General features: G+C 36.9%; 94 protein-coding genes, 1 other RNA gene and 3 pseudogenes (1 of these 98 running past the window's edge). 66 read left to right on the top strand and 32 right to left on the bottom strand.

Translation table 11 applies throughout. From position 1 onward, the window contains the following. Nucleotides 1-47: the 3' end of a tetratricopeptide repeat protein gene (locus H6G44_RS04785; protein WP_190385784.1), read on the top strand. 475 nt of this gene lie to the left of the window's left edge; only the last 47 of its 522 coding nucleotides appear in the window; its start codon lies off the left edge, out of view; the stop codon is at nt 45-47. Nucleotides 48-66: 19 nt separating this feature from the next. Beyond that, entirely contained in the window at nt 67-867 is an 801-nt protein-coding gene (locus H6G44_RS04780; RefSeq protein ID WP_190385785.1) for a DUF3153 domain-containing protein, read from the top strand. Between the two features lie 389 nt (nt 868-1,256). Here the strand turns inward: H6G44_RS04780 and H6G44_RS20165 are convergent, their stop codons facing one another. The 3 genes from H6G44_RS20165 to H6G44_RS04765 all read right to left on the bottom strand — a co-directional run bounded on the left by H6G44_RS20165 (nt 1,257) and on the right by H6G44_RS04765 (nt 2,738). Beyond that, complete coding sequence (locus H6G44_RS20165) at nt 1,257-1,826, bottom strand: transposase (RefSeq protein WP_190385786.1); 570 nt, start codon at nt 1,824-1,826, stop codon at nt 1,257-1,259. A 105-nt stretch (nt 1,827-1,931) separates the two neighbouring features. Next, the gene (locus tag H6G44_RS04770) at nt 1,932-2,390 is read right to left on the bottom strand and encodes a hypothetical protein (RefSeq protein ID WP_190385787.1); all 459 of its coding nucleotides are present in this window, start codon (nt 2,388-2,390) and stop codon (nt 1,932-1,934) included. Nucleotides 2,391-2,393: 3 nt separating this feature from the next. Next, nucleotides 2,394-2,738 carry a hypothetical protein gene (locus H6G44_RS04765; protein ID WP_190372156.1) on the bottom strand — a complete coding sequence of 115 codons (345 nt, stop codon included), beginning with the start codon at nt 2,736-2,738 and terminating at the stop codon, nt 2,394-2,396. 694 nt (nt 2,739-3,432) lie between these two features. On the opposite strand from H6G44_RS04765, the gene H6G44_RS04760 reads away from it, so the two are divergent. Beyond that, nucleotides 3,433-3,720 (top strand): hypothetical protein, encoded by a 288-nt coding sequence (locus tag H6G44_RS04760; RefSeq protein WP_190385788.1) that lies wholly within the window; start codon nt 3,433-3,435, stop codon nt 3,718-3,720. 36 nt (nt 3,721-3,756) lie between these two features. On the opposite strand, the gene H6G44_RS04755 is transcribed toward H6G44_RS04760, so the two are convergent. Then, entirely contained in the window at nt 3,757-4,071 is a 315-nt protein-coding gene (locus tag H6G44_RS04755; RefSeq protein WP_190385789.1) for a hypothetical protein, read from the bottom strand. A gap of 192 nt (nt 4,072-4,263) precedes the next feature. Here H6G44_RS04755 and acnB point away from each other — a divergent pair, with 192 nt between their 5' ends. From acnB to H6G44_RS04710, 9 genes are all read left to right on the top strand, one after another. Further along, nucleotides 4,264-6,858 carry a bifunctional aconitate hydratase 2/2-methylisocitrate dehydratase gene (gene acnB / locus H6G44_RS04750; RefSeq protein ID WP_190385790.1) on the top strand — a complete coding sequence of 865 codons (2,595 nt, stop codon included), beginning with the start codon at nt 4,264-4,266 and terminating at the stop codon, nt 6,856-6,858. A gap of 65 nt (nt 6,859-6,923) precedes the next feature. Next, nucleotides 6,924-7,340: a XisH family protein gene (locus tag H6G44_RS04745; protein WP_190385791.1), complete on the top strand. Its 417-nt coding sequence runs from the start codon at nt 6,924-6,926 to the stop codon at nt 7,338-7,340. Continuing rightward, nucleotides 7,328-7,672: a XisI protein gene (locus tag H6G44_RS04740; RefSeq protein WP_190385792.1), complete on the top strand. Its 345-nt coding sequence runs from the start codon at nt 7,328-7,330 to the stop codon at nt 7,670-7,672. The genes H6G44_RS04745 and H6G44_RS04740 overlap by 13 nt, the downstream gene beginning before the upstream one ends. A 59-nt stretch (nt 7,673-7,731) precedes the next feature. Beyond that, entirely contained in the window at nt 7,732-8,505 is a 774-nt protein-coding gene (locus H6G44_RS04735) for a hypothetical protein (protein WP_190385793.1), read from the top strand. Nucleotides 8,506-8,517: 12 nt separating this feature from the next. Further along, the gene (locus tag H6G44_RS04730; protein WP_190385794.1) at nt 8,518-8,661 is read left to right on the top strand and encodes a hypothetical protein; all 144 of its coding nucleotides are present in this window, start codon (nt 8,518-8,520) and stop codon (nt 8,659-8,661) included. Between the two features lie 28 nt (nt 8,662-8,689). Continuing rightward, nucleotides 8,690-9,058, top strand: coding sequence for a type II toxin-antitoxin system prevent-host-death family antitoxin (locus H6G44_RS04725; protein WP_190385795.1), 369 nt, complete (start codon nt 8,690-8,692; stop codon nt 9,056-9,058). Nucleotides 9,059-9,163: 105 nt separating this feature from the next. Beyond that, nucleotides 9,164-9,499 carry a hypothetical protein gene (locus H6G44_RS20160; RefSeq protein WP_228036541.1) on the top strand — a complete coding sequence of 112 codons (336 nt, stop codon included), beginning with the start codon at nt 9,164-9,166 and terminating at the stop codon, nt 9,497-9,499. Then, nucleotides 9,500-9,880, top strand: a complete 381-nt coding sequence (locus H6G44_RS04715; RefSeq protein WP_199291740.1) for a type II toxin-antitoxin system VapC family toxin — start codon at nt 9,500-9,502, stop codon at nt 9,878-9,880. It abuts the gene before it with no gap. Between the two features lie 183 nt (nt 9,881-10,063). Continuing rightward, nucleotides 10,064-10,405, top strand: a complete 342-nt coding sequence (locus H6G44_RS04710) for a XisI protein (RefSeq protein WP_190385796.1) — start codon at nt 10,064-10,066, stop codon at nt 10,403-10,405. Nucleotides 10,406-10,578: 173 nt separating this feature from the next. Here H6G44_RS04710 and H6G44_RS04705 read toward each other — a convergent pair whose 3' ends face one another. Both H6G44_RS04705 and H6G44_RS04700 read right to left on the bottom strand, forming a co-directional pair. Next, nucleotides 10,579-11,265, bottom strand: coding sequence for a hypothetical protein (locus H6G44_RS04705; protein ID WP_190385797.1), 687 nt, complete (start codon nt 11,263-11,265; stop codon nt 10,579-10,581). Further along, a complete protein-coding gene (locus H6G44_RS04700) occupies nt 11,262-12,428 on the bottom strand; it encodes an AAA family ATPase (RefSeq protein WP_190385798.1) in 1,167 nt (388 codons plus the stop codon). The genes H6G44_RS04705 and H6G44_RS04700 overlap by 4 nt, the downstream gene beginning before the upstream one ends. A gap of 354 nt (nt 12,429-12,782) precedes the next feature. Here H6G44_RS04700 and H6G44_RS04695 point away from each other — a divergent pair, with 354 nt between their 5' ends. Both H6G44_RS04695 and H6G44_RS04690 read left to right on the top strand, forming a co-directional pair. After that, complete coding sequence (locus H6G44_RS04695; RefSeq protein ID WP_190385799.1) at nt 12,783-13,043, top strand: type II toxin-antitoxin system prevent-host-death family antitoxin; 261 nt, start codon at nt 12,783-12,785, stop codon at nt 13,041-13,043. A 373-nt stretch (nt 13,044-13,416) separates the two neighbouring features. Beyond that, nucleotides 13,417-13,737, top strand: coding sequence for a XisI protein (locus H6G44_RS04690; protein WP_190385800.1), 321 nt, complete (start codon nt 13,417-13,419; stop codon nt 13,735-13,737). 106 nt (nt 13,738-13,843) lie between these two features. Here H6G44_RS04690 and pstB read toward each other — a convergent pair whose 3' ends face one another. From pstB to pstS, 4 genes are all read right to left on the bottom strand, one after another. Next, nucleotides 13,844-14,650, bottom strand: a complete 807-nt coding sequence (gene pstB / locus H6G44_RS04685) for a phosphate ABC transporter ATP-binding protein PstB (RefSeq protein WP_190385801.1) — start codon at nt 14,648-14,650, stop codon at nt 13,844-13,846. 57 nt (nt 14,651-14,707) lie between these two features. Then, on the bottom strand, nt 14,708-15,589 hold the full coding sequence (pstA, locus tag H6G44_RS04680) for a phosphate ABC transporter permease PstA (protein WP_190385802.1): 882 nt from the start codon (nt 15,587-15,589) through the stop codon (nt 14,708-14,710). A gap of 44 nt (nt 15,590-15,633) precedes the next feature. After that, entirely contained in the window at nt 15,634-16,578 is a 945-nt protein-coding gene (gene pstC, locus H6G44_RS04675; protein WP_190385803.1) for a phosphate ABC transporter permease subunit PstC, read from the bottom strand. Nucleotides 16,579-16,646: 68 nt separating this feature from the next. Then, nucleotides 16,647-17,798, bottom strand: coding sequence for a phosphate ABC transporter substrate-binding protein PstS (gene pstS, locus H6G44_RS04670; RefSeq protein ID WP_190385804.1), 1,152 nt, complete (start codon nt 17,796-17,798; stop codon nt 16,647-16,649). A gap of 237 nt (nt 17,799-18,035) precedes the next feature. Between pstS and H6G44_RS04665 the strand changes: the two genes are divergently transcribed. From H6G44_RS04665 to H6G44_RS04655, 3 genes are all read left to right on the top strand, one after another. Continuing rightward, nucleotides 18,036-18,623: a biotin transporter BioY gene (locus H6G44_RS04665; protein WP_190385805.1), complete on the top strand. Its 588-nt coding sequence runs from the start codon at nt 18,036-18,038 to the stop codon at nt 18,621-18,623. Between the two features lie 118 nt (nt 18,624-18,741). Next, nucleotides 18,742-19,203, top strand: coding sequence for a signal peptidase II (gene lspA / locus H6G44_RS04660; RefSeq protein ID WP_190385806.1), 462 nt, complete (start codon nt 18,742-18,744; stop codon nt 19,201-19,203). Nucleotides 19,204-19,211: 8 nt separating this feature from the next. Then, complete coding sequence (locus tag H6G44_RS04655) at nt 19,212-21,482, top strand: transglycosylase domain-containing protein (RefSeq protein WP_190385807.1); 2,271 nt, start codon at nt 19,212-19,214, stop codon at nt 21,480-21,482. An 88-nt stretch (nt 21,483-21,570) separates the two neighbouring features. Here the strand turns inward: H6G44_RS04655 and H6G44_RS04650 are convergent, their stop codons facing one another. Continuing rightward, nucleotides 21,571-22,986 (bottom strand): DUF4335 domain-containing protein, encoded by a 1,416-nt coding sequence (locus H6G44_RS04650; protein WP_190385808.1) that lies wholly within the window; start codon nt 22,984-22,986, stop codon nt 21,571-21,573. A 15-nt stretch (nt 22,987-23,001) separates the two neighbouring features. Continuing rightward, the gene (locus H6G44_RS04645) at nt 23,002-23,628 is read right to left on the bottom strand and encodes a DUF3038 domain-containing protein (protein ID WP_190385843.1); all 627 of its coding nucleotides are present in this window, start codon (nt 23,626-23,628) and stop codon (nt 23,002-23,004) included. Between the two features lie 304 nt (nt 23,629-23,932). Between H6G44_RS04645 and H6G44_RS04640 the strand changes: the two genes are divergently transcribed. From H6G44_RS04640 to H6G44_RS04620, 5 genes are all read left to right on the top strand, one after another. Then, nucleotides 23,933-24,451 (top strand): adenine phosphoribosyltransferase, encoded by a 519-nt coding sequence (locus tag H6G44_RS04640; RefSeq protein ID WP_190385809.1) that lies wholly within the window; start codon nt 23,933-23,935, stop codon nt 24,449-24,451. A 102-nt stretch (nt 24,452-24,553) separates the two neighbouring features. Further along, entirely contained in the window at nt 24,554-25,600 is a 1,047-nt protein-coding gene (locus H6G44_RS04635; protein ID WP_190385810.1) for an ABC transporter permease, read from the top strand. 70 nt (nt 25,601-25,670) lie between these two features. After that, the gene (locus H6G44_RS04630; RefSeq protein WP_199291741.1) at nt 25,671-26,099 is read left to right on the top strand and encodes a hypothetical protein; all 429 of its coding nucleotides are present in this window, start codon (nt 25,671-25,673) and stop codon (nt 26,097-26,099) included. Nucleotides 26,100-26,286: 187 nt separating this feature from the next. Then, entirely contained in the window at nt 26,287-26,772 is a 486-nt protein-coding gene (locus H6G44_RS04625; protein ID WP_190385811.1) for a hypothetical protein, read from the top strand. Between the two features lie 267 nt (nt 26,773-27,039). Continuing rightward, nucleotides 27,040-28,296 (top strand): fatty acid desaturase, encoded by a 1,257-nt coding sequence (locus H6G44_RS04620; RefSeq protein ID WP_242031675.1) that lies wholly within the window; start codon nt 27,040-27,042, stop codon nt 28,294-28,296. Here the strand turns inward: H6G44_RS04620 and H6G44_RS04615 are convergent. Together H6G44_RS04615 and H6G44_RS04610 are read right to left on the bottom strand one after the other, a co-directional pair. Beyond that, the gene (locus H6G44_RS04615) at nt 28,293-28,580 is read right to left on the bottom strand and encodes a TMEM165/GDT1 family protein (protein ID WP_190385812.1); all 288 of its coding nucleotides are present in this window, start codon (nt 28,578-28,580) and stop codon (nt 28,293-28,295) included. The genes H6G44_RS04620 and H6G44_RS04615 overlap by 4 nt on opposite strands. A gap of 84 nt (nt 28,581-28,664) precedes the next feature. Then, complete coding sequence (locus tag H6G44_RS04610; RefSeq protein WP_190385813.1) at nt 28,665-29,033, bottom strand: TMEM165/GDT1 family protein; 369 nt, start codon at nt 29,031-29,033, stop codon at nt 28,665-28,667. Between the two features lie 440 nt (nt 29,034-29,473). Here H6G44_RS04610 and H6G44_RS04605 point away from each other — a divergent pair, with 440 nt between their 5' ends. Beyond that, entirely contained in the window at nt 29,474-30,640 is a 1,167-nt protein-coding gene (locus H6G44_RS04605; RefSeq protein ID WP_242031676.1) for an AAA family ATPase, read from the top strand. Then, on the top strand, nt 30,637-31,368 hold the full coding sequence (locus tag H6G44_RS04600) for a hypothetical protein (protein ID WP_190385814.1): 732 nt from the start codon (nt 30,637-30,639) through the stop codon (nt 31,366-31,368). Before H6G44_RS04605 ends, H6G44_RS04600 begins: the two co-directional genes overlap by 4 nt. 89 nt (nt 31,369-31,457) lie before the next feature. On the opposite strand, the gene H6G44_RS04595 is transcribed toward H6G44_RS04600, so the two are convergent. Further along, nucleotides 31,458-31,808: a YkgJ family cysteine cluster protein gene (locus H6G44_RS04595; RefSeq protein ID WP_190385815.1), complete on the bottom strand. Its 351-nt coding sequence runs from the start codon at nt 31,806-31,808 to the stop codon at nt 31,458-31,460. Between the two features lie 165 nt (nt 31,809-31,973). On the opposite strand from H6G44_RS04595, the gene psb30 reads away from it, so the two are divergent. Next, entirely contained in the window at nt 31,974-32,093 is a 120-nt protein-coding gene (gene psb30, locus H6G44_RS04590) for a photosystem II reaction center protein Ycf12/Psb30 (protein ID WP_190385816.1), read from the top strand. Nucleotides 32,094-32,187: 94 nt separating this feature from the next. Here the strand turns inward: psb30 and recJ are convergent, their stop codons facing one another. Then, nucleotides 32,188-34,233 carry a single-stranded-DNA-specific exonuclease RecJ gene (gene recJ, locus H6G44_RS04585; protein ID WP_190385817.1) on the bottom strand — a complete coding sequence of 682 codons (2,046 nt, stop codon included), beginning with the start codon at nt 34,231-34,233 and terminating at the stop codon, nt 32,188-32,190. A 210-nt stretch (nt 34,234-34,443) separates the two neighbouring features. On the opposite strand from recJ, the gene H6G44_RS04580 reads away from it, so the two are divergent. From H6G44_RS04580 to H6G44_RS04570, 3 genes are all read left to right on the top strand, one after another. Further along, nucleotides 34,444-35,331, top strand: a complete 888-nt coding sequence (locus tag H6G44_RS04580; RefSeq protein WP_190385818.1) for a hypothetical protein — start codon at nt 34,444-34,446, stop codon at nt 35,329-35,331. 332 nt (nt 35,332-35,663) lie between these two features. Further along, a complete protein-coding gene (locus H6G44_RS04575) occupies nt 35,664-38,429 on the top strand; it encodes an N-6 DNA methylase (protein WP_190385819.1) in 2,766 nt (921 codons plus the stop codon). Further along, entirely contained in the window at nt 38,426-39,469 is a 1,044-nt protein-coding gene (locus H6G44_RS04570) for a ComEC/Rec2 family competence protein (protein ID WP_190382589.1), read from the top strand. The genes H6G44_RS04575 and H6G44_RS04570 overlap by 4 nt, the downstream gene beginning before the upstream one ends. Nucleotides 39,470-39,500: 31 nt before the next feature. Here the strand turns inward: H6G44_RS04570 and H6G44_RS04565 are convergent, their stop codons facing one another. After that, nucleotides 39,501-45,209, bottom strand: a complete 5,709-nt coding sequence (locus H6G44_RS04565; RefSeq protein WP_190385820.1) for an alpha-2-macroglobulin family protein — start codon at nt 45,207-45,209, stop codon at nt 39,501-39,503. Between the two features lie 136 nt (nt 45,210-45,345). Between H6G44_RS04565 and pbpC the strand changes: the two genes are divergently transcribed. The 8 genes and pseudogenes from pbpC to H6G44_RS04525 all read left to right on the top strand — a co-directional run bounded on the left by pbpC (nt 45,346) and on the right by H6G44_RS04525 (nt 55,289). Further along, the gene (gene pbpC, locus H6G44_RS04560; protein ID WP_190385821.1) at nt 45,346-47,697 is read left to right on the top strand and encodes a penicillin-binding protein 1C; all 2,352 of its coding nucleotides are present in this window, start codon (nt 45,346-45,348) and stop codon (nt 47,695-47,697) included. 116 nt (nt 47,698-47,813) lie between these two features. Next, nucleotides 47,814-47,960, top strand: coding sequence for a hypothetical protein (locus H6G44_RS04555; protein WP_190385822.1), 147 nt, complete (start codon nt 47,814-47,816; stop codon nt 47,958-47,960). A 318-nt stretch (nt 47,961-48,278) separates the two neighbouring features. Next, on the top strand, nt 48,279-48,977 hold the full coding sequence (locus H6G44_RS04550; protein WP_190385823.1) for a hypothetical protein: 699 nt from the start codon (nt 48,279-48,281) through the stop codon (nt 48,975-48,977). A gap of 51 nt (nt 48,978-49,028) precedes the next feature. Further along, nucleotides 49,029-49,394: RNase P RNA component class A (gene rnpB, locus H6G44_RS04545), an RNA gene on the top strand. Between the two features lie 142 nt (nt 49,395-49,536). Beyond that, nucleotides 49,537-49,986: pseudogene (locus H6G44_RS04540) on the top strand (DUF4435 domain-containing protein); the annotation flags it as partial. A gap of 111 nt (nt 49,987-50,097) precedes the next feature. Further along, complete coding sequence (locus tag H6G44_RS04535) at nt 50,098-52,845, top strand: class I SAM-dependent DNA methyltransferase (protein WP_190385824.1); 2,748 nt, start codon at nt 50,098-50,100, stop codon at nt 52,843-52,845. Between the two features lie 201 nt (nt 52,846-53,046). After that, complete coding sequence (rnc, locus tag H6G44_RS04530) at nt 53,047-53,769, top strand: ribonuclease III (RefSeq protein ID WP_190385825.1); 723 nt, start codon at nt 53,047-53,049, stop codon at nt 53,767-53,769. Nucleotides 53,770-53,930: 161 nt separating this feature from the next. Then, nucleotides 53,931-55,289: a hypothetical protein gene (locus H6G44_RS04525; RefSeq protein ID WP_311138861.1), complete on the top strand. Its 1,359-nt coding sequence runs from the start codon at nt 53,931-53,933 to the stop codon at nt 55,287-55,289. 305 nt (nt 55,290-55,594) lie between these two features. On the opposite strand, the gene H6G44_RS04520 is transcribed toward H6G44_RS04525, so the two are convergent. Beyond that, nucleotides 55,595-55,903: an RNA recognition motif domain-containing protein gene (locus H6G44_RS04520; RefSeq protein ID WP_190385826.1), complete on the bottom strand. Its 309-nt coding sequence runs from the start codon at nt 55,901-55,903 to the stop codon at nt 55,595-55,597. Nucleotides 55,904-56,174: 271 nt separating this feature from the next. Further along, the gene (locus H6G44_RS04515; RefSeq protein ID WP_190385827.1) at nt 56,175-57,044 is read right to left on the bottom strand and encodes a PD-(D/E)XK nuclease family protein; all 870 of its coding nucleotides are present in this window, start codon (nt 57,042-57,044) and stop codon (nt 56,175-56,177) included. A 114-nt stretch (nt 57,045-57,158) separates the two neighbouring features. On the opposite strand from H6G44_RS04515, the gene H6G44_RS04510 reads away from it, so the two are divergent. The 5 genes from H6G44_RS04510 to H6G44_RS04490 all read left to right on the top strand — a co-directional run bounded on the left by H6G44_RS04510 (nt 57,159) and on the right by H6G44_RS04490 (nt 62,596). Then, nucleotides 57,159-58,589 carry a phosphoglucomutase/phosphomannomutase family protein gene (locus H6G44_RS04510; RefSeq protein ID WP_190385828.1) on the top strand — a complete coding sequence of 477 codons (1,431 nt, stop codon included), beginning with the start codon at nt 57,159-57,161 and terminating at the stop codon, nt 58,587-58,589. 72 nt (nt 58,590-58,661) lie between these two features. Continuing rightward, nucleotides 58,662-58,931: a lipopolysaccharide assembly protein LapA domain-containing protein gene (locus H6G44_RS04505; protein ID WP_190385829.1), complete on the top strand. Its 270-nt coding sequence runs from the start codon at nt 58,662-58,664 to the stop codon at nt 58,929-58,931. A 110-nt stretch (nt 58,932-59,041) separates the two neighbouring features. Then, entirely contained in the window at nt 59,042-60,523 is a 1,482-nt protein-coding gene (gene gatB / locus H6G44_RS04500; RefSeq protein WP_190385830.1) for an Asp-tRNA(Asn)/Glu-tRNA(Gln) amidotransferase subunit GatB, read from the top strand. A gap of 254 nt (nt 60,524-60,777) precedes the next feature. Next, nucleotides 60,778-62,019, top strand: a complete 1,242-nt coding sequence (gene argJ, locus H6G44_RS04495; RefSeq protein WP_190385831.1) for a bifunctional ornithine acetyltransferase/N-acetylglutamate synthase — start codon at nt 60,778-60,780, stop codon at nt 62,017-62,019. Nucleotides 62,020-62,164: 145 nt separating this feature from the next. Continuing rightward, complete coding sequence (locus H6G44_RS04490) at nt 62,165-62,596, top strand: hypothetical protein (protein ID WP_190385832.1); 432 nt, start codon at nt 62,165-62,167, stop codon at nt 62,594-62,596. 57 nt (nt 62,597-62,653) lie between these two features. On the opposite strand, the gene H6G44_RS04485 is transcribed toward H6G44_RS04490, so the two are convergent. The 3 genes from H6G44_RS04485 to upp all read right to left on the bottom strand — a co-directional run bounded on the left by H6G44_RS04485 (nt 62,654) and on the right by upp (nt 64,062). After that, entirely contained in the window at nt 62,654-62,932 is a 279-nt protein-coding gene (locus H6G44_RS04485; RefSeq protein ID WP_190385833.1) for a YggT family protein, read from the bottom strand. A 73-nt stretch (nt 62,933-63,005) separates the two neighbouring features. Continuing rightward, on the bottom strand, nt 63,006-63,332 hold the full coding sequence (locus H6G44_RS04480) for a hypothetical protein (RefSeq protein WP_190385834.1): 327 nt from the start codon (nt 63,330-63,332) through the stop codon (nt 63,006-63,008). 76 nt (nt 63,333-63,408) lie between these two features. Then, entirely contained in the window at nt 63,409-64,062 is a 654-nt protein-coding gene (gene upp / locus H6G44_RS04475; protein ID WP_190385835.1) for a uracil phosphoribosyltransferase, read from the bottom strand. A 333-nt stretch (nt 64,063-64,395) separates the two neighbouring features. Here upp and H6G44_RS04470 point away from each other — a divergent pair, with 333 nt between their 5' ends. Further along, nucleotides 64,396-64,767, top strand: a complete 372-nt coding sequence (locus tag H6G44_RS04470; RefSeq protein WP_311138862.1) for a hypothetical protein — start codon at nt 64,396-64,398, stop codon at nt 64,765-64,767. Nucleotides 64,768-65,594: 827 nt separating this feature from the next. Here H6G44_RS04470 and H6G44_RS04465 read toward each other — a convergent pair. Both H6G44_RS04465 and H6G44_RS04460 read right to left on the bottom strand, forming a co-directional pair. Beyond that, nucleotides 65,595-68,864, bottom strand: coding sequence for a serine protease (locus tag H6G44_RS04465; RefSeq protein WP_190595358.1), 3,270 nt, complete (start codon nt 68,862-68,864; stop codon nt 65,595-65,597). 433 nt (nt 68,865-69,297) lie between these two features. Continuing rightward, the gene (locus H6G44_RS04460; protein WP_190387334.1) at nt 69,298-69,840 is read right to left on the bottom strand and encodes a COP23 domain-containing protein; all 543 of its coding nucleotides are present in this window, start codon (nt 69,838-69,840) and stop codon (nt 69,298-69,300) included. Nucleotides 69,841-70,201: 361 nt separating this feature from the next. On the opposite strand from H6G44_RS04460, the gene H6G44_RS04455 reads away from it, so the two are divergent. Continuing rightward, on the top strand, nt 70,202-71,854 hold the full coding sequence (locus tag H6G44_RS04455) for a serine/threonine-protein kinase (RefSeq protein ID WP_242031755.1): 1,653 nt from the start codon (nt 70,202-70,204) through the stop codon (nt 71,852-71,854). Nucleotides 71,855-72,056: 202 nt separating this feature from the next. After that, complete coding sequence (clpB, locus tag H6G44_RS04450; RefSeq protein ID WP_190387333.1) at nt 72,057-74,675, top strand: ATP-dependent chaperone ClpB; 2,619 nt, start codon at nt 72,057-72,059, stop codon at nt 74,673-74,675. A gap of 111 nt (nt 74,676-74,786) precedes the next feature. Here the strand turns inward: clpB and H6G44_RS04445 are convergent, their stop codons facing one another. Together H6G44_RS04445 and H6G44_RS04440 are read right to left on the bottom strand one after the other, a co-directional pair. After that, entirely contained in the window at nt 74,787-75,362 is a 576-nt protein-coding gene (locus tag H6G44_RS04445; protein ID WP_190387332.1) for a DUF924 family protein, read from the bottom strand. A 28-nt stretch (nt 75,363-75,390) separates the two neighbouring features. Beyond that, nucleotides 75,391-75,957, bottom strand: a complete 567-nt coding sequence (locus H6G44_RS04440) for an SRPBCC family protein (RefSeq protein WP_190387331.1) — start codon at nt 75,955-75,957, stop codon at nt 75,391-75,393. Between the two features lie 148 nt (nt 75,958-76,105). On the opposite strand from H6G44_RS04440, the gene H6G44_RS04435 reads away from it, so the two are divergent. From H6G44_RS04435 to lpxD, 4 genes are all read left to right on the top strand, one after another. After that, nucleotides 76,106-76,300 carry a hypothetical protein gene (locus H6G44_RS04435; RefSeq protein ID WP_190387330.1) on the top strand — a complete coding sequence of 65 codons (195 nt, stop codon included), beginning with the start codon at nt 76,106-76,108 and terminating at the stop codon, nt 76,298-76,300. Nucleotides 76,301-76,436: 136 nt separating this feature from the next. After that, entirely contained in the window at nt 76,437-76,601 is a 165-nt protein-coding gene (rd, locus tag H6G44_RS04430) for a rubredoxin (protein ID WP_190387329.1), read from the top strand. A gap of 82 nt (nt 76,602-76,683) precedes the next feature. After that, entirely contained in the window at nt 76,684-77,925 is a 1,242-nt protein-coding gene (locus H6G44_RS04425; RefSeq protein WP_190387339.1) for a BaiN/RdsA family NAD(P)/FAD-dependent oxidoreductase, read from the top strand. 99 nt (nt 77,926-78,024) lie between these two features. Continuing rightward, a complete protein-coding gene (gene lpxD, locus H6G44_RS04420) occupies nt 78,025-79,071 on the top strand; it encodes a UDP-3-O-(3-hydroxymyristoyl)glucosamine N-acyltransferase (protein WP_190387328.1) in 1,047 nt (348 codons plus the stop codon). Between the two features lie 67 nt (nt 79,072-79,138). Here the strand turns inward: lpxD and H6G44_RS04415 are convergent, their stop codons facing one another. Continuing rightward, on the bottom strand, nt 79,139-79,543 hold the full coding sequence (locus H6G44_RS04415; protein ID WP_190387327.1) for an ExbD/TolR family protein: 405 nt from the start codon (nt 79,541-79,543) through the stop codon (nt 79,139-79,141). Then, the gene (locus H6G44_RS04410; protein ID WP_190387326.1) at nt 79,527-80,180 is read right to left on the bottom strand and encodes a MotA/TolQ/ExbB proton channel family protein; all 654 of its coding nucleotides are present in this window, start codon (nt 80,178-80,180) and stop codon (nt 79,527-79,529) included. The genes H6G44_RS04415 and H6G44_RS04410 overlap by 17 nt, the downstream gene beginning before the upstream one ends. A 289-nt stretch (nt 80,181-80,469) precedes the next feature. Between H6G44_RS04410 and H6G44_RS04405 the strand changes: the two genes are divergently transcribed. The 5 genes from H6G44_RS04405 to H6G44_RS04385 all read left to right on the top strand — a co-directional run bounded on the left by H6G44_RS04405 (nt 80,470) and on the right by H6G44_RS04385 (nt 88,068). After that, complete coding sequence (locus tag H6G44_RS04405) at nt 80,470-83,991, top strand: hypothetical protein (protein ID WP_190387325.1); 3,522 nt, start codon at nt 80,470-80,472, stop codon at nt 83,989-83,991. Between the two features lie 33 nt (nt 83,992-84,024). Continuing rightward, complete coding sequence (locus H6G44_RS04400) at nt 84,025-84,774, top strand: DUF928 domain-containing protein (RefSeq protein ID WP_190387324.1); 750 nt, start codon at nt 84,025-84,027, stop codon at nt 84,772-84,774. Nucleotides 84,775-84,776: 2 nt separating this feature from the next. Beyond that, nucleotides 84,777-87,002, top strand: a complete 2,226-nt coding sequence (locus H6G44_RS04395; RefSeq protein WP_190387323.1) for a CHASE2 domain-containing protein — start codon at nt 84,777-84,779, stop codon at nt 87,000-87,002. 45 nt (nt 87,003-87,047) lie between these two features. Beyond that, the gene (locus H6G44_RS04390) at nt 87,048-87,860 is read left to right on the top strand and encodes an MBL fold metallo-hydrolase (RefSeq protein ID WP_190387322.1); all 813 of its coding nucleotides are present in this window, start codon (nt 87,048-87,050) and stop codon (nt 87,858-87,860) included. A gap of 67 nt (nt 87,861-87,927) precedes the next feature. Then, nucleotides 87,928-88,068 carry a hypothetical protein gene (locus tag H6G44_RS04385; RefSeq protein WP_190387321.1) on the top strand — a complete coding sequence of 47 codons (141 nt, stop codon included), beginning with the start codon at nt 87,928-87,930 and terminating at the stop codon, nt 88,066-88,068. A gap of 37 nt (nt 88,069-88,105) precedes the next feature. Here H6G44_RS04385 and H6G44_RS04380 read toward each other — a convergent pair whose 3' ends face one another. Then, nucleotides 88,106-89,284 (bottom strand): low temperature requirement protein A, encoded by a 1,179-nt coding sequence (locus H6G44_RS04380; protein WP_190387320.1) that lies wholly within the window; start codon nt 89,282-89,284, stop codon nt 88,106-88,108. A gap of 117 nt (nt 89,285-89,401) precedes the next feature. Between H6G44_RS04380 and H6G44_RS04375 the strand changes: the two genes are divergently transcribed. The 13 genes from H6G44_RS04375 to H6G44_RS04300 all read left to right on the top strand — a co-directional run bounded on the left by H6G44_RS04375 (nt 89,402) and on the right by H6G44_RS04300 (nt 110,506). Then, nucleotides 89,402-93,721, top strand: a complete 4,320-nt coding sequence (locus H6G44_RS04375; protein WP_190387319.1) for a DUF4114 domain-containing protein — start codon at nt 89,402-89,404, stop codon at nt 93,719-93,721. A gap of 120 nt (nt 93,722-93,841) precedes the next feature. Continuing rightward, on the top strand, nt 93,842-95,563 hold the full coding sequence (locus H6G44_RS04370; RefSeq protein ID WP_190387318.1) for an iron uptake porin: 1,722 nt from the start codon (nt 93,842-93,844) through the stop codon (nt 95,561-95,563). A 230-nt stretch (nt 95,564-95,793) separates the two neighbouring features. Next, nucleotides 95,794-96,135 (top strand): carboxymuconolactone decarboxylase family protein, encoded by a 342-nt coding sequence (locus H6G44_RS04365; RefSeq protein WP_190387317.1) that lies wholly within the window; start codon nt 95,794-95,796, stop codon nt 96,133-96,135. 133 nt (nt 96,136-96,268) lie between these two features. After that, the gene (locus tag H6G44_RS04360) at nt 96,269-97,816 is read left to right on the top strand and encodes an EthD domain-containing protein (RefSeq protein WP_190387316.1); all 1,548 of its coding nucleotides are present in this window, start codon (nt 96,269-96,271) and stop codon (nt 97,814-97,816) included. A 17-nt stretch (nt 97,817-97,833) separates the two neighbouring features. Beyond that, nucleotides 97,834-101,016 (top strand): nuclear transport factor 2 family protein, encoded by a 3,183-nt coding sequence (locus H6G44_RS20155; protein WP_311138864.1) that lies wholly within the window; start codon nt 97,834-97,836, stop codon nt 101,014-101,016. 20 nt (nt 101,017-101,036) lie between these two features. Then, nucleotides 101,037-102,545 (top strand): nuclear transport factor 2 family protein, encoded by a 1,509-nt coding sequence (locus H6G44_RS04335; RefSeq protein WP_190387315.1) that lies wholly within the window; start codon nt 101,037-101,039, stop codon nt 102,543-102,545. Nucleotides 102,546-102,716: 171 nt separating this feature from the next. Continuing rightward, nucleotides 102,717-103,319 (top strand): DJ-1/PfpI family protein, encoded by a 603-nt coding sequence (locus H6G44_RS04330; RefSeq protein WP_190387314.1) that lies wholly within the window; start codon nt 102,717-102,719, stop codon nt 103,317-103,319. A 54-nt stretch (nt 103,320-103,373) separates the two neighbouring features. After that, the gene (locus H6G44_RS04325; protein WP_190387313.1) at nt 103,374-105,194 is read left to right on the top strand and encodes an AGE family epimerase/isomerase; all 1,821 of its coding nucleotides are present in this window, start codon (nt 103,374-103,376) and stop codon (nt 105,192-105,194) included. A 74-nt stretch (nt 105,195-105,268) separates the two neighbouring features. Further along, on the top strand, nt 105,269-105,616 hold the full coding sequence (locus tag H6G44_RS04320) for an STAS domain-containing protein (RefSeq protein ID WP_190387312.1): 348 nt from the start codon (nt 105,269-105,271) through the stop codon (nt 105,614-105,616). Nucleotides 105,617-105,627: 11 nt separating this feature from the next. Then, the gene (gene glgX, locus H6G44_RS04315; protein ID WP_190387311.1) at nt 105,628-107,748 is read left to right on the top strand and encodes a glycogen debranching protein GlgX; all 2,121 of its coding nucleotides are present in this window, start codon (nt 105,628-105,630) and stop codon (nt 107,746-107,748) included. A gap of 79 nt (nt 107,749-107,827) precedes the next feature. Further along, the gene (locus H6G44_RS04310; RefSeq protein ID WP_190387310.1) at nt 107,828-108,187 is read left to right on the top strand and encodes an anti-sigma factor antagonist; all 360 of its coding nucleotides are present in this window, start codon (nt 107,828-107,830) and stop codon (nt 108,185-108,187) included. A 209-nt stretch (nt 108,188-108,396) separates the two neighbouring features. After that, complete coding sequence (locus tag H6G44_RS04305) at nt 108,397-108,816, top strand: ATP-binding protein (protein ID WP_190387309.1); 420 nt, start codon at nt 108,397-108,399, stop codon at nt 108,814-108,816. A gap of 256 nt (nt 108,817-109,072) precedes the next feature. Continuing rightward, nucleotides 109,073-110,506: a PP2C family protein-serine/threonine phosphatase gene (locus H6G44_RS04300; RefSeq protein ID WP_190387308.1), complete on the top strand. Its 1,434-nt coding sequence runs from the start codon at nt 109,073-109,075 to the stop codon at nt 110,504-110,506. A 79-nt stretch (nt 110,507-110,585) separates the two neighbouring features. Here the strand turns inward: H6G44_RS04300 and H6G44_RS20150 are convergent. The 3 genes and pseudogenes from H6G44_RS20150 to H6G44_RS04280 all read right to left on the bottom strand — a co-directional run. Beyond that, a pseudogene (locus H6G44_RS20150) lies at nt 110,586-112,316 on the bottom strand (ShlB/FhaC/HecB family hemolysin secretion/activation protein). A 97-nt stretch (nt 112,317-112,413) separates the two neighbouring features. Further along, the gene (locus tag H6G44_RS04285; protein ID WP_199291845.1) at nt 112,414-114,954 is read right to left on the bottom strand and encodes a CHAT domain-containing protein; all 2,541 of its coding nucleotides are present in this window, start codon (nt 114,952-114,954) and stop codon (nt 112,414-112,416) included. 38 nt (nt 114,955-114,992) lie between these two features. Further along, nucleotides 114,993-115,343 (bottom strand): annotated as a pseudogene (locus H6G44_RS04280) (hypothetical protein); the annotation flags it as partial.

Genomic DNA, 115,343 nt, shown 5'->3' with positions numbered 1-115,343 from the left:
TTGCTGTTTGTTTAACAATTTTCTATTTAGTTTGGTTAAGTTTTTAGCAAATAAGGAGAAATGACCATGAATATATTCACTTTCATTAAGATAAAATCTGTATTTTTTTCAATTAGTAAAATTGGCAAAATTACCAAAATAAAACCTATTATATTGACGGTAATACTTTCTTCATTGCTTCTATCTGGTTGTGTAAAATATGATTTAGGAGTGAATTTTAATAGTACAAATAATGGAGAATTAATACAGCATATTCAGTTAGCGGAAAAACTCACTATTTTTAGTGGTGATTATCTATCAGAATGGTTAAAAACTTTAGAAAATCAAGCGCGAACTTTAGGAGGTTCAACACAAAGAATTTCACGAGCAGAAATTATTGTTAAAATTCCCTTTACTAGTGCGAAGGAATTACAAGAAAAATTTACTGTATTTTTTAAAAATCGCAGGTCTGAAGATAGTAATAATACAGAAATGTCAGATATTAACTCAAGTTTGGTAGCAGAAGATAGGAATTTTTTCCTATTCTCCAGAAATCATTTAGTTTATGATTTAGATTTGCGTTCTTTGTCCATGCTTACTGCTAAGGATAATAATTCAATTGTCAATTTAGATTTTAGTTTACAAGCACCTTGGGGAATAAAAAACATTGACAATAATGAAAATGCTATTAAACCAGAAAAGCATGGTAATCAATTGATATGGACACTTAAACCAGGTGCTATTAATCATATAGAGGTGGTGTTTTGGTTACCTAATTTCCTGGGAATTGGGACTTTATTGATTATTGCATTTGTGTGGTTGGGGTTCTATTTGAGATATACGTTATTACCAAGTCCGAGTATTCAGTTAACGGTGAAAGAGTTGTAAAATATTGGCATCAGGATGTAATTACTTCCTGAAAATGTAAAATGTTGGGTTTTATCAACCCAACCTACAGAATTTAATTGAATCTCTTTAGGTAAAGATGCTAATTCTTTTAAAAATTTCTTTGTATATTCAACTTTCTACATTACTTACCATATCAAAAATAGTGATCACGCTAATTACCATTTAGAAGGATTATTAGGATGTAATTGATCATTTTCCCAAGATAAAGGATTATTTTGGACACACAAGTGTTGAATCCTGCAATAAAACTTTACAATCTTTGCGTTTTACCCAGGTAAAATCCATTGTCTATTGAGAATAGAGTCATTAATTGACCAAATTTGGTATCACCAATACCAATGCACAACTTGGACACAATCCTCAAAATCTTAACATTCAACACTTCTGTTTTGGACATATTCTCTAATTCTTGCTAAAGATTCATCATTTCTAATAATATGATCATAATAATTGCGTTGCCAAACTGGATTTTGAGGTGTATTACGAATGATGTTAATTTTCTTGGTTGTTGCTGATTTAAAACCTGCTATTAATGATGATATGGATTTTGGTTTCATTGATATTTTTGGCCGTGATGATTGAATTTGCCCTAGGGGCGAACGGCCGTTCGCCCCTACATTATTATCCTGGAAATCTACATCATTTTTCATAAAATCGCTGTTTATTTCTTGATTAATTATAACAATTCCATGAAAATGATTAGGCATAATTACAAAATCATCAAACTCAATTTCTTTTCTAATTTCTGCTGATTTTAACCATTCTTCTTTTATTAACTGACCAAAATTATTTAATATTATTTGACTATTTATAATATTTCCAAATAAACATTCACGTTGATAACAACAAATTGTAATGAAATAAAGACCAGACTGAGAATAATCATAGCCTTTAAGACGAATTGATTGGCGTTTATGTATATCAGGATTATAGGTCATAAAATTAAATTTTAGATTTAGATATATAAATTTTAGATATATTTTTCATATATTAATTTACATTGTAGGGGTGAACGGCCGTTCACCCCTACCCAATCAATAATATTAAAAAATTGCCATGAATAAAATTCTTTTCTGGAACAAATCCAATAATTTCTTATAATCTTGACTAATTTTCATATTATTTTTTAGTGATTGACTTTTCTCGTTATCAGACAAACATTGCTTGGTTTTATCAAATATGATTTTCTCTAAATTTGACCATAATTCTTCATTTATAAATGAAAATGTATCGCTTTTTGGATCAAAAATATATTCATATTTCTGATCCAAATCTGGATCTATTTTTTCTAATTCAGATAAATGAATCTCTAAATAACCTAACTCAACAGCATCAAAATATTTTTCTACGTATTCTTTAGACTTTGTTTCTGTTCCTTGAAATAATCCTTTTAAACATTCATAAATACTTTTAGAACTAAAAGGAATAGTATTACCATCAAATTCTGAAAGAAACTTCTCAGAAAATATTTTTATAGTGTGAAATTGAATTGCTTGTGACATTTTTTATCCTTTCCATACTTGTTTAATATAATTAACAAGTGATTCCATGTTACTTAATTTTGATAAGTTTTGGATTAATCTTTGTACTTGTTCTCTATCATAATAATCAATCTCAACCTGACCTTGATAGGCTTGTTTAAATTTCTCTAGTTCTTGTCTAGCTGTATTAGTTATTACATTTATCGGGAAAACATAATAATAACCACTAGGCTTTCCTTCTCTTTCCCATCTTTTTTCAACACTTTTAATGGCTGATTTTAAATAGGTTAAATTAATCTCACCACTGGGATCATAAGAAGATTTGCATTCCCAGATATAATTACCTTGTTTAAAGACTTTCGATTCCATATTTCATTTTTGATAATAATCACTTAACAACTTGTGTGATAGTGTCTCTTAAGTTCCACATAGATTTTGACTACAAATAATTTAATGTCTATAAGTAGATTAGACTATGCAATAGTATAAAGCAATTGTAGTTAATAATTCTTAATATTTTTCGAGTAATGCCATAACCAAATGTAGGGGCGAACGGCCGTTTGCCCCTTAAATTATAAACCACTCTTGTAACAATTCCCTTACAATAAAATAAAGAAAACAAGATATTGCAAATCATGTTAGTATCCCATATTCCGCACTTCATTTTGTAATATGCAAATATTTCCTTAATTTTATTTTTTATTGTTTTTAACAATACATATATTATCAAAGATTTTAAGTTTTAATACGTAATTTTTCCACCCTTATTAACCCTTATTAAGAATAATGCTTGAAAAGGCTTATACTACATTATGAAGTGCAGAATGTCGGTTAGCATAATATCAACATCAGTTTGTCAGAATCAGGATGTCCAGGATTTTAGGATTTACAGGATTAGTTTATTTTAGAGGATGAGAGATTAAGCGATCGCACGCTTAAATAAATTATAAACAGTAATAGCATTTTAAATTCCCAGAAAGCTATCACACATCCAAATTACCATAAAAGCTATCAAATTTTTACCCTAGAAAGATATGAATTTATCAAAGAATATAGAGATGAAATGAGACGTATAAGAATTGCAGCATTTGATCTCGAATATTGTGAATTAACTAATGAACCTCTTATGGACAAACATAATGATTTTTCTCATATAAGAAGTGTAAGCGTTGATTTAGAATTAGCAGATAAGATATGGAATGGTTTAGTTGTTAACAGACAAATACATAAAATAATTACTGAACATTTTATTAATGATGAGGCACAACTACTAGATTTATGTAAAGATAAAGAATGGAGTAAAAATTGGTATGATCATTTCAATCATGAACTGAAGCTCTATTACTTATAATTATTAATAGAAGAATATAGCACAAAACTTTTGAACTTACTTTTTATGTCTTGGTTGGGTCTCAAGTAGGAAATTATAACTAATAATAGCTTTAGCTGGGTAAATTGAATGATTTTTAACAAAACATCCTTCAAAGCAATAAATCTTATTATTTGATTCTATTTTAATATCCTTCTTATAGTTGGGATTAATTCCTTGTCCATTATCTACCGATTCATAAAACCATTGTTGCAATAGTAAATCGGATTTTTGATTGTCTGCTTCAACAGATATTTCTCTTTTACCTTCATTTAAATCAAACTTCTTAAAAGTGTATTTACAATTATTAACGACAATAGTACAATCAGACATTATTTTTACCCTTATTTAATAACATTCTTTAACAATCAACAATACAAAGCTTCTTTGCAAGAAAAACTCTAACAAAATATTATAAACCACAAACTGTCTATTTCTGACAAATTCGTTTACTAGTAATTCCTGTAACAATTCCCTTACAATAAAATTAAAGAAAACAAGACATTGCAGGAGAAAGGCTAAATCATGTTAGCAGAATACCAACAACACACCCAAGAACGCGCCCAACTCAGTATTCCCCCCTTACCATTAGACGCAGTACAAACTTCAGAATTATGTGAATTACTGAAAAAACCCGCCCCAGGTACGGAAGAGTTATTATTACATTTATTACGCGATCGCATTCCCCCCGGAGTAGATCAAGCAGCTTATGTAAAAGCCGGATTTCTTACTGCTATTGCTAAAGGAGAAATTACCAGTCCCTTAGTCTCTGCTATCCAAGCAGTAGAATTACTGGGAACAATGGTAGGCGGTTATAACGTTCAATCCTTAATTGATTTACTCTCTTCCCCGGTAGCAGAAACCGCAGCAATAGCATTGAGCAAAATCCTGTTAGTTTATGATGCGTTTCATGATGTATTAGAACTATCAAAAACCAACAAATACGCTAAAAAAGTGGTAGACTCCTGGTCCGCAGCGGAATGGTTTACCACTCGTCCCACATTACCAGCATCTATCACCGTCACGGTTTTCAAAGTTCCCGGAGAAACTAACACTGACGACTTATCACCAGCAACCCACGCTACAACTCGTCCAGATATTCCTTTACACGCCTTAGCAATGTTAGAAACCCGACAACCGGGAAGTTTAGAAACCATTGCAGACTTAAAGAAAAAAGGACATCCTGTGGCCTATGTCGGTGACGTGGTGGGTACAGGTTCATCTCGTAAATCTGCGATCAATTCTGTATTATGGCATTTAGGTAATGATATCCCCTTTGTACCAAATAAACGGGCTGGAGGCTATATTTTGGGTAGTGCGATCGCACCTATCTTTTTTAACACCGCCGAAGATGCGGGAGCTTTACCTATACAATGCGATGTCACAAAAATGGCGACTGGTGACGTAATTACCATCTACCCCTACAAAGGTGAAGTTACCAACGCCGCAGGAGAAGTAATTTCCACCTTCAGCCTCAAACCTGACACCATTTTAGACGAAGTTCGCGCAGGTGGCCGCATTCCCCTATTAATTGGCCGTACCCTCACCGACAAAACCCGTCAAGCCTTGGGTTTAGCACCCAGCGATTTATTTATCCGCACCCCCCTAACCCCCCTTACTAAGGGGGGACTGGGGGGATCAGACACCGGAAAAGGCTACACATTGGCGCAGAAAATGGTCGGTAAAGCCTCTGGTTTACCAGGAGTACGTCCGGGAACATCTTGCGAACCAATCATGACCACAGTGGGTTCTCAGGACACTACAGGACCAATGACCAGAGACGAGTTAAAAGAACTGGCTTGTTTAGGTTTCAGTGCAGATTTAGTCATGCAAAGTTTCTGTCACACAGCCGCTTATCCCAAACCGGTAGATATCAAAACCCATCAAGAACTACCAGACTTCATTTCCTCTCGTGGTGGCGTGGCTTTGCGTCCCGGTGATGGTATCATTCACTCCTGGTTAAACCGGATGTTATTACCCGACACCGTGGGAACAGGAGGAGACTCCCATACCCGCTTTCCCTTGGGAATATCCTTTCCTGCAGGTTCTGGTTTAGTGGCCTTTGCCGGTGCATTGGGTGTAATGCCCTTAGATATGCCAGAATCGGTATTAGTCCGTTTTAAAGGAGAATTGCAACCAGGAATTACCTTGAGAGATATTGTTAACGCCATTCCTTATGTAGCTATTCAAAAAGGTTTGTTAACCGTGGAAAAACAGAACAAGAAAAATGTTTTTTCCGGGCGCATTTTGGAAATTGAAGGATTACCAAATTTGAAAGTAGAACAAGCATTTGAATTAACAGATGCTTCCGCCGAACGTTCTTGTGCTGGATGTACAATTAAGTTAAGTGAAGAGACCATAGCGGAATATTTGCGTTCCAATATTGCTCTGTTAAAAAATATGGTAGCACGGGGTTATAGTGATGCCAGAACTATCCTGCGGCGCGTCGCAAAAATGGAGGAATGGTTAGCCAATCCTGTGTTATTATCAGCAGATGCAGATGCGGAATATGCAGAAGTAATTGAGATTGATTTAAACGACATCAAAGAACCAATTGTAGCGGCACCAAATGACCCTGATAATGTTAAGTTATTATCGGAAGTTGCGAATGATCCAGTACAGGAAGTTTTCGTAGGTTCTTGTATGACAAATATCGGACATTATCGAGCAACAGCCAAGGTTTTAGAAGGTGCTGGTGCGGTGAAAGCGCGGTTATGGATTGCACCTCCGACAAGAATGGATGAACATCAATTAAAAGTAGAAAAAGTGTATGATGTTTTTGTAGGTGCGAATGCGAGAACGGAGATTCCTGGATGCAGTTTATGTATGGGAAATCAGGCGCGAGTTGATGATAATACAACGGTGTTTTCTACTTCAACTCGTAACTTTAATAATCGCATGGGAAAAGGCGCTCAAGTGTATTTAGGTTCAGCGGAATTGGCGGCGGTTTGTGCGTTGTTGGGACGTATTCCTACGGTTAAGGAATATATGGAGATTGTTGGGGAGAAAATTAATCCTTTTGCTGATAATTTGTATCGTTATTTGAATTTTGATCAAATTGTTGGTTTTGAGGACGAGGGGAGGGTGATTAGTAAGGAGGAACAGGCGGCTTTGGTATAATGTAATTGAGGTGAGTTCTTTGTGGACTCACCTGAATGTTATAATGGATTATTATCGGGGTAAAAATGCCAGCAAAAGATATCTACCATGATGTGGTGAAAAATGCTTTACTCAAGGATGGTTGGCAGATTATTCGTGATCCTTATACCATTAGATATGAAGGACTAAAACTATTTGCTGATCTTGCCGGAAAAAAGTTGTTTTCTGCACAAAAAGAAGATACTAATATTGTAGTGGAAATTAAAAGTTTCTTGAGTTTGTCTCTAATTCATGAATTTCAATGTGCTTTAGGACAATATATTTTATACCGTACATTGCTAAGACAATTACATCCTGATTATCGTCTTTACTTAGCAATTGAGCAAGAGGCTTATGAAACTTTTTTTCAAACAAAAGGGATTCAACTTGTCATAGAAGAATATAAAATTTTACTGATTGTAATTAATATTGTTCAGGGGGAAATTGTCCAATGGATAAATTAAATAATTATCGTGCAATTGTCAAAAAAATATTAACAGAATATGATCAAATAGCTAGTCAAACTCCTAATATTTCTGGAGTTGATACAGTCTTATCTTTTGATGATGAAAGAGATCAGTATTTATGGTTCGATGTAGGTTGGAATGAAAGAAAACGAGTGAGAGCAATTTCTGTTTATGTGAGAATTAAAAATGAAAAGATTTACATTGAGGAAGATTGGACCCAGGAGGGAATAGCAACGGAGTTATTAAGGGAAGGTGTACCAAAAGAGGATATTGTTTTAGCTTTTCATGATCCAGAAACTCGGAAGTTTACAGAGTTTGCTATTGCTTAATTAGCATAAATTCGGATTTTAGTCACAATATAGAAATCACTAAATTTTGAGATTAAACTATGAATATTCACAAACCTCATTTACGGCAATTCACCATTAGGCAATCTTTTACTCGCTCTCTAATAGGGGGTTTTTTAGGTCTGGGAATGGCATCATCTATTCCATTGATAGCGGCTTTTTGGGTAGGAAACGGTGATAGATTAATATGCCAAAGAGAAAAATATTTTGAAGCAAAGTGCGAATTTATTCGAGAAAGATTTCTAGATCATACAAGAGTAGCATTTCCATTATCTGCACTGACGGCTAAGGTAACAAGATCAGTCGAACCCGATGATGAAGGAAAATACTGCTACTTTCCTACTATAGTGGTGGAAAAAACTTTTTCCACTCGAATCTTAACAAGTTGTTTAGAAACAGATGCTAATTGGTTTGTGTCTGAAATTAATCAATTCATTTCAACATCTACAGAAGAGAAGTTAGATTTGCACCCACTGGACTGGAGGCACATACTGTTAGCGGGAAGCCCATTCATTTTATGTGGTTTACTATTGGCAGCCTTAATAATAAGAAATAGTCTATCAACCTGTGTTTTTGATCTTGACCACAAATGTTTTACGATCATTCGCAAGAAGTGGTTTCGCACCACTGACGTGGAAGAGTATGAGCTTAATATAATTGCAGCCGTCAATCTGGAAACACATGATAATGGTATGTCAATAGAGGAGCAAATCATTATTAAACTGAAATCCGATCAAAAGATTATATTGCCTTACAATGATTACAATAATCAAAAATTAGTTTCTGACTTAAAGCAATTCTTAAACCTTAGATAATCTGATTGCCTTTTGCTAGGGAAGACAATCTCCCTTTGGGATGTAGGGGAGTTGGATGTCCAAGCACTTTTTCATGGTGAGTTAGTGGTGCGATCGCTTGTTTTGGGGAGAAAGAGGAGCGATCGCTTTTTTAATTTTATGCTAACATTAAATTAAATATAAATTTAGTGCAGAGTCACCAACCATGATTAATCTCAGTCAAGATATTCAATCACTCTCAACCTTCAAACGCAACACCAACGAACTCATTAATCAGATGAAAGAAACCGGAAATCCTCTGATTTTAACAGTTAATGGTAAAGCAGAATTAGTAGTACAAGATGCCGCATCTTATCAAAAAATCCTTGCTTATATCAAACAATTAGAAACAATAATTGAGAGGAAAAAAGAATTAGAACCGACAAAAAGCAACAACAAAAAAGCACTTGAATTATTAAAAACGTGGGAAGAAGAAGGAGATGAACAAGAACAAACAGAAACTTTAGAGTATTTATCTCAATCTTTAGAACAAGATCATTTTTCTAATCGTTCCCTATTTTCACCATTGCCATAATGCCAAAATTAATTATCCTTCTTCTCGTTTTGTTTTATGGTTTTGGTAGAGCAAAGTTGATATAATTATAAAAATAGACTTAATCCATTAACCAGTATCAAATAAATGAATCACCAAACTACCTTTAAAGAAATTGCCTCTCAAGTGCAATTATTCCAGAGTATAGAACAAAAAGAAACCTTTATATTTGTACTTGGTGCTTTAACATCTCGGTTAATTAGTTTACATAAAGCAGCCGAAATCATGGAAATGGATACAGACATATTTTTGAAAATTTTAGAATTAATGGGAATAGATTTTTCATATCTTACCATATCTAATGGACAAAAAATGGCAGAAGCATTAAGAAAAATATCAAAAAAGAATATTTTTGTTGAAATTGATCCGCAGAAATGGCAACAAGAAATTCGTCAAGATCGCTCTCTTCCTAATCGTGATTAAATGATGTTACTTGATAGCAATATTATTATTTATGCAGCACAAGCAGAAAATGAATTTTTAAGGGAGTTTATCGCTGAAAATTCTCCTTTTGTATCTGCTCTTTCTTATCTCGAAGTATTGGGTTATCATCAGATAAATGATGAAGATAAAACCTCTTTTGAGGAGTTTTTCAATGCTTCTCAAATATTACCAGTTTCTCAAGCTGTAATTGAGCAAGGAGTAAAACTAAAACAGATTAAAAAAATGTCTTTAGGAGATACTATTATTGCGGCTACAGGATTAGTTTATGATTTAACTGTTATCACTAGAAACATTGATGATTTTCGTTGGATTACTAATTTAAAATTACTCAATCCTTTTGAAAAAAATCAGAATATTTAACATTCATAAAATCTTTATCGGAGTGTTACTAAAATGTTAGAGATCAATAAAAACTATCTTTTAGATCAAAGCCAATCCTGTATTATTATCAGCAGATGCAGATGCGGAATATGCAAAAGCTATTGTTAAACGTCATCAGGTAGAGTTTATTGTTTTTAATAACAAACAGGAGGAAATTGTATCATGGATAAGCTCACAAGATATGGAGAAATAATCAAAAAAATCTTAACAGAATATTATCAAATTGTTGAAAAAGCTCCTGATTTTCACCCGGAAAATTGTTTAATTTTTGATGACAATAATCATCATTGTTTTTGGCGTAGTATTGATTGGGCTAACAAAAAAAGAGTTAATAATACTCATATTTACGTTCGTATTAAAAATCAGAAAATTTACATTGAGGAAGATTGGACCCAGGAAGGTATTGCAACGGAGTTATTAATAGAAGGTGTACCGAAAGAGGATATTGTTTTAGCTTTTCATGATCCTGAAAGTCGGAAATTAACGGAGTTTGCTGTGGCTTGAGTAATTTATAAACAGGATAAAATTAATCCTTTTGCGGATAATTTGTATTGTTATTTGAATTTTGATCAAATTGTTGGTTTTGAGGACGAGGGGAGGGTGATTAGTAAGGAGGAACAGGCGGCTTTGGTATAATTTAGGTTAGGGTGGGTCTGGATAGACTCACCTAATTGATTTTAGGACATTTCTTCCCTAATTTTTTCACAAAATTCTATAAATGCTTTAAAGGTTTTTAGATGCCCATTATTATTTTCTACTCTTTTAATTAGTTGTTCTAAATAATATTGTTGTTTCGCTACACCAGGATTATTTTTTGTATATGTTAGATTCTTAGCATTAAAAATCTCTTTCAAATATTGTTCATGAAAATCACCATAGTTATTCTGATCATATTTTCCCATTAGTTCTGGATCATTTTGAGAAACATCATAATATTTCACATAAGCTGATAAAGGAAGTTCCTGTGGTTGTCTAGAATCAAAGAGTTTATTATTTCCTAATAACCAAGTTTCTATACAACGATTTTGTACAACTATAACTAATTCAGTTTTTCCTAAATTAAATTTTTTATCCGCTATATATTGATAGATATAATCTATTCTATCTTCAACCAGTTCTTCGTCAGCATCAACACAAAGGACTAAATAATCATAGTTATTTTTTTCTTGAATTTTCTCAAGTGCATTTTCCAGATGATCACCGAGAATTGAAGGATAACCTTTACCACTAATTAGATAATAGTTGTTTTCTTGGACTTGATCATAATATTCAACTTTTTGTAATTGGGGAATTAAATATTGAAGCCATGCAGGATAAATTTTTTTCTCTGCACGTCTTCCTTCTACTAAAAAATAAATATTCATTCTTCCTCCACCTCTTCATTATCATCTTCCAAAATATTAATTAAATCAATAAAAGCCTTCTGTCTAGAATTTGATATGTGAAAATACTCGGAATTTTTTACACTTACTAACCCACCTGTACGAGTAACTATTTTCCAATATGCTGGACTAATATTATTAATTATGTAAGGATGATGACTAGTAATAAAAAATTGTAAATCACGGTTTTCTAAAATTAAATCAGTAACACTATCAATACAATTTACACCCAAACTATTTTCAAATTCATCAATTAAAATCACTGCACCTTCTGGCGATAAACTTAGCTCACTGATGTACATAAAGGTTTTTAACATTCCTGATGAAATGTTTTCTATCCAATCATTTACTCTTTTTTCTTTAATGTTTATGGTAACTGCATCTCTCAGTATATCTGATAAAGCCGCTGGTAATTGCTCCAATTTATCTTTTTTGAATGGCTCTATCTTAATATCTATCACTTTGGGAAATATAGTTTGAAATAATTTCTGAATTTTGTTAAATTCTTGACGAAAATATCTATAGAGAATGGATAATTTTACTGGTGTAGGTAAATCACTTTCTTTGAGTTTTTTTAAAGAAGAATTTTCATATTGTTTTATAACAGATATAGGAATTTTCCAAGTTTTATCTATTTTTTCATAATCAACAAAAATGATTTTTTCTAATTCTGTCTTAACTGGAATAATATCATCTTCTCGGTTAAGAATATAAACAACACTTTGAAAGAGAGATAACTTAGGTGTTTGTTTACCGTTTAAGATTATTTTTTCCTCATCACGCTCAACAATTATGATATCATTTCGATATAGTCGTTCTGATAAAATTCTAAATCCTTCATTTTTAGAATCAGTAATTTCGCCTTCGTCTAATTCTTGTTCAATAATTTGAGTTATTTGATGTCCTTCAAATCTACCTTGCCAATGATAGTTAACATTATCGCTGGTAGAAAATTCTATATTCCATTCTACTCCATTTAAAGATGCGCCATTTGCTATTTTATTTAAACGGCGAATAGCTTTAAGTATTTCAGTTTTACCTACACCAGATATCCCAACTAAAAGGTTAATATGGGGTAAAAATTTAACTGGCTCAAGTTTCCATTGATATTCGTGATCTTGATACTCAAATTGATGAATTTTCATATTTTTTATTTACTCTGAACCTTTATCTCTTCCAGAGAATCTATACTATGATACCACTGTAGATATATAAAATAATAAAATTTATGTAAAGAAGTATGATCGAATTATATCAAAGTGTTTTAGTACAAATTACAGCAGGTATTACTGTTTAGTCATCAGTTGGGACAGTGATCACTTTTTGGGTATAGGTTTGTTAAATGTGATCACATTCATCTAACATCCCAAATCTCCTTACAGGAGAGGGATTGAGGGAGAGGTTAACGCTGTTTGATGTAGGTAGAATGAAGTGCGATCGCTTTTTTAATTTTATGCTAACATTAAATTAAATCTAAATTTAGTGCAGAATCACCAACCATGATTAATCTCAGTCAAGATATTCAATCACTCTCAACCTTCAAACGCAACACCAACGAACTCATTAACCAGATGAAAGAAACCGGAAATCCTCTGATTTTAACAGTTAACGGTAAAGCTGAATTAGTAGTAAAAGATGCCGTATCTTATCAAAAAATCCTCGATCATATCAAACAATTAGAAACAATAATTGAGAATAAAAAAGAATTAGAACCGACAAAAAGCAACAACAAAAAAGCACTTGAATTATTAAAAATGTGAGAAGAAGAAGGAGATGAACAAGAACAAACAGAAACTTTAGAGTCAATCTTTAGAACAAGATCATTTTTCTAATCGTTCCCTATTTTCACCATTGCCAGAATGCCAAAATTAATTATCCTTGATTCAAAAATTAATTATCCTTGATTCAGGAGTTTTAGGAATATTACCAACCCTAAATCAACATCTATAGAAGCTCAAAAATGTAACCTATGGTATGCTAACTTTTTAGAAAAAGGTGAAAATATTGCTTTACCTGAAATAGCTAACTATGAAGTAAGAAGAGAATTAATTAGAGCCAACAAAACCAATGGGTTAAAAAGAACAGTCAAATTAATTTGATTGTTTTTAATAATAAAAAGGAGGAAATTGTATCATGGATAAAATCATAAAATACCGAGAATTGATCAAGAAAATTCTCACAGAATATGATCAATTAGTTCATCAATCACCTGATTATGATTCTGAAACCCATGATCATTATCTTTGGTTAACAGTTGATTGGCAAGAAGATAAACGACTCAAATCCACTCATATTCACGTAAGAATTAAAAACAATAAAATTTACATTGAGGAAGATTGGACCCAGGAAGGTATTACAACGGAATTATTGAGGGAAGGTGTACCGAAAGAGGATATTGTTTCAGCTTTTCATGATCCAGAAACTCGGAAGTTTACAGAGTTTGCGGTGGCTTAATAGAGAAGGAATTTGTTGATATAATTTAAGTTAGGGTAATTCTGGATGGACTAACCTTCATTTTATAAGATTAGGTAAAAACTAATGAAACTCGCAAAACAAATAATTACCCAAATCTACCGCTAATGTAAGCTTGAGTATCCTCCTGTTGAGGATTATTAAAAATTACCTTAGTCAAGTTATACTCCACTAAATAACCACTACGTTCACCCGTTTCTGAAGTTCTGACATTAAAAAATGCCGTTTTATCGGATACCCGTGATGCTTGGTGCATATTGTGGGTAACAATGACAATCGTATATTGCTCCTTCAGTTCGTGAATAAGCTCTTCAACCCGCGAAGTAGAAATAGGGTCAAGCGCCGAACATGGTTCATCCATCAGTATAACCTCTGGTTGCACAGCGATCGCACGAGCAATACATAACCGCTGCTGCTGTCCACCAGATAAAGATAAACCACTTTGTCGCAATTTATCCTTAACCTCATCCCACAAAGCCGCTTGTCGCAAACTCCTTTCCACCAACTCATTCATATCACCCCTGTAGCCATTAATTCTCGCACCAAAAGCAATATTTTCATAAATTGACTTAGGAAATGGGTTAGGTCTTTGAAAAACCATCCCAATTCGTCTTCGCACCTCAACAGCATCAATATTAGGTGCATAAAGATTTTTATCGTAGAAATAAACCTTACCTTCCGCTCTAAATGATTCAATTAAATCATTCAGACGATTATAACATCGTAACAATGTACTTTTACCGCAACCAGAAGGTCCAATAAAAGCCGTTACCTGATTTTTAGGAATATCTAACCAAACATTCTGTAGAGCCAAAAAACTACCATAATAGATATTCAGATTTTCCGTGCGTAAAACAGATTCAGTCGGATTAATCGAGCTAATTATAGTATCCATAAATACTTAAAAAATAAGTTGGTCAGCATAAATTTCAGTTTTGTTAATAGCCTGTGATTAGACCTTTTGTTTCGTAACCCAGCGAGCAATAATACTAGTAATTAAAACCATCAACAGGAGAATTAAAGACGCAGACCAAGCTAAAGACTGCCAAGTTTGATAAGGAGAAGTCGCAAAGTTGTAAACTAAAACCGCGAGAGAAGCCGTAGGTTTGAGGAGACTATCGGGCCAAAAAGAAGAAAAAAGAGCCGTAAATATTAATGGTGCTGTTTCTCCACCCGCGCGAGCAATTGCCAAAGTAGAACCAGTCACAATTGCAGGTAATGCAATCGGTAATACCACTAATGTTACCGTTTGTAAATTAGTTGCACCTAATCCAATAGAAGCTTGTCGTAAATCTGGAGATACTAAGCGCAAAGCTTCCTCCGTAGTTTTGACAATAATAGGTAACATCAAAATCGCTAAAGCGAACCCACCCCCCAAAGCTGAGTAAGAGCCTAAATTGAGCTTTACTAAAGTTAAAACTACAATTTCATAGGCAAATACCCCAGCAATAATAGAAGGAACGCCACTGAGAACATTAGTAGCAAAACGTATACATCTAGCAACTTTTCGGGAACTAAACTCAGTTAAATAAATTGCTGCCAACACACCAAAAGGAACACTAATTATAGCACCGATTCCTACCATCAATAATGTTCCTAAAATAGCATTACCAAAACCTCCATTTCTACCAAAAGGAGATGGTGGTAATTGTGTAAAAACATTGAGATTTAAACTACTAAACCCTCTAATTATTACATAATAAAGCACTGCCAACAAAGGAACAAGCGCCAATACTCCACAGATAAAAGCTAATACAGTCATCACCGTATTAAACAATGTTCGAGGAGAGGAAGGAGAACGAGTCAGGCTTCTTTGCCCAAAAGAGGAAGTCATAATTTAATCTATAGAAGAAGTCAGAAAAAGGGTTAAAAATCTTATTACTGAACTCGCGCCACAATAAACTCCGCCAGAATATTAACTATCATAGTCAAGACAAATAGCACTAAAGCTGCATACATTAAAGCAGCAACTTGTAACCCATTAGCTTCAGCAAACTGACTTGCCAGCAAAGAAGAAATCGTATTAGATGGCGCTAAGAGAGAGATATTGATATTATTGGCATTACCAATTAACATAGTTACAGCCATTGTCTCACCCATTGCCCTACCAAGTGCCAACATCACCGCACTGCCAATACCAGAAAAAGCAGCGGGGATAATAACTTGAAAAATAGTTTCCCAACGGGTTGCACCGACAGCCAAAGCAGCTTGACGCAAACTCGAAGGTAAAGAAATCAAAGCGTCACGAGAGATAGCTGTAATAATTGGCAATGTCATAATCGCTAATATCACTCCTGCTGGTAACATCCCTGGACCTGTAGGTGCAGAACTAAAAATTGGTAGCCAACCCAGGGAACCATGTAGCCATTTTCCCAAATCAGTTAAAATCGGCACTAAAACAAAAATTCCCCAGACTCCATAAACAACACTGGGAATAGCAGCCAACAATTCTACTAAAAATACCAAAACTAACTGCACCTTAGAAGGGAGAAGATCTTCACTCAATAAAATCGCCGTTCCCACACCAATAGGGATAGCTAAAATTAGTCCAATCAAAGAACTCATAAGAGTCCCGTAAATCGCAGGTAATACCCCATATTCATTATTAACAGGGTTCCAATTGCTCGTAAATAAGAAATTAATCCCGAATTTTTGGATAGCAGGCCAAGCAGCAATAGTAATCTGCAAGGCAATCCATAATAAAATACCAGTAATTGCTAAGGCAAAAATTCGAGTTAACCAAATAAAGCTCCAATCCAGGTTTCTGTCGAGTTCAGAGCGATTTTTCATTGTTAATGGGGTTTCTTGAAAATTTGTAGCCATGAATACTGACTGTAAAAGTTAAATCAGCAAAAATACGAAGGAGAAACAGATCTCAAAAACTGAGAGTGTCAATTGGTAGTTTTAGGAACAGCGCCAATAGAAATCTGATAATCAGGACTGATTTGATCAGCCGCTGCTGCAACTTTGGCAATTACATTAGCTGGTAAAGGCACATACCCTAATTCACGGGCTATCTTTTGTCCATCCGTCAAAGCATACTCGATAGTTGCTTCTATTGCTTTAGCCTTAGCGGCATCAGCATATTTTTTATGTGTTAGAATCCAAGTGTAAGTTACAATTGGGTAAGAGTCCTCACCTTCAGGATCAAAAATAAAAGCACGCAGATCCTCTGGTAAAATTACTGATGCTAAAGTTTTAGCTGCCGATTCTTCAGAAGCGGAAACAAACTGCTTGGCTTTATTTTCTAAAGATGCAAATTTGAGATTACTTTCTTTAGCGTAGACATATTCAACATAACCAATAGAACCCGGAGTTTGTTGAATTTGGGCAGTAACACCTTCATTCCCTTTCGCTCCAACTCCTACAGGCCATTTAATACTTTTACCGTTACCTACTTTAGTTTTCCATTCTGGGCTAATAGTGCTAAGATGTTTAGTGAAAACGTCTGTAGTGCCACTACCGTCAGCACGATAAATAACTTTAATTTCCTCTTTTGGTAATTTTGTACTAGGATTAGCTTGAGCGATCGCTGGATCATCCCAAAATTTAATTTTCCCTAGTAAAATATCAACATATACTGCCCGGGGTAGCTTGAGTGTAGCTACATCACCCGGTATATTGGGAGCATCTGGCAAATGATAAGCTAAAACAATACTACCAGCGGTTACAGGTAATAATAGCACGCCTTGATCAGCGGGGATTTTTTTAATTTCTTCATCCTTCATTGCGACATCACTAGCACCGAAATCTACTGTCCCCTTGGTAAACTGCTCAACACTGGCACCACTTCCCACTGATTGATAATTAACTTTCAAATTGGCATATTTTTTGTTTAACTCCGTAAACCAAGTTTGATAAAGTGGTGAAGGAAAAGAAGCACCCGCGCCTATTAACTCAACATCACCTCCTAAATCTAGTTTGCTGGTTTTAGGATTGTTTGCACTATTTTCTGCACAAGCTGATAAACTCATCACCACTGCTAACACAGATATTAAAGCTATAAGACGATTATTTTTTATTGTACTTAGGCTTAATAGCATTAGTGTTGATTTCTATTGATTTTTTAGATAAACACCTCTAACATACCGCTAAAAAATATTTTTAGTAAGTAGAGAATGGGTGAATAAATGGAAATATCCAGAGTTATTTTTTGGTGCTAATCACACATACCCTTTGCCTCTTGACTCCTGTATGTTTAGTATCTACGATTGTGAAGCCAACTTGTTGCCGATACTTGTTGTCATTAGTTCTATTGCCTTTTCCCTCGCGCCTAATAAATGTTTGCTGCATCAAATCAACTGCTATGGTCTATGATAGGCTTGCTCCTGACAATGGGTGGTACTTTCCTAGAAGCTTATGGTGTTACCTCACCTTGGAACTGGAGTCAGCACGGAATTCAAACCCTTTCATTAGGTGTCAGCTATCAAATTGGTGCAGTGCTACTAGTAGGCTGTTTAGGAGGTCAAAATGCCGCCGCGCTCTCGCAAATTGCCTATTTAGTCATGGGATTAACTTTATTACCCGTATTTGCCGAAGGAGGCGGTATAGGTTATGTTAAACTATCTCAGTTTGGCTATTTGTTGGGTTTTATTCCTGGAGCTTGGATTTGTGGTTATTTAGCCTTTAAAGCTAGACCTCGCTTAGAAACACTGGCTTTTGGTTGTTTTTGTGGCTTAATCACCGTTCACCTCTGCGGTATAGCTTATTTAATTATTAGTTATGTGTTGCCTTGGAAAGGAACAGAAAATTTATCTCTAATTCAAGCTATGCTCAAATACTCCTGTTTCGCGCTACCAGGACAACTAGTAGTTGTTTGTGCTGTCACCATAGTAGCTTATATCCTACGACATATAATGTTTTATTAGTTATTGGTCATTGATTAGTAGTCAGTGATCAATAGTCAGTAGTAAAGAAAACACAACCAACCACCGACAGTAACCACCGACAACTGACCACTAACCACTGACAACTGACAAATTTATCATGCGTATAAAAAATCGCTTTTTTTGGATTGCGGCCTTGACAGCATTTTTATTAGACCAACTGACAAAATATTGGGTAGTGCAAACTTTCAAATTAGGACAAACACTGCCCTTGCTACGTGGTATATTTCATTTTACCTATGTTACTAATACAGGTGCAGCTTTTAGTTTATTAAGTGGTAAAGTAGAGTGGTTACGCTGGCTGTCTTTAGGTGTAACTTTAGTATTGATAATTATTGCATTATCAGGACCATTGTTAAGTTTTTGGGATCAATTGGGTTATGGTTTGATTTTAGGAGGAGCAATGGGCAATGGTATTGATAGATTTGCATTAGGCTATGTCGTTGACTTTCTTGATTTTCGGTTGATTAATTTTGCCGTATTCAATATGGCTGATTCTTTTATTACTATTGGAATTGTCTGCCTGTTAATTGCCTCATGGCAAAAAACACCAAGTAATTAAAATTTTTTATGAGTTCCCCCCAACCTCCACAAAGACCACAAACCTTACTTGGTCAACTGACTCAAGTAGTAAATACAATTCAAGCTAGAGTTGATTTTTCCAAATTGGCGCTGAAACCCAATGTCAAAGTCCCAAAACTATTGGTACATGATGCCGGGGTCAATCAAACGTTAGAATATGCACTATTAGGCGATCGCTATATTTTAGGACGTAGTTCTAAATCTTGTGATATCATTGTTCGTAATCAAGTTGTCAGCCAAATTCATCTTTCACTGTCCCGGGATTCCACCCAAAATACCCCCGTTTTCACCATTAAAGATGAAAACTCCACCAACGGTATTTATCTAGGCAAAAGGCGAATAAATGCCCTAGAAATGCGTCATGGTGATATAATTACCTTAGGACCCCCGGAACTAGCTGCCTCCGTGCATTTAGAATATATAGACCCACCAGCTTGGTATATAAAGGGTGTCACCTGGACAGCTTATGGTGTCAGTGGTGTCATGGCTCTAATTGCCTTATCATTAGGTATTGAATGGATGAAATTTTCCGTTAGACCTTTACCTACAGCCACTAAAGCCCCTGTAGTCGTTTATGCCCGGGATGGCTCAACCCCACTCCGTCAACCGCGAAATATAGCCCACATAGACCTGAAAAACCTATCAGACTTTGGACCCTATTTAGCCCCCGCTGTCGTAGCTTCTGAGGATAGTCGTTATTATTGGCACTTCGGGGTAGATCCTTTGGGTGTGTTGAGAGCCGTATTTATCAACAGTCGTAGCGGTGATTTCCAACAAGGAGCGAGTACAGTTACCCAACAAGTAGCCCGGAGTTTATTCCGTGAATATGTGGGTAGTCAGGATTCTTTAGGACGGAAATTAAAAGAAGTTGTTGTTTCTCTGAAATTAGAAACATTTTACAGCAAAGATGATATTTTACTAACTTACTTAAATCGGGTATTTTTAGGTGCAGATACTTCTGGTTTTGAAGATGCAGCCAAATACTATTTTAACAAATCGGCCAAAGAATTAACTCTAGCAGAAGCAGCAACTTTAGTAGGGATTTTACCCGCTCCCAATGCCTTTGATTTTTGTGGAACAGGCCCGCGAAAACTGGGAGCAGCAGATTATCGAAATCGAGTTATTAAGCGACTACTGGAAATGGGCAAAATCACCCAAGAGGAAGCCAATCGCGCACGCCGTTCTACTGTCCAAGTTAGCCCCAAAGTCTGCGAAACGCAAGCCAAAACCATTGCTCCCTATTTTTATGATTACGTTTTTCAAGAATTAACATCAAGACTAGGTCCAGGAGCAGCCAGAGAAGGTAACTATATCATTGAAACCCAGTTAGATCCAAATATTCAAGCCAAAGCCGAAACAGAGTTAAAAAATTCTGTAACTAAAGCTGGCTCAAATTTTGGTTTTTCCCAAGGGGGAATGGTGACCCTTGACTCGAAAACAGGAAGTATTATTGCCATGGTGGGGGGAACTGATTACAGAAAAAGCCAGTTTAATCGTACTGTACAAGCTCAACGACAACCGGGTTCTACTTTTAAAATTTTTGCTTACACCGCGGCTATAGAAAAAGGCATTTCTCCATACACAAGATATTCTTGCAGTCCTTTAACTTGGCAAGGCTTTACCTATAAACCCTGTCGTAGTGGTGCTGGTGGTAGTTTAGATATAGCGACTGGCTTGGCACTTTCAGAAAACCCTATTGCTTTGCGGGTGACAAAGGCAATTGGCTTGAATAAATTGGTGGATATGGCACAGCGTTTGGGTGTTAGATCTAATCTTGAGGAAGTACCGGGTTTGGTATTAGGTCAGAGTGAAGTTAATGTTTTAGAAATGACCGGAGCATTTGGGGCAATTGGTAATTATGGAGTCTGGAATCCACCCCATGCCATTAGTAAAATTCGTGACAGTAGTGATTGCAAGAATCTCAAAGATTTAGAAACCTGTCGTGTGATTTACTCTTTCGATACAGATCCAAATGGTTCTAAACAAGTGCTAAAAAAAGCAGTTGCTAATCAAATGACTACTTTAATGCGGGGGGTAATTAGTAATGGGACAGGACGTAGCGCGGCTATTGGTTTAGGGGAAGCAGGTAAAACCGGGACAACAAATAATAATGTTGACCTCTGGTTTATTGGTTTTATTCCTAGTCGCAAACTTGTCACTGGTATTTGGTTAGGTAACGATAATAATTCCCCTACATCTGGTAGTAGTGCCCAAGCAGCACAACTTTGGGGTGATTATATGGGGAAAATTACGAAATAGACAACTAACCACTGACCACTGACAACTGACAACTAACCACTGACAACCAACAACTGACAACCAACAACTGACAACTAACCACTAATAATTACTTATATCCTTTCCAATGGGTAACTTCTAATTCGCCTTTAGGTGTAAATACCACTTGAAAGTGAGCCAAAGGGTCTTTTGTATCGGGTGCTGCCACATTTGAGCCGTAAACAGATTGGAACATTTGAGGTAGAGGTGTTTCCCGGAAATAATCAAAAGCAACTTGATTGAGTGGTTCATAGTCAGCAATCACACCTTCTTTATTCACTGCTACCCGATATTTCAAATTGCTGGCAAAGGTGGGAGTAACACTCCAATTTTGACGAATTGTACTATACAGCTTTTGATTTAGGTCTTTGATTTTACCGCTATCAGTAATTTTTTCCCCAGTTACTTCTGGAGTTTTAGAGTATCCCAACCAGGGGCTAATTTCTAGAATCCCTCTTTGAGTAAATACAACCTTGAATTGGGCAATAGGTTCATTAGGGACGCGACTAGCAGGATTATAGAGTAGTTTGGGTAATGGTGTTTGATCTATTGCGTCACTGGCTTTTTGATTAACTGCCTTATAACCAACGATACTACCATCAGCACCAACACCTAAACGATAAACTAAATTATCAGATAATCCTGAGCGATTTGTCCAAGCGGGATGAATTTGATTATAAAGTTGACGATTTAATGCCCGTAACTGAGATGAATCTGTTATTTCTGGAACTGTCTTTAAAAGTGCCTCCAAATCTTTAACCGTGCTAGGTGTTACAGAGGCTGAGGGAATAGTTGTAGGGGGTACGGGTGCTGTAGGTGTGGTTGTAGAAGTGCTGGACTGAACATCCGGGTTAACTTGAGGAGGACTGACCTGGGGAGTGGGAATTAAGCTAAAGGTCAATGCAGCTACGGCCAGGCTAGATACGCCTACAGTAGCCGGGATAGCTTGTTTGAGTAAAGTTTGACTTGAACCACCATAACTGCGAGTAACTGGGTGTAATTCCAGGGATAATTCTGGTAAAGTTTGACTATCAGCAAAAAACTGATCTACAGCTTCAACCAAATCAAATAATTGAACTGTGTTCAAGACCATTTGAATGGTTGATTGTTGTTCAAGGCTTTTGTTTCCCCCCAGGTTGTCTCCCGTGATTTCAGAGTGAACAGTTAATTGGTGTCTGTTGCTGTCAATGTTTTGCAATTCGACCAACTCTGAATGATGATTTTGATTAGCAAATTTTTGACTCTGGGGGTTAGGTATATTGCTTAAAAATTCTTGAGCGTAGGTGCTGACAACCCTAACTAAGCTTTCAAAAAATTCTCTCCCCCCAACTATCGGTTGAGTGTAATTAGATATGTAGCATTCTGCATTCACTAATATGGATAGTTCAGGACGCAGTTCTTGAAAGTTAGCAGTCCGTGTCATGTCACTTAACCCTTCTAGGAGTAGGGTACAATTAGGCAAACTATATTTACGTTGGATATTCATTTTTATTTATTCACTCTACTCTACTTCACCGTCAAAAAGAGAAATCCAATACCGCTGCATTCCCGCTGTACCTGTGCAAAATAGTAATTTTCCTAACAGGTTTATAGCTAGTTCATCTAATTTTTCATCAGAAGTTAATGATAGTACACCGGAGCGACGGGAATTCATCCGACTTTTAAAATGTGTTCTAAACCTTTCTAAGTAATTAGCTAATTTTAAATTTTGTTCTGGTGGAATCTGTTTGTCAGCCAATTGTTGATATATGGTTAGTAGTTGCCGAATCACAACTGTTAATCGGCGCGCAATATAGCAAGCAATGACTACTAAGGCTTTGGCCTCTAAAATATCCAAAGGACGACGACTATGGGCTTTTCGCATGGGGTTAGAGGCTCGCATCCGCCATAAGTTTACCCGATTTTTGATAATTCCCTTGAGGTCTAATTCTTCAGCAAAGGACAAAATAGCTTCAGAACCGCCCAGTTCTAGGGCTTCAATGGCTAGTAACATTAAATCTATTTGCAATCTGGTTCTGGCTGGACATACTTGGCCAGCAATGGCTGGATCTGGTAAGGTGTCCAAAATCATCGATGTTCCCTGGGAGTTTGGGTTGTTTACAGGTCTGACAGTAGCAGAGACATTCATTCTAGAAAATACCTTATTCGTTTCCAATGTTTCCATTCTCGTTTCATTTCTATCCTCAATTACTTTAACCAGTAATTGTCACTAATCGCCGACGCGATAGGAAGTTCAATTATATACAGTACATAGTTTTTCTACTCAAATGTTTTCATATACATTAAGTGTTAAAATTTTCGGTGATCGTCAATAAATGATAAACCAAAAGCTCTAGTCTTCAGGTTATGACATTATAGGGTAGGATTTTTCTTGATTTTGGGAAAAATTTTGCCTTTTGCCTTTTGTTTTTGACCACTAACTACTCACAAACATGGATTTAAAATCGCTGATTCGTGATGTACCTGATTTTCCTAAGCCGGGAATTTTATTTCGGGATGTCACTACTCTATTAAGCGATCCAGCGGGATTGCGTTATACTATTGACTTTTTAGCACAAAAATGTTCTGAAATTGAACTTGAAATAGATTACATTATTGGCATGGAGTCACGGGGGTTTATTTTTGGTGCACCTATGGCTTATAAATTAGGTGCGGGTTTTATTCCGGTTCGCAAAAAAGGCAAGTTACCAGCAGCAGTCCACTCAATTGAATATCAACTAGAGTATGGTACAGACACATTAGAAGTACATCAGGATGCTTTACAACCGGGTAGTAAGGTTTTAATTGTAGATGATTTAATTGCTACTGGTGGAACTGCCAGCGCAACGGCACAGTTAGTACAGAAAATTGATTGTGAACTTGTAGGGTTTGGGTTTATTATTGAGTTACGAGATTTACAAGGACGGAAACATTTGCCTGATGTCCCTATTATTTCTCTGGTTGAATATTAGACAACGAACAACTGACCAATGACAACTGACCAATGACAACTGACCAATGACAACTGACCAATGACAACTGACCAATGACAACTGACCAATGGCAACTGACCAATGACAAATACAAAAATTTCCCTGGAGACAAGTCGAGACTGGCTAATCGGGCTGGTTACGAATGAAACTTTTATTTATGTGATGAAACGGCTTTTACAGGCGCTATTGACCATTTTTTTAGCGTCGGCCTTGTCGTTTTTTATTATGAAGTTGTCTCCGGGAGATTATGTAGATACCCTGCGGCAAAATCCCAAAATTTCACCAGAACGAATTGAGGAAATTAGGCGACAATTTGGGTTAGATAAGTCTTGGCCAGAACAGTTTGGATTTTGGTTAAAGCAAATTATTACTAAAGGTGATTTTGGTACAAGTTTTGTTTATCAACGTTCTGTGTCATCGCTGTTATGGGAACGAGTACCAGCAACGTTATTATTAGCGATCGCTTCTTTAATTATAACCTGGGTGATCGCTATTCCTTTGGGTATTCTCGCTGCTGTCAAACAAAATCGCAAAACTGACCAGATTTTACAAATAGTCAGTTATGCTGGTCAAGGTATTCCTAGTTTTATCACTGTCTTATTTTTGCTATTCTTTGCTCAATTAACTACCCCACTTTTTCCTGTGGGTAATATGACCAGTATTGATCATGCAGACCTGACATGGTTAGGTAAAATTATTGATCTTGCTTGGCATTCAGTTTTACCATTAATTGCTTTAAGTATTACCAGTTTTGCTGGTTTACAACGGATTATGCGTGGTCAATTATTGGATGTTTTACGTCAAGATTATATTCAAACTGCTCGCGCTAAGGGACTTCCAGAAAATCGGGTTATTTATGTTCATGCTTTGCGAAATGCTATTAACCCATTAATTACTTTATTGGGTTTTGAATTAGCAGGTTTATTAAGCGGTGCATTTATTACGGAAAATTTCTTCAACTGGCCAGGTTTAGGAAAATTAACTCTACAAGCTGTTTTAGCTAAAGATCAATATTTAGTCATGGCCAGTTTGGTCATGAGTGCTGTATTATTGATCATGGGTAACTTACTTGCTGACTTAATTTTAAAAGCTGCTGATCCTCGAATTAAGCTAGAAGATTTGAATTAGATTGTTAATGATCCTTTATTACCAGAAATTCAGTTTTTACAGCATATTTAAATAATCATCCAAGGTGTATATGAAGGTGAAATTTGCAATTTCTGCCACATTATTGACGACATTACTGTTAACACCAATTAACTCTAACGTGACATTAGCAGGTACTTGTGCTTCTCATTGTGGTCTTGATCCACTTCATTTTACACCAGGAAAATATATTCGGGTGCAAGTCGTTAACCACAGTTATGGTGATGTAAAATTAGAACAGTTACCAGAAATTAGAAAAACAACGTTAAAACCAGGAGGAAAATTCCAATTTGACTTGAGCGGGGAAGAATTAGACAATTTTTCGCTTATGTTTTGGGATAATCAGGGGAGATACATAAAATGTGTGGTATCCAAACCGAATTTGACGACGTTGGTTTTAGAAATTCGTCCCCATGGTCAAGATTCTCCAGGTGATAGATCTGTTTATATTCGTAGTGATGGAAAAGTAAGTATATTGTAGTTTAAAAGAGAGTAATTTTACTTTCTGTTACAGATTTTGATTTTTTACCCAGACCTAAAGTTGTGAACGAACACATTGGAAACACATAAATGAAGTTCAATTTATTATTTGTAACAGTTAGTTGATATTTGTTGCCAAAATTATTATTTTAGTTAGAAACTAGAAATACAACAAAGCAATTATTTTTATGAACGCTATTTCTAATCTCGAGTTTAAACGGTCAACTTGGCAAACAACCATTCTCCTAATCTTAGGTTTTTGGCTCAGTGCTAGTCTGGTTTTAGATTGGGTAATTATGCCTAGTCTTTACTTTGCTGGTATGATGAATCAAGCAAATTTTTCCACAGCAGGTTACGTAGTTTTTGGGAATTTTAATCGTCTAGAATTATTGTCTGCGGCTGTGGTTTTAACTGCTGTACTGGCTATTAGCAAAACTAAATCTCATTGGGGTTTAAGTAGTATCGCTTTATCTGGATTACTATTGACAGTGGCTTTACTAGACACTTATTTCTTAACTCCCCAAATGTGCGCTTTAGGTGCTAATTTAAGCTTGCTATCTAGTAACCCAGTTCCAGCCACAATGAACATATTACATGGCGGTTACTTCTGTTTAGAAGTCGTGAAAATACTATCAGGAGGTATACTTTTAAACCTGTGCTGGCGAGAAGCTTAATTAAAAGAGGACAGGGGATAGGTTGAGGATTTCAGAGGTAATGATATTCCCGGTGTTATGAGGTACATATCTAGCGGGCTTCTTGCCCGCACCAAAAGAGTTTGATGATTCAAATTTGTACCTCATCAGTGCGGAAAACTCTGTAAAACTAAGAAAAATAGCAGAACGTTAAGTATAAACTGTGATAATACTTGAGATTTTGGCGATCGCTAATATTTGTCATGGTATAATATAAAATGACGTGGGGAATGTGGGTTAATCAATTGAATGGCTAAAAACCTCAATTTTTGGTCTGCTGATTGTCAAGTAATTACCCGGAAACGTCGTCTTTCTGTGCAAAAAATAGTGGTCAACCTAATCATAATGATTAAAAAGTCAGATTTTGTCTTAGCTCCCTACATGAAGAGCAACGACTTACGCGCAGCTTATCAAGTCCTAAATACAGTTGTTCCCTATATTTTGTTGTGGTTTCTAGCAGCAAGAGCAGCAGAATTTTCATTGTTTCTGCTGCCACCGATCATGGTTTTGATCGTACTGTTTTCACTACGTTGTTTTTCATTAATGCACGATTGTGGACATTATTCACTCTTTAGATCAAAACGGGTAAATAGAGTAGTCGGATTTATATTGGGGGTGATAAATGCAATTCCTCAATATCCTTGGTCAAGAGGTCATGCCTATCATCATAAAACAAATGGTGATTGGGAAAAATATCGCGGACCATCGGCATTAATTTCCACAGAGCAGTTTGCTAAACTTAGTCCTTCTGGCCAAAATCGCTATGAATTGCTAAGACATCCCTTGATGCTTTTTCCGGGGGGGTTTTTCTACCTAGCAATTAAGCCAAGACTGGTGCTAATCGCGGGATTATACGGTTTTATAGGTCATTTACTGACTTGTATCCAAGAAAATCCGAGTATGGATATCAAGGAAATCATTTACTCTTATAAATCCAGAAATTGGTACACAGCAGGGGAGTTTGTTGATATCCTTTTCAATAATATTTGCGTAGTTGGTATTTGGATTTATTTGGGTTATTTATTAGGATTTGGATTCTTTTTCGGCGTTTACTCAATTACTCTAACTTTTTCAGCGGCGATTTTTATCTGCATCTTCTTTGTACAACATAACTTTGATGGTTCTTATGCTCATAAAACTGAGGGTTGGGATTATACACTAGGAGCATTAGAAGGTAGTAGTTACTTAGAATTACCTACAGTTCTCAAATGGTTTGGGGCAAATATAGGCTACCATAATATTCATCATCTTTCCGAGAGAATACCTAATTATAATTTGGAAGCTTGCCACAATGAAAATGGTCATTTACTTACCCATGTAAAAAAGCTAAAAATAGCGGATATTCCCGATTGTTTCCAATTTATTTTGTGGGATGCCTCCACGGATAGTCTTGTATCTATTGCTTCCTTTCGTCAATCAACCGTTGGAGGGGTTAATTTTTCCTTGGAACGGGAGGCAGCTTTAATTTTAGGGGAAACAAAAATAAGCACCAGATCTACATCTTAGGACTGTGGATGGTCATTGTTGGGTAATAATAGCCGGATAGCTAGGATCGCAAACCCAACGGCAGCGATCGCTTTTAAAATACGTGTAGGTAAAAATTGGGACACTGCACCGCCGGCTAATGCTCCCAAGAGGCTAGTTAATACTAATGCACCTGCTGTACCTAAAAATATAGCTTTTCGAGATTGTCCTTGTCCAGAAAGAGCGATCGCTGCTAATTGACTTTTATCACCCAATTCTGATAAGAAAACTGTTACAAAGCTTAGTCCTAAAAGATGCCAGTCCATAGTTTGCGAATTTATAGTATTTACATCACATTCTGAGCGAGTTACGCTATTAGCGGGTAGGATGCCCGCACCACAAGAGTTTTATCATTTAATGATATCCCATACCAACATCAGGGAAATCATTAGTAACATTACCCCCGCTGATTTTTCCACGGTTCTAGGACTAAGTTTTGTGGATATCCAACCACCTAATAATACTCCTAGTAAACTAGTAGTAATTAATGCTACTCCAGAACCAAGAAAAACTACCCAAGGTGCATGGGATTCTGCACTCATTAATAGGGTGGAAAGTTGGGTTTTATCACCAATTTCTGCGAGAAAAATCGTGATAAAGGTTGTCCCAAAGACCATCAATACGGATGTTTTAGTTTTGGGACTATCCTTAGTATGATGTGACCGATTTTCTGTTGCGGATAAGTTAGGAGTGCTGACTGGTGGAGTATCAAGTTTCACAATCGTTATTTTTGTCTCGTGGTTGTTTTTGTATTCCTTCCATTTTCTCATATTTTTGTCATAAATTGCAACCTAATTAAATCAAAAACCGACAGCTTGATCAAAACGGATAATTTCTAAACTGCGATCGCTCTGCCTATACTTATTAAAAGACAATTAAGTAAATAGTATTTTTTACATACAGCCTTTTCTGCTCTGATAAGGTACAAAGTTGAATCATGAAACTATTGTGGTGCGGGCATCTTGCCAGCTAGATATGTGCCTCATAAGACCGGGAAGTGCTGTAAAGATTATTGATGAGAATATACGCTTAATTAATGATATTAAAAAGTAATCTAAAATAAAATCTCTGATCATAACTTTGAGTGCTAAAATGTCCGATATAGAGCGAATTAAAGATATTCATATAAAAAGTTCTTTTAGATTCTCTATATAATTATTTGTTAAGAAAAGTAAGAAGTATGAAAATACAGAGTTTTAAATTTAGTAACAATAAAGAAAATTGGCACATTGAGGAAGTTAAATTTGAGGATCTAAATTTACTTGTCGGTGGTTCTGGAGTTGGAAAGACAAGAATTTTAAAGGCACTTAATTTAATTTGTGATATTGCAAAAGGTAGAAATCGTAACCTAGATGATTTGGAATGGAGTATTAATTTCTCTCATTTAGGACAAAATTATAGGTGGGAGTTAAAAAGTTCCTCAATTAAAAATGAAGAAATATTTATAAACCTAAATGAATCAGAACAGACTGAAATTGTTTATGAAAAATTAGTTCGATATGATGATGATTCTGAAATAGAGATACTTCTCCGCAGTGGCTTAGATTCAAAATTCAATAACGAAAAATTGCCTAAATTGAAAAGAACTGAAAGTGCAATTACTCTTCTGTCAGAAGAAGATTTGATTATTCCAGTTCGTCAAGCATTTAAGCAATTAATATTCAATTTTGAAACTCGTCAAAAATGGATGATTGGACTTGGTTATGATCCTGCAAAAATGGAGTTATTAGATGAAATAAAACTAAATGCTTACGATTTCCAAGAATATTTTGCTGGTGATCCACCAGTCCTGAAGGCTTTTTGTTTGCAGAAATTTTTCCCACATCTTTTCAATGAAATTAAAGAGTATTATATTGATATTTTTCCAGAATTAAAAGATGTGAGAGTTAGTAGTAAAAGAGATTCAGATGGTGATTTTCTGCTATTCTTTGAAATTCAAGAAAATGGTTTAGAAGACTGGATTCCTCAACAGCGAATTTCATCTGGTATGTTTCGTACTTTAATTTTTTTAATTGAAGTAATTTCCGCTCCTAAAGAATCAGTAATTTTAATTGATGAATTTGAGAATAGTTTAGGAATTAATTGTATGGCTGAACTAACAGATTTTCTCCTTGATAAATCTCCAGATGTACAGTTTATACTTACTAGCCATCATCCATATATTATCAATAATATTCCTTGGAAAACTTGGCAAATAGTTAGTAAATCTGGAAATAAAGTCAGAGTTAAAAAAGCTTCTGATATTCCAGCACTTGATACAGCTTCTAGCTTAGATAAGTTTACTCAATTAATTAATTTACTTGATAGTGAGGAATTTTCTGCGTGAATCTTTTATTTTTAGTAGAGGGGGGCAAGACTGAACCAAAAGTATATAAAGCATGGTTACAACATTTATTTCCTAGCTTAACTTTTGTTGTTAGACCTGAAGATATGACAATGAATACTTATCGAATTATTGCAGGTAATGGCTATCCGAGTATGGTTGATAGACAGAATAACAATTCAGAAGTTTCTCGACTGGAAGCTTGTCTAATTGATATAGAAAAATTCGGTAATGTCAACCATTTTTTTATATGTATTGACTCTGAAGAACATTCTTATACTGCTCGTTTTCATGAACTTAAATCTAAACTTGATGAACTCAAATCTGGCTACAATATAGATAGTTCAAAAACAGAGATTCACATAATAATTCAGCATTGCTGTTTTGAAACTTGGGCATTAGGTAATGCAGAAATTCCTAACGAATATCCTTTACTTAGAAGTTCCACAATTCTATCAGATTTTCAAGCATATTATGATGTTTTAGTCAATGATCCTGAAGAAATGTCCTGCTGTCCAACTGGACGTACTTTTAGCACAAAAGCGCGATTTCATAAACACTATCTACAAGAATATCTCGGACAGTTTGGTTTGTTTTATAGCAAGAAAAATCCAAAGGTTGTAGAGGGTAAAAAGTATCTAGACGCGTTAAAAAAGCAATGTGAATCAATGAATCATTTATCTAGCTTGAAATTATTGTTAGATATATGGGATAGTATAGAAACTTTGTAAGCAGTAGCACAATTTAGGTACATGAAAGTGAATCTCTCATTGATTACTGCGCTCAAAAACACAATGAGAGAATAATTATATGAATTAAATCAAAAACCCACAGCTTGATCAAAGCGGATTTGTTCCAAACTGCGATCGCCATAAACTCCCTCAATCTGCTGACGACAGCAATCAATCGCAAAATCGTTTACATCTTCCGCTTCAATACCATACATTTCCTCAAAAGTCTCTGCTTGAACACGACAAAACCGGGGACGGGTAGAATAAATTTTACATTCCCGCGTACCGTGATCATAATTTACGCACCATCCCCCCTCACCCACCATACTGAGATAAAGTTCTAAATCTGGTGGTGAAAGATACTCTTCTATATCTGGACGATCTGCTGGTGTTAAGTTACAGCAAGCACCACACTGAGATATACATTGCCAAGTAGCCATATTTTTAACCTTTTAGTATTCCTGCTATTTTACTTTTTTATGACTTTTTCTATAATTTTGTGAAGTAAATTAAATTTTAGATCCCCTAAACAGATATGATAAGTTGCGGGTTTGGACATTGAATTATTAAATCTTTTTAAACCATAAAACCATTGGGAGGAAAAAATGGACGTTTTAGCTAACATCAATTGGGAAGTTGTCTTACAGTTGACTTGCTTGGGACTAATTGTGATTTCAGGTCCTGTAGTAATCTTTCTTCTAGCATTTCGCAACGGCAACCTGTAAATTGGGTAATTGGTAATTGGTAATTGGTAATTGGTAATGCTTTGTCTAATCACCAATTACCCGTTGAAGACAAGTTTAATAAAGATAATAATCTTTAGTTTGTCGCAAAAGCGGACAAAGCCTGAATAGCAGTTTGAATTATTCCCTCATAGATGGGTTGAGATAAATTTACCTGTTCCGCATTGTCGCGGTTGAAACCTAAAAGACCGAATTTATTTTCTGGTCGCATGACCAAAACTTTACCTTCAGAATTTTTTACTCTTAATTCCCTACTGATACCATTTTCATAGATTCCACAGGTGTATTGATGCTGTTTATATTCAAAACTAGCCCGTGATAGTTTTGATGAATTAGTGAAAAGTTCCACAACATGATTTGGGAGTTTTGCACCTATTAACTCCATCTCAATGGTAGTTTTACCATTAAAGTTATTTTCCCTCAGTTTGTAAGCAATATCTAATCTTGATGGTAAGGGAAAATAATCACCCCAACGCCATGCTATACCCTTAATTTCCTGACGCTGATTGTCAATAGTTTGGGATACAGTTAATTTGATGTGACCTTTCCCAACAATTTTCTGTTCAATTACTTGAATATTAGGAGTCCAAAAAATTGGATCTGAGTTATCAATACCACAAGGATGAAGAATATTTAACTGTTGAAAAAGATCCTGATTAATTTCGTGAATATTAACTTGAGTATCTATTTTCAACAGCGGTTTAAGGTGTTGAATTTCCAGACAATGATTTGCAAATGCAGATAACCGTAACCTAAATTCTGGTAAATTTTCTGCTCGTAAAGAAAATCCTCCCGCTGCTTTGTGTCCTCCAAATTTACCTAATAAATCCCGACAAGTATCTAAAGCTGCAAATACATGAAATTCTGGAATTCCCCGGGCTGAACCCCGAATTATGTCTTCATTTTCGTAAGTTCCAATAAAGACGGGAACACCATAACGTTCTAACAATCGAGAAGCAACAATACCAATAACTCCATGATGCCAATTATCTTTAATAACAACTAATAACCTATCTTTTTGTAAAGAGTTTACATATAAATTTTCAACAATAGAAATGGCTTCTTTTTCAATTTCTTCGCACATTTGTTGACGTTGAATATTAGTTTCTTCACATTGAATAGCTTTGGCTAGTGCAATATTAAAATCATCAGTTGTGAGTAAATCAATGACAATTTGGGGATCACCTATTCTACCGATAGCATTAATTCTTGGTCCCAATCGAAAGCCAATATCTTCTGGTTTTAAAGATTTAGAATTTTGGTTTTTTTCTCCTTCACTAGCTTGAACTCCGGCAATTTTAATTAATGCTTGTATCCCTGGTAAAGTAGATTTTGGTAATATATTTAAACCTCTTTTTACCCAGCGACGATTCACACCAGTTAAAGGGGCTAAATCGGCAATAGTTCCTAAAGTAAATAAAGCTAACAGCGGTTGAACTAAACCTTTCAATTCTCCTAATTGTTGTGCTAAACAAACTGCTAAAATATAAGCGACACCCACACCAGCTACACCCCGATAAGGGGAAGATTCAGCTATTAATTTTGGGTTAAGAATTGCGTTGGCTGGGGGTAAGATTTGAGGGATATCATGATGATCTGTGATAATAACTTTTAAACCCAATTCTCTGGCTTTATTAATTGGTTCAAAAGCCGAAATTCCGTTATCTACGGTGAGAATTAATTTCACTCCTTCATTGTGAAATTCTTCAACAATGCGGTTATTAATGCCATAACCATCGTGCATTCGACTGGGGATAGCATAATCAACATTAGCACCTAATGCGCGTAAACTGCGAAGTAGTAAGGCAGTGCTAGTCATACCATCTGCATCATAGTCACCACAAATAGCTATTTTATCTTGATTAGCGATCGCTATTTCTAATAATTCCACACTTGCGGCTAAATCAGGAAATTCTTCCAGAGGCGAAGGTAAATTTAACGATTCAGGATCTAAAAATATTTTTGCATTTTCTGGTGTTTCCATGCCCCGATTAATTAACAATTGACTAATAATGGGGGAAATATTCATTAAATTTGCTAATGTTAAACTAGCTTCGGGATTTGTTGCTGCAATTTGCCAACGTTGATTGGGTAAGCGTCTAATTGATTGGTTATTGTTCATTGCCAATTTCCGTCTTTTTCATTGATTATGGTGCGTTATACCGTTGTCAACACAACCTAAGGATCTTTTTTAAATCACATATTAGTTCTATATCTATAATACATAATTCAGTATTTTTAATGATTTATTAACAATTCTTACGACAAAACCGATAGCATCTTCATGTATAATCTTTTTTGATACAAAATTCCCAGTACGAAGTGATTAATCATGAGAAATTGGCAGCACAAATTATTTGTAGGCTTACTTTGTTGTGTCTTTTTAGTTTTCGGGTCGCAAAATAGAGTATTAGCAGCAGGAATTACTAGTAATAATATTCCAATTTCCAAAGCAGAATTAGCCCAATTAGAAGTAACCCAAAATGTCTATGACTATCTATTGCAATATCAACCAGAAACTTATAATTTGCTAACAAAAACATTAGCAGATAGTATTGAAGATGCGAAACAACCATTAGCAGATGAAGTAGTTAATAATCTTTGGGCTTTATCTCCAAATAATCCCCAGGTAAAATCGAGAGAAAATAATGGTAAAGTAGAATATTTGATGTCAACTTGGAAATATACAAGTAACCCAAGTACAGATTGGCCAATAGGTGCAAAGAAATTGCTACCTTATCAAACTTGGTTTACCGCAGTACCACAAGTTCAAGAATTTTGTCAAAAATATCAAGCCATTGATAGCACTATTCCTGATAATGTTGAACTATCATTGAGATTACAACAGTATTTGGGGTTAATATTAAATAAGTATTCTACGAAAACCCATTTTGTGGAAATGTGGGTAAAAGCGGAAGATTTAACTAGACCATGTATTGATGGAGAAATTAACGATTCTAGTTGTAATCTTTTACCTTTACCTGTTCCTGATAGTAGTCCTGTAATGAAGGCAATATACACCAATTCCTACACCAATGCTAAAAAAGAATATTATCCTTGGTCTGGTTTAGGTTACACTTATGACTGGGGAAATCCTCTAAAACCGCATCAAGGACCAAGTGAGTTTATTATTAACCCTACTCCAGAAAAACCTGTAGAAGTGGAAGTTGTTTCGGTGACACCGACGCAAGAATATTGTCGGAATCAGATTGTACAGTAAGGTTTTTGTTCATTAGGTAAAGAAACGAGAATAAAATCTCATAAAATAGCTAGACTGAAGGGATAGTCAAAATATTGGAAAATTTTGGCTAATCTCTTATTTTTTACGACTTGTTTCATTATTTATACTACTAATCTTTATCACCACAGCTATCATCTGTAATACTTAATAACTTAGACTAGCAACTTTACTCTTTTCAAGATGCTAAATGAACACAAAAGGCATTGCTTTTTTTGAAAAATTCTATTATACTAGCGAAAGGTTGTTTTTCCTTACAAATAAGACAATCAGATAATTCCTGACTTAATTTACTTAATAAACATAACTTTGAAATGGCTGTACGGGGACTGGATAATGTAATTGAAATCGCTCATCGGGTGTGGGGTATAGAACCACACCGTCGTGTGCGTATCCCGTCAGCGCAGAGCAATGAGCAACCCATACCTGTAGATGCTCTATGGACAGATTATGGTCTTCGTCCAAATTCTAATAACTTGTCTTTCATGGTTCAATCTGTTCATGAATCAGAAATAAACGCATGGAAACAGAAATTACGTTATTGGCCTATTCGCGCAGGGTTGTTAGTCTCAGATGAAATTTATATACTTCAATATTACACTCCATCTGGCAAGTTAGAAGAACGGATTATAGATCGTGACTCTCTATATTTAGAACTAACTAGACAAGATAGCCACTTATTTAAACCAAAAGCACTGGCAGAATTTCGTACTGGTCAGCTAACATTAGCAGATATTGAAGAATCTGTTTCAGAACGAAGTTTTTCTTTTCTTCTGCGACAAAGAGCCGAATTAGATCAAGCATTTCAAACAGCAATTCAAGAGGTGCTTACAGAAATTGGTATTCCTAAAAGGAGAAATTCAAAAAGTAAAATATCTTCTCGTAACGAAATAGCAGGTCATGGAATTCGTGTAGCGATCGCATTTTTAGCAGCAAGAATTTTAGAAGATAAAGGCTTTTTTGGTTCTGAATCACGGATTCCTACCGATGATCCTCGTGTTTTACTTAATCTTACAGTACCTCGTGCTAATGGTTTTTTCAAAAAAGCACTGGAGGAGTCAATACCTCATCTTAGCGACGGAATATTACAGCATTTAGGAGCTAACTTAGGTAGTCGAGTTAGTTTTGCACTGGTAGATCATCGAGATGTGGGATTGCTGTATGAACGAGCTATTAAAGAATTACCTAGTGAGATTGAAGGTAAACAATGGACTGATTTACAGCGACATTATACTCCAATAGCGATCGCTGAAAAAATGCTGGAATTATTACCTTTAGAAAGGTTACGTCCAGAAGAACGAATAATTTTTGATCCGGCTGCTGGTTCAGGTAGTTTGCTATTAGCTGCTACATCACGTCTAGCAGGAATGTCTGATATTCCTGAAAATTTAGAAGCAAGAAAATCTTATCTTGCGAATCATGTAGTGGGTAATGATTTAGATCAATATGCGGATTTAGTAACACAATTACGATATACCCTAGCAAGAGAATCACTAGGTCAAGGTATTCCATTTCCTTTTCCTGAGCATTTTACCCATGAAAATTATAATGACTTAAACAAAGGAAATATGGGTATTAAGCCGCGTGTTATTATTGCTAATCCTCCTTTTGCAGAGGATGGTAATACTCAACGGGCTGCAAAATTTATAGAAAAAGCATTAAGCTGGCTAGAAAAAGATTCTCAATTTGCTTTTGTATTACCTCAATCTTTTTTGTCAAGTACAACTCATGGCATCCCAAATGCACGTAGTTTATTAACTGATAATTGCCAAATTTTTGAAGTTTGGCAACTTCCGGCGGGGAATATTGGTATTGATGCTAAACAAGATGTATGTATAATTTTAGGAAGTGTAGGTAAACCAAAAATAAAAATTTCTCTAGCTGGAAAAGCAATTTTTTCTCAAGTTAGTATTCCCGAATGTCGTGATGGTGGTTTCCTTGGTGCAACATGGATATCACAGTTAAATTCTGATTCTGAAAATTGGGAATCACTGACAACCCCATCAATAAATATTAATGTTCCCACCATAGCATTAGGAGATCTGTTTTTTGTTTTTAATGGAGTAACTCCTAGTAAAAAGTATAAACCGCTTAATCAATGTCCACCAAATACTCAATGTAAGAGAAACTGGCGTATGAAGTGGCGGGATACAGATAGACTTTGGGCAAATCCAAAAGAAGTTAGTGAAGATGAACGCTGGATTAGATATGGAAGAGAATATCTTTCAAGTGCCAGATTAAAATACGAACCACTTTTTGATTTACCAAAAATTTTTGTTGGTCGTAAAGTAAATAGAGGTTCGTTATATCCTCTCGCTGCTCAATTAGATACTACAGGTCTTTGTCCTGACAATAATATATTTTGTGTTCTTCCTGCACAACAAGCTGGAAAATCTCCTCAACTACCTGATAATCAAAAATTTGTACAAGAATGGAATCAGCTAACTTATGAAGATCAAAGATTATGGTTGTTGGGTATTCTATCATCTAAAATTGCCAATTCACTATCTTTAATTGGACGCAAAACACATGAAATAACAAGTGATGAGTTATGTAAACTTCTCTTACCTCAGAAAATAGATCCGCGAATAATTAAAATTACCCGTCAAATTATTGAGAGAGATCAAAAACATCTTGACATTCCTGAACCAGATAATCTACGAATTCAATTAAATGAAATTGTAGAAGAATCTTATGGAAATCCTCATTGGATAGAAATTAAACGGACTGGAGAACCTCCAGAATTAGAATTATGGAAATCAGAACAAACAAAGCCGACATTAACTGTGATTGGTCAAGTTTTAGAGATTTCTCAAGATAATAGCCAAATTCTTCTTTATTTAAGTGGTTTGTTAGATGATGATGAAGAAGCATGGCTTCCTATTCTTCCAGAAATGCCTGGTTGGGCGCTTGATGGTACAGTTTTTGAAGCTGAACTCAGTGAAGATGTAGAGACATTTGAACAACTTTCAGCACATCCTTGGGCAATTAGGCGTTTTCGCCATACACCTTATCCATACCTAACTAATGAAGAATTAAAACAAAAGCTAAGAATAGACAGTATGGAGGAGCGTTTATGACCTGTGAAATTGCCTTTTTACCTGTAGGTAATGCAGATTGTATTGTTATATGTGATAACAGTGATTCAGCAGTTGTTGTTGATATCGGGAAACCACGCTTGTTACAGAAATGGCTTCAAGATAAAAATAAAAAAAATATTAAGCGAATTTATATTACTCATGCACATGATGATCATCTTCCACCGCTAGTCAAGCTTGTAGAGTTTCTTGATATTTGGTTAAAACAGGGAGAAGTAGAAACATTTTGTCTTCCTCACTCTTTTTATAAAATCTCATTTGAGAAATTAATAGCTTATAGACGAACAAGCCCTAAATATGACAGATTAGAATTGGCTTTAAATCGTCTTGATGATTGGGATAGACTGGGACGTATTCGCTTTATTCCAGCTTCACGTGATTCAAACTCATATACACAGGGAAATTTAGAAATTCACGTTTTACATCCAAGACAATTATTTATTGAAAAGCATTTAGCAAACTCTCACACCAAACTTAACGAAATTTCTCTGGTTCTGCGGGTCATTTATGGTGATTTTGCTGCAATATTACTTGCCGATATTGAAAATGTAGGATTGAAAGAATGTGTAGATATTTGTAAACCAGATGAACTTACATCTAACGTTGTTAAAATTCCTCATCATGGAGCATATCCAAAGAATGGGGATGATTTGAAGCAATTATTGGAAACTATTAATGCAGAAATAGCCGTTTTATCTGTAGGTAGCACTAATGGACATGGTCATGTTGTTCCAGAATTGTTTAACTTATTGATAAATCTACAAAATGATGATTCTAAGCGATTAAACAAATTTGCTTGTACAGAAGTTACTCGAACCTGTGTTCACTCAGCAAGCGATATTTCAACTATGAAAAAATCAGGTTTAGCAAAACAGCAATTATGTGCAGGGGAAATTACCATTCTTGCAGAAACTTCTGGAAAATGGCAATTGAAAACTGAGACAGACCATGAAAATGTAATTTCCACATTAAAATACCCAGCGTGTAAAGGTCTTGTTGATGTTGGTACATTATCTAAATAGTTATAAGAATTTTGAATTTTGAATAAAAGTATTACTTTCTTTCCTCCAACACCAAAGTAGAGTCTGCACTGCGTCCAAACTCTTCTGGTGCATATTGAAGATGTACTTCCGCACCTGGCCAAATAAATGTTCCTGGGGTAACGGAACGAACTAAATAATGGAAACTGTAAACTCCTGGTTCTAGATGATCTGCATAGGAAATAATCCGATCTTTATGGATTGTTTTATATCCTAATTGCCAATTATCGGCTTTTGCTTGTAATGCTGGTGTCGCTGTTTGAAAACTATCATCTACTGCTTCAAAACCTGCGGGTAATGGGTCTTTTATGACTACATGATCTACAGGATGATCTGTAATTACTTCTAAACCAATATCAAATACTTGTCCAGGTTGTAAGGTTAATGGTTTATCAAAAGCATACATTCCGGTTTTTTGAATAGTTTTCTCTTCATTAACTTTACTAATTTCTCGCGTTACTCGTAAACCGTTAAATCTCCCTGGTTGATTTCCTTGTAAACGATATTTGTAAGCTACTAAATAATGTAATTTACCTGTTCCAGATTTTTGTAGCCATAAATCACTTTTACCTTGAGGTAATTGATTCATGGGAATATTTATTTGTAAGCTAGGATTTTGATAGCCATTAAAACGGGTTTCTCCTAATTTCTGATTTGCTAATTTTACCGTAGTCATAAAATTAGGAGGTGTGGGTTGATTTTGGCTATATGCAACTAAAGCTGTGAATGCCTGTGCGTTATTATAACTAGATTCCCATGTCCCTTCTCTGCGTAAGTTGAGAAGACTTTGCAGTAATTTATCAATAATTTCTGGGTTGGTTTTTTGGTCAATAAATAACCGTAAAGCTTGGGCTTGGGTGACAGTATTTGAACTCATCCAACTCCAAGTTTTGGGTAAGTTTAGAACTGCGGTACGTCCAGTTTCATAGATATTCTTTTGGAACTCCACCCGCATAATTTGGGCTTGATTTTGCCATTCAGGAAATTGATATAGATATCTGGCTAATTTGATTTGAGTAACCAGATCAAAATCATTGCGTTTTTGATAAATATCTGATAAGAAACTATTGCGTTTATCTCCTAATTGTGCTAAGGTAATTAAAGAATTTAATTGTAGTTGAGATTTACAAAGTTTCTGTTTACAAAAGTCGAATTGTCCAGGGTTAGCAAGAACATTTTGTAAATAAGTTTTGAGACTAGAAATGATTTTACTATCAACTAAATCAGGAAAACTTTGATTAGCTATAACTAAAGATTCTCCAGCATAACTAGAAACCCAAGGATCTGATTTTTCTTGTCCTGGAAATGCTGCAAAACCACCATCTGCTATTTGCAATTTTTGTAATTCCTTAATTGCTATTTTTGCTTGTGCTTGAGGATTAAATTCGGCAAATGTTTGATGATATTTTTGGGTGAGATTTTGCAGATTTGCAGCAATTAATAATTGACTGGCGGCTGTTTCTGCAAATGGTAAATCATTATTTTCTAAAACTTGTTTTGCAGGGGCTTTAATTGCGGGAATTAAGGTACTAGCTAATTGAATATCTAAACCTCCAACTTCGCGGAAGGTATTTTTAGCAATATTCACCGGAATTTTTACCTGTTTTTCACTAACACTAGTTTCTACAACTTGTTCGGTAATTTCTAAGGGTTTAATTTCCAACGGGACAGTGAAAGCATCAACATTATTATTTAATTCTGTGGTAAATTTAACTTTACCTTCGCCCACATTACCCGCTATGATTGGGAAACGATAAGCTTGGGTTAATGACTCGGCTTTTGGCTGTAATGTCGTGGTTTTGGGATTATTTTCGGCGAAGTTGAGAGAACCGCTAAGTTCACCATTAATATTTAAATTTCCGGTGTTGGTGGTGGTGTTGGTGACGGATAAACCTGCCAAAATGCGATCGCCTGTGCGGGCAAATTGTGGTAGAATAGCATTAGTTATTAATGGTTTTGTAGTTATAAATGTTGCGTCACCATTCCCAAACCGCAAATTTCCATCTGTAGCCACTACCATTATCCGCCAAGTTGTTAAATTATCGGGTAATTTAAAGGTGATTTTGGCTTTACCATTTTCATCACTAATTACCGAACCATTGTAATAAGCTAAAGCTTGAAAATCTTCACGAATACGAGTATTTGCTAACGCATTCGATAAGCCACCACCATAACCCCAACCCTTGGGTAAACTTGTCAGTAATGGGACTAATTTAACATCACGACGATTATCACTAAATCGGGTAGAAATTGGTTGTTCTGCGTAAACAGTATCTACTAAATTTGGCGGACGATAACCAGTTAATTGTAATACGGCTTCATTCACCACTATGACAGTAAATTGTCCTTTAGTGGGGTTTCCTTGATCATCTTTTAATTCTAATTCTACTGTAGCTTCCTTTCCAGGTTCTAAAGATTTTTCAACTGGGTTAACTTGTACCTTTAAATATTTATCTGCTAAGTCAACTTTAAAAGCTGTAAAACCAATTTTAGCTAAATTTTCTAATCTTTCTAGTCCTACTTGATTTAGTGGTTTACCTTGTCTGACTAATACTGCTTCTACTGCTGCATTAGGTAACATTTCTGGTGTAACTGTAAATTGAATTTGGGGCGCACCTCCTTTAATTTTGATTACTTGTTGATAGAGAGGTTTATCTTTAATTACTGCAAAATATAATTCTCCTTCTGGGTAGGGAGATTGAATTAAAGCTGTAGCAGTTTCTCCAATTTTAAACTCTTTTTTGTTTAATTTAACTTCTAATTTGTCTTTTTCTTCTCCACCCCAAAATACTTGATTTTCTCCTGTTACCCAAATTTGTAAATCTGTGGCTGTAATGTCATCTTTGCTATCACTAAAATTAGCACGAATTCGATATGAACCTGATACCGTAGGCTTTAAATTGACTGTTTGGGGAATATTCCTAGATATAATATATGTTTTCCCAACTGTCTTATATTCAACTTGATTTTGTGGGGTTTTACTACCTTCAACAATTTTGGTGACGCTGCTATATTTCATCTGTTGTAATTCCAGATTTACCCGTTGATTTTCTAATATTTTTCCAGTAGGGTCAGTGACAATAAATTCTACAGGAAAATCCTTACCAGCGTCAGCTACAAAATTACTTTTTAACCCAATAATTCGGTTACTGGGTAAAGCGGTAAAAGTTTGAGAATTAGCAACGGATAAATTAGAAATATCACTAATTTCGATATCTACCCGATAAGTCATAGGGTAAGGTAAATCTTTAGTTACAGTTAAAGTTTGACTACTTTTACCATTAGTATCTAATTTGGTGTTAGTTTGTAAAACATCATTAGAAACATTTGGACTTTCTTCCGGCCAAAACCATTGTCTCCCAAAACTAAATTCTTCCCAACCTTTAGGGATAAAATTACTTTGTTGACGAGTAACAAAATATTTAGCTTCTCCCCCTTCTACGGGTGAACCAAATAAATAATTACTTCCCACCTGGACATCAATTTTATCATCAATTACTGCAAATTTTTTATTTAGCTGTAAATCAACTTTAAAATTAGGTGGTTTAAATTCTGCTACTCGAAACTCTCCAGAAATTTCTTTTCCATTTTTACCTTTAGCTTGAATATTATAAAACCCTAAAGGCTGATTTTTAGAAATTGGTAACTCTAAAGAAAATGTACTAAATTCATTAGTTTTCTTCGTTCCTAAATCTGTATTTTGTCCATTAGGATTAACTAAAATTAATTGATAAACTGAATTTTTATCTTCTTGAATTTTACCCTTTTCTAAATAATCTGCAAAAGCAGTAAAAGCGGCTTTCTCTCCTGGTTGATATAACTTTCTATCAGAAAAGATTACACCTCTTGATTCTGGTTTATTAGTTTCCCAACCAGCATCAATTCCATAATCATAAGCACCACTATATTCTTCCGTTCTCGTAAACGCCCAATCTTGATTTTCACTGGCAATTACTAATAATTGTGGTAGACTAGAATCTGATTGAGGATAACATTGTTTTAACTGATTATTATCAATTATCAAAACTCCTTTTTCATCAGTTTTTCCAGTTAGACAAGGTAGAGGTTGAGGACGAGATTTTTCAGATAATTTTGATTGATAAACTTCAATATTTGCAGCTTTTACTGGTAAACCGTCACTCAAATGATGAACTCGAATTAAACCCGACTGTGGAAACCATTGAGAAAATACACCTAAATTTGTTAATTGTACAATTCCATAAGTTATTGGTTCTTTCCACAATTGTTTACCGTCCTCTTCATATTTATGAGTTCGTGCTTGCACTCCATAAGCTAACATTCCTTGACTATTCCCTAATTTTTCTTTCAGGGGAACATTGATATTTAATGATTGATTTTGCTGACTCCTAATTTTAAAATATTGCCATTTAGAAGGTTGGGGTAATAAATCATTAGCACTATTTGTATAAACTAAATCTGTCGGTTTAACAATTCGATAAGCTGCTTGATATTTTGATTCTGGCAAATTAATTGTATCAATATTAATTTGTAGATCTTTATCTGTAGGAAAAATATTCAAATCTGAGGGTAGAGAAATATTCCCAGCTATATCACCAGTATCATATTTAATTGTGACTGGTTTACCCAAAGTTTGCCCAAATTTATCTTTAAGATTTCTCTCAATATTAATTGTGTAAGTAGTAGCTGGTTCTAACGTATAAGGATTAATGGTGACAATTCTATCTTCCTGGGAAATTTGCAGTACACTATCAATATTTTTAGGTACTGGATTAATTTTAATATTGTCTTTAACAGAATCTACTAATAAAATGTTATTAAATTCTAACTGGGGACTACCTTTAATAAATCTGCCATAAGTTCCCCCAGAATCTGGTTCTCCATAGGGTTTAATTCCCACAAATTTCAAAGGTGAATAAGTCGCTAATTTACTCACAAATTCTTTTTCACTAGGTAAATTACCATTAGCAGGAAGAAGACCACGAGAAAATTTTAAACGATAAGATGTAGCTTTTTTTAAATTTTGCCCAGGAGTAAGATTATAAACCCAATTTCGGCTTGAAGGATCAAACTTCTCTAAAGGATCTAAATTTTCTGGTGTTTCCTCCTTCGCTAATTCCACCTTAAAACCTACACCTTGAGTTTTACCTTCAGGAATTAACTGTAAATGCTTTTGTACAGAATCTAAATCTAATTCTAAATTTGAAGTAAATTGCAACTTTGGTTGTAAATCAATTGGTTCAACCGGGACTTTTTCAATCGGGTTAACTCCTGATAAATTAGTAATTTGAATAGATTCAGTATTAAAAGTCCAAGCCAAATCTTGATTTAACCGATGATTTTTTAAATCTGCTAAACCAGCTTTGAGAGTAACTTTAACTCGCGTCGCTTTCGGTATAGCTTTATCAGCTTGGAAACCAACCATACGCGGAGTTAAAAAGCGAAATTGTCCAGGTAAAGGTGGCCAAATGGCAAATTTAGTTAATAAATTTTGCTGTTGGGGACTATCCAAACTTTCCACAGGTATTAAAGCTTGTTTAAAGCGGATACGAATTTGACTGGTAGGTTTTGCATTTCCCAAAGGACTGATTTGTTCTATCCAATCTGGTAATTTTGGTGTTATTAATGATTCAACAGTTGGTAATTTTCCGTTGTCCGATCTTATACCAATAAAATGACAATTAGTCATTCCGAATACGAGAGTAAAAATAACCAGGAACTTAAAGATTTTTCTAATCATCATATTAAATAAAATGTAAACAACTCTCTTCCTCCGTGTTCTCTGTGTCTCTGTGGTTCGATTAAAAAACAGGAATGATATATAGATAACTAATCTAGCGTGACAATTTCCCAAAAAGCACACAATTCTTAACATTATTATGAATTTACTAACTCATTTCCTCAAAACTCTTACTCTCCGCATCTTAGCATCTCTGCGTGAGGTAAAATCATATAAATTGCAGATAAACCCCAACCACAAATTAAATAAAGTTATTTTCTCTTCCATTTTCATCTGTTTACTAATAAGATTATGCCCTTATTTTGCACCTATTCATAGTATAGACATTGCCCAGCATCAATTAGCCATAGAGTTTACAGATCGTAATAATTTACCATTAGGAACTGTATTAACCACTAATCAAGAAAATACATCAATTATCAAATTAAATCAAGTTTCACCCCAATTTATTAAAGCAATTTTAGCTGCTGAAGATAGTAGTTTTTATCAACATGGGGCATTAGACTTAAAAGCAATTTTTCGGGCGATAAAAGTAGCAATTGAGAATAAAAAAATCATTTCTGGTGCTTCCACAATTACCATGCAATTGGCGAGAATGTTGGATAATTCACCCCGAACTATTACCGCAAAATTAAAAGAGATTTGGCTATCTTGGCGATTAGCTGCGGGAATGACTAAAGATGAAATTCTTACTGCTTATATTAATCGTCTACCTATGGGTGGAAATATTTATGGTGTTGAAGCTGCGGCGCGAATTTACTTTTCTATTCCTGCTAGTGATTTAAACTTAGCCCAAGCTTCTATTTTAGCAGCAATTCCTAATAATCCTACTTACTTTAATCCTTATCAAAATCGAGAAAGATTACAACAAAGACAGAAGTATGTTTTAAATAGAATGGTAGCAGAAAAATATATTTCTAACGAAGAAGCAGAACTTATATCTAAAGAAAAATTAGTATTTAAACCCCGTCAACAGGGAATTATTGCTGCACCACATTTTTTATTTTGGTTAGCAACAAAAAACAATACATCTAACTCAGAATCATCACCTATCCGCACCACGATAAATCGCCCTTTACAGCAATTTGTGGAAGCACAAGTACAACAAGTAATTTCCTCTTTAAAGGCTAATCATGTCCATGATGCAGCAGTGGTAATAATTGACAACTCCACTGGGGAGGTTTTAAGTTATGTCGGTTCCCCTGATTATTTTAATGAAGTGGAATTAGGGCGAAATGATGGAGTTCAAGCTTTACGTCAACCAGGTTCTACATTAAAGCCATTTGTGTATGAATTAGGTTTAGAAAAGGGAGTAATTAGTCCTCATAGTATTTTGCCAGATGTGCCTACTCATTATGCAATTCCAGGAGAAAAATTATATAGTCCCACAGATTATACTAATAGCTTTTTAGGTTCAGTAAGAGTCAGAATTGCTTTAGCCAATTCTTTAAATGTACCTGCGGTAAAGGTATTAGAAAAAGTGGGGGTAGAAACTTTCTTAAATCGGTTGCATGAGTTAGGATTTTCACATTTAAATCAAAGTGCTGAATATTACGGTTTAGGTTTAACTTTGGGCAGTGGTGAAGTAAATTTGTGGGAACTAGCTAGAGCCTATTTAACTATAGCAAATATGGGTAAAATCACACCATTGATAACTTCATTAAATATTGCCACAATTGCCAATTCTCAATCTTTAGTTTCCAATTATTGGCAATTAATTATTGATATGTTAAGCGATCGCTATGCCAGATCCACAGCTTTTGGTGTAGACTCAGTGTTAAATTTGCCCTTTCCTGTCGCTGTTAAAACTGGCACTTCCTCTAATTATCGTGATACCTGGACAGTTGGTTTTAGTAGTGATTATACTGTGGCTACTTGGGTGGGTAATTTTAACGGTGAACCCATGCGTAAGGTTTCTGGTGTCACAGGGGCTGCACCTTTGTGGAATAGAATCATGTTACATCTGCATGAACATCAACCCCCGGCTGATTTTCCACCTCCAGCAGACATGATAAAATTACCCATTTGTGCAAATACAGGGTCAAAACCTACACCTAGTTGTACTTCAGTAGTTCAGGAATATTTCTCTTTAAAAGATAGAATTGCTTATGAAAAATCTACGGATTTCCATTTATCACCTATGTATGATCAATGGTTAGAAAAAGAGCCACAATTGTATTTTAATCCTGATAATTTCCGAATTATCTCTCCTCATAATGGAGATTTATTTCTGCTGTATCCTGCTGGAGAAGAACAACAAAAACTAGAATTTAAAGTTAGTGGAACATTAAATCAGTCTGTAGATTGGTGGCTAAATGATCAACATTTATCTACACAATCAAATAATGGGATATTTTGGCATTTACAACCTGGTAATTGGAAGCTAGAAGCCAGAGTTAGTAAGATGTATGACCAAATAAACTTTCAAGTAAAATTAGCAAATATCCAACCTAAAAAACGAGGATTTTCTGTAGTAGATCCCACTAAATAATAAAATGTTATATATTGATAAATTTTTTATGATCACCTTAATTTTTATCCGGAATCTGATAAATAAAACCTGATAATGTAAATAGGTTTAAACATTTCCAGCAAATGAAAATATTTATGAACAATACACAAGAACGCAAATCTAGTAAACAGAAACAGTCATTTCCTCCTGCTGATATTGGTACTCCTAAAGTACCAATTCGCAAAACTAAAACTCAAAATCAACAGTCTGAATTACTTAGCGACTGGGAACACGCGAGTTAATTTATGAGATGGTTTTTACTGCATCTGTCTGAACTATAATTTGTAGTGATTTTGGTGATTATCATGATTTAATTATCGTAATCATTTAATCAAAATAATCCAATTAATTACAGTTTAGACAATAATCAAATAAGGTAGGGTAAGCCGGGGTAAAAATATAGAGATAATTTGGATGACTCTTATGATTTAGAGTTACACTTAAGAAAATCATATACAATCACACTACATAACTTTATTACAAAAATTAAAGAAATCGGACAAATCATAGTTCAGATTATGTTACCATTTGTCAATTGGTAGAAAATCAGGGTTATAAAAATGCAAAATGGCGACCAAAATCTGATTATTTTGATGATTTATATACTTACCGTCTATTGGACAATCAATCGCATGATTGCATCTATAGACGATATAGTAAAAGTTGATTTCCAAAAAGGTGCTGTTGATAATCAATTAAAAGAACAAAACCTCCAAGATACAGTGGGTATTTCCTTTAAAACAGGTACTTATGGTTTAGATAAAGTACAAAATGATCTCAAAGAATTATCCATGAGTATTGAAAATAAATCAGACAGTATTGCTGTATATATTGACTGGGATAATAGTTCTTTTGTGGTTGAACATAGCAAGCAGTCGCGGCGAGTAATTCGCAAATCTCCTGATTTAACCCGCGATTTAGCTATACCCCAAGTGCCGACAATTATTGCTCCTAAAAAGACAATTTCTGAAAATGTCACTACAGAAGATGTTTTTCAAAGAGATAAAGAATCAGGAGTCTATAAACCAGCCTCACCTTTAATTAATGTAGCGGGAGTTAAAGGGAATAAAAAGTTATATAAAGACTTTTTAGATGGCAAAAAAAATTTAGAATTTTCCTTACAACTTGTATTGCGAATTTCAGAAATCAGAGCCGGTATTGCACCGGGAATAAATGTTCCTCCAGTGTCAATTATTAATTGTCCTTTTACTATTAAAAAAATCCCTTGGACTTACGCTTTACCTTGGAATAAAAAGTAATCTATCTGAGTCTTGCGATTTTCATGTAATTAAAAGTAAACTAGAGAAAGAGAGAGTAGGCGTAGGCAGTTGCAGATTAGTCATTCAGACTGGTTTGAGGAAAGTCCGGGCCCCCGAAAGACCAGACTTGCTGGATAACGTCCAGTGCGAGTGATCGTGAGGATAGTGCCACAGAAAGATACCGCCAGTCAATTTATTGGTTGGTAAGGGTGCAAAGGTGCGGTAAGAGCGCACCAGCAGCGTCGAGAGGCGTTGGCTCGGTAAACCCCGGTTGGGAGCAAGGCCGCAAGGAACTACGGTTGGTCTTTTACCGGTTCCGCTGAAAAAGAGCCGCTAGAGGTGTTTGGTAACAAGCATCCCAGATAGATAACTGCCCTCGCAAGAGAACAGAACCCGGCTTACTACCGACTCTCTCTTTTTAAGCGAATTATGGATTTTTTATTTTCCATAATTCGTTTTTTCAATTACTACAGAAAAGGGGAGAGACTGAAACATTTTAGCTAATGAAATTTTGAATAGAGCTATTTGACAACTTATGACATAATTATTTAATGCTTGGTATGCTTGTTTGATAGAAATTAGAAACACTACAGGAACAAAAACAGGTGTAGAACTAGATGATAAATTCGCCAAAGATTTTATTTATTTAACTTTAGACTCAGTTTCGGTAAATTATGACTTGGAAAAAATTAAACAAAAGTTTCCAAATGCTCTAGAAATTCCAGCAGATACTTTAAATGATAAAATTGACGAATTTACTAATTGTGAACATGATCAAGTTTTTAGAGGTAAATATGAAATGTGGTTTTTGTTAATCTTTTTAAGATTAATTTTAATAGACTCTAATAAAAGCAAATTGTTTATCAGCGAAAAATTAACTTTCGCTTTTAATAAGGACTATAGTAGTCCAAGTCCTATCCTTAGTAATGAAGAAGCACTTAAAATATTTAGTGACCATGCTAAAACCCCTGAAAGTTTGAATATTTATTTAATGCAAGTGATAAAATAGTGTATTATATCCTATATGATTCCCTAGAACAGTAATTACTTATCAGCTCTAATTAAGAAACTGCAAAATATAAACTTAAAACCACTATTCTTTACCCAGAAATTATTAACTATGCCATTAATCTGGAACGAAATTAAAAGCCGTGCGATCGCATTTTCTCAAGAATGGGAACATGAAACCTCAGAAGATGCAGAAGCTAAATCATTTTGGGATGGGTTTTTTCATGTTTTTGGTATTTCTCGTCGCAGGGTGGCAACATTTGAACAATCTGTCAAAAAAGCCGATAATAAACAAGGTTTTATTGATTTACTCTGGAAAGGTGTAATTTTAGTAGAACATAAATCTAGGGGGAAAAGTCTAGATAAAGCTATGCAGCAAGCCAAAGATTATTTCCCTGGTTTAAAAGAACATGAATTACCAAAATATATTTTAGTTTCTGATTTTCAAAAGTTTAAACTCTACGATTTAGATACTAATATTACCACAGAATTTGTCCTCAAAGATTTTATTAATCAGGTTCATTTATTCGGTTTTATTGCTGGTTATGAAAAACGCACCTATAAAGATGAAGATCCGGTCAATATCCAAGCCGCTGAATTAATGGGTAAACTACATGATAAACTAGAAGCAGTTGGTTATCGAGGTCATGATTTAGAAGTCTATTTAGTCCGGTTACTCTTCTGTTTATTTGCTGATGATACAGGCATTTTTGATAAAGGTATTTTTTGGGAATATATTGATTTACATACTAAATCAGATGGTAGTGATTTAGCAATGCACATTGCTTCTATTTTTCATACATTAAATACACCACCGGAAAAAAGATTAACAAATTTAGATACTAATTTGGCTCAGTTTCCCTATGTGAATGGTAAGTTATTTGAGGAGGTTTTACAACCGGCTGCTTTTGATAGCAAAATGCGGGAAATGTTTTTAGAAGCTTGTGGTTTTGACTGGGGTAAAATCTCACCGGCTATTTTTGGTTCGATGTTTCAAGCGGTCATGAATCCCACAGAAAGACGAAATTTAGGCGCTCATTATACCTCAGAAAAAAATATTCAAAAGTTGATTAAACCTCTATTTTTAGATGATTTATATTTAGAATTGGAAAAGGTCAAAAGTAATCGGGGTAAACTCCAAGAATTACATCAAAAAATCGCTAATCTTTATTTTCTTGATCCTGCTTGTGGTTGTGGTAATTTCCTAATTATCACCTATCGGGAATTGCGAGATCTAGAGATTAAAATTTTGCAAGCATTGAATAAAAATGGACAGCAATTTATTAACATTCAAGATATTATTAAGGTTAATGTAGATCAATTTGCGGGTATTGAATATGATGAATTTGCGGTGCGTGTTGCGGAGGTGGCAATGTGGTTAATTGATCATCAAATGAATATTCAGGTTAGTCATGAATTTGGTCAATATTTTTTCAGAGTTCCTTTAACTAAATCTGCGAAAATTGTTCATGGTAATTCATTAAGAATTGATTGGGAAACGGTTATCGAGAAGGAAAAGTTAAGTTTTATCTTAGGAAATCCCCCATTTGTTGGTAAACAGCTACAAAATGCAGAACAAAAAGCGGATATGCAATATGTTTGTAATAGTATAAAAAATTCAGGTGTTTTAGATTATGTAAGTGCTTGGTATATCAAAGCTGCTCAGTTAATACAAGATACAAATATTCGTTGTGCTTTTGTGAGTACAAATTCTATATCACAAGGTGAACAAGTTGGGATTATTTGGCAAGAACTTTACAATAATTACAAAATAAAAATACATTTTGCTCATCGTACTTTTAGCTGGAGTAATGAAGCTAAAGGTAATGCTGCTGTACATTGTGTAATTATTGGTTTTGGTTTAGAGGATATTGAAAATAAGAGAGTTTTTGATTATGTAAATATTAAGGGTGAACCAACAGAGAGGAAAGTTAAAAATATTAATCCGTATTTAACAGAAGGAAACGATTTAATAATTTTAAAAAGAAATCAGCCTATTTGTAATATACCAGAAATGCTTAAAGGTAGCCAACCTACAGATGGAGGAAACCTTTTAATGACTGAGGAAGAAAAGGTAGAATATGTCATTCAAGAACCATCTGGAGAAAAATTTATTAAACCATTTATTTCTGCTGATGAATTTCTTAATGGTAAAAAACGTTGGTGTTTTTGGCTGAAAGATATTCAACCTCATGAATTAAAAAAATTGCCATTATTGTCTGATAGAGTCAGTAAAGTTAGAAAAATGAGATTATCAAGTACAAAACAATCAACGGTAAAATGGGCAGATTTTCCTACATTGTTTACTGAAAATAGACAACCTGATACTGATTATCTACTTGTTCCTCGTGTTTCATCTGAGAATCGAAAATATATCCCAATAGGATTTTTTGAGGGTAGTGTAATTGCAAGTGATAGTTGTATTACTATACCTAACGCTACTCTCTATTTATTTGGTATTCTCACTTCAGAAATGCATATTACATGGGTAAAATATGTATGTGGAAGATTAAAAAGTGATTATCGCTATTCCAATACCATTGTTTATAATAACTATCCCTTTCCTGAAAACGTCAATGAGAAACAAAAACAGAAAGTAGAAACAGCCGCGCAAGCAGTGTTAGACACCAGAGACAAATATCCTGATAGTAGTTTAGCTGATTTGTATGATCCCTTGACAATGCCACCAGACTTAGTAAAGGCACATCAAATATTAGATAAAGCCGTAGACTTATGTTATCGTCCCCAGCCCTTTGTCAGTGAATTAAATCGAATCGAATTTTTATTTAGTCAATATGAAGCCTTAAATGCTCCCTTACTCAAACCAGAGAAAAAGAAAAGAACGAAAAAAAGCAGTTAATTGTTAAATAAAATTAATATAAAGTAAACTTCTACCATAAATTTATGGTATGCTGTATTACCTCAATTCCACATTCCGCAGCTAGTTGCAATTCTGAGAATATGCAGACAGAAAATTTTTCCACAAAAAACAACTTGTACTTATACTCCATAATTTAATGCTAAGTTAAGAGTCATTAGCCCTTTTTTCCACACTTACCTAATGTCCAGCGTTTATCCCCGAAGACAACGGCAGCTTGAAAGTTTAGTCCAAAAGTTTGGTTTGTCACTAAATTCACCAATAAAGTGGCAATTATTGGACTTGGCTCTAACTCATCCTACCGTCTCCGATACCGCCAATTATGAACAACTAGAATTTGTCGGCGATGCGGTGGTACGTCTCGTGGCGGCTGTGGTATTATGGGAACATTACCCTGATTGCTCCGTTGGTGATTTTGCCGCTATTCGTTCCGTTTTAGTGAGCGATCGCATTCTCGCCCAATTAGCAAGAGAATATGGTTTAGAATTATATTTATTGGTGGCTGGTAGTGCTACTGCTGACCATATCGGCCAAGAATCACGATTAGCAGATTCTTTTGAAGCAGTTCTAGGAGCGCTTTACCTGAGCACTCAAAATCTTAACCTGATTCGTCCTTGGTTAGATCCCCATTTCCAACAGCTAACCACAGAAATCCGTCTTGACCCTGCTATGCTTAATTATAAAGCAGCTTTACAAGAATGGACTCAAGCACAATTTAAGGTTCTTCCAGAATATCGAGTTTTAGAAATCAGTCAACCCCACCGCACACATGAGCGCTTCTTTGCTGAAGTTTGGTTACATGAAAAAATGTTAGGACAAGGTAAAGGCCGTTCTATTAAAGCCGCAGAACAAGCCGCTGCAAAGGAGGCTTATTTGCTAATTAACGCTCAAGTCACAGATGAATAATTGTAACAATGCTTAGGGCTTGACTTTCTAACGTGGTAAAATAATCTTCATTATTGTATTTTTGTAACTAGAAAATACTACTAAAGCCTAGTTTTTACGGCCAAAAGTCCTAAGAAAACATATAAAAAATCACATTTATTCCAAGTCGTAGGTAATTAAAAGTGAGCAATCGAACTAGTGATAACTCAGAAAAAACATTTCTTTCAGTAAATTCACCGAAAATAATCGACGGTAAATTAGATTATCATGACTGTTATCCAGAAGAACAGCTAATTTATCAACACTTATTAAATTTAGTCGGAAAAGAATCTCCTAACCAAATATTGGATAGAATTCGCGCATTATTTATTGAAGCAGCAAATTATCCTGAACCAGAAATTCTCCCCATTTTAGACAAAATTATCCTATCTAAAACCGCAAATGACAACTTTAAGTTTTTTCTCAACAAATGTTGTCATCTTTTCATCAGTCACTGGCTCATAAACCCTCTACTACATAGTGCAATTACTGATTTAGCAAGTTTATTTAAGAGTATACCCAATAATTTCACGTACGCGACCAAGATTAATATGCGTTCCCGTGAAATTAGCCGTCTACGGGAATTGGTTAAATTATTTGTTAACAGCGAACAGTATTTAATTTTACAGCGTTTTACTCACCTCGTTAATAACACTGTTGCTGTAACCAAGAGAAAAGATGAGCAACCACTGATAATTTTAATTCGCCGTTATCCTTATTTATACCAACATTATTTAACGGCCGCCAACCCCACTACTGAACAAAAAGAAGCACTCAAACATTTTCAGTTAAAAGTACAGAAAAAGTTTGAAATTGATTTATTACAATATGTAACTTATAAAGTGCGACGAATTAATCTGTTAAAAAACACATCAACTACTGAGGTCAATCGAATTTTGCGCCCTGTAAATAATCCTACATTATTAACCGATAGTGAACTTTACACCACCTTAAAGCATTTTCTTGGTAAAGTCGAACATGGTAATACATATCATGAATTGGCACAACAGTTTATAAACTATGGTGGAAAAACTAAAAATTTCGGCAGTTTCAAAGAGGATTTATATAAATATTTGATCTCTTCCGTAGACGAATCTTATGGAAAAAAACAGTTTAATCAAAAACTATATAAATACTTACAAAATATTTCGACTCAGGCAAATGAACAAAAAGTTAATGATGTATTATTAATGAAAACTTGTTGTGATTTATTAAACTTTTTAGTTATTAATCAAAAATCATCACCACAGCACTTTATTTTCTTAGATTTGATTAATAATCAAGGAGCATTACCGACAATGGGCTTATTATTAAAAATTGTCCTGATTTGTCATAAAGTTAAACCATTATTAGAGAAGAAATTAGCGATTTTATTTAATCACTATGAAAACTCTACCACTAATTCTATTGGCTGGTTAGTGGAAACCTTAGAACAATTGAATATTGCTTTTAGTATTAATTTTGGTGAAATTGACTTATCATTTTTCAAAAGATTCTGTTAAAAATATATCATTTTTCAGTCTTATGAAGTACACACCTTTTCCCTTGTACTAATTGGTAATTTATAACAGATACTGAAGATCGAAAATACAGCGTTTTCCACTCTGATAAGATACAAAGTTGCATCATGAAACTCTTGTCTTAGAGGCCTCTTGACCGCTATATGTGTACCTCATAAAACCGGGAAGTGCTGTAAATGGGTACTACTGAAGTATTAATCAATTTTCTTATTTAAGAGCGTGTTTAAACAAGACAGACAAAAAATCTGTCCTGTTATCACAATATAGGTTGTTGTGGATGTTAAAACTTAGTAACGACGAGAATTTCCGCCACCGTCGCCACCATATCCACCTCGTCCACCACCACCACGGTCTTCTCTGGGTTTAGCTTTGTTAACTTTTAAACTGCGTCCCATCCATTCAGCACCATCAAGCGCTTTAATTGCTACTTCCTCTTCCGCGTCTGAACTCATTTCTACAAAACCGAAACCCCGGACGCGTCCAGTTTCTCGGTCAACAGGTAGTTGAGCTTTTTTAACAGTTCCATATTCCGAAAATGCCTGTTTGAGGTCTTCTTCTTTAACATCATAGGACAAATTACCGACGTAAATTGACATTGAATAGCTCCAGAAATTAGCAAGTGGACTTTTACACCATAAAGCATGAGGAATGCCTTAAGTATATAATACCCGTAATTAGGGTTTATTTTTTAATTGGGCATGGAAATCCATTTTGTTGCAGCAGGGGAAAGCTCCTCGACCGTTCCGATATACAGGACTTCCCGGTATTATGAGGTACATATCTAGCAGGTAAGATGCTCACACCACAAAAGTTTTATGATTCAATCTTGTACCTCATTAGTGCGGAAAATGCTGTAAGTTTGGGATTCTAAGAAGAGGAAGGAGTGTGATGAGATTTCGTAATTGGCATTAAATAGGATTTTGGTAGTTTTAAGTCAGCAAATTCACAGATAGAACTAAAAGCACAAAAACGGCAATGGTTTCCGGGATTTGGGGGAAATATTCGACTAAATTTACTATTTTCAGCTTCATATTGTTGGAGATCTTCTTGATGTTGATGAGCTATATTAGCCAATTGAGATTCCAGATCTGTAAACTCATTATTACTAATAGTAATTAATTCAGATTTTTGACAAATTTCCAAATTATAAAAAGAAGCAACTGCGCTTTTATCAGGATAAAGATAACGGGCTGCAAGTAAATAAACTAATGCTTGTCTGTTGTCAAAAGCAGACTTACCAGTTTTAAAATCTAAAATATGTAAAGTGCTATCAGACTCGATAAATATACAGTCCATAGTAGCATATAAACGAAAGCCATAATTTGGTTTTTCAATAACAATCGGTTTGGGGAAACCTTCATCACCTGAAGTTAATTCTAGAATCCTTTTACCTAATAATAAAGGGGCATTTTGATATTTTCTTAAAATTTGCAATACCCGATATTTAACTGTCTCATGAGCAGTGCTTAATCCCAATAATCGGGCAACCTTTTCCACACCATCAACCTGAGTTAACCAATGAAGATGATGATGAAATTCATATACACCTTTTTGGGCAAGAATCCCAATTCGCTGAGGTGGGGTAGCTTTAGCCAGCAGAGCTTTAACCTGTGGTTCATGTTGCCGCGCTTTAATAAATCCCCTTCTCATTTGACAATGCCAATGCTCCTGTCCCCGACTGGGGGCAAATAAAGACCAAAGGTGGTAACTAACAAAGGGTCTATCGGGGGTTGACATTGCTCATGTAGAGTGAGAGAAATTACCTTGGGGATACTTGCGGCTTAGTGGCTGTTCCACAGCTTTGCGGGATATTTCCTAATAATAAATAATGATACACGGGAGAGATTGTCCATGACGAGTAACCCTAGCAAATCCGGTGAGATCAAGTTTGGTACTGATGGATGGCGCGGAATCATTGCTGATGATTTTACTTTCCCCAATGTGCGGAAAGTTACCAGGGCGATCGCTAGTTATTTAGAAACTGCCTATAGTCAGGACAGGCCTGTTCTAATTGCCTACGATACTAGATTTTTAGCTGACGAGTTTGCCCGGACTTCTGCCGCAGTTTTGGCAGATTTGGGCTGGAATGTGCAAATTACTGATCGGGATTGTCCCACCCCAGTAATTGCCTATAATGCCCGTCTTCTCAATTCTGCCGGGGCTTTGATGTTTACTGCTAGTCATAATCCCGCGCCTTATTGTGGGATTAAATATATTCCTGATTATGCAGGACCTGCGACTCCAGAAATTACTGATACTATTGTGTCTAATATAGAAACGGCCTCCGATGAGTTACCCGGAAGTAACCCATCTGGTTCGATTTCTACTTTTGATCCGAAGCCCGCTTATTTGCATTTTATCTACACCTTGTTGGATGTGGAAAAAATTAGAAGTGCGAATTTAAAGGTTAAGTACGATGCCCTTTATTCTACCTCACGTGGTTATTTAGATGAAGTCTTGCAACACTGTGGTTGTCAATTAGAAAGTTTCCACACCTGGCGAGATGTGCTTTTTGGGGGTGGTATGCCTGAACCTAAAGGGGAACAGTTAGTTGAGTTGGTGGCTTCTGTGAAGGCTGATCATGCGGATTTGGGTTTGGCTACCGATGGTGATAGCGATCGCTTTGGTATTGTTGATGAACAAGGTAATGTCTTGACTCCCAATACAGTGCTGTTAGTTCTAGCACGGCATTTAATAAAAAACAAGGGTAAAAATGGGGCAATCGTTCGCACTGTGGCAACTACGCATTTATTAGATAATTTTGCTGCTAAGTATGGGTTGCAAATTTATGAAACCGCAGTGGGTTTTAAGTACATTGGTGAGAAAATGCGGGAAACTGCCGTTTTGATTGGTGGGGAAGAATCCGGTGGTTTAAGTATCATTGGTCATATTCCTGAAAAAGATGGGGTTTTAGCAGATATGCTAGTGGCTGAGGCGATTGCTTATGAAGGTAAGCCTTTAAGTCAGTTGGTACAGGAAGCTATAGCCGAAGCTGATGGTCCTTTGTATAACAATCGCTTAGATCTACATCTAACGGAAGCTCATAAAATAGCTGTGATTGATAGTTATACTCAAAAGCCCCCCTCAGAAGTGGCAGGAATCAAGGTGAAAGCGGTAGGTAGGAAAGATGGTATCAAACTCTATTTAGAAGAGGGTAGTTGGGTGTTACTGCGCCCTTCTGGAACAGAACCTTTGGTGAGGGTGTACATGGAAACTAACTCACCAGAAAAACTTAGTCAGATTGCTCAATTCATGGCAGCGGAAATTGCTAAATTGGGTTAACTGAACATTCCCGTAGAGATGTTTTATGAAACGTCTCTACACTATTGGTCATAAATTTATATTTTTGCAGTTATGAAGATTTTGATAAATTTTTTGATAGTATTAATCATAGCCATTTGGGTAGCAGCGATCGCTCTTATCTCTGTCCAAAATGCTACTCCTGTATCTTTACGATTCTTGGTTTTTCAATCAATCCAAATTCCTTTTGGTTTAATGTTAGCTTTTAGTGTGGTTGTAGGTTTGTTGAGTACAGCAGTTTTACAACCTTTATGGGAGTTGGGAGAATCTCAATCTAGAATAGATGAAGATGGAGACTTTTTTGTTGATGATGAGGATTTTTAGAGTTTTCTCACCCCAAGACGGGTTTAACCAACTTTTGCTTTTAGATATAGAGCGATCGCCCGCACCTTAATCTAAAATAGTCCCAAAGAGTAAAAACCGTAAATCTGGATATGACCACAGCTACACCCGTAAAAACTGAATACGAAGCAATTATAGGCCTAGAAACACACTGTCAACTCAGCACCAACACCAAAATTTTCTCCAATAGTTCCACAGCCTTTGGTGCTGACCCCAATACTAACATTGACCCAGTGTGTATGGGTTTACCAGGAGTTTTACCCGTACTTAACGCCAAAGTTCTCGAATACGCCGTTAAAACGGGTTTAGCGTTAAATTGTCAAATTGCTCGGTATAGTAAATTTGATCGCAAACAATATTTTTATCCTGATTTACCGAAAAATTACCAAATTTCTCAATATGATTTACCCATAGCCGAACATGGTTGGATAGAAATTGAATTAGTCGATGATGCAGGAAACCCCAGTCGTAAACGCATTGGTATCACTCGATTACACATGGAAGAGGATGCAGGTAAACTTGTACACGCAGGTAGTGAAAGGCTTTCCGGTTCTACCTATTCTCTCGTAGATTATAATCGCGCTGGTATCCCCTTGGTAGAAATTGTTTCTGAACCTGATTTACGAACAGGACAAGAAGCCGCCGAATATGCCCAAGAACTACGGCGAATTGTGCGCTATCTTGGTGTCAGTGATGGAAATATGCAAGAAGGTTCTCTGCGTTGTGATGTAAATATTTCTGTCCGTCCCGTGGGACGAGAGCAATTTGGCACTAAGGTAGAAATTAAGAACATGAACTCCTTTAGTGCGATTCAAAAAGCGATAGATTATGAAATTGAACGTCAAATAGCCGCTATTGAATCAGGAGAAAAGATTATTCAAGAAACCCGTCTCTGGGAAGAAGGTTCACAACGCACCAGTAGTATGCGAATCAAAGAAGGTTCTAGTGATTATCGCTACTTTCCTGAACCAGATTTAGCACCCATTGAAGTTACTCAATTAGAATTAGATTCATGGTTAAATCAATTACCACAACTACCCGCCCAAAAACGCCATTATTATGAAAATGATTTGGGACTTTCAGCTTATGATACACGGGTCTTAACCGAGGATAAACCAGTTGCAGATTATTTTGAAAGTGCTATTTCCAAAGGTGCAAATCCTAAATCTGCTGCTAACTGGATTACTCAAGATATCGCTGGTTACTTGAATAAACAAAAACTCACCATCTCCGAAATTAAACTGACTGCTGTTAACCTTGCAGATGTGATTACTCGCATTGAAAATGGTAAAATCAGCAACGCTCAAGCTAAGGAAAAACTCACAGATTTATTAAATGGAATTACACCTGAAGAAGCCTTTGCAGGTCAAGAACTAATTGCAGATCGTACCATTCTTGAACCCATAATTGATGAAATTATCGCCGCTAATCTTCAACAAGTAGAAAAATACCGCAAAGGTAACACTAACCTCAAAGGTTTTTTCGTGGGACAAGTCCTGAAAAAAACCAATAAACGCGCAGAACCCAAACTTACCAATCAATTGCTAGAAGAAAAACTCAATAATCCCATTTAGGTTCAGAGAGAACTCTTAACGGACAGTTTAAGCACATGAAATTAAAATAATGACACGGTTTTTTTTAGTGCTACGCATCTTTTCAAAACATCTTTTTTTTAACCGAGTTTTAAACTGGTGTAAATGAGTGTTTCTTGTCTGTTCCCTGTTCCCTGTTAAGAGTTCCCTGGTCCCTTTTTTTGTAAAAAAAGATTGTCATCAACAGATAAACTCACAATAGAGCAAACGTAATCTAGATAATTGTAAGCAGAATTATGGCAGATTGGCAAATAATTACTGGTGGTGTGACAGCAGCACGGGGGTATAAAGCAGCGGGAATTACAGCAGGTCTGAAAGCTTCGGGACTACCGGATTTAGCCCTAATTGTATCAGATGTGGAAGCGATCGCAGCAGGTGTATTTACCACCAGTCAAGTCAAAGCAGCTTGTGTAGATTATTGTCGACAAGTGTTACAAGGAAAACATAGTGCTAGAGCCGTTCTTTGTAATGCGGGACAAGCTAACGCCGCTACAGGTGAACAAGGTATTAAAGATGCTCAAGAATGTGCAGACCTATTAGCTCAAGAATTAGGTATTAACCCGGAATCCATCTTGTTAGCTTCTACCGGCGTAATTGGTCAACGGATAAAAATGGATATTTTGCGAGGTGGTATCCCTAAAGTAGTAGCAGAACTATCAGAAACAGGCTCAGACGCAGCCGCAGGGGCAATTGTGACTACAGATTTAGTTACAAAATCCATCGCATTAGAGACTACTATAGGTGAACGTCCGGTGCGAATTGGTGGAATTGCTAAAGGTTCAGGAATGATTCACCCCAACATGGCCACAATGTTAGCTTTTGTTACCTGTGATGCTGCGGTATCCTCTACACTTTGGCAACAAATGTTAACTAGAGCCGCGGATAGAAGTTTTAATTCTATCACTGTTGATGGTGACACAAGTACCAATGATTGTTTAATCGCTTTAGCAAATGGTCAATCTCGCACCCCAGCAATTACCGAAATGGGGGCGGAAGCTCAGAAATTAGAAGCTATGTTAACCTATGTATGTCAACATTTAGCGAAAGCGATCGCACGTGATGGCGAAGGTGCAACCTGTTTAATAGAAGTCCAAGTTTCTGGGACCCATGACGAACTATCAGCCCGCCAAATTGCAAAAACCATTGCAGGTTCATCTTTAGTCAAAGCGGCCATTTTTGGTCATGACCCCAATTGGGGACGGATTGCGGCTGCTGCTGGTCGGGCTGGAGTCCCCTTTGAACAGGAAAACCTCTCTGTTAAATTAGGGGATATTTTACTATTTGAAAATGGTCAACCCTTACCTTTTGATAAAGCCGCAGCTAGTGCATATTTAAAAGCAGCCGCTCATGGTGAATATATGCAATCAGACACAGTATTAATTGCTGTTAGTGTTGGTAATGGCCATGGTACAGGTCAGGCTTGGGGTTGTGATTTGAGTTATGATTATGTGAAAATTAACGCAGAATATACCACTTAACAAAATCGGGCGTTGCTGAATGGAAATTGAAAAATCAATAGCTAGAAATTTTACTCTCCGAGACTCCGCGCCTCTGCGTGAGGTAAAATCATACTCTTAAACAACAACGCCGACTTTTATAAATTTCCAATCAGAGGTGTATTTTATGCGGTTACGCTCAATGCAGTTAATTTTTATAACAGGACTAATGGGGTTACTTTCCTGGATATGGACACCCACAGCCTTCGCCTTAACACAGATTAAATTATCTCATATTGCTTACCACGAATGTCCACCAGAACTAGCAACAGGAATAGTTGGTAGTAGCGGTTCAAGTGCTGCTAGTTGCTTCATCGTTACGGGTAAGGCAAAAAATGGCACTCGCAAAACCGTCTATGATGCGGATATTTTTGGGCGTATATATGACGCTAATGGTGATTCAACCTTACAAAATCGCACCCGCCTAGGTTTAATTGAGGAAGTCCCTCCCGGAGATAGTGATTTTGAATTTAGAATCACTGTCCCCAGTAATCAGCCCTTACCATTGCAGCTTAAACAATTTAAAGCTGCTGGGTTTAGCGGACGAGTCAGAAGATAATCCCTGTAGAGATGTTCCATGGAACGTCTCTACAAAAATAAAATTGTAATTTGGGCGTTAAAACCCTTGCACCAAAGTAGCACGCGCTAAACTATCTAGAATACCACCAGCTATATTCAAGGCCAAAAATGCCAGAATAGGGGAGAAATCCATACCACCCAAAGAGGGAATGATAGAGCGAAATAGATTAAGATAGGGGTCACTAATTTGGCTTAAAGCTGCAAATGGTTGATTAGACCAGTCAACAGAGGGAAACCAAGTCAATAAGACCCGAATAATCAGTAAGTAGCCGTAAAGAGAGACAAAGGTAGCTAGGGTTGTAATTAATAAATTCATGAATGGGTAACTTTCCTGTTAAATGTCATATTGTGTCGCTAATCAACGTAACTAAGGAAACGTTTAAGACTGCTCATTCATTGCTAAGAGATGAGTTACTATTCACATTTCCCAATTGCTGCCGCACATCATCAATTGTGGCATTGAGTTGGGCAATTTTATCTTCAAGCGATCGCCTTGTTGCTTCTATTTCTAAACTTTCATTAGCTGAAGCTCTCATTTGCCTTCTTCTAGCTGCTGTGTCTTGACCCTTTTCACCAGCAGTTAATATTTCATTCTCTTCATCTGTTAATTTAGCATCTAAACGTGAAGTAATCACCGCACCTAAAACACCACCGACTACACCCCCAATCAATGTTCCCAGTAGCAACCCACTAGCAAAACCATCTTGCTGACTCATATTTTTTACCGTTTTCTAGAAAATAAGCAACTTTGACAATACTTTAGCTATTTTCCGGCCTTAGCTGTATCCTAGCTCAAGTCCCAAAAATGCGATCGCCCGCATCCCCCAATCCTGGGACAATATACCCGTGATCATTTAAGATTTCGTCAATAGTAGCGGTATAAACTATTAAACCGGGATAGACAGCAGCTAATTTTTGCAAAGCTGGAGGAGCAACAATCACGGAAACAATCCGCGTTAAAGCAGGATCAACGCCTCTTTGGGTCAATTCTGCCATAACTGCCATTATAGAACCTCCCGTAGCCAACATTGGTTCAGTAATTAATACTCGTGTAAATGGTGCGAATTTTTCTGGTAAGTTATTTAAATAACAAGTAGGTTCTAGGGTTTCCTCATTGCGTACCAAACCAAAATGGTAAATTGAAGCCAAAGGTAGTACACCCTGCGCTCCTTCTAATAAGCCCAAACCAGCCCGTAAAATCGGCACAACAGCCACAGGTATGTTAGGATTAATAAAAGTCGCTGGACAGGCAGCTAGAGGAGTCTGGACGCTTATTTCTTGGGTAGGTAACCAATCCCTACTAGCCTCATAAGTTAGCCACCGACCCAACTCAGTAATAGCAGAACGAAATAATACAGATGGTGTAGCTACATCACGGGCAACTCCCAACCAGTGCTGAATTAGGGGATGAGGTGGGACGATAATACGGAGTTGTTGTTGCGTCATAAGGAAAAAAGGCCAGCCTGTTATTATATCAAGAACTAAAAAACTATCATACTGCTTTGAAACTCTCAGTGGTTAAAACCTTAGGATTCGCTTATATTTCAGGGACTAAAGCCACTGAATTTGGCGCTGACTAGATATTTCTATAATGAGATATACGATATATAATTATGCTTTCTCCTGACTCCTAATGTTATGGCACCAAAAAATAATTTTCTAGACAATATTTTCTCTTCCTCACCTAACTTCTTTGCTCAATTGTTGTTTGGGTTATTTTTATTCATTATCTCCAGAGTTCTTAATACTTCAATTCCTCTAAGTATATTTATAGCCATTATGGGTAGTGTCATCTTGGGGTCGATAACCTTTGCAAATGAGAATAACCCCCAGAATACCAATGTAGCATCTAATGATGGTATTGATGCTGGTTTGAAATATTGGTTAATTTTTATGCTGGGTTGTCTTTTCTTGGGTTATTCAGCACCCATAAGTATTTTATTAGGTTGTATTGCTGGTATTGGTGGTGGCTGGATAATTGCTTGGTGGCGCAGCGACGAAGCATTACAAACCCAACTATCTGAGGAAATTGTGGAAGCAGAAGAAAGAGAACAATCCAGTGATAGAGCCGCTAAAAGACGCAAGAAAAAACCTAGTCGGCGTTTTCGTCGTGCTTCTACAACTTTCAATTTTCGATTTTGGGAAAAGTAAGTGAGGATTTATTAGATTTTTCCGCTGTCGATGATTTGCAAATATGGTTACAAACTAAGAAAAGTAGGTTGACACTTTCAGAATCAGGATATCCAGGATTTAAGGATGTACAGGATAGGTATGTATTGTTATTTTAACATATTAATTGTCTGAATCAGGATATCCAGGATTTAAGGATGTACAGGATGGGTATTTACTGTTATTTTAACATATTAATTGTCTGAATCAGGATATCCAGGATTTAAGGATGTACAGGATGGGTATTTACTGTTATTTTAACATATTAATTGTCTGAATCAGGATGTTCAGGATTTAAGGATGTACAGGATTTTCATTATCTCAATATTGTCTGTCAAAATTATCCTTAACTACCCCTTGACAAATTTCTGAATTTAGTCTATCATCAAATTATAATGGGAATCTGTGTCGCCATATATAGTCAGGTTATTAACAGGATCATATAAAAATAGATATCAAACATTCCCAAAAACTCATCAACCCAACCATTATCAAACATCCTGTTAATCCTTAAATCCTGGGTATCCTGATTCTGACAAAATATTATTGTTATCATCCAGAACCCCGTGAACATTCCCCAGCAGAACCAGGGAACGAGGGAAAATCTCACAATCACATCCTGTTAATCCTTAAATCCTGGACATCCTGATTCTGACAAAATATTATTGTTGTCATCCAGAGCCTCCCGTGAGCATTCCCCGGCAGAGCCAGGGAACGAGGGAAAATCTCACAATCACATCCTGTTAATCCTTAAATCCTGGACATCCTGATTCTGACAAAATAACAATTAACATCACCAAAGAAACTCCCTACAACTGTTTTAATAAAGCCATAGCTTTTTCATAAGCAGCAGTATTCCCTTGAGCCTTGAATAATTGCGCTGCTCGTTGCAGGTCTTCTCTGGCTTTTTGTTTGTCACCAAGTTGATAATAACCAAGTTGATAATAAACAATTCCCCGTCCGTAGTAGGGTTGGGCTAAGTTAGGATTAATATCAATAGCTTTGGTGTAATCTGCTATTGCTCCTTGCTTATCTCCTAATTCAGATTTAGCATTTCCCCGGTTGTTGTAGACTTTGGCATCGTTAGGATTAATATCAATAGCTTTGGTGTAATCTGCTATTGCTCCTTGCTTATCTCCTAATTCATATTTAGCAAGTCCCCGGCTGTAGTAGGGTTGGTCTAAGTTAGGATTAATATCAATAGCTTTGGTGTAATCTGCTATTGCTCCTTGCTTATCTCCTAATTCATAACGGACATTTCCCCGGCTGTAGTAGGCTTGGGCATCGTTAGGATTAATCTTGATAGCTTGGTTGAAATCTTCTATTGCTCCTTGCTTATCTCCTAATTCATAACGGACATTTCCCCGGCTGTAGTAGGCTTGGGCATCGTTAGGATTAATCTTGATAGCTTGGTTGAAATCTTCTATTGCTCCTGGCTTATCTCCTAAATCATAACGGACACCTCCCCGGTTTTTGTAAACTTCGGTAAAGTTAGGATTAATCTTGATAGCTTGGTTGAAATCATCTATTGCTCCTGGCTTATCTCCTAATTCATTACGGACACCTCCCCGGTTGTTGTAGGCTTCGGCATAGTTAGGATTAAACTTGATAGCTTGGTTGTAATCTTCTATTGCACCCTGCTTATCTCCTAATTCATAACGGACAACTCCCCGGTTGTAGTAGGCTTCGGCATAGTTAGGATTAAACTTGATAGCTTGGTTGTAATCTTCTATTGCTCCTTGCTTATCTCCTAAATCATAACGGACAACTCCCCGGTTGTTGTAGACTTCGGTAAAGTTAGGATTAATCTTGATAGCTTGGTTGTAATCTTCTATTGCTCCTTGCTTATCTTCTAATTTCTTACGGACAACTCCCCGGTTGTAGTAGGCTTGGGCAAGGTTAGGATTAATCTTGATAGCTTGGTTGAAATCTTCTATTGCTCCTGGCTTATCTCCTAATTGATAACGGACAATTCCCCGGTTGTAGTAAAATACTGCACGGGGACTGAGTTCAATGGCTTTATTTATCGCTGCCTCTGCTTCTCTATATTTTTTTAAATTACTTAAAACTAGATACTTCTGATTATACAAATTAGGATTATTGTGCTGGAGTTGAATGGCTTGATTTATGGCTGCTAAGGCTTTATCCAGTTGGTTTGATTGTCTATAGACTACACTTAAATAATTCCAAGCAGGAACAAAATCAGGTTGAGACTTCACCGCTTGCTCAAATGCAGTTATAGACTCTGGATATTTTCCACTTGAACCTAAAGCCAAACCCTTACCATAATAAGCCAGGTGAATAAACTTTGGTTTTTGGTTAATTGCTGCGTCAAAAGCCTGTATTGCTTCTGGATAACGACGTAACCGCCACAGTTGATTTCCTCTTTCTAACCATTGACTGGCGGTAGTATTGCCTTGGGAAACATCTACTGATAAAATCGCTGTTTGAATAGACTTAACTTTTTGTTGATTTAGTTCTGGTGGTGGGGTGGTTTCTATCTTTTGGGCTTGGGTATTCAGTCGGGTAGCTAATGCCAAAAATGTACTCACCGGAATACCCAAACTATTACCTAATTGGATAGTTTCTTTACTATTACTATTATTATCAATAGCAGCTTGTCCCTCAGTTCTGCCATGAATACCAATGACTCGCCCTTGGGAATCTAAAACAGGTCCCCCACTCATACCGCCAAAGGTGATACTACTATAAACTAATTCATATCCTCCTGTTAAAGAAATTGCACTTTGGGCTGTACCAGAACTGTTATTTTTAAAGTCTGATTGGGTAGTAGCTAATAATCCTGATTCTTTACTATAAATCTGTCCTAATGTAAACCGCCAAGGTGATTTTTCTCCTAACCTGGGATAACCCGCAGTGAACATATATTCAAAATCTCTTGGGTTATAATCTGCTAAAGTCGCAACTTGATAATTTTCCCGACTGGTGAATTTAACTACTGCTAAATCTACCCCTGCTTCTAATTTAATGGTGCTGGGTTCTACAGGATATTGTTTACCATCTACTGTGAGGATTTTATAAGTATTTGGCTCACATGGTCCTACTTTATCTGGTGGTTTACAAACTACATGAGCAGCAGTTAAAACGGTGTAAATATCTCCTTGTTTAGCGATAATAACCCCTGAACCATTACTACCGCTACTGCTATCAATTCTGACGGTAATTTGTTTAGCTTTTGCTTCTAATTCTCCTAACCACCCTGTTAATGGTGTTTCTGCTATTGTCTGTTTAATATCTGGTATAGGTAAATTATAAGCGGTGAGAGTTTCTGGTTTGACCTGACCTAAAACGGTTTTAATAGGTATTCCCCAACTGAGTTTTCTAAATTCTTGAATTTCTGTATTTGTGGGGCGTTTTCCGTTGGTATAAGTATAAGCAGAATTGGACAAAGGATAGGAACTAATGCCATTAATTCCTATGAAATTTCCTGTATTACTAATAATTGCACCGCCACTCATTCCTTGTTGAATATCGCTGGTATAGCCAATTTCATAACCATCTTTTAAACTGGGTTGAGAAATGATTTGTTGTATTTTTCCTGTTGTCAATACTAATTTATCTTCAGATACAGCATATCCTGCGGCCATAACTGGTGTTTCTAAGTTAATATCAAAGGAGGCGATTCTTTCAGCAATTTCTGATGGTAAACAATGTTTTTGATTAGATGTAAATTCTACTATAGCTAAATCGAATTTATCAAAATTAGTATTAGGTAAAATTTTAGCTGCATATTTTTGACCATCGGCTGTGATAATATTAATATTATTAATTCTTCTGACAACGTGGGAATTAGTAACTACTAAATAAGAGTTACCTTTTCTAGCGAAAATTGTCCCGGAAGCGCCTCTTTCTTTGTCTCTGACTCTGACTGTAATTTGTTTAGCAATGGTTTGTAATTGTGAGTCTGAATAAATACCATTTTCTGGGTCTGCTGGTTGTAGTTTGCACGTTTGTGAGGTCTGTGTAAGTAGTTTTGTTGTCTTGGTTTGGGTTTCTATTGCTGACACTGGATAAGGTAGCAGCAGTAAGCAAGAGATAATAGCGATTTGATGTTTCATGATTAGTTAAATAGTGTTTTTATCAGTAGTGATTTACCCCCCGGAATCTTGTCCCCTCCCCTTAGCAAGGGTGAGGGTTAGGGTGGGGTAATTTGTCGGGGAATTTACCCCCCTTAATCCCCCCTTGCTAAGGGGGGAAACTGGAATCTTGTCCCCTCTTGTAAAGGGGAGGAAACCGGAATCTTGTCCCCTCTTGTAAAGGGAGGAAACCGGAATCTTATCCCCTCCCCTTAGCAAGGGTGAGGGTTAGGGTGGGGTAATTTGTCGGGGAATTTACCCCCCTTAATCCCCCCTTGCTAAGGGGGGAAACTGGAATCTTATCCCCTCTTGTAAAGGGGAGGAAACCGGAATCTTGTCCCCTCTTGTAAAGGGAGAAAACCGGAATCTTGTCCCCTCCCCTTAGCAAGGGTGAGGGTTAGGGTGGGGTAATTTGTTATTTAGAGATATTTTTGAGATATTCACCCAGATTCAAGTAAGTATTTTCACCTGAATTTTGCCAAGTTAGGTCTGAAGTTCTACCTTCTCTGATATCTTTAAGTTCAGCTAAAACTGTAATGGGATTTACACCTGGTCTGACACTAAATAAAATATTGTTTTTATTGCATTCACCAGGTTTAGCCGCACAGATAACTCCCAAACCATTCAACTTACCGGTACTTAAATAATCTAATCGGCCTTGTTGGTGAAATTGCTGGAATTTTTTACTTACTTGTTCACAGCGTTTTTTAGGAGTCCATTCACTACTGGGAAAAGAGTTAGATTTCCAAGCAATTATGGGTACATAAGGGTTAGATTTTTTGTCGGGAACGAAGGCCATGGTAGTGGGAACTTTTTCCGTATTACCTGGGTAAGAAATTGAACGACAAGCAAAACTAATTTCTTGCTTGGGAATCTCTTGACTTAAACCGGGGTTAACACTCACGGTAACTGTTAATGCAGTGAATGCTAAGATACTAGTTAATGCTGGTATTTGCATAATGTTTGACCTTTGATTACTGAATTTTGGCGATTATGGTGCTACTTTTATTTAAACTTTATAAGTGTTGGTGAGTGAAAATATGAATTTTTCTCACGCGGAGGCACGGAGACGGGGAGTTTGAGACCTGGAATTTTTGATTTTCATGTCTCAATTTAGCAACGCCACTTGATAATTAGTGTACAAATATGCACACACATAAGTGATTATATACTAATTTTTTGAAAATATCAGATATTTACTCGGAATTTAATTTTATGATACAATTCATTTTGAGGGGTGGGGTGAATCAACTTGTATAAAATATGCTGTTTATTGATGGATAAACCCTGTACCTCTATTATGTAGTATCCTATCTATCATGTACTATTGTACCCGACCGCACTGCCCTAGTCCCGAAAACCGTTTTCCCGACTCTCCAGATTCTAATACTACCTCGGAAATATTCTGTCAAGCTTGTGGAATGCCCCTAATATTAAGGGGGAGAAAGGGACATTATCAAACTATTAAACATCTGGGAAAAGGAGGATTTGGTGCTACTTTTCAAGCTATTGATTTAGATTCTGTGAATCAGCGTCAATGTGTAATCAAACGATTGAATATTAAAATTGATGAGATTCAAGCTGAACATGATAACCCGGAAATTGTTAATAAAATTGTTGAAGGAATCAAAGCCGCTTTTGATCGAGAAGCTCAGGTTTTAGAATTTTTAGGTGATAATAGCGGTAATATTCCCTCTTTATATGATTATTTTTCTCTGACTGCTCCGGTTTTTGGTCAACAAGAAGAACTTGAGTTTAAATATTCAGTACAACAATATATCCAAGGTGAAGACCTATCTAAGGAACTCAGAAGAAAAGGTCGTTTTTCAGAAGCAGAGATTTTAGATTTTTTAAAGCAAATTTTACCGGTTTTACAATTTATTCATGACCAAAATTCTATTCATAGAGATATTAAACCTAGTAATATTGTTAGAGAAACAGCAACACAAAAACTATTTTTAATTGATTTTGGGGCGGTCAAACAAGTTGTTTCTGGTGAAACAAATATAAAAAAATCTCTACCTATTTTTACAAAGGTGTACGCTTCTCCTGAACAAAGAGAAGAAGAAAAAATACGAGAAGTTTATCCGTCTAGTGATTTATATAGTTTGGCTGTTACTTGTCTGGAGTTACTCACAGGTACACCTCCTGTTGATTACCTTGACAATAATTACCGAAATTGGCGACAACAAGCTAGTAGAATTATTAGTCCTGCTCTAGCTAATATTTTAGATAAAATGCTCAAGGTTAACTCTAGACACCGTTTTCAATCAGCAGCGGAAGTTATGACGGTTGTAAATGAATCTCAAACAACTACGCAACCAGATCATTCAGTTAATAATAATAGTAATAATAATACAAAGCCCAGCACTAAACCATCTCAAAATTTAAAATTTTTACTCATAAAATCAGCTTTTTTAATACCTTTAATAACTGTTGGTGTGATAGGTATTAATATTTATTTGCAATCATCAATTAAAGTAGTAGAAGTAGTACAATATGCAAAATCTGGGGTTAAATTTAAATATCCTAAAAATTGGCAAGAAACACCAGTAATAGATAAATTAACGCGAATTATCCCGAAAAATACAATTTCATCTTCTCTAACTCCAGAGTTTTCTATCACTATAGACGAGTTATTTCAGTCGGAGACTTTGGGAGATTATACTAAGTTTTCTATTCAACAAATTGAAGCATTAGGAAAAAATGCGAAAATTATCAAATCTGGACAAATACAACTTGCTGAAACACAAGGTTATCAAGTGGTTTATCAGTTCAGAGATAATGTCCACAAGGTAAATTTCCAAGAAATGCAAGTATGGATTGTTAATGGTAAAAAAGCCTATATTCTTACCTATCGCGCTGAAGATAAATCCTATCCAGAGTTTGCAAAAACTGTGGAAGAAACTATAATTAAATCCTTTAAACTTGAAAAATATAGATCTGAACAATCCACAAATTCAATCTGGTAATTAAGTCTTAATTACAAAAAAAAGGACCAGGGAATACGTTACAGGTTACAGTGAACAGATAAAAAACACTAACAACTGACAACTTATTAGTCCACATTGGGCAATAATACTACACTTTAAGGACGTGAAGACCGATCTAGCAATTGCGCCAAATATTTTTACAATGATTTTATTAAACTGTAGTTTGTTATTCTAAAAGCTTATGCAGCCAACCAACCCCAATCAATTTACGGAAAAGGCCTGGGAAGCTATCGCCCATACACCCGATGTAGTAAAACAATATCAGCAACAACAACTAGAAAGTGAACATCTGATGAAAGGGTTACTGGAACAGGAAGGACTGGCCAGTGCGATTTTCACCAAAGCCGGCGCGAACCTGCAAAAAGTCCGTGATCGTACTGAGCAATTTATTCAACGTCAACCCAAGGTATCCGGTTCTAGCACTTCCGTATATTTAGGACGCAGTTTAGATACATTGTTAGATCGGGCAGAAAAATATCGTCAAGAATTTAAAGACGAATTTATTTCTATTGAACACCTTCTACTAGGGTACGCCAAAGATGACCGTTTTGGCAAGAGTCTCTGTCAAGAATTTGGTTTAGATGAAAACAAACTCAAAAATATTATCAAAGAAATTCGGGGGAAACAAAAGGTGACTGACCAAAATCCAGAAGGTAAATACCAATCACTAGAGAAGTACGGACGAGATCTCACGGAAGCCGCCCGTAAAGGTCAATTAGACCCTGTAATCGGTCGTGATGATGAAATTAGACGTACAGTACAAATTCTCTCCCGCAGAACCAAAAATAACCCGGTTTTAATTGGTGAACCTGGAGTTGGTAAAACCGCAATTGCGGAAGGTTTGGCACAGCGCATAGTTGCGGGTGATGTTCCCCAATCTCTCAAAGATCGTAAACTGATTAGTTTGGATATGGGGGCTTTAATTGCGGGAGCAAAATTCCGAGGTGAATTTGAAGAACGTCTCAAAGCTGTATTAAAAGAAGTCACCGAATCTGGCGGCAATATTGTATTATTTATTGATGAAATTCATACCGTTGTTGGTGCCGGTGCTACCCAAGGGGCTATGGATGCAGGGAACTTATTAAAACCGATGTTAGCGCGAGGTGAATTACGCTGTATTGGGGCGACAACTTTGGATGAATACCGCAAATATTTGGAAAAAGATGCAGCTTTAGAAAGACGCTTTCAACAAGTTTATGTAGATCAGCCTAATGTTGTTGATACAATTTCTATTTTGCGCGGTTTAAAAGAACGTTATGAAGTTCATCATGGGGTAAGAATTTCTGATAGTTCTCTTGTGGCTGCGGCTACTTTATCTAATCGTTATATTAGCGATCGCTTTCTCCCTGACAAAGCTATTGATTTAGTAGACGAAGCCGCTGCTAGACTGAAAATGGAGATTACTTCTAAACCCGAAGAACTGGACGAAATAGACCGGAAAATTCTCCAATTGGAAATGGAAAAACTCTCTTTACAAAAAGAAAGTGATCCTGCTTCCCGTGAACGTTTGGAAAGATTAGAAAAAGAACTAGCTGACTTAAAGGAAGATCAAAGAACTCTCAGCACACAATGGCAATCTGAAAAAGATATTATCACTAAAATTCAGTCAATTAAGGAAGAAATTGACCGCGTGAATTTAGAAATTCAACAAACAGAAAGAAACTATGATCTTAACCGGGCTGCGGAGTTAAAATATGGTAAATTAACAGACTTACATCGTCAATTACAAGCGGTAGAAACCGAACTTTCCCAAACTCAAAAAACTGGAAAATCATTATTACGAGAAGAAGTCACAGAAGCCGATATTGCAGAAATTATTTCTAAATGGACAGGTATTCCTCTGAATAAATTAGTAGAATCAGAAAAAGAAAAACTGTTACATTTAGAAGATGAATTACATCATCGTGTTGTCGGTCAACAGGAGGCCGTTACCGCTGTAGCAGACGCTATTCAACGTTCTCGCGCTGGACTTTCTGACCCTAACCGTCCCATTGCTAGTTTTGTATTCTTAGGTCCCACTGGTGTTGGTAAAACTGAACTTGCCAAAGCTTTAGCGGCTTATATGTTCGACACAGAAGAGGCTATGGTAAGAATTGATATGTCCGAATACATGGACAAACATAATGTTTCCCGTCTAATCGGTGCGCCTCCTGGATATGTCGGCTATGAGGAAGGAGGACAATTAACAGAAGCCATTCGTCGTCGTCCTTATGCGGTGATTTTATTTGACGAAATCGAAAAAGCACACCCTGACGTTTTTAATATTTTCCTACAAATTCTCGATGATGGTCGGGTAACAGATGCTCAAGGTCGCACAGTGGACTTTAAAAATAGTATCATCATCATGACCAGTAATATCGGTTCTCAATATATACTTGATGTAGCTGGAGATGATACCCGTTATGATGAAATGCGAAATCGGGTTATGGAAGCAATGCGAAATAGTTTCCGTCCAGAATTTTTAAACCGTCTGGACGAATTAATTATTTTCCACAGTTTACAAAAATCAGAATTACGGCATATTGTCCAATTACAGGTAGATAGGTTAAAACAAAGATTAACAGACAGAAAAATATCTTTGAAATTATCGAGTTCTGCCCTTGACTTTTTAGCAGAAGTAGGATATGATCCTGTCTTTGGTGCAAGACCGTTAAAAAGAGCTATTCAGCGGGAATTAGAAACCCAAATAGCCAAAGCCATTTTACGTGGTGATTTTAGCGACAGTGACACCATTTTTGTAGATGTGCAAAATGAGCGTCTTTCCTTTAATCGCTTACCCGCAGAAGTATTTACGGGTTAGAGCAGGGGTACAGGGGTACAGGGGTACAGGGGTACAGGGGTACAGGGGAAAAGTATTTTTCTTACTACTAACCACTGACCACTGACCACTGACCACTGACTACTAACCAACTTAAAATGAAGAACCAGGTTCTTCCAAAAATTCCTCCTCCTCTGGGGTGGAAATACGTCCTAAAATGGCGTTACGATGGGGAAAACGACCAAATCGGGAAATTATTTCTTTGTGTCGAAAAGCTGAAGTGATCGCTTCAGCACTATCAGGATCATGACTAAGTTGTTGAAACAGTTTAATACACTTCCTTTGATCAATTGGGTTTTCACTGTGTTGAAAGGGTAGATAAATAAACCAGCGTTGTACAGCTAGTAGTTGTCTGTCATAGCCTTTGTTTATAGCTTGTTGCGCTAACGATAGTGCTTCCCAGTCCGTTGCAAAGGCTTGAGGAGTATCACGAAACATATTCCGGGGAAATTGGTCCAGCAACAGAATTAAAGCCAAACAAGTTTCTGGTGAATTTCTCCAATCATGCAAATATCCTGCTACCGCTTTTTGGTAATCTTCTAGAAACAGGTTGCGGACTTTAATATCAAAATCTGGTTGTTTATCAAACCAGAATGGTTGAATTTTCCCATAATTCGGGTCATTTGGATGACCAAACCAAAAATCTAAAATGGTAGTTGCCTGTGACATTACTATTATTGTTGCTGTAACATTGCTATTATTTATGACTACAAAGCACTTGTCGCATTTTACAGAGATTTGCTGGTAATTCCAAATTCATCGCTTGTTGAATAAAAATCGAAGGAATGGGAATATTTGGGGTGGCCTGTACAGTATAAGCTAATAGAGTACCATTGCCCATGTCTTTAAGTTCTAAATTAGCATGAAAATCTGTAAATGTGCCTCTTTCCATGCGAAACTGAACCTGTTGTCCTGCTACTTCCACCACCCGCACATAAATTTCTACTTGAGCCGTGAAAAATAAAAAAGCTTTTTGTGCAGATTGATACAGACGTTTAACATCACCTTTAGAGATAACTTCGCTTGTAGTAATATCAGGAAAATATTGTACCCAACGAGGGTAGTCTGTAATTTGTTGCCAAACATGGGATCTAATTAAGGGAATATACATACAAGCGGTAACAGCACCACCCCAATTAGTATGGGATTTAGTTTGTACTAACACTTCCCCCTCAATTAATAATCTTTGCTGATCTTGATTCCAGAGAGTATCTGATAGTGGTAAGGTAGTGTAGGCGATATTTTTAAGATTTGACTTTGACATAATATAATGCAGATATAGTGATTTTGGTAACGTTTTAACTGATTAACATTGAAGATCTAATTGAGTTTAACTTACTCAATCCTAATTACAGTTCAATGGAATCATTATTTTCATATCCAGCACAAATTGGAGTTAACAGGAAAACACCGTGAGTCAATCTTCCTTAAATGGCAAATTCATCCAGGGTTTCGGTATTCTCTTGGGTATCAGTGTAGCCCTATTTCTACTCAGAGGTTTTGGTATTATTACTGTTTTCCCTGGCGGTTTAATTACTTTACTATTTTTCGGGGCGATCGCATTGGCAATTTTAAGTTATTGTTCAAAGAGATGGTGGCGCTTATAGTCTCAGGAACAATCTTAAACTAAAGTGTCCCCGATTTGTCTAGTTTAGTGGACTTCTACCCACGGATTCCCCATTGTGTGTGGTAAAGTTTCAATGGGCAGTATCTTAAAAAAATCATTGACAAAAGGCAAAAAAGATGAAAAGATATATATGCAGCACCTGTAATTATATATATGACCCAGAAACAGGTGATGAAGATGGCGGTATAGCACCAGGAACAGCTTTTGAAGATATTCCAGATGATTGGGTTTGTCCAGTTTGTGGTGTAGAAAAAGATGCCTTTGAGTTATATGAAGAGTAGGATGGATATAGGTTGAGATAGATACCCGACTACTTCAAGAAGTCGGGTGTCTGGATATTACGGAAACTTGTGATTTTTGATTTTGTTACCTTTGCAAATTGTCGTTATTGGTGGTGGGGCTGCGGGTTTTTTCGGTGCGATTGCTTGTGCCGAAGCTAATCCCCAAGCTCATGTTACTTTAATTGAAGCCAGTCGTCAACCCTTGGCGAAAGTGCTGATTTCCGGTGGAGGTCGTTGTAATGTTACCCATGCTTGTTTTGAACCACAGCGTTTAGTCCAGAATTATCCTAGAGGTGGTAAAGCTTTATTAGGTGCATTTACCCGTTTTCAACCTTTAGATACTATTGCCTGGTTTGCGGCTCATGGGGTAAACTTAAAAACTGAAGCCGATGGCCGAATGTTCCCCATTACAGATCGAGCAGAAACTATTGCGGAATGTTTAATTAAAGCTGCTTTTGCGGCTAAAATAGAAATCTGCATTGGTACACCTGTAACTGCTGTCACCCGCAAAAATGACGAGTTTGAAATTCTCCTCAAATCGGGAGAAAGTAAAAAATGCGACCGTTTACTTTTAGCTACAGGTAGTAGTTTAGCTGGGTATAAAATCGCTAGGGAATTAGGTCATCAAATTGAACCGCCTGTACCCTCTCTTTTTACCCTAAATATTGCAGATAGTCAATTGCGGGAATTAGCAGGAATTAGCGTTAATTCTGTAAATTTACGGTTATCGCTTCCAGGTAAAAACCAATTGCAACAAACAGGACCCTTATTAATTACCCATTGGGGTGTAAGTGGTCCAGCAGTGTTGAAACTTTCCGCTTGGGGTGCGAGAATCCTTCATGAACATCGGTATCAATGTCAATTATTAATCAATTGGTTGCCCGAATTATCACAGGAGGAAGTCAAACAAAAACTTTTAAGTGTAAAATCAGAAAGGGGAAAAAAAGCGATCGCCTTACATCGTGGTGTAGAATTACCTCATCGTCTTTGGCAATATATTATCAATCGTGCCAATATTACCACAGAAGACCGTTGGGCAGCCATATCTAATAAAACCTTAAATCAGCTAGTCCTAGAAATATCCCAAGGAGAATACGCAATTAAAGGTAAAGGTGTATTTAAAGAAGAATTTGTCACCTGTGGAGGAGTCAATCTTAAAGAAGTTAACTTTAAAACAATGGCAAGTAAATTAGTACCAGGCTTGCATTTTGCTGGGGAAATATTAGATATTGATGGTGTCACTGGTGGCTTTAACTTCCAAAGCGCTTGGACAACAGCCTACTTAGCTGGTCAGTTCATGATCAAAACAACAGAAGATCATTAACTTATTTCTTCCTTTGCGAGAGACAAAAAACCCTGGTAAATTGCTGTATTTCTGCCTTGGTGTGAGACAAAAAGCTGTAAAATTTTTTATTAAATAATTATGAAATTCAGTAAAATCATCAACCAATTTAGTGAAGCGGTTAAAGCCGACAGCCTGACCATACAACCAGACCAAGACCTAGAAATCACTGGAGTAGCAGCTATTGGTGAAGCTACATTTGGGACATTAAGTTACGTAGAAGGGGTAAAGTTCGCGTCTTTGATAGATTCTACGGGCGCAAGTGCCTTAATTTTACCAGAGGATAAAAAATTACAAATCCAAGCAACAGCCAGGGGTATTCCCTGGTTAGCGACGAGGGAACCACGTTTACTATTTGCCAAGGCTATCACTCTATTCTATCAACCATACCATCCTAGTCCAGAAATTCATCCTACGGCAGTTATTCACCCCACGGCTCACATCGGGAATGGGGTCTATATTGGTCCCCATGTTGTCCTTTCTCAAGGTGTGGAAATTGGCAATTTGGCGGTAATTCACCCCAATGTGGTTATTTATCCAGGGGTGAAAATCGGCGATTGTACCATCTTACACGCTAATTGTACCATTCACGAACGGTCCCAAATCGGTGACAATTGCGTAATTCATAGCGGTGCTGTGATTGGTGCAGAAGGTTTTGGCTTTGTACCTACTTATACAGGTTGGTTGAAAATGGAGCAATCTGGTTATACTGTTTTAGAGGATGGGGTAGAAGTAGGTTGTAATACAGCTATAGACCGTCCCGCAGTCGGAGAAACGAGAATTGGTAAAAATACCAAAATTGATAATTTAGTGCAGATAGGACATGGTGCTCAAATTGGTTCTGGTTGTGCCATAGCTGGTCAAGCAGGTATGGCTGGAGGTGTGAAGGTGGGAAATCGAGTAATTTTAGCTGGACAAGTGGGAATTGCCAATCAAGTGAGAATTGGGGACGGGGCAATTGCTTCTGCTCAAGCAGGGATTCACAGTGATGTCGCACCAGGAGAGATTGTTTCTGGTAGTCCTGCTCTACCCCACAAATTGTACCTGAAAGTATCGGCAATTTCTAGCCGTTTGCCAGAATTATATCAAAGTCTCAAAAAATTACAACGCAAATTTGGTCATGAATAAGTAGGTTGGCATTAAAAATTGTCTAGAGCTATGTATAAACCAAAACGGAAGACTATGCGGAAATTAACTAAGGTGTTTGAGTAGCGATCGCTAATTTTGCTCCTTTAACTTGACGCACCCGATCCATCACCATTACTACTTGACCATGAGTAGCATTTTTATCGGCATTGATAATTACTACTACTTCCGTATTTTTACCCATTAATTTTTGTACGTTTGCGGCTAGGGTATCAAAAGTTACTTGCTGAAGATTTAACTTCAGAGTTCCTTCTGAATTGATAGTCACAGTAATTGGTGCTGCTGATGATTGGGCTTTTGCTGTTGCTGCTTTGGGTAAATTAACTGGTAAGCTTTGGGAACGATGTAAAAATAAAGTGGACATAATGAAAAATGTCAAAATAGCAAAGATGACATCAATCATGGGCACAATATTAATCTGGGCTGGTACATCAGGTTCATCTGGTAGACGCATGGTAATTAGCTCCCCTTTCATAGTAACGACGGTAAAGTAATTCTAACTGACCACCATATTCTTGAATCCAAGCAATTTGCCGTAAATACATTCCCCGAAAAGTATTTGCAAAAAATAAAGTAATAATAGCGACAATTAATCCCGATGCTGTAGATACCAAGGCTTCACTAATCCCAGAGGTGACACCAGCAGTTTTTGTTCCACCCACATCACCAATATTTAATGATGCAAAGGAGGTAATTAAGCCCAATACTGTACCTAGCAGTCCCAACAAGGGGGCTAAACCAATAATAGTATCGAAAATGTTTTGAAACCTTTTTAATAGGGGAATTTCTGCCTGAGCTTCACTTTCTAAGGCCAAGCGAAATTCTTCTGGGTTGGACCCTTCCAGTTCTAAGGCCGCTAAAAAAATTCGGGCAATCGGTAAATCGGCATTTTTGTGTAGTATGTCTAAGGAGGTAATTACATTACCTTGACGATAATAACTTAGCACATTCTTGACCACACGATTTTGACGACCACTAATTCCTATCCAAAATACAATCCGTTCGATAATCAGGGTGATTCCTAAGATAGAAAAAAACAGTAGTGGCCACATGACCAGGCCACCGGCTTTGAATAAGTTACTAATGTCCATTGAGTTTTTTCTTAATCCTTAACCATGCTAGATTAACAGATTTTGGTGGATTCATTGCCTTTGAGTCAGGATTTATAAGATATTCTCAATAATCAAAAAAGTTCCTTTTTCGGTTTTAGGGTTATACAGGTTGAGAATGAAAAAATGAAAATGGGGGTTGTAAATTTTGTGCCTCATTCAAGTGCATACCGTTAGGACTGATATTAGCTATACTAATTTTTTAGCTGAAACTTCTGTAATTGCCAGTCCCTGACAAATCAACGTACATTTTTAACTAAGGTAACTTAACGTGACTGCCCATACTGATGAAATTTACCAACTAATTGTCGATATTGATAACTTACTATCTTACAGTCCTAAAGGTCTTTCTAAATTCCTGTCCAACCAAGGACAACAGGAAAAAGAGGTTTTACAACGAGTGCGTGACTTTTTGGTGCGACTACAGGAAGATGAGGTATCAAAAAATCAAGTATTAAAGGACGATATTTTACCAGAAATAACTGACTCAGATCCTAAACCAGCTTTTTCATCTCTATTAGCGCAATTTAACCAACAGAGTCAACCCGTATCTGCTTTAGATTCTTCTTCACAGCAACTAGACTTAACTGGTATTGAAACAGCACAAATCAAGCAAGAATTAACTGTCTTATTGCAACCCTTAAAAACAGAATTATCGAGTTTATTGGCGGAAAGAGCCGATTTAACCGAAGAAATTAAGCAACTAGAGCAAAAGCGACTACAAAACCACTCCTTAAGTCAGCAGTTAGCTAACCGAGAGAAAATGATTTCTGAATTTTTAGAAGTCCTCATGAGTCGTTTAGTACCACATTTAATATCAAATTCTGGGTCAATAATTAACCCTAATTTACATAATTTAGAAGCAATTAGCTCGGCTATTCAGCCTATTTTAGAATCAGCAGAACGGGTAGAGCAGTTAGCAAATTTAGCTTATAATTTAGATCAACGTTTACTATCTCTAGATGGAACTGTCAATATTGTTTTTCAAGCTCTAGAACGTAATATTAACACCTATTATCAGTCTTTGTCTCAAGCATTAGATAAAATGCACGGTCAGGGGATGCAAGGTGAACAATTAATGGCAAATTTCCTTAATAATTTGACTCGATATTTACAACAGCAAGTTTTGATTAATGAGCCTTCTATTTCTCATGTCAATACTCAGGCTATTTCTGTATCACCATTATTAGATCAATCCCTACCCATTGAAGATTTAAAACCTTCAGAAGATATATTTATAGAAACTTCTGCTGCGGAAATATTGCCAATTAATTTGGATACAGGGTTATTAGATGAACAATCACAATCTGCAAAGGATTTAGGGTTAAAAAATGCTGATGATGTAGACGAACTTTATGCAAGTTTCTTTGATGCTTCAACTTATCAATCTCTAAATTTCTCATTTTCTGCTGATATTTTACATGAGGAAAATCAAGGTTTATCTAGTGATTACACAGTGGTTAATGATGATTTATCGACGGTAGAAATTAGTAGTTCTTCAGTTTCTATGATAGCCGACAGCACTATTTTAGCAGAAGAGGAAAATGCAGAAGAGGAAAATTATGATCTGCCAGTTATAGTTTCTAATGTTTCTACAGAGTTTGAAGTTACATTTTTCCCAGATAAAGGAGAAGTAGAACAACACAAAGAGGTAAATCCTGCAGATACAATTGTAGTTCTAACTGATTTATTGTTAGATACTAGTTATGAAGAAAGATCATCAGAAGTCCTAAATCAATGGGATGATTCAAGAAGACAAGCTGAAAATCATGATCTAGCTTTAGATACCCAGCAATCGCCAGTATTAGGGCAAAATTTGGCTGATTTTGACCAATCATTAAATTATGGTGGGGAATCTATAACTAAATTAGACTCTGAAAGTCAGGAAGTAGATTTAAGTTTAACAACTCAGAAATATATAGAAGTTGAAAAAATAGATTCTTCCTGGTATTTAGGAATTGATATTGGGACAACGGGAATTTCTGCGGCTTTATTAAATCACTCTAAATTGGTAGTTTATCCAATTTATTGGTCAGCCGAAACTCAAAATGGTAGTCCGGCCTTTCAACAATCTTTCCGATTACCAGCAGAAGTTTATTTACCTACTAATCCAAGTTCTCATCATAGCAAAAATGGAGAATCAGAATCTGCCCCTCATCTTTATTCAGCACAGTTAAAGCCTTATTTACAAATAGCAGTTCCCTACCAACCAGAACGACAAAAATGGGAACCAATGTTGCAATTAAATGAGTTTTCTGCAGGTCCATTAATTTGGGTTCTGCGATCGCTCTCTAAGTTATTATCAACTCTGAGATCTAGTCAAACTAGTACCACACCGGCTTTAATTGCTAATCCTGTGGGCATGAATACACCAACATTTTCTGAAGTAATTAAGAATATTGCTGGTGTAATCTGCACTTGTCCTTCCAATTGGACAGAACAATATCGTTTTAATATTCGAGAAGCAATTATCACCAGTGAACTGGTTTCTCATCCCCAACAAATCTTATTTTTAGAGGAAGCGATCGCTAGTTTACTGCCAGAATTAGACAGTGCTAATGGTCAATCTATCCAAATTAGTGAAAATCAGGGTTTACGTCCCTTAAAAACCAGTAATTATCCCCTGCTAGGGAACACTTTAGCCATTAATATTGGAGCGACACTTGTAGAAATGGCCTTGGTTGACATACCAGCAAATTTGGGAGAATTAACACACAAAGACTTTATGCTCCATAATTTTGCCTACTCTGGCAAGGGCATTGAACAAGATATTATTTGTCAGTTACTACTACCACCAAAATCTCGGCAAACCCGGCAACCGGGACAATCGGATCATGAAGCAGCTAATACTAATCCTTGGCATTGGCAACCGTCAATTCCTGGTTTAGACCAAATGCAATTTTCTAGTTTGGGTTTGGAAGCTTTGACATTACCTAAGGTAGGAGAACCAGATACAGAAGCTCGCATTCATCTCCAACAACGTTTAGAAAGTTCCCTTCTCGGACAAGCTTTATTAGATGCCGCTTTGGCTTTAAAATTGATTTTACAGCACCAAGAAACCTTTACCCTAGAATTTGCCGACCAACGTTGGGTATTACAGCGCCGAGATTTGGAAAGTCAAGTCTTTGTTCCCTTTGTCCGTCGTCTTAATCGAGAGCTTAACAAATTATTAGTAGCCCGTGGTATTCCTACGGAAGCTATTAATCAAGCTGTCCTCAGTGGTGGTGTGGCTTCTGTGGGCACTATTAACCGTTGGTTACGACAAAAATTGCCTAATGCCAAGATTATTCAAGACTTATATCTTAGTGAAACTGGCGCTCCTAATTGTAGTCGAGTTGCATTAGGTTTGAGTGTGTTATCTTTGCATCCCCAATTTTTAGACATATCTAAACAACAATACACAGATTATTTCTTGTTTTCTGAATTGCTAAAACTTTTACCTAACCGTTCTTTGTCCTTTGGTGAAGTTTTGCAGTTATTTGAAAGTCGTGGAATCAATACCCGTACCTGTCAACAGCGGTTATTAGCTTTCTTGGAAGGTGAACTACCACCGGGCTTAATTCCTGCGGCTTCAGATCACCTTTGGCTTACCCATCAATCTCAGGAAAATCCTGACTACAAAGCGATTTCTTCCTTAAAATCAGGTATAGATTCTCCACCACTCTTTGAAAAACAAGGTAATCTCTCCTATCGTCCCAATGCTCAACAGGTCCAGTTATTACTGCATTATTTAGATGCTATCAAATCCAGTAACGTTCAATCCTTTGACGAACCATACAGTTACATATTATAATCCTAGAGAATAATTAGCTAAGTGTTAACGATCATGAACTTACTAAAATATTTCTTGAATCCAAAAAAACTAGTCGGTATTATTTCATCAACACTATTAGTCGCATCTGTCTGTCCTAAACAGTTACTGGCACAGCCATTACCAATGAAAATAAGTCTGGATTTCCCATCTGGAGATTCCAGAGGCGCACCCAACTCCACAATTGGTGGAGGCAGAAGAGGAAATTCATGTATCACACCTGACGATGAGAAAGGCTCTGTGACTGCTTTAATGCCCAATCCAGATAATAAAAGCCTCACCGTTTCCGGAACTCCAGAATTCTATTTTTATATTCCCATAACTACAGCAACTACCGGGGAATTTATACTCAAATCTGATGGAGAAAATATTTACGAAAAATCCTTTAAACTCCCTGGTAAACCAGGAATAGTAAAACTAAAAATCCCCGCCGAATCTGCCCTGAAAATAGGTTCAACATATAAATGGTACTTCTCAATTATTTGTAATAATGATGACAGAAGCTACGATGAAATTATACAGGGGGTGATAAAACGAACAGCGATCAGTGAATCTTTAAATAAGGATATTCAGCAGACAACACCTCTAAAAAAAGCAGAAATTTATGCTGAGCATAATATTTGGGCAGAAGTCCTCAGCAATATTTCTTACTTACGCGAACCAAAATTAGATGAATGGGATCAACTTCTCAAATCGGTTGGGTTAGAAAAAATATCCCGAGAAAATGTAGTTGATTGTTGCACATCAAACCCTGAATCTAAGTAAAGATGCGTGCAGAAAAGCTGAAAAATTTTCTTTGGCAAGGACGGGGCTTATGGAGTACTACGCCGGTAATAGCCTTCACAGTAATTCTCATCCGTTCCGCAGGTTTATTGCAGGGCTGGGAATGGGGGCTTTTTGACCAGTATATGCGTTGGCGACCTCCAGAACCCCGTGACAACCGCATTGTCATCGTCGGCATTGATGAAAAAGACCTGGATAATCTCAAACAGCCAACCATAACAGATCAAGTCTTAGCTGACCTCCTCAACAAACTCAAAGCCAGAAAACCAAGAGCTATTGGACTCGATGTGTATCGTAACTTACCTTTACCACCTGGTACTTCAAAATTAGAACAGGTATTTAAATCTACCCCTAATCTAGTTGGTATCCAGAAAGTAGTAGGAAAAAACAGATACGAACGAGTAGATCCACCACCAATCCTCAAATCTCTGGAACAAGTGGGTGCAAATGACCTAGTGGTTGATGCAGATAGCAAGGTGCGTCGCGGTTTAATGTATATAAGCACAGAGGGTGGTGAACCAGTTTACAGTTTCAGCTTACATTTAGCTTTGCGTTATCTGAAACAAGAGGGAATTAGTGCCAGCAAAGATTTTCAACTGGGGAAAACTAAATTTATTCCCTTTGAAAGTAATGATGGTGGTTATGTGCATGCTGATGATGGTGGCTACCAGATATTGATTAACTATCGAGGAAAAAACAGTCACTTTGACACTGTTTCCATGACAGATATTATCGAAGACAAAGTACCTACTAATTGGGGAAAAGATCGTATTATCTTGATTGGGTATATAGGAGAGAGTCTCAAAGACTCATTTTTTACCCCCTACAGTAGCGGACTTCTTGGACTCGCAACACAAATGAGTGGGATAGAAATTCATGCTAATCTCACCAGCCAAATTATCAGTGCAGCCTTAGAAAATCGCTATCTATTTAAAACTTGGTCAGAACCTCAAGAGTGGGTGTGGATACTATTTTGGAGCGGGGTTGGCGCGTTCTGGAGTTGGAGCTTGCGATTACAAACATTCCAGAGGATAGCTTTTATTGTCATGGCAGCAGGCGCTTTACTAGGTAGCACCTATCTAGCTTTCCTGTGGGGTTGGTGGCTACCCGTAGTCCCACCATTTTTAGCACTGATATCCTCAGTGATTGCTATCACAGCTTACATTGCTCGCACGGCTGGAGACATCCGCAAGGTATTCGGACGTTACTTAACGGATGAAGTTGTGGCTAATTTACTAGAAAGTCCAGAAGGATTGAAACTTGGTGGTGAACGGCGGCAAATAACCATCTTTACCTCTGACCTAAGAGGATTTACAGCCACATCAGAAAGATTACCACCAGAAGAAGTTGTAAAAATCCTCAACTTTTATCTGGAATGTATGGCAGATGAAATCACCAAATATCAAGGAACCATTGATGAATTCATGGGTGATGGGATTTTGGTACTCTTTGGCGCTCCCACTGCCAGAGATGATGACGCTGCTAGAGCCGTTGCTTGCGGTATCGCCATGCAGTTGGCTATGGTCAAAGTTAATGCTAAAATGCAGGAATGGGGCTTGCCACCTCTAGAAATGGGTATCGGTATTAATACAGGTGTTGTAGTAGTGGGAAATATTGGCTCAGAAAAGCGCACTAAGTATGGTATCGTTGGCAGTCAAGTAAATTTAACTTACCGCATCGAGGGCTACACCACAGGCGGCGAAATTATTATTTCTGAATCTACTTTCCAAAAAGTAGAGTCAATAGTGGTAATTGACAGTCAAATGCAAGTGACCCCAAAAGGGGTTCAACAACCAATCAATGTCTATAAAATAGCTGGTGTCGCTGGCGAATACAATCTTTTTCTCTCTCAATATCAGGAAGAATTATGCACCCTCCCTGAACCTATTCCCATTGAATATTCATTGGTGGATGGTAAAGATATCAGTAGTTTATCGGTCAAAGGAATGTTAGTGAGACTTGCAACCAAAGAGGCAGAAATTCGTTTTGTCAATGAAGAACTTCAAGAAGCCCCCGCTTCCCTGAGCAATATCAAACTTAATCTATGTACACCAAATCAACCAGGCGAAACAGGTGATATCTATGCTAAAGTTACAGAAAAACCTGCTCAAATAGGTCATTTTTGCATTCGCTTTACTGCCAAACCTCCAGAAATTACCACCAAATTCAGCACTTTAATTGAACAAATTAATTCACAGAGTTCTCAATAATTCAGGAATTAGAAGTCAGGATAATTTTAAAACTAACATAGCAAAATGACAAAGTTGATATTTTTAGGTTCTGGTTCAGCTTTTACAGTTGGTGCCAATAATTTTCAGTCCAATATGCTTTTAGTGACAGAGAAAAATCATAAACTGTTAATTGACTGTGGCACTGATATTAGACTTTCTCTCCATGCGGCTGGTTTATCATATCTTGATATTACCGATATTTATATTAGTCATCTCCACTCCGATCATGTGGGAGGGCTTGAATATATTGCTTTTAGTACATTATTTGACCCCAGATGTCAAAAGCCAAATATTTATTTAAGCAAGGATGTTTCCACAAATCTTTGGGATAGAACTTTATCAGGTGGATTAAGATTTCTTGAGGGCGATATTGCCACTATGAATACATTTTTTGAGCAGCATAAAATTGACCGTAACGGTCATTTTACTTGGCAAGAAATTAAATTTGACCTTGTTAAAGTTGCTCATGTTGATAATGGTTTTTATAGGATGCCAAGCTATGGATTATTTTTTACATTAGAAGGCGTTAAGATATTTTTATCTACAGATACCCAATTATGTTTAGATGAAAATCAAGAATACTATGAACAGGCAGATATAATTTTTCATGATTGTGAAACCTCACACTATCAAACTCCTGTTCATGCCAATTATGGAGAATTATCAGAACTACCAGCAACAATCAAGAATAAAATGTGGTTATATGGTTATCAGCCAGGACTTTTGCCTGATGCCAAAAAAGATGGTTTTTGCGGTTTTGTAAAGTGCGGACAGGTTTTTCAATTTCCCTTAGTCCAAAAGCATCAATTGTTTGAACCAATGTCAAAAGTTTCATAGTTTATTTATTCATACTAGCCAACCTCCTGGTTTATACAGCAAGTTCAGTTTGAGTGAGGTACACCTTATGCGGGCTCTTGCCCGCACCACAGAAGTTTTATCCTTAATATTTGTACTTCATAATACCGGGAACTTGGCTATTAGTCATGACTACACCACACCAGCTATGAGAATCGATTGTGAGACGGGTGAGATGAGAATGAAATAGACCTGGGTTTAGAGTCGGTCTTTCATTTTACAATCACCTAATCACTAACAAAAAACTGGCTTTTTGTTAATAAATCTAAAACTACTGTCACCATACAAGCACTAGAAACAAGGGCCATTAAAACCACAGGAGATAAATTATTCCCGGCAATGGCTAAGAATAAAATAAAACTTCCTGCACCTAGACGATAGGTGCTCAAAATTCTCCGTTTTTTCATTTTATCCAAAACACAATTCGTGAAGTTAGTTACGGCTAAAACCATTAAGGATAGTGCTACCGCGCCACAAAAAAGCCAACGTTCATTTGCCGGTAAAACATTAACTCCACTTTGGGTAATTATATGCTCAACCCCTACCCCTACTGCTACTAAACCTATAGCCAGCAAAAGGTGAGAATAAAGCCAAGTTAGAAAGACTTTGATTCTACCTAATTTCATGGCTTCTACTGGTGAAGCATCAACGCTATCAAAATAAAGCCACCAGAAACTAAAAGCTATACTCACACCCAACACGGCAGTTAATACGGAGAAGGTATCCCATTGCTTTTCTGCTACACCTCGCACCACTGCGGCCATTGATTCACCCAAAACAATGATTGTAAATAGTCCTATTCGTTCTGGAACATGAGACATATTTGGTGGGATCTTAACTGCTAAATGACCTGTACCGAGTGGAGTAATAAATTCTACAATCAAACCCAGTGTCCAGCATCCAAAACGCCAGGGAATTGGCACAAACAGTGAACCTAACCAAAATACAACGCCAATACTACAGCCTTTAACATACCAACTGGTTAAGGGACGGGCTTGTGGTACATGATGCCCTGCAATTAGGTATTGCAGGATGAGAATACAGCGAGCAGCTATGTATGAAATAGCAAATCTATGGGAAGATGTATTGAGACCGTGATGGAAATTTACTGTCAAAGCGATGATAATTGACATTTGCAGCAGAGTTAGCAAGCGATCGCTAAGATCATCAGTATCAAACAAAGTAGCGTAAAAAGTAGCACCTACCCAACACCACCATATTGGTATAAACATGGCAACAAAGCCAACGAGTCCCCCCAGTGAAATATCCTTACTCAAATTGTGAGATAATTCAGCGATCGCTGCCACAAATACTAGATCATAGAAGAGTTCTAGCCAAGTTGCACGTCGTTCTTCATGCTGTTCGTCAATGCGTAATCTAGGCGCTTGCCACAAACCTTTTTTCATATGTTTAGATTCTGAAAAATACTAACAAAAAAACATTTTATGGGGTTTATGGTTTATTATCAAATGATAAAGTGACATAAGCTAATTTATTTTTGTGAATTTAGGGGCATTTTTGTCGTGGCATTACAAGATTTATACATTATTGGCACTGAAAATTTTCAGAATTGGAGTCCAGGTTATAACAAATCAGGTTACTTAAAAGTATTACCGCATCCAAGCGAAAAAGTTGTCTTTAAAAACCCATTTTCTGACTGGCAAAGAGGTAATCAAAATGGTCAATTTACATCAACAAATACAACTGGAACTTACTATTCGAGTTGGGGACCTGATAAAGACTTAGATGTCACCTTAGACATGAGGCATCTGAGCCAGATTAACATTGATGGCTTTGGTATTTTAAAAGCAGGTGATGGCTTCATTCCCTGGTTAAAAGACCAAACAGGCAGTAAAACAACAGCCTATGAATTTCTCCGAGCATATAATGGTTTAATTCCCGGTCCATTGCTGGTTGCAGATCCCGGCGACACAATCAAAATTACCCTCAAAAATCATTTGGAGCCTAGCTCAGTTGCTCCATCTGCACCAGAAGAAGACACAAACCTACATACACATGGATTACACGTCTCACCTTTAGGTCCAGGAGATAACGTTCTTGTCAGTGTGGCTGCTGGAGATACAAGAGAAATATCAATTAAGATACCTGATAATCATTTTCTCGGATTGGACTGGTATCATCCCCACATACATGGGATGACTAGTCAGCAAGTGGCTTCTGGTTTGGGAGGTCTTTTAGCAATTAACCCGGCATACAACTTGCCAGATCTGAATAAATTTAATCCTACTACAGAGCCATTTTATACAATGGCTATTAACACCTTTGGGATTCAACAACAACTGAGAACACCAAATCCCAATGATCCTTTAAACAAAAGTGGAGATAGATTAGAAGTTCCTGCTGGTACACCTCTACAACTAACAGATGGGTCATATACACTTTCGGATGCAGTCTTTGCTGGTTACAACGCTAAACCTCTAAACTATGACCCAACCAAACCAACTGGGAATCCTGATCCTGCTAACATGTCATCTGAATATGGTGGTGGAGGTTTAGCAGAGCCAGTAGAAAATGTGATCCACACCGTCAACGGGCAATACAACCCAACTATAGAAAGCGTTCAAACAGGTAAATGGAGTCTGTTCTCATTTGCCAACATGAGCGTTAATTCCTTCTTTGTTATACAGTTGATCTATGATGATGGAAATGGCAATCTAACACCTGAAACAGTTAATTTGGTGTCTTTAGACGGTGATGCCAGTGGCGTAGTTGAGGGTACGAGAAGAGAAATAACAAACTTGCCAGTTTTAGCTCCTGGTCAGCGTGTTTCTATTCAACACGCTTTCACTAAGCCCGGTAAATACTATTTTCTGGCCAATGGCACAAATGAAGTCCTAGATCCAAAGTACGTATCTGAACAAATTGGGGAGAAAGGGTTTAGCGATGGACACTTAATTTGGGCTCCTCAAGTTTTAGCAACAGTGGACGTGACAGGTAGTGCAATAGCACCAGGTCAACTGCCTCCTTTTCCCCAAGCCTATGACGTTTTAGTCCAAGAAAGTCAAGAGATTAGTGCGACTATACAAGCAGCTAAAAACGGTGATGTTGATCGGCAAAGAACTTTTGTCTGGGATGCCAACATAGGTGGCGCTATCCAGGCTGGTAATTCTCCCAGTGATACCAAAGTAGAAACCTTTGAAGGTACATATACAATCAACGGGAAATATTATTCCACAGATCCTGCTAAGGGTATGCCTCCACTGACAATACCCATGTTGGGGACAAAAGAAATTTGGACTATTGTGAATAAATCGGGATTGCCAAATCCCGACTTTAATGGACAGACGATACCAGGTACACCGATTCCACTACCTAACATACCTTTACCAGAATGGCATCCATTCCATATTCACCAAAATGACTTTACTGTTTTAGAAATTAATGGTTTGAAGGTAGAAGATATTAATCAAACCTATTTGGCTGGAGTCTTAGCTGACACAATTAATCTACCTCCCGCCTATATTGATGGTACTGTCACCCCAGATAATCCCTATGGTACACCATTCAATAGCTTTATACCTGGCACTGTGGGTAAAGCATCAGAAGTCAAAATCCTGATGAGTTTTGAGGATTTCCCAGGTAGTTATGTCAATCACTGTCATATCCTCTTCCATGAAGATGCAGGGATGATGACCGTCATTAGGGTGGTTCTCAATACCCAAGATACTTGGTTAGGTCTGGGGGTTGATCAGAATGCCGATGGTCAAATAGAGTTATTCAGAGCTAACAACTATCAACAAGGCATCACTCTTACACCTTACGGTCAAAACTTCAGCCAAGGAATAGATGTTGCGATCGCTGATGTTAATTACAAGTTTAAACATGATAATAAAAATCAGAATGTCACAGATAACGTCACTGATATTATTACCATCCAACGATCTTTGGAAAAAGCTAGTGAAAAGTTCACCGTTAAAGTATTTGATGGTGAAACACTAATTCAGAAGCAAAAAGCAGGGGCTAAAGAAGTTAAGAACTCAGAAAATGCTGCCCTGTTAATTACAGAAATCAATCCTTTCCAAGATATTACGCCAACAACTGACCAAGAGGCATCAGTAGCATCTGCTGACATAGATGGTGACGGCTTTGCTGATATAGTTGTCGGTTTAGGTGGCGGTATTGTACCAATCATTGAGATTTATAGCGGTAAAGATTATCACCTAATGAGCCGCATTGCTCCCTTCCATCACGAAACTTTCACGGGTAAAATCAACTTAGCCGTTGGTGATATCAACGGCGATAATTATGACGATATTATTGTCGGACAGGGCAGTGGTGGCCATGGTTTAGTAGAAGTTTACAACGGGATCTTAATCAGTGAAAAAGGTACTTTAGTTGCCAGGTATACAGCACATACAACAGTGCTATTGTCCAAAAAATTCCAACCCTATGGTCCTAACTACACTGGGGAAGTAGATGTCACATCTGGCTATATTCTCCAGAGACCAGATCAGCCAAATGGATCACCTACTCAAACCAATAATGCCAACTTAACTACAATTGCTAAGAGTGGTAAACCTGATGGTTATGAACAAATTCAGGTGTTTACTTATACAGGAAAAAGTGGTAGTCATAGTCATAATACGACTTCTCAAAGTAGTGATCCAGAAGACGAACTTCGCCTTGATGTATCATTAACCCCCATTGGTAACACCCAAGAAATTTTGGGAACTTTTGCGGATCTTCCCGGCTTATCCAAAGGTGAACCAGTTATGTTTACCCGCCAATCAAGTGGTGAGTATAATATAGTTCACATGGGTTCAGGCAATACACCAGAATCAGTTACCTTTGGTAAGCCATCAGTTCCAGAAATAAACCAAGACAATAACTCAGATATTTTCACCCTCAACGGTGGTAGTAATGGTAAAGTCAAATTGAAAGTTACCCTTGAACAAAGTAGTTCTAGTTTAGTCAATGAACTAGCAGTGTTTGTTGTGGATGGAGATGATGGCAATATCGGTGGTATAGCTCCAGGAGCATCTGGTTACACTGATGCAGCTTTAGGACGAGCCAAAGTTTTATTCTCAGCTATTTCCAATCTACCTAGTGGCTTTAATATCAGTGATGCTGTCAGCTTGTTAGAATTTGACTCTGGTGCGAAAGTGAGATTCTTGTTAGTTAATAACAGCACTTTAGACTCTGTATCATCTGGATTCACTCCTAAAACAGAAATTTTGTTTTCGGATACCTCACAAAACATAGAAAGTTTAACTGGGGGCAAATTTTCCTTGAAGTGGAAAGATAAATCTGGTGACAGTAATTTTAAAGTCAAAGTTGATGTCAGCACTGAGACCACCATCAAAGGAACGAGTTTCCAAGGTAGCTCAGTAGGAGAAGTCCTTGATTTTAGATCTGCTACTACTGATGTCCAGGCTGAGTTTAAAGTCTACAGAGAAGCAGCATTTAATAACTTTGTCGGGTTTTATCCCATTTTAGATGAGCAAGGGAAAATTGATACTAATAAAGATGGTAAAGCCGATTTCGCCCCAGGAGATGCAGGTTATCTTCAAGCTGCTATTAACTTATACCTGAAAGATATACGTCTATCTGTTAGCAACCAAGGGGAGGCGACTTACCAAGGTACCTTTGCTAAAGGCTCACTTTTTGTACCATTTATTATTGCTAATGGTACACCAGAGGCGGTTTTAAGTGGAAGTTCTAGCAACATTCCCGCAGTTTACTTCCCATTCTTAAGAGCTAATTCCGATCAGGCTGATCATATTCGTTTACTAGGCAATAACCTCTTTGGTTTTGAAGATTTACCAACTGGCAGTAGTGACAAAGATTACAATGACATAATTGTGAAAATTAATTTGGGGTGAACTAGCTTAGTTTCATCAATGCCTAGGGTAGGTTTACACGAAAAATTGATGTCCTAGGCATCCTGTCTGTTGCTATAAAGTATAAAAGCTGTTTTTATTACGTGCTGTGAGATTAAGAAAATGTTGGCCTTAAGAAAATTACTTGCTAGTCCAATGGTAGTCGTGGGAGTAATTGCTACTTCCACATTCATCACTGGTATTGCATCTGCTCAAGTAGTATTGACTGATAATTCATCAATCATTGAATCAACCCCTCTATCCAGTCCTGATGATTATCCGGTGGATAGTTCCTCTACTGTTAACGCTGATCTAGATCCAATTGACAGTAGTCCTGATGGAAGTATGGCACAGATAAATAGTGTGGCTCAGTTTTCTGATGTCCAACCCACAGACTGGGCTTTTCAAGCTTTACAATCCCTAGTTGAACACTATGGCTGTATTACAGGTTATCCTAATGGCAGATTCCAGGGTAATCGTGCCCTCACCCGTTATGAATTTGCCGCAGTTTTGAATGCTTGTTTAGAACGGGTTAACGAATTAATTGCCACAAAGACGAAGGATATTGTTAAGAAAGCAGATTTAGTTTCTTTGCAACGATTAAAACAGGATTTCTCCTCTGAAATTTCAACCCTACATAGTCGTGTAGATACATTAGAGGCTAAAAACACTGAAATATCAGGAAATCAGTTCTCTACTACCACTAAACTACTTGGTAATTTAAGAGTTCAAACTAATACCTATTTCTCCGGTAATGGTAATCCTCAAGCTAATATGCAATACAATCTCTTCCTTGGATTGCTGACTAGCTTCACAGGTAAAGATTTGTTATTCACCGCAATTGGTGCTACCAATAGTCAATTTCCTGAACTTGCCACAGAAAACAATGGTAGAGATGTTGGTTCTACCAGAGAAGGTGCAAGCGATACCGCTGGATCGGGTGATACTTTGAGCAACGCCAGAATAATAGGTTTAGAATATCAATTTCCCATTGGTGATAATCTACTTATAGATGTTGTTGCTGCTAATCGCTATCGTTTTAGTCCTGTTTTACTGTCGAAATTTGCTCCATATTATCGCATTGGAGGTGGTCCAACAAGCTCCTTTGCTGAAGCACCTCCTATTTATCTTGTCGGGGCTGGAACTGGTGTTGCTGCCAGCTATAAATTCGTAGACTCGACTGTGTTAACTTTGACTTACCTATCAACTTTTGCCAACGATTCCACCTTTGGCGGTTTGTTCAATGGAGATTATATTGCTGCTGGGCAGATTAACTATAATCCCAATCCTGGGCTGTTTTTGCAATTTTTATATCAGCACGGCTACTTTACTCCTGGTAATTTTGGCTTTAATAATGGTCAAACTTTTAGAGGCAACGGTTTTGTCGGTACTGCCCTAGCAAATCGTTTTGATGATGCTGGTGTATTATTTAGGGATGCTTCTACTGTTAGTAGTAATGCTTATCAGCTTGGTGGTTACTTTGCCATTAGTCCCAAGGTGCTAATTGGTGGTTGGGTTAACTCAATCCAAGCTAGGCTACTTGGTAAAGGAGATGCTGATATCTGGACTTACTCAATTCAAACGGCTTTTCCTGATTTGTTTAAGCAAGGGAATCAAGGAGGGTTAATTGTGGGGATGGAACCTACCCTCACAGATGTCAGAAGCAATCTACCTTATCAGCAATTCAAAAAAGATATATCATTACATATTGAAGCATATTACAAGCATCAGATTTCAGATAATATCTCAATTACTCCTTCGATTATATGGATTACAGCCCCTAATCAGGATGCTAATAATGAAGATATTGTTATAGCTGGGATGAGAACAACCTTCAACTTTTAACTAATCCGCTAATATTCACCATATTAGGATGGTGTTGAGTGTAAATTTTTGTAAAAGCAATTGTAATTTTCCTATTTTAGGTGGTAATTTGAAATAAGGGGGTTTTAGTTTTATGTTAAGTTGAAAATGGAATGAAAAATGCCAGAAGTCAAAATCTTGATGACCACGGAATAAACAGTCAATTTTTACACAGTTGACAGAGTCCGAAGTAGCGAGGGGAAAATCAGTCCATGAAGTATGAAAATGCTGTTTTAGATGATTTAGAGCTTCAAGAGGCTTTAAAACTAATAAATCCCAAATTTGGTGATTTTGTCACGCGAGTAGCAGGTGAAGCTTGGGGTTTACCATTAATTGACCAAAAAACCAAAGCCCTGATTACCATTGCTATTGATGTAGTTAACCAAGGGCAAACTGGACCTGGAAGCCCCTTTGGGGCTCACGTCGGTATGGCTATCAAACAGGGAGCAACTCCTGAAGAGATTGAAGAACTATTATTATTCCTCTGTGCTTACGCAGGATTTAATAAAGTTGCAGGTTGTTTTGGTGCTTTAAATGAAATAATGGGAAAATAATTTTGGGTTTGTTTTTTCAACCTGGATGCTACTATGTTAATGTAGTTGTCGGGATGGAAAACCTTGTATTTTCCCCGGTGTTCAAACTTTATTTTGATCAAAGTGGCATCAACAGTGAGAAAGGACAGCAAGAATGCTCGCAGTAATTAATAAAGCAGACAAAACCGATTATTCAGCACGGGATCAACAAGGAAAAGTAGCCTTTTATGTCCTTCTGTGGAAAAGACAAGGCATCTCTCTAGAGCTTTTTGATAACTATTGGAAAGACGTACACGGACCAGTTTGCGCCCGATTACCAGGACAGTATCAATATTGGCAGTTTCATATAGCTCATAACCAAGGTGGCTTCTGTCCAAACATTCCCGGCTTAGACTATACAACAGACTCAGAAGATAACTTTGATGGGATTGCCGAATTAACATTTGCCAGTGAAGCAGAGCGTCAGACATGGTTTACAGCTTCTGCCATTCTGATGGATGACGAGCATAACTTATTCCGCAAAGCCATTGGTTATAACAGCAGTCCTGGCAATTCTATTACTTATGTAGATAAGATTCCTAACGGCATTCCTAACGGTGAAATTGACGCAATCAAATTTCACGTCATGGTTAAAAAAGCTCATGGTGTGAGCACGGAAGTTTTTCGTCGTTATCTCACAGAAACTTTTGCCCGTAAAGTTAGCAGTAGTAATTCTGTACTCAAATTCCGATTGCATCTATTTGAAGCGGTAGATAATTCTCGTCCAGATGCAGCGGGAGTCAGTCACTACGAACCTGAAGAAAAGCAATATCATGCAGCTTATGAAATTGCCTTTGCTAATCATCTCGAAAGAGAGAAGTTTTTTGCGTCTTCCGAATATTTAGCAGCAGTTAAAGATGCGGCTAAATACATTAAACAAATCCAACCATTTCCCGAGAGAACAGCCTACACCTTTGTTTACGATGGTCAAATGACCCTCGCTGGTCAACGCAGTTCTTCAGTAGCAGAACTGATCACAGAAATTGGCGCACTTAATCAAATTCAAAAAGACATAGAATCTCTCATGGTAAATCAAACTCTTTACAGTCAACAAACTAACGGATCTCAATCCGGACAAAACCAGCCAAAAGCAACGAAAAAGAGAACAAATTATTATACTGACTTATCAGCCGATTATTCTCGCCCCGGTTTAGTTACTCCTTACGTAGCCAAAAAACTAATCGAAGATGCAGAAAGAATTGTGGCGATGAAAGAGCCAAAATTACCAGAAATTAGTCCTTATTACACCCTTGCACAAATAGAACAAGAAAACAGAGATTGGTGGCCTACCCATTGTGAAGCCTTAAGACAAGGAAGAGGCGATATTTTAACTGGAGAATATCGTGATGATCTAGTTTATTTTTGCCAAGATGGACCTTACCAAGGTTTAGAACAACAAAAAGAAAGAGAAAAACATTGGTGGGCTTTAATTGCTCAACCCGGAGTGACAATGTGCTGGCCAATTGTCATGTTTTTTGGTGAACATACTTATTTTGAATGGAAGTGTGTAGATGATGAAACCAACGAAACTCTAGCTAAAGGTAATGTAACTTGGGTGCGTCGTGGTCATCGTGGTGCTTGCTATTTGAAGACTGAGCAACTAACTTTCTATCGTGATGTTTTTGCTGCTCAGGAATTATTGAACTTGATCACCACCGCTTAATAATGGAACAGGTGCGAGTGTACAAAAACGCAGTTTTAGATGACCTCGAACTTCAAAAAGGTTTAAAACAAATTAATCCTAAGTTTGGTGATTTTGTCATTCGGGTAGCAGGTGAAGCTTGGGGTTTGCCATTAATTGACCAAAAAACTAAGGCTCTAATTACCATTGCTATTGATGTTGTCAATCAGGATCATAGAGGTTCTGACAACCCTTTTGCAGCCCATGTAAAAATGGCTCTTCAGCAAGGTGCAACCCTCGCAGAAATTGAAGAACTGTTATTGTTCCTCTGTATTTATGCAGGATTTAATAAAGTTGCAGCTTGCTTTGCTACCCTGAATTTAATTGTTGATGATTTTCATTCTACACCAAGGACAGCAGCAATGCTTGTAGAAAGCAAAAAGGCAACCACAGCCGATTATTCAGCACGGGATCAAAAAGGGAAAGTAGCCTTTTATGTCCTTCTGTGGAAAAGACAAGGCATCTCTCTAGAGCTTTTTGATAACTATTGGAAAGACGTACACGGACCAGTTTGCGCCCGATTACCAGGACAGTATCAATATTGGCAGTTTCATATAGCTCATAACCAAGGTGGCTTCTGTCCAAACATTCCCGGCTTAGACTATACAACAGACTCAGAAGATAACTTTGATGGGATTGCCGAATTAACATTTGCCAGTGAAGCAGAGCGTCAGACATGGTTTACAGCTTCTGCCATTCTGATGGATGACGAGCATAACTTATTCCGCAAAGCCATTGGTTATAACAGCAGTCCTGGTAATTCTATTACATACATAGATAAGATTTCTAACGGCATTCCTAACGGTGAAATTGACGCAATCAAATTTCACGTCATGGTTAAAAAAGCTCATGGTGTGAGCATGGAAGTTTTTCGTCGTTATCTCACAGAAACTTTTGCCCGTAAAGTTAGCAGTAGTGATTCTGTACTCAAATTCCGATTGCATCTATTTGAAGCAGTAGATAATTCTCGTCCAGATGCAGCGGGAGTCAGTCACTACGAACCTGAAGAAAAGCAATATCATGCAGCTTATGAAATTGCCTTTGCTAATCATCTCGAAAGAGAGAAGTTTTTCGCGTCTTCCGAATATTTAGCAGCAGTTAAAGATGCGGCTAAATACATTAAACAAATCCAACCATTTCCCGAGAGAACAGCCTACACCTTTGTTTACGATGGTCAAATGACTCTTGCTGGTCAGCGGAGTGCCAAAGTAGCAGAGTTAATCACTAAAATTGGGGCTGCTAATCAAATTAAAAATGATATTGTTACCTTAATGGTTGGTGGTCAAACTAACGGTAAAGGTTTAATCAACAATGGTCAAACTAACGGTAAGGGTTTAATCAACAATAGTCAAACTGATTTAAAGCATAGCCCTTTAACTACGTCTGGATTAGGTCATTTATTACAAGGCGTTCAACACGTCGGTGTTACGGTTAATGACATTTCTCAATCTTTAGACTTTTACTTAGAAGTGTTAGGAGGAAAACTGGTTGTTGCCGAAAGCGAGTTAGTTGGTGATGTCATTCAGAATACCCTTTTTCAAAAAGAAGAACTGGATGCGATCGCTCAAAGTATCAATCCCCAAACTATCAAAGTTCCCCATCTTAGAAGTGCTAAGGAAGATGCCTTAGATGTGAGGTTTATTTCCTTTGGGAATACCGTTATCGAACTGATTCACTTCCGAGAAGCTGGTAAACCTAATGCCTCTCATGCTTCAGTTCCTACCATTCCTTCCCACATTGGTAATGTCAATGCCATGCACATTTCTTTCAACGTCAAAGAAGGTGTTGATTTAAATGTTTTTGCTCAAATGTTGGAAGCAGAATGTCATAAACGTGGAATGACAAACGTGGTTTGTAACCGAGTTGTCAACGTGAAATCAGAAGCAGAAAGAAGAGTAGTAGCTCAAAGATATAATTCCTTTAAATTTTGGAACGAACCAGAAGTGATCGCTGCAGGTGAACCAGAAATAGATTGGAGTCATGACCCAATGGAAGGTTGGTCTTTGTTCTACTGCAAAGGACCAAACGGGGAACAATTGGAATTTAACCAAGTTACCCGTAAAGTTAAAACCAGCTTCCAAAAAGGTATGGAAGAATATAACCAGGCTAATGGCACTACATTCACGTTTCCAGAAGCAATAATTACTGACTTCAATTCCACAACAAACGGAGAACATCCTCAAATTGACCAGATAGAAAATTATAACTCTGGCAATTTAACAACAACCAATAATAGAACTATATCCATGTCCAAAAAATTTCCCGGCACGAATACAGACTTAGTAAAGCGATTGTTCTCCAGGGGAGAAGCTTTTGATGCCGAAGGTTTCATTACTTTCTTTACAGACACACCAGTTTATCAATTTGGTAACTTTGATGTCTGTTTAACCAAAGAAGCCATCAAAAAATCAGCCGATGCTTTCTTCAATCAAATTGATGCCGTATACCACGAAATCAAAATGATTTGGGAAATCGGCAACGTCGTCTTCGTAGAAATGGATGTTATCTATTGGCGAAAAGATGGCTCAGTTATCTCACTTCCTTGTAGTGATATCTTCCGAGTTGAAGGGGATAAATTCAGTGAATTGCGGATTTTCATGGATGTAAATCCCGTATTTAACTCCTCTATTTTTGTGCCTCAATCTGCTTCTGTGCTGACAGTTAGTAGAGGACAGAAAATGCTTCCTCCTGACACCATGAGGAGACATTTTGCCGAACATCCAGAAGGTAAAGAAAGAGTATCCCAAGGATTTATTCCTAAATGGTCAATTGCTGGACCTAAATGGCCTATCGGTATTGAAAATACCCCTGCTTCTTCACCACAATTAACCGCAGTTGGTGAACTATCAGCAGCAATCATGGCTGAAGATTGGGAAAAAGTCAAAACTTATCTAACCGATGACCTTTTCTATAAAGTGGGTTCAGGTGAGCCAATGTATGGACCAAACTCAGTTGTAGACTTCTTTAAACACACCTTTAAAACTACCGCTAAGTTTTATGGTCATGATGCCCGGAAAATTTGGATAGAACCAGATATCATCACCATTGAAATGGACGCTAAATATGAAATGGTGGGCAGTAAAAAACACGTGGTAGTTGCCTGTTGTGATATCTATCGGATGCGGGGAAATAAGGTCAGTGAATGGCGGGTTTATGCTGATATGACCCCATGGCAAAACTGAGATAATTTAGGAGAATAGTTATGTCACATAAAGTAATAGACCTGTTACAAGCAGCCTTTGATCAACCCAATCTCCAACAGCAACTCCATTCTGCTAATACGGCTGAACAGTTTGTCAAGATTGCTAGAGAAAATGGCTATGAATTAAGTCAGCAAGAATTCGCGGCAGCACTGGGTAAAGTTCATATAGTTTTTGGCCAAGTTGTGCAGTCAATGATGGGTGAATTGATGGCACAAGGATCACCTGATAACGCCGAAACTCCCAACACAGAAAGCATTTCTGGAACAAATACAGACTTAGTAAAACGCCTATTTTCCAGAGGTGAAGCATTTGATTCTGAAGGTTTTATTACCTTCTTTACCGATACACCAGTTTATCAATTTGGTAACTTTGATGTCTGTTTAGATAAAGAATCAATCAGAAAATCAGCCGATGCCTTCTTTAGTCAAATTGATGCCGTATACCACGAGATCAAAATGATCTGGGAAGAAGGAGATGCGGTATTCGTAGAAATGGACGTGACATACTGGCGCAAAGATGGCTCAGTTGTTTCACTTCCTTGTTTTGACATCTTCCGAGTTGAGGGAGATAAATTCAGTGAACTGCGGATTTTTATGGATGTAAATCCTGTATTTGATCCTTCAATCCCCGTTCCTGAATCTGCTTCTGTGTTGACAGTTAGCAAAGGACAGCAAATGCTTCCTCCTGGCACAATGAGAAGACATTTTGCCGAACATCCAGAAGCTAAACAAAGAGTAGCCCAAGGATATATTCCTAAATGGTCAATTGGTGGACCAAAGTGGTCAGTAGAGGGTAATATGGAAACACCATCAGAACAGTTAAAAGCAGTTGGTGAACTATCAGCAGCAATCATGGCTGAAGATTGGGAAAAAGTCAAAACTTATCTAACAGATGACCTGTTTTATAAAGTTGGTTCAGGTGAGCCAATGTATGGACCAAATGCAGTTGTAGACTTCTTTAAACACACCTTTAAAACTACTGCTAAGTTTTATGGTCATGATGCCCGGAAAATTTGGATAGAACCAGATATCATCACCATTGAAATGGACGCTAAATATGAAATGGTGGGCAGCAAGAAACACGTGACAGTAGCTTGTTGTGATATCTATCGAATGCGGGGAAATAAGGTCAGTGAATGGCGCGTCTATGCAGATATGTCTCCTTGGGGTGAAGCTGCTGGTAAAGCCGTTGCGCTGGATAAGCAAAAGGCTTCCCAAGTATTTCCAGTAATTGTGGTATTTGAAGTTGAAACATGGAAACAACAAGAACTTTTAAACAGCATTGTTGATTACATGGAAAACCACGTTAAATACCAACCGGGCTTTATCTCCTCCACTTTGCACAGAAGTTTAGATGGGACTAGAGTGATCAACTATGCCCAGTGGGAAAGTCCAGAATTCTTTAAAAAATCCATTGATGGTAAAATGCGATCGCTCGAACCGAAAATATTCCAAGAACTTTCTCCAGATGGACATCTGTACGAAATTTATCACCAAGCCATAACTTAAATTTTCCCCAAATCAAGAAATTTATTGATCTTCAATATTCTTGATTTAAGCAGCATTAACTAGGGGTAAACAACCGTTTATCCTTACCTCTAAATTATCGTATTTTTTCACTCTGTCATACAGTTTTTACAATTCTCTTAATTTCCCAAATCACCAAGGATTAAAATTTAGATGACAGCTAATAGTAAAGGCAAAATCGGTGTACTTATTGAAGAACATTTTGACGGCACAGAATTTCGTCGCTTCAATGAATATTTCCCTGAACAAGGTTATGAAGTAGAGTATATTTCCCATCTTTGGGGCAACAAAGAACTACACTTTGGTTCCAACCCCGAAAATGATCAAGTAGAATATCATGTCACTGTCAGCACAGAAGTTAAAGACGTAAAACCCAGCGACTATAAAGGCATTATTTGTATCGGAGCCTATGCAATGGATAGACTTCGATATGAAGTCAATGTCAAAAAGGGGCAAAAAAATCAAGCTCCTGCCGTTGTTTTTCTCAGAAATGCAGCGAATACAGATAATGTCAAATTAGGGACTATTTGCCATAGTTTGTGGTTGTTCTGTGCCGACCCAGACCTAATTAAAGGCAAAAAAGTCACCTGCGCTCATAACATCATTTGTGATGTAGAAAATGCTGGGGCAGATGTTATTTATGAAGGTGATGTCACTGCTGATTTAGTCATTGATGGTAATCTCATTACAGGCAAACATCCAGGAATGGTAGACCAATTCATGGAAACCTTTGTCCAAGAAATTGAGAAAAATTAGTTCTGTAAATACATAATTTAACCTAATCAATTCTTACCAAAACGAGGAAATATTATGACCACAAAGGTAGATTTTACCTTCTCTGATCTCATAGCTGGATACGTTACTGAATATGACGGTAATAGCGACACATTTGGACTGAAAACTTCTGATGGCAGAGAGTTTGAAGTTAAAATTAGTCCCATGGCCTATGCGAAATTAATTCAAAATTTTGACGAAGGCTACCCAGATGCAACTGGCAGCATGAGAGCCATGTTATTACCTGGAAGATATTTATTTACTTATGGGGTATTTTATCCAGATAAAGATGTCTTCGATGCTAAACAAATAGTTTTTGCCGGTCGTCAAAAAAACGATTACGTTTTTGAGAAACAAAATTGGTGGGTACAGCAAATTAATGCTTTAGGTAAATTTTACCTCAAAGCTCAATTTGGCGATGGTGACTACGACTATCGCAAATATCGCACTACTTTGAATCTCAGCGGTATACAATCAACCACCAATTTCCGCCAAGAAACCGATACTATTTCCCGTCTGGTCTACGGTTTTGCTACTGCCTTCATGATGACTGGTAATGACAGCTTTCTCCAGGCTGCCGAAAACGGTACTGAGTACCTGCGGGAACACATGAGATTTGTAGACTTAGATGAAGGCATTGTCTACTGGTATCACGGGATTGATGTGAAGGGAGAAAAAGAAGATAAAATCTTTGCTTCCGAATTTGGCGATGATTACTATGCTATCCCTGCTTATGAACAAATTTACGCCCTAGCCGGTCCGATTCAAACCTATCGTTGTACTGGTGATACACGCATTATGGATGACACAGAGAAAACCATTAAGCTATTTAATGAGTTTTTACTGGATAAAGGTGAACACGGCGGATATTTTTCTCACCTTGATCCTTTGACATTAGATCCTCTCAGTGATTCATTAGGGCATAATAAGGGAACAAAAAACTGGAACTCTGTTGGTGATCATGCCCCAGCTTACCTGATTAACCTGTGGTTAGCGACAGGTAAACAAGAATACGCGGATATGTTGGAGTATACCTTCGACACCATTGAAAAGCGGTTCCCTGACTACGAAAATAGTCCATTTGTACAGGAGAGATTCTTTCAAGACTGGTCTAATGATCAAACTTGGGGTTGGCAGCAAAACCGCGCTGTCGTCGGTCACAACCTCAAAATTGCCTGGAATTTGATGCGGATGCAAAGCCTCAAAGCTAAAGATAGCTATGTCAATCTCGCTCAAAAAATTGCTGATATCATGCCAGCAGTGGGTAGTGATCAGCAACGTGGTGGCTGGTACGACGTTGTAGAACGCACCCTAGCTGAAGGAGAAGAGCATTACCGCTTTGTTTGGCATGATCGTAAAGCTTGGTGGCAACAAGAACAAGCAATCTTAGCTTACCAAATTCTAGCGGGTATTCTTGATAACAAAGAATATCACCGCTTGGCTCGTGAATCCGCAGCATTCTATAATGCTTGGTTTTTAGATTTAGAAGAGGGTGGGGTTTACTTTAACGTTCTTGCTAATGGTATTCCCTATCTAGCTGGGGGTAACGAAAGAGGGAAAGGTTCTCACTCTATGAGTGGTTATCACTCCTTTGAGTTATGCTATTTGGCGGCAGTGTATACAAACCTGCTCATTACCAAGCAGCCAATGGATTTCTACTTTAAGCCTATTCCCGGTGGATTCGCTGATAATATTCTTAGAGTATCACCAGATATTTTACCACCCGGTAGCGTGAAAATTGGTAAGTGCGAAATTGATGGCGAACCTTACAGCAACTTTGATGCAGAAGCTTTAACCGTCACTTTACCAAAAACCAGCGAACGGGTGAAAGTAAAAGTGCAGATTGTCCCTGTATAACTAGAGAGAAGAAAGGGAGGAGTGTTTCTCCCTCTTCTCCATACTTAAATACAAATCCACTGAAAGTTGACAACATGGAAGAACCTAAATTTGAGATTAATATCACAACGAATGAAGATATAAACTTAGTTGTGGTGAGGGGCGATATAGATGCCAGTACAGCAAAATCAGTGACAGACGCAGTTTTAGCTTTAGTTGTACCGGAAAGTAAAATTCTGCTCGACATGACAAAGGTAGAATATATGTCCAGTGCAGGTTTACGGACTCTGCTGAGTATACATCGGCAAACTACAGCCAAAGAAGGGAAATTATTATTGGTGGGTTTGAATGAAGAACTCAAAGATACAATGGATACTACTGGATTTTTAGTACATTTTGTCACTACTGAAAACCTGGAAGCAGGATTAAAAGCCCTTAAATAAGGAAAAGTTTAATGGAAAGAATTGATGTTCATTCAACGCATACTTATGAGGGGTTTAAATTACGCAACGGAAAACCATTTCCGTTTGGTGCAACCCTAGTTCCAGGGGGGGTTAACTTCTCAATTTTTTCGAGTTACGCCAAATCCTGTACTTTAGTCCTGTTTGAAAAACACGCCAAAAAACCCTTAGCCGAAATTCCTTTTCCTGAAGAATTTCGCATTGGTAATGTTTATAGCATGACTGTCTTTGACCTGGATTATGAAAATCTGGAATATGGCTATCGCATGGATGGTCCAAATAATTTCCAGGCAGGTCATTGGTTTGATACCAGCAAAGTTTTGATGGACCCCTACGCCAAAATTATTGGTGGTCGGGATGTTTGGGGTGTGACTCCAGACTGGAATGATATCTACCATCATCGCGCCAGAATTGCTTTTGATGATTTTGACTGGGAAAATGACTGTCCTTTGGAAATTCCTCCAGAAGATCAAGTTATTTATGAAATGCACGTCCGCAGTTTTACCCGTCATCCATCATCCGGTGTAAAAGAAAAATATCAGGGTACTTTTGCTGGTATTCGGGATAAAATTCCTTACCTGAAAGAGTTGGGTGTCAATGCTGTGGAGTTGATGCCTATTTATGAGTTTGATGAGTTTGAAAATAGCCGTCCTAATCCCCAAACTGGAGAAACTCTATATAATTATTGGGGTTATAGTACAGTTGGTTTTTTTGCTCCCAAGGCTGGTTATGCGGCTACAGGCAAATTTGGGATGCAGATGGATGAGTTAAAAGCCCTGGTTAAGGAATTGCATAAAAACGGGATTGAGGTCATTCTTGATGTAGTTTTTAACCATACTGCCGAAGGTAACGAGCATGGTCCGACAATTTCTTTTCGAGGAATTGACAATAAGACCTATTATATGCTTACCCCAGAAGGGTACTATTACAACTTTAGCGGGACTGGTAATACTCTCAACTGTAATAACCCCATTGTGCGGGGTATAGTTTTAGATTGTCTGCGTTACTGGGCTTCAGAATATCATATTGATGGCTTCCGGTTTGACTTGGCAGCTATTTTAGGTCGTGATCCTTGGGGCGCACCCTTAGCAAATCCTCCTCTGTTGGAATCTTTGGCCTTTGACCCGATTTTGGCTAAGTGTAAACTGATTGCTGAAGCTTGGGATGCTGGCGGTTTATACCAAGTCGGTTCTTTCCCAGCTTATGGACGTTGGGCAGAATGGAATGGTAAATACCGTGATGGGATTCGTAAGTTCTTAAAAGGAGATGGTACGGTTGGGGATACCGCCCAACGTCTGCAAGGTTCTCCAGATTTGTATGCTTTGTCTGGCCGTGCGCCCGCAACATCTATTAATTTTATTACTGCCCACGATGGTTTTACCATGATGGATATGGTTTCCTATAACGGGAAACATAATGAAGCCAATGGTGAAAATAACAACGATGGCACTAATGATAATGATAGTTGGAACTGCGGTTGGGAGGGTCAAACAGATGATCCAGGTATCAATGCTTTACGCCATCGGCAAATTAAAAATGCCCTGGCTATGCTGATGGTAAGTCAGGGGGTGCCAATGATTCTCATGGGTGATGAGGTGGGACGCACTCAATATGGCAATAATAACACTTACTGTCATGATAATGACTTAAACTGGTTAGATTGGACACTGTTACAAAAAAATGCAGATTTGTTTAAGTTTTTTAAACACTGTATTGCTTTCCGCAATCTCCATCCAGTGTTAAGAAATCCCTGGCATTTCCAAAACCGCGATTATGTGGGCAGCGGTTATGCCGATATTACTTGGCATGGCACACGGGCATGGAACGCTGATTGGTCTGATTCTGCGCGGACTCTGGCTTTTATGCTCTGTGGGAAACACGCCAAGCAAGGCACTGTAGAAGATAATTACGTCTACGTGGCTATGAATATGCACTGGGACTCTCTGTGGTTTGAGATTCCTGGCTTACCTATGGGCATGAATTGGCATATTTTCGCAAATACTGGTGCTACAACACCCCATGATAGTTGGCAACCTGGTACTGAACCGATGCTAGAAAATCAATCGGGTTTGTTAATGGGCGATCGCTCTGTGGCAATCTTGGTAGGTAAATAAATTCAATTTTGGCAAAGTTAATTTTGCCAGTTTTCACCTTTCAACTACTTTTTTGCAATTCAAATATTAACAGGAAATCATGACTACTGAACAAACTGGAAAAACTTCTCTAGAAATAACTCTAGAAACAAGTGATAATGTTGCTAAAATTACCTTAGCTGGAGACCTGGATGCCAGTACAGCAACAGGTTTTAAAGACAAGGTAGAAGAGGCTGCTAAACTTAATCCTCAACGTTTAGTGCTGATGATGGAAGGACTAGAGTACATGGCCAGTGCCGGACTCCGGGTGCTAATCTTCGCTAAACAAAAGATGGGAACAGATGTAAAAATCTATATGGTTGGCACTCAAGAGACTGTATTAGATACTATTAAGAAGACTGGCTTTGACCACAGTGTTTATTTGGTAGATAATGAGGAGGAGATCAACAAATCGGCATAGTTTAGCAATTTGATTTTGCACCAAATACAATCGGATTTAATTGTAGAAACTTTCGGCAGGAAAGTTTCTACAGAGGTTAGGAGATAACAAAAAATCACTTTCCTAAATAAAATCTACGACACCAGAAATTTAAAAAGATACGAATCTTTATTGTTTGGGAAGGTTGTAAATATGCAAGTGATTATCGATCAATATCAGAACCACTGTTTATGGAAACTTTAACCGTATCGGGAACATTAGACTCTTTAGAGGCGATCGCTACATACATCAAAACGGCAGCCGAATCAGCAGCTTTGGATAAAAAAGCTACTTACAAGCTCCGTCTAGCAGTTGACGAAATTGCCACTAATATAATTATTCATGGCTATGAGGAAGCTGGTTTGCAAGGCCAATTAAAGATATCTGCTACTCTTGGGGAATCCACGCTCACTATCTGTATTGAAGATACTGGAGCTAGACATGATCCTCATGACAAGGTGACTGTAGCAGCCCAAGAATTAAATAAGCCTTTGGAAGAGCGGCAAATAGGGGGACTAGGTGTATATTTAGCAATTCAAGGTGTTGACCAATATTTGTATGAGCGTGAGGGTGATAAAAATCGCAATATCTTTATTGTCAATTGCAAATAACTGATTTTATAGCTGTTTGTTTAGGCTATATTGGAAATATTTAGAGAAAATGTAGAGATATTCGATAGAACTTCTCTACAAGGGTTCTAGGAAACGCAAATTTAATTTTCACCAGATGTCTAGTTAATTCAGCCCCCACTAATCTAAGTTAGTAGGTTAAGCAATTGAAAAGTAGAATACATACAGGTTTTAGGCATCTAATTTTCGGGATAACTCAGTTTACATTCGTGTTTAGAATCATTTGCTTAGGGGGAATATGAGTTTTAACAATCAGATTCAAGCAGTAGATTACGAAGAACTAGAAGCACTTCGTCGAGAAGTAGCAGAACTCAGAAATGAAGGGGCTGCTTTTAAAGCTCAAGGTCATTTGCTAGAAAAATTAGTATCAATGGCACGCTCTGCGACGGAAAGGGAGGTACTAAAAGCCGCATTACAGACTACATTAGATGTGGCCACAGATCAAACTAAGTCAGAAAAAGGCAGTCTATTTTTACTTGAGCCTTCTGGAAAAGTAGTAGATGCAATTTTGTCGCGGGCGGAAGTAACATCAGAACAACGTAAGAATCTGATCGGTAATGTATTAGATAAAGGCCTAGCCGGTTGGGTAATCCGTAATCGCCAAATGGGATTGATTTTAGATACTGAGAAAGATAATCGCTGGCTCACCTTACCTAATCAGCCGTATAATGTCCGTTCTGCTTTGGCTGTTCCTATTATCAGAGGGGAAGAATTATTAGGAATAATAACTTTATTACATTCTCAACCAGGGCATTTTAGCCAAGAAATAGCTAATCTCATGCTGCTAACTGCTGACCAGATGGCTTTAGTTTTGGAAAATGCTCGTCTGTATTCAAAACTTGATAAATATTCTAAAGCTCTTGACGCTGAACTAGAAAAGGGACGACAAATACAGATTGATTTTCTGCCTTATGAACTAGTTAAATCGCCTAATTGGGAAATTGCTGCTTGTTTCTATCCTGCCCGTCAGGTAGCTGGAGATTTCTACGACACTTTTGATCTTCCTAATAATCAGGTAGGACTGGTAATTGCGGATGTATGTGATAAAGGTGTAGGTGCAGCATTATTCATGGCTTTGATGCGGAGTTTAATCCGTGTGTTTTCTTCGGAAACGCAATTGCGTGGACTGGCTGATCAAATTCTTGAGGACAATCAGCCTATTGGTGGTTGGCTGAGTGAATCTGACTTCAGAAATTTAGATCACCTCAATGCCCTGCAAGCAGTTTCTCGAACTAATGAATATGTTGCCCAAAATCACTGGCAAATGAGTATGTTTGCAACTATGTTTTTTGGTATTTTGGAACCAGAAACGGGAATTCTTACTTATATTAATGGTGGGCATGAGCCGTTGTTTGTTCTTAACCAATCTGGTGTGAAGAATATTCTTAAATCTACAGGGCCTGCGGTAGGAATGATGCCTGGAAGTAAATTTAAAATCCAACAGGTTCAGATTGAATCCGGTGATATATTGATTGGCTATACTGACGGTGTAACGGAGGGCAAAAACCCTGAAGGTAAGTTATTCACAGACAAGCGACTGCGAGATATTCTGGAGCAGCCATGCAATTGTGCTAATGATTTGCTCAATGCAATTAAAACTAATTTATTTGCTTTTATTGCTGATGCCCCGCAGTTTGATGATATTACCATGCTTTGTGTCAGAAGGGGTTAATTAAAGTATGCTTCCTATCCCTACAGTTTCTGACGCAATAGGTAGTTCCTTCGTTCATGACTTGTGGGTAAGTCCTGAATTAAAAAGGTTTATATTCAACTGTGAAATAAAGACCATTTTCTTGCAGTGTATCGCCAGTTTGATTCAATTTAACTAATGGAATACCCCAATCAATTTTAGCATTAAAGTTGTTACCAACCAAAAAACGTAAACCTAAACCCACCGAGGATAGGGTTTTTTTGGGAATTTTAGCTTCAGAGGCAGGATGATTCCAAACTGTGCCTAAGTCGACAAAGGGGGATAATTGAACTGTAGTGTGCCATTTAGGTATTTTCAGGATTGAGGTACGCAGTTCTGCGGATGCAAATAAGCCATTGTCAGCTAATAATTGATCTTGACGATAACCTCTAACACTTTGTTGTCCACCAATACTTAATTGTTCGAGGGGAACCAAAGGACGATCAGCTAGTTGTAAATCAGAGCGTAATAATAAGGTTGTATCTGGTGTTAACAGACGTAAATATTGGCTTTGTCCCCGCCAAGTTATAAACTGACTATCCGGTTCTTCACTATTAATAGTGGCATTTAAAGCATCAATTCCAAAGCTAAATTGTGAACGGAGAGCAAATACCTGTTGACTGTCTCTTTTTGTATATTCCTGGAAAAAACGGAGGGCAGAAATTTTTGTTTCTCCTTGTTCATTTGCACCAATAGATAAAGGAAAGGGAATATTTAAAAGTGAGGTTTGTGATTCTTATCGAGAAGCTGTTAAACCTAAGCTAAAATCTTCCGTTAGGGTTTGTTTTAGGGGTTGACGATAGGTAATTTGATAGTTGCGAGATTCTGACTGAATATTTAAGGCATTAAAGGGTTTTTCAATAACATTACTATTTGTGAGACTATAGTTTAAACTGATTGTTCCATTGTAGGGATTGATGGGAAATGAATAACTTAAATCATCGACGGAGTTACTACTATCGGTATTGATATAGCCTACATGAAAGCGATCGCCAAATCCTAAAAGATTATTGTGACTAATTTGTAATTGACGGCGGACAGTACCAACGCTAGGAGATCTTTGATTATCAATACTGAGTTGTGTAGAGAAAGCTTGAGCCTCACGAACATTAATTTCTAAGGTACTTATCCCAGCACGAGAACCTGCTGCTAATTCTGCGGATAAATTAGCAATTAAAGGGTCAATTTGTAGCATTTGCAAAGATTCAAGCAAGCGATTTTGATTTAAAGGAGCTTTAGTTGCTAATGCCAATTTACTGCGAAGATAACCAGGTTTTAATCTTTGTAACCCTGTAATATTAATTGACTCAACTTCACCTTCAATCACTTCTATTTTGACTACCCCATTTTTTAATTCTTGGGGGGGTATAAATGCTCCAGATGTAATATATCCAGATTTTATATATAGTTGACTAATAGCTTCTTGAGCTTTCAATAATTCAGTAAAAGAAATAGGATGTTTAGTAAAAGGTTCTAATGTTTTTGCTAATTCTGTTTGACTAAAAACAGTGCTACCAATAACGTCAAACTGTGTAACTGTAATTGTTCCAGGAATTTGTTCTAAGGATGGTTGGAGAGGAATTTGTCCTGGAGCGTGTAATAGGTCTTCTAAAGGGGGTAAAGGTTGGGTTTCCGGTAAAGGTTGGGGAGTTGGTAATACTGTTGGATCTTGAGGTGTGATTGGTTGTGAAATTATTTGAGCATTAGCTGGTGGGAAAAAAATCACCAAGTCAATACAAAAAAATAACCAGTTAAATATGATTTTATTAGAATTTTGCAATTTATTTTTCATCTTTCAACACACCTGTATTTTGCAATAATAAAGAGGAACATACTGACGTGAAAACAAGCATACTATCCTTTTTCAAGGATTATGAATTTTAACTAAATTATAGCCAATTACCTATGAGTACAAAACCTGACCAAAAATAGGGATGTTTAAATTCATTTTTATTTAAAACCTCTAATTGAGCGCGACGCAGAGCTTCAACTTTTGTAATTTTACTATTAGCTAATTCCTGATAAAATTTACTCATCAGTAAATAGGTCGCTTGATCATTAACAGACCAAAGACTAGCAATTGTACTCCGCGCTCCAGCTTTTACTGCTATTCCAGCCAAACCTAAAATAGCTCTTTTGTCTCCAGTTGCAGTTTGACAAGCACTTAAAACTAATAATTCAATTGGACGAATTTGCTTATTATCAGAACGTAGTATATTTGTCAGCTGATCAATGTTTAATCGACCATCCCAAGTTAAAATAAAATTATCTTCTGCTTTGGAGCTAAATTCACCATGAGTTGCTAAATGAACTATTTGAGCCGAATGTTGCTTAATATTGGTTTCTAAATTTGAACTTGTAAAAAACTCATTTTTTAATAAATTTGCTTTAGGAAAATCAGCCTTGATTTGTGATAATTCTCCTATTACATTAGGAAGAGCAGGAAATTTTTGACGAGGCTCACTTATTCCTCCTGCAAATAATTGTACTTGTTCTCGTACTAAGGGTTTAATATCTATAAGTTGCAAACTAGGAGCAAGAGCAATACTATATTTTTCAATTAAATATTGTTTACCATCATAAAGAGCAGCTAAGGAAATATTTCTGAATACACCATCAGAAATAAAGACTAAATTTTTAATCTTGCTATATTCTAATTTTGCAGCTAATTCTTTGTTGATTAACCAAGTATAAATTTCTTGAGATAATTTTAATCTTCTTTTGTTCAAACCTATTGAATTAGTTAATTCACGTTTTAAATTTTTAATATTATTCTCAATGTCTACTTGAGAAATAGGGCGTGAATATCGTTCTAGAGGTTGATTAGGTAAAGCTACAATTAGTTCTAATCTATCTTTTAAAATCAGAGTATAGAAAACAGCGGTACTATAATCATTAATTTCATCTATTTCTACAGATTTACTATTTAAACAAGCATTACGAAAGAAATTATCTAATTCAGCTAGTTGTAAATCTTCAATTACTTGTCTAGCTTCTTTGATTTCTGTTTGACTTGAGTTTTCATGTAATAATAATCCTGCTAATTCTCGATAAACAGGTTCAACATCTTCTCGAAAAGAAAATTGTAAATCTGAACTAATAGCAACTAACTCGGTTCTGATGCTTTTTAAAGTTTCTACAGTTTGTTTATAAGCAGATATTGCATCTTTTTGGTTTCCTTTTGCCGCTAATATTCTCCCTAGTTGCCATTGCCATTTATAACTAATATCTGGTGCTTTAATTCTTTGAGCAATTAAAACTGCCTTTTCCGTCAATTTTTGCGCCTCTGCATAGCGTTGATTTTTTTCATAAATATTACCCAAAACCCCTAAACTATAACTTTCACCACGACTATCTGCTAGTTTTTGAGCTAGATTTAATGCTGTTGCTAATTCATCAACAATTAAATTTTGATAAGTTTTGCCTATTTTTTTATCTTTGAGAATAGTTTTAGCGAAAGTAATCCGAGCATAAACAGCACTCCGACTAGCAGGTAATTTAGTTAAAGTATCTTTTATTTTGGGAATTAATGCTTGAGCGTTTGATATTTTCTGATTAAATAATAACAAATCAATTTGATGCAAATAACCTTGAATCAGTAAATCAGAAGAGTGTGATTTCTCAATAGCTTGTTGATAATAATTCAGAGCTTGCTCAAAGTTTAATTGTAACCTCTGAGTTTTACCTAAACTGATCAAAATTTCCGTTCTAACAGTAGAATTAGATGATAATTTTTCAGCAATAGTTAAGCCTTGATTTAAGACAGTCATAGATTCATCTAATTTTCTCACTCCTCTTAAAACATCACCTAAAGTTAAGAGGGCTTTAGCTTTGAGTAAAGTATCCGGTTGCTTATCTAAAGTTGCTTGAGTTGCAGTCAAATTTTTAACAGCTTGATTATATAAACCTAAACTTTGTAATGATTGAGATTCGTTAATTTTAGTTCTGATTAATCCGGTACTGTCCCCTGATTTTTCATAAATATTAATTATCTGTTTCCAAGTATCTAAAGAAGCCTGAATTTCACCAATAGATAATTGGATTTGTCCTTGCACTTCCAGAGTTTTAGCCAATAATTCTTGACGTTTTTTGTCGTCGGATATTTTAGGTAAATATTTGATACTTGCTGCTACGGCTTGTTTAGCTTCTTGAGGATTTCCCATTTTTTGATAAACTAAACCTAAATTTCGCCAAGCTATGATTTTTCCAGTCAAGTTATCTTGTTTTTGATAGTTATTAATAGCAGTTTTTAAAATAGTAATGGCCGGTTGAAATTCGCCATTTTCATATAATTTTTGAGCTTGATTTTCTAGAGATAGAGAATTTTCAGAATATAGAGAAATGCGACTAATATTAGCAAGAACTGGAGAAATTAAAACACAGCTTAATGATAATAAACTGAAAACCAAAAACTTGCGATTTAACATCATAATATCTTTCTTCCTTTGCGTGAATTTATTATAGAAAATTACTTACAATCAGGGAGATTATTCTTATCAGTTTGTAATGTGATTTTTTGGCTATCAGCCGTGAGAATCACCTTACCGTCCGGGGTAATAATCCAACCTTGTACTTGCTGGATTTGTGGATGATAATTTGTAGCTTTTTGACTTACTTTAACAGGAGATATATTTGCTTGTGCAACCACATCTGAATTATTTTCCCATTCTACCAAAGCGGGAGAATTAGTAATTGATTCCTCAGTGTCAGCAGGTAGACCGCCTTTACCAGTAATAATAAAAGAACTACCTCCAGCAACCTTACCATCTTTAATGGCACAAACATCTTTATTGAGACTTTCTATATTTACCAAATTAGT

It is taken from the genome of Aphanizomenon flos-aquae FACHB-1287, from assembly GCF_014698755.1.
GTDB classification, from domain to species: Bacteria; Cyanobacteriota; Cyanobacteriia; order Cyanobacteriales; family Nostocaceae; genus Dolichospermum; species Dolichospermum flosaquae.
Note: the sequence above shows the minus strand (reverse complement) of the source record. Positions and strands in the feature narration are given on the sequence as shown.

Excerpts from the sequence above, each read along its gene's own strand:
- H6G44_RS04575 (WP_190385819.1), top strand. The coding sequence starts at position 35,664 with ATGGCTGTACGGGGACTGGATAATGTAATTGAAATCGCTCATCGGGTG.
- H6G44_RS04570 (WP_190382589.1), top strand. The coding sequence starts at position 38,426 with ATGACCTGTGAAATTGCCTTTTTACCTGTAGGTAATGCAGATTGTATT.
- H6G44_RS04330 (WP_190387314.1), top strand. The coding sequence starts at position 102,717 with ATGACAGCTAATAGTAAAGGCAAAATCGGTGTACTTATTGAAGAACAT.
- glgX (WP_190387311.1), top strand. The coding sequence starts at position 105,628 with ATGGAAAGAATTGATGTTCATTCAACGCATACTTATGAGGGGTTTAAA.
- H6G44_RS04640 (WP_190385809.1), top strand. The coding sequence starts at position 23,933 with ATGGATTTAAAATCGCTGATTCGTGATGTACCTGATTTTCCTAAGCCG.
- H6G44_RS04510 (WP_190385828.1), top strand. The coding sequence starts at position 57,159 with ATGACGAGTAACCCTAGCAAATCCGGTGAGATCAAGTTTGGTACTGAT.
- H6G44_RS04665 (WP_190385805.1), top strand. The coding sequence starts at position 18,036 with ATGTTTGCTGCATCAAATCAACTGCTATGGTCTATGATAGGCTTGCTC.
- psb30 (WP_190385816.1), top strand. The coding sequence starts at position 31,974 with ATGGACGTTTTAGCTAACATCAATTGGGAAGTTGTCTTACAGTTGACT.
- H6G44_RS04705 (WP_190385797.1), bottom strand. The coding sequence starts at position 11,265 with ATGAATATTTATTTTTTAGTAGAAGGAAGACGTGCAGAGAAAAAAATT.
- H6G44_RS04380 (WP_190387320.1), bottom strand. The coding sequence starts at position 89,284 with ATGAAAAAAGGTTTGTGGCAAGCGCCTAGATTACGCATTGACGAACAG.
- pstS (WP_190385804.1), bottom strand. The coding sequence starts at position 17,798 with ATGCTATTAAGCCTAAGTACAATAAAAAATAATCGTCTTATAGCTTTA.
- H6G44_RS04645 (WP_190385843.1), bottom strand. The coding sequence starts at position 23,628 with ATGAATGTCTCTGCTACTGTCAGACCTGTAAACAACCCAAACTCCCAG.
- H6G44_RS04385 (WP_190387321.1), top strand. The coding sequence starts at position 87,928 with ATGCGGGCTCTTGCCCGCACCACAGAAGTTTTATCCTTAATATTTGTA.
- H6G44_RS04360 (WP_190387316.1), top strand. The coding sequence starts at position 96,269 with ATGCTCGCAGTAATTAATAAAGCAGACAAAACCGATTATTCAGCACGG.
- H6G44_RS04635 (WP_190385810.1), top strand. The coding sequence starts at position 24,554 with ATGACAAATACAAAAATTTCCCTGGAGACAAGTCGAGACTGGCTAATC.
- H6G44_RS04595 (WP_190385815.1), bottom strand. The coding sequence starts at position 31,808 with ATGGCTACTTGGCAATGTATATCTCAGTGTGGTGCTTGCTGTAACTTA.
- H6G44_RS04520 (WP_190385826.1), bottom strand. The coding sequence starts at position 55,903 with ATGTCAATTTACGTCGGTAATTTGTCCTATGATGTTAAAGAAGAAGAC.
- H6G44_RS04460 (WP_190387334.1), bottom strand. The coding sequence starts at position 69,840 with ATGCAAATACCAGCATTAACTAGTATCTTAGCATTCACTGCATTAACA.
- H6G44_RS04735 (WP_190385793.1), top strand. The coding sequence starts at position 7,732 with ATGAATATTCACAAACCTCATTTACGGCAATTCACCATTAGGCAATCT.
- H6G44_RS04370 (WP_190387318.1), top strand. The coding sequence starts at position 93,842 with ATGTTGGCCTTAAGAAAATTACTTGCTAGTCCAATGGTAGTCGTGGGA.
- H6G44_RS04780 (WP_190385785.1), top strand. The coding sequence starts at position 67 with ATGAATATATTCACTTTCATTAAGATAAAATCTGTATTTTTTTCAATT.
- H6G44_RS04365 (WP_190387317.1), top strand. The coding sequence starts at position 95,794 with ATGAAGTATGAAAATGCTGTTTTAGATGATTTAGAGCTTCAAGAGGCT.
- H6G44_RS04580 (WP_190385818.1), top strand. The coding sequence starts at position 34,444 with ATGAGAAATTGGCAGCACAAATTATTTGTAGGCTTACTTTGTTGTGTC.
- H6G44_RS04470 (WP_311138862.1), top strand. The coding sequence starts at position 64,396 with ATGGGTAGTGTCATCTTGGGGTCGATAACCTTTGCAAATGAGAATAAC.
- H6G44_RS04655 (WP_190385807.1), top strand. The coding sequence starts at position 19,212 with ATGAGTTCCCCCCAACCTCCACAAAGACCACAAACCTTACTTGGTCAA.
- H6G44_RS04535 (WP_190385824.1), top strand. The coding sequence starts at position 50,098 with ATGCCATTAATCTGGAACGAAATTAAAAGCCGTGCGATCGCATTTTCT.
- H6G44_RS04490 (WP_190385832.1), top strand. The coding sequence starts at position 62,165 with ATGCGGTTACGCTCAATGCAGTTAATTTTTATAACAGGACTAATGGGG.
- H6G44_RS04320 (WP_190387312.1), top strand. The coding sequence starts at position 105,269 with ATGGAAGAACCTAAATTTGAGATTAATATCACAACGAATGAAGATATA.
- H6G44_RS04335 (WP_190387315.1), top strand. The coding sequence starts at position 101,037 with ATGTCACATAAAGTAATAGACCTGTTACAAGCAGCCTTTGATCAACCC.
- H6G44_RS04690 (WP_190385800.1), top strand. The coding sequence starts at position 13,417 with ATGGATAAAATCATAAAATACCGAGAATTGATCAAGAAAATTCTCACA.
- H6G44_RS04440 (WP_190387331.1), bottom strand. The coding sequence starts at position 75,957 with ATGTCAAAGTCAAATCTTAAAAATATCGCCTACACTACCTTACCACTA.
- H6G44_RS04325 (WP_190387313.1), top strand. The coding sequence starts at position 103,374 with ATGACCACAAAGGTAGATTTTACCTTCTCTGATCTCATAGCTGGATAC.
- H6G44_RS04480 (WP_190385834.1), bottom strand. The coding sequence starts at position 63,332 with ATGAGTCAGCAAGATGGTTTTGCTAGTGGGTTGCTACTGGGAACATTG.
- rd (WP_190387329.1), top strand. The coding sequence starts at position 76,437 with ATGAAAAGATATATATGCAGCACCTGTAATTATATATATGACCCAGAA.
- lpxD (WP_190387328.1), top strand. The coding sequence starts at position 78,025 with ATGAAATTCAGTAAAATCATCAACCAATTTAGTGAAGCGGTTAAAGCC.
- H6G44_RS04770 (WP_190385787.1), bottom strand. The coding sequence starts at position 2,390 with ATGTCACAAGCAATTCAATTTCACACTATAAAAATATTTTCTGAGAAG.
- H6G44_RS04305 (WP_190387309.1), top strand. The coding sequence starts at position 108,397 with ATGGAAACTTTAACCGTATCGGGAACATTAGACTCTTTAGAGGCGATC.
- H6G44_RS04715 (WP_199291740.1), top strand. The coding sequence starts at position 9,500 with ATGATGTTACTTGATAGCAATATTATTATTTATGCAGCACAAGCAGAA.
- H6G44_RS20165 (WP_190385786.1), bottom strand. The coding sequence starts at position 1,826 with ATGACCTATAATCCTGATATACATAAACGCCAATCAATTCGTCTTAAA.
- H6G44_RS04650 (WP_190385808.1), bottom strand. The coding sequence starts at position 22,986 with ATGAATATCCAACGTAAATATAGTTTGCCTAATTGTACCCTACTCCTA.
- H6G44_RS04550 (WP_190385823.1), top strand. The coding sequence starts at position 48,279 with ATGCAAAATGGCGACCAAAATCTGATTATTTTGATGATTTATATACTT.
- H6G44_RS04515 (WP_190385827.1), bottom strand. The coding sequence starts at position 57,044 with ATGTCAACCCCCGATAGACCCTTTGTTAGTTACCACCTTTGGTCTTTA.
- pstB (WP_190385801.1), bottom strand. The coding sequence starts at position 14,650 with ATGGATACTATAATTAGCTCGATTAATCCGACTGAATCTGTTTTACGC.
- H6G44_RS04565 (WP_190385820.1), bottom strand. The coding sequence starts at position 45,209 with ATGATGATTAGAAAAATCTTTAAGTTCCTGGTTATTTTTACTCTCGTA.
- acnB (WP_190385790.1), top strand. The coding sequence starts at position 4,264 with ATGTTAGCAGAATACCAACAACACACCCAAGAACGCGCCCAACTCAGT.
- recJ (WP_190385817.1), bottom strand. The coding sequence starts at position 34,233 with ATGAACAATAACCAATCAATTAGACGCTTACCCAATCAACGTTGGCAA.
- lspA (WP_190385806.1), top strand. The coding sequence starts at position 18,742 with ATGCGTATAAAAAATCGCTTTTTTTGGATTGCGGCCTTGACAGCATTT.
- H6G44_RS04740 (WP_190385792.1), top strand. The coding sequence starts at position 7,328 with ATGGATAAATTAAATAATTATCGTGCAATTGTCAAAAAAATATTAACA.
- H6G44_RS04620 (WP_242031675.1), top strand. The coding sequence starts at position 27,040 with ATGGCTAAAAACCTCAATTTTTGGTCTGCTGATTGTCAAGTAATTACC.
- H6G44_RS20160 (WP_228036541.1), top strand. The coding sequence starts at position 9,164 with ATGAATCACCAAACTACCTTTAAAGAAATTGCCTCTCAAGTGCAATTA.
- clpB (WP_190387333.1), top strand. The coding sequence starts at position 72,057 with ATGCAGCCAACCAACCCCAATCAATTTACGGAAAAGGCCTGGGAAGCT.
- rnc (WP_190385825.1), top strand. The coding sequence starts at position 53,047 with ATGTCCAGCGTTTATCCCCGAAGACAACGGCAGCTTGAAAGTTTAGTC.
- H6G44_RS04445 (WP_190387332.1), bottom strand. The coding sequence starts at position 75,362 with ATGTCACAGGCAACTACCATTTTAGATTTTTGGTTTGGTCATCCAAAT.
- pstC (WP_190385803.1), bottom strand. The coding sequence starts at position 16,578 with ATGGCTACAAATTTTCAAGAAACCCCATTAACAATGAAAAATCGCTCT.
- H6G44_RS04625 (WP_190385811.1), top strand. The coding sequence starts at position 26,287 with ATGAACGCTATTTCTAATCTCGAGTTTAAACGGTCAACTTGGCAAACA.
- H6G44_RS04410 (WP_190387326.1), bottom strand. The coding sequence starts at position 80,180 with ATGGACATTAGTAACTTATTCAAAGCCGGTGGCCTGGTCATGTGGCCA.
- H6G44_RS04505 (WP_190385829.1), top strand. The coding sequence starts at position 58,662 with ATGAAGATTTTGATAAATTTTTTGATAGTATTAATCATAGCCATTTGG.
- pbpC (WP_190385821.1), top strand. The coding sequence starts at position 45,346 with ATGAATTTACTAACTCATTTCCTCAAAACTCTTACTCTCCGCATCTTA.
- H6G44_RS04630 (WP_199291741.1), top strand. The coding sequence starts at position 25,671 with ATGAAGGTGAAATTTGCAATTTCTGCCACATTATTGACGACATTACTG.
- H6G44_RS04745 (WP_190385791.1), top strand. The coding sequence starts at position 6,924 with ATGCCAGCAAAAGATATCTACCATGATGTGGTGAAAAATGCTTTACTC.
- H6G44_RS04285 (WP_199291845.1), bottom strand. The coding sequence starts at position 114,954 with ATGATGTTAAATCGCAAGTTTTTGGTTTTCAGTTTATTATCATTAAGC.
- H6G44_RS04555 (WP_190385822.1), top strand. The coding sequence starts at position 47,814 with ATGAACAATACACAAGAACGCAAATCTAGTAAACAGAAACAGTCATTT.
- H6G44_RS04455 (WP_242031755.1), top strand. The coding sequence starts at position 70,202 with ATGTACTATTGTACCCGACCGCACTGCCCTAGTCCCGAAAACCGTTTT.
- upp (WP_190385835.1), bottom strand. The coding sequence starts at position 64,062 with ATGACGCAACAACAACTCCGTATTATCGTCCCACCTCATCCCCTAATT.
- H6G44_RS04465 (WP_190595358.1), bottom strand. The coding sequence starts at position 68,864 with ATGAAACATCAAATCGCTATTATCTCTTGCTTACTGCTGCTACCTTAT.
- H6G44_RS04485 (WP_190385833.1), bottom strand. The coding sequence starts at position 62,932 with ATGAATTTATTAATTACAACCCTAGCTACCTTTGTCTCTCTTTACGGC.
- H6G44_RS04695 (WP_190385799.1), top strand. The coding sequence starts at position 12,783 with ATGATTAATCTCAGTCAAGATATTCAATCACTCTCAACCTTCAAACGC.
- H6G44_RS04765 (WP_190372156.1), bottom strand. The coding sequence starts at position 2,738 with ATGGAATCGAAAGTCTTTAAACAAGGTAATTATATCTGGGAATGCAAA.
- H6G44_RS04700 (WP_190385798.1), bottom strand. The coding sequence starts at position 12,428 with ATGAAAATTCATCAATTTGAGTATCAAGATCACGAATATCAATGGAAA.
- gatB (WP_190385830.1), top strand. The coding sequence starts at position 59,042 with ATGACCACAGCTACACCCGTAAAAACTGAATACGAAGCAATTATAGGC.
- pstA (WP_190385802.1), bottom strand. The coding sequence starts at position 15,589 with ATGACTTCCTCTTTTGGGCAAAGAAGCCTGACTCGTTCTCCTTCCTCT.
- H6G44_RS04755 (WP_190385789.1), bottom strand. The coding sequence starts at position 4,071 with ATGTCTGATTGTACTATTGTCGTTAATAATTGTAAATACACTTTTAAG.
- H6G44_RS04395 (WP_190387323.1), top strand. The coding sequence starts at position 84,777 with ATGCGTGCAGAAAAGCTGAAAAATTTTCTTTGGCAAGGACGGGGCTTA.
- H6G44_RS04400 (WP_190387324.1), top strand. The coding sequence starts at position 84,025 with ATGAACTTACTAAAATATTTCTTGAATCCAAAAAAACTAGTCGGTATT.
- H6G44_RS04415 (WP_190387327.1), bottom strand. The coding sequence starts at position 79,543 with ATGCGTCTACCAGATGAACCTGATGTACCAGCCCAGATTAATATTGTG.
- H6G44_RS04760 (WP_190385788.1), top strand. The coding sequence starts at position 3,433 with ATGAGACGTATAAGAATTGCAGCATTTGATCTCGAATATTGTGAATTA.
- argJ (WP_190385831.1), top strand. The coding sequence starts at position 60,778 with ATGGCAGATTGGCAAATAATTACTGGTGGTGTGACAGCAGCACGGGGG.
- H6G44_RS04725 (WP_190385795.1), top strand. The coding sequence starts at position 8,690 with ATGATTAATCTCAGTCAAGATATTCAATCACTCTCAACCTTCAAACGC.
- H6G44_RS04615 (WP_190385812.1), bottom strand. The coding sequence starts at position 28,580 with ATGGACTGGCATCTTTTAGGACTAAGCTTTGTAACAGTTTTCTTATCA.
- H6G44_RS04390 (WP_190387322.1), top strand. The coding sequence starts at position 87,048 with ATGACAAAGTTGATATTTTTAGGTTCTGGTTCAGCTTTTACAGTTGGT.
- H6G44_RS04710 (WP_190385796.1), top strand. The coding sequence starts at position 10,064 with ATGGATAAGCTCACAAGATATGGAGAAATAATCAAAAAAATCTTAACA.
- H6G44_RS04310 (WP_190387310.1), top strand. The coding sequence starts at position 107,828 with ATGACTACTGAACAAACTGGAAAAACTTCTCTAGAAATAACTCTAGAA.
- H6G44_RS04300 (WP_190387308.1), top strand. The coding sequence starts at position 109,073 with ATGAGTTTTAACAATCAGATTCAAGCAGTAGATTACGAAGAACTAGAA.